This is a genomic window from Geoanaerobacter pelophilus, assembly GCF_018476885.1.
GTDB classification, from domain to species: domain Bacteria; phylum Desulfobacterota; class Desulfuromonadia; order Geobacterales; family DSM-12255; genus Geoanaerobacter; species Geoanaerobacter pelophilus.
Window position 1 is genome coordinate 403,329 of the sequence record NZ_JAHCVJ010000003.1, and the last position, 107,963, is coordinate 511,291.

General features: G+C 54.4%; 97 protein-coding genes and 1 tRNA gene (1 of these 98 only partly in view). 32 read left to right on the forward strand and 66 right to left on the reverse strand.

The genetic code is table 11. The features are described from left to right. The 5 genes from KI809_RS09975 to KI809_RS09995 all read left to right on the forward strand — a co-directional run. On the forward strand, nt 1-1,862 hold the 3' portion of the coding sequence (locus tag KI809_RS09975; protein WP_214171386.1) for a PAS domain S-box protein. The gene continues 1,282 nt to the left of window position 1, outside the view; only the last 1,862 of its 3,144 coding nucleotides appear in the window; its start codon lies off the left edge, out of view; its stop codon occupies nt 1,860-1,862. 874 nt (nt 1,863-2,736) lie between these two features. Beyond that, complete coding sequence (locus tag KI809_RS09980) at nt 2,737-3,492, forward strand: response regulator transcription factor (RefSeq protein WP_214171387.1); 756 nt, start codon at nt 2,737-2,739, stop codon at nt 3,490-3,492. 145 nt (nt 3,493-3,637) lie between these two features. Then, nucleotides 3,638-4,513: a PhnD/SsuA/transferrin family substrate-binding protein gene (locus tag KI809_RS09985; RefSeq protein WP_214171389.1), complete on the forward strand. Its 876-nt coding sequence runs from the start codon at nt 3,638-3,640 to the stop codon at nt 4,511-4,513. Then, the gene (locus KI809_RS09990; protein WP_214171390.1) at nt 4,500-6,791 is read left to right on the forward strand and encodes an ATP-binding protein; all 2,292 of its coding nucleotides are present in this window, start codon (nt 4,500-4,502) and stop codon (nt 6,789-6,791) included. The genes KI809_RS09985 and KI809_RS09990 overlap by 14 nt, the downstream gene beginning before the upstream one ends. Before the next feature lie 174 nt (nt 6,792-6,965). Continuing rightward, on the forward strand, nt 6,966-8,144 hold the full coding sequence (locus KI809_RS09995) for a methyl-accepting chemotaxis protein (RefSeq protein ID WP_214171391.1): 1,179 nt from the start codon (nt 6,966-6,968) through the stop codon (nt 8,142-8,144). Between the two features lie 51 nt (nt 8,145-8,195). Here the strand turns inward: KI809_RS09995 and KI809_RS10000 are convergent, their stop codons facing one another. The 22 genes from KI809_RS10000 to KI809_RS10105 form a co-directional block, all read right to left on the reverse strand. After that, the gene (locus tag KI809_RS10000) at nt 8,196-9,872 is read right to left on the reverse strand and encodes a response regulator (protein WP_214171392.1); all 1,677 of its coding nucleotides are present in this window, start codon (nt 9,870-9,872) and stop codon (nt 8,196-8,198) included. 14 nt (nt 9,873-9,886) lie between these two features. Then, nucleotides 9,887-10,264: a response regulator gene (locus KI809_RS10005; protein ID WP_214171393.1), complete on the reverse strand. Its 378-nt coding sequence runs from the start codon at nt 10,262-10,264 to the stop codon at nt 9,887-9,889. Next, nucleotides 10,261-12,036 (reverse strand): MASE1 domain-containing protein, encoded by a 1,776-nt coding sequence (locus KI809_RS10010; protein ID WP_214171394.1) that lies wholly within the window; start codon nt 12,034-12,036, stop codon nt 10,261-10,263. Before KI809_RS10010 ends, KI809_RS10005 begins: the two co-directional genes overlap by 4 nt. A 3-nt stretch (nt 12,037-12,039) precedes the next feature. Then, nucleotides 12,040-13,176 (reverse strand): response regulator, encoded by a 1,137-nt coding sequence (locus KI809_RS10015; RefSeq protein ID WP_214171395.1) that lies wholly within the window; start codon nt 13,174-13,176, stop codon nt 12,040-12,042. A 3-nt stretch (nt 13,177-13,179) separates the two neighbouring features. Then, complete coding sequence (locus KI809_RS10020) at nt 13,180-15,288, reverse strand: ATP-binding protein (protein ID WP_214171396.1); 2,109 nt, start codon at nt 15,286-15,288, stop codon at nt 13,180-13,182. An 83-nt stretch (nt 15,289-15,371) separates the two neighbouring features. Continuing rightward, on the reverse strand, nt 15,372-17,231 hold the full coding sequence (locus KI809_RS10025; protein ID WP_214171397.1) for a sensor histidine kinase, YfiR-like protein-associated: 1,860 nt from the start codon (nt 17,229-17,231) through the stop codon (nt 15,372-15,374). Next, the gene (locus tag KI809_RS10030; RefSeq protein ID WP_214171398.1) at nt 17,228-17,821 is read right to left on the reverse strand and encodes a TOL_0243 family YfiR-like periplasmic protein; all 594 of its coding nucleotides are present in this window, start codon (nt 17,819-17,821) and stop codon (nt 17,228-17,230) included. The genes KI809_RS10025 and KI809_RS10030 overlap by 4 nt, the downstream gene beginning before the upstream one ends. Continuing rightward, nucleotides 17,818-19,854 (reverse strand): TonB-dependent receptor plug domain-containing protein, encoded by a 2,037-nt coding sequence (locus KI809_RS10035; RefSeq protein WP_214171399.1) that lies wholly within the window; start codon nt 19,852-19,854, stop codon nt 17,818-17,820. The genes KI809_RS10030 and KI809_RS10035 overlap by 4 nt, the downstream gene beginning before the upstream one ends. Before the next feature lie 372 nt (nt 19,855-20,226). Then, complete coding sequence (locus tag KI809_RS10040) at nt 20,227-21,255, reverse strand: sulfate/molybdate ABC transporter ATP-binding protein (protein ID WP_214171400.1); 1,029 nt, start codon at nt 21,253-21,255, stop codon at nt 20,227-20,229. Then, nucleotides 21,252-22,109, reverse strand: a complete 858-nt coding sequence (gene cysW / locus KI809_RS10045) for a sulfate ABC transporter permease subunit CysW (RefSeq protein WP_214171401.1) — start codon at nt 22,107-22,109, stop codon at nt 21,252-21,254. Before cysW ends, KI809_RS10040 begins: the two co-directional genes overlap by 4 nt. Further along, entirely contained in the window at nt 22,099-22,926 is an 828-nt protein-coding gene (gene cysT / locus KI809_RS10050) for a sulfate ABC transporter permease subunit CysT (RefSeq protein ID WP_214171402.1), read from the reverse strand. The genes cysW and cysT overlap by 11 nt, the downstream gene beginning before the upstream one ends. Before the next feature lie 200 nt (nt 22,927-23,126). Then, nucleotides 23,127-24,125, reverse strand: coding sequence for a sulfate ABC transporter substrate-binding protein (locus KI809_RS10055; protein WP_214171403.1), 999 nt, complete (start codon nt 24,123-24,125; stop codon nt 23,127-23,129). 169 nt (nt 24,126-24,294) lie between these two features. After that, nucleotides 24,295-25,971, reverse strand: coding sequence for a sulfate adenylyltransferase subunit CysN (cysN, locus tag KI809_RS10060; protein WP_214171404.1), 1,677 nt, complete (start codon nt 25,969-25,971; stop codon nt 24,295-24,297). Nucleotides 25,972-26,108: 137 nt separating this feature from the next. Then, nucleotides 26,109-27,014, reverse strand: a complete 906-nt coding sequence (cysD, locus tag KI809_RS10065; RefSeq protein ID WP_214171510.1) for a sulfate adenylyltransferase subunit CysD — start codon at nt 27,012-27,014, stop codon at nt 26,109-26,111. A 157-nt stretch (nt 27,015-27,171) separates the two neighbouring features. Further along, nucleotides 27,172-28,242 carry a tRNA 2-thiouridine(34) synthase MnmA gene (mnmA, locus tag KI809_RS10070; protein ID WP_214171405.1) on the reverse strand — a complete coding sequence of 357 codons (1,071 nt, stop codon included), beginning with the start codon at nt 28,240-28,242 and terminating at the stop codon, nt 27,172-27,174. Nucleotides 28,243-28,257: 15 nt separating this feature from the next. Further along, nucleotides 28,258-28,959: a phosphoadenylyl-sulfate reductase gene (locus KI809_RS10075; protein WP_214171406.1), complete on the reverse strand. Its 702-nt coding sequence runs from the start codon at nt 28,957-28,959 to the stop codon at nt 28,258-28,260. Between the two features lie 129 nt (nt 28,960-29,088). Then, nucleotides 29,089-29,313, reverse strand: a complete 225-nt coding sequence (locus KI809_RS10080; RefSeq protein ID WP_214171407.1) for a sulfurtransferase TusA family protein — start codon at nt 29,311-29,313, stop codon at nt 29,089-29,091. Then, entirely contained in the window at nt 29,310-30,272 is a 963-nt protein-coding gene (locus KI809_RS10085) for a ferredoxin-like domain-containing protein (protein ID WP_214171408.1), read from the reverse strand. Before KI809_RS10085 ends, KI809_RS10080 begins: the two co-directional genes overlap by 4 nt. Nucleotides 30,273-30,282: 10 nt before the next feature. After that, nucleotides 30,283-30,681, reverse strand: coding sequence for a M67 family metallopeptidase (locus KI809_RS10090; protein WP_214171409.1), 399 nt, complete (start codon nt 30,679-30,681; stop codon nt 30,283-30,285). Then, complete coding sequence (locus KI809_RS10095; RefSeq protein ID WP_214171410.1) at nt 30,681-31,493, reverse strand: HesA/MoeB/ThiF family protein; 813 nt, start codon at nt 31,491-31,493, stop codon at nt 30,681-30,683. The genes KI809_RS10090 and KI809_RS10095 overlap by 1 nt, the downstream gene beginning before the upstream one ends. Continuing rightward, a complete protein-coding gene (thiS, locus tag KI809_RS10100) occupies nt 31,493-31,705 on the reverse strand; it encodes a sulfur carrier protein ThiS (RefSeq protein ID WP_214171411.1) in 213 nt (70 codons plus the stop codon). The genes KI809_RS10095 and thiS overlap by 1 nt, the downstream gene beginning before the upstream one ends. Before the next feature lie 20 nt (nt 31,706-31,725). Then, nucleotides 31,726-32,976, reverse strand: a complete 1,251-nt coding sequence (locus KI809_RS10105; RefSeq protein WP_214171412.1) for an O-acetylhomoserine aminocarboxypropyltransferase/cysteine synthase family protein — start codon at nt 32,974-32,976, stop codon at nt 31,726-31,728. A 358-nt stretch (nt 32,977-33,334) separates the two neighbouring features. Here KI809_RS10105 and KI809_RS10110 point away from each other — a divergent pair, with 358 nt between their 5' ends. Further along, nucleotides 33,335-33,946, forward strand: coding sequence for a GyrI-like domain-containing protein (locus tag KI809_RS10110; RefSeq protein WP_214171413.1), 612 nt, complete (start codon nt 33,335-33,337; stop codon nt 33,944-33,946). Between the two features lie 264 nt (nt 33,947-34,210). After that, nucleotides 34,211-34,912, forward strand: a complete 702-nt coding sequence (locus KI809_RS10115; protein WP_214171414.1) for a GEVED domain-containing protein — start codon at nt 34,211-34,213, stop codon at nt 34,910-34,912. Nucleotides 34,913-34,982: 70 nt separating this feature from the next. On the opposite strand, the gene KI809_RS10120 is transcribed toward KI809_RS10115, so the two are convergent. From KI809_RS10120 to KI809_RS10150, 7 genes are all read right to left on the reverse strand, one after another. Next, nucleotides 34,983-36,284, reverse strand: coding sequence for an NCS2 family permease (locus KI809_RS10120; RefSeq protein ID WP_214171415.1), 1,302 nt, complete (start codon nt 36,282-36,284; stop codon nt 34,983-34,985). A 113-nt stretch (nt 36,285-36,397) separates the two neighbouring features. Then, nucleotides 36,398-37,330: a 5'-methylthioadenosine/S-adenosylhomocysteine nucleosidase gene (locus KI809_RS10125; RefSeq protein WP_214171416.1), complete on the reverse strand. Its 933-nt coding sequence runs from the start codon at nt 37,328-37,330 to the stop codon at nt 36,398-36,400. A gap of 32 nt (nt 37,331-37,362) precedes the next feature. After that, the gene (locus tag KI809_RS10130; RefSeq protein ID WP_214171417.1) at nt 37,363-37,527 is read right to left on the reverse strand and encodes a hypothetical protein; all 165 of its coding nucleotides are present in this window, start codon (nt 37,525-37,527) and stop codon (nt 37,363-37,365) included. Between the two features lie 336 nt (nt 37,528-37,863). Further along, entirely contained in the window at nt 37,864-38,817 is a 954-nt protein-coding gene (cysK, locus tag KI809_RS10135) for a cysteine synthase A (RefSeq protein WP_214171418.1), read from the reverse strand. A 72-nt stretch (nt 38,818-38,889) separates the two neighbouring features. Then, nucleotides 38,890-39,342, reverse strand: coding sequence for an RrF2 family transcriptional regulator (locus tag KI809_RS10140; RefSeq protein ID WP_337833302.1), 453 nt, complete (start codon nt 39,340-39,342; stop codon nt 38,890-38,892). Between the two features lie 40 nt (nt 39,343-39,382). Then, nucleotides 39,383-39,817: a DUF3795 domain-containing protein gene (locus KI809_RS10145; protein ID WP_214171420.1), complete on the reverse strand. Its 435-nt coding sequence runs from the start codon at nt 39,815-39,817 to the stop codon at nt 39,383-39,385. A gap of 88 nt (nt 39,818-39,905) precedes the next feature. Continuing rightward, nucleotides 39,906-40,373: a DUF695 domain-containing protein gene (locus tag KI809_RS10150; protein WP_214171421.1), complete on the reverse strand. Its 468-nt coding sequence runs from the start codon at nt 40,371-40,373 to the stop codon at nt 39,906-39,908. Nucleotides 40,374-40,768: 395 nt separating this feature from the next. Between KI809_RS10150 and KI809_RS10155 the strand changes: the two genes are divergently transcribed. Continuing rightward, nucleotides 40,769-42,385 (forward strand): NADP-dependent glyceraldehyde-3-phosphate dehydrogenase, encoded by a 1,617-nt coding sequence (locus KI809_RS10155; protein WP_337833303.1) that lies wholly within the window; start codon nt 40,769-40,771, stop codon nt 42,383-42,385. On the opposite strand, the gene KI809_RS10160 is transcribed toward KI809_RS10155, so the two are convergent. Continuing rightward, entirely contained in the window at nt 42,373-43,542 is a 1,170-nt protein-coding gene (locus KI809_RS10160) for a MalY/PatB family protein (RefSeq protein ID WP_214171422.1), read from the reverse strand. The two genes, KI809_RS10155 and KI809_RS10160, sit on opposite strands and share 13 nt — an antisense overlap. A gap of 14 nt (nt 43,543-43,556) precedes the next feature. After that, nucleotides 43,557-44,162: a chromate transporter gene (locus KI809_RS10165; RefSeq protein WP_214171423.1), complete on the reverse strand. Its 606-nt coding sequence runs from the start codon at nt 44,160-44,162 to the stop codon at nt 43,557-43,559. Nucleotides 44,163-44,384: 222 nt separating this feature from the next. On the opposite strand from KI809_RS10165, the gene KI809_RS10170 reads away from it, so the two are divergent. Together KI809_RS10170 and KI809_RS10175 are read left to right on the forward strand one after the other, a co-directional pair. Further along, entirely contained in the window at nt 44,385-44,888 is a 504-nt protein-coding gene (locus tag KI809_RS10170) for a PaaI family thioesterase (protein ID WP_214171424.1), read from the forward strand. A 142-nt stretch (nt 44,889-45,030) separates the two neighbouring features. Then, nucleotides 45,031-46,563, forward strand: a complete 1,533-nt coding sequence (locus tag KI809_RS10175) for an ArnT family glycosyltransferase (RefSeq protein ID WP_214171425.1) — start codon at nt 45,031-45,033, stop codon at nt 46,561-46,563. A 121-nt stretch (nt 46,564-46,684) separates the two neighbouring features. Here the strand turns inward: KI809_RS10175 and KI809_RS10180 are convergent. Then, nucleotides 46,685-46,759: transfer RNA gene (locus tag KI809_RS10180), tRNA-Cys, on the reverse strand. Between the two features lie 224 nt (nt 46,760-46,983). On the opposite strand from KI809_RS10180, the gene KI809_RS10185 reads away from it, so the two are divergent. The 4 genes from KI809_RS10185 (at nt 46,984) to KI809_RS10200 (ending at nt 52,862) form a co-directional block, all read left to right on the forward strand. Then, a complete protein-coding gene (locus KI809_RS10185) occupies nt 46,984-47,430 on the forward strand; it encodes an NADH-quinone oxidoreductase subunit A (protein ID WP_214171426.1) in 447 nt (148 codons plus the stop codon). Continuing rightward, nucleotides 47,427-49,802: an NADH-quinone oxidoreductase subunit B/C/D gene (locus tag KI809_RS10190; RefSeq protein WP_214171427.1), complete on the forward strand. Its 2,376-nt coding sequence runs from the start codon at nt 47,427-47,429 to the stop codon at nt 49,800-49,802. Before KI809_RS10185 ends, KI809_RS10190 begins: the two co-directional genes overlap by 4 nt. A 95-nt stretch (nt 49,803-49,897) precedes the next feature. After that, on the forward strand, nt 49,898-50,653 hold the full coding sequence (fdhD, locus tag KI809_RS10195) for a formate dehydrogenase accessory sulfurtransferase FdhD (protein ID WP_214171428.1): 756 nt from the start codon (nt 49,898-49,900) through the stop codon (nt 50,651-50,653). Nucleotides 50,654-50,684: 31 nt separating this feature from the next. Beyond that, on the forward strand, nt 50,685-52,862 hold the full coding sequence (locus KI809_RS10200; RefSeq protein WP_214171429.1) for an aldehyde ferredoxin oxidoreductase C-terminal domain-containing protein: 2,178 nt from the start codon (nt 50,685-50,687) through the stop codon (nt 52,860-52,862). 80 nt (nt 52,863-52,942) lie between these two features. Here KI809_RS10200 and KI809_RS10205 read toward each other — a convergent pair whose 3' ends face one another. From KI809_RS10205 to KI809_RS10220, 4 genes are all read right to left on the reverse strand, one after another. After that, nucleotides 52,943-53,272 (reverse strand): type II toxin-antitoxin system PemK/MazF family toxin, encoded by a 330-nt coding sequence (locus KI809_RS10205; protein WP_337833304.1) that lies wholly within the window; start codon nt 53,270-53,272, stop codon nt 52,943-52,945. Beyond that, on the reverse strand, nt 53,260-53,514 hold the full coding sequence (locus tag KI809_RS10210; protein WP_214171431.1) for an AbrB/MazE/SpoVT family DNA-binding domain-containing protein: 255 nt from the start codon (nt 53,512-53,514) through the stop codon (nt 53,260-53,262). The genes KI809_RS10205 and KI809_RS10210 overlap by 13 nt, the downstream gene beginning before the upstream one ends. A 159-nt stretch (nt 53,515-53,673) precedes the next feature. Further along, on the reverse strand, nt 53,674-54,192 hold the full coding sequence (locus KI809_RS10215; protein WP_214171432.1) for a hypothetical protein: 519 nt from the start codon (nt 54,190-54,192) through the stop codon (nt 53,674-53,676). Between the two features lie 56 nt (nt 54,193-54,248). After that, nucleotides 54,249-55,172, reverse strand: a complete 924-nt coding sequence (locus KI809_RS10220; RefSeq protein ID WP_214171433.1) for a DUF4145 domain-containing protein — start codon at nt 55,170-55,172, stop codon at nt 54,249-54,251. A 243-nt stretch (nt 55,173-55,415) separates the two neighbouring features. Between KI809_RS10220 and nuoE the strand changes: the two genes are divergently transcribed. The 9 genes from nuoE (at nt 55,416) to KI809_RS10265 (ending at nt 63,122) form a co-directional block, all read left to right on the forward strand. Further along, a complete protein-coding gene (gene nuoE, locus KI809_RS10225; protein ID WP_214171434.1) occupies nt 55,416-55,883 on the forward strand; it encodes an NADH-quinone oxidoreductase subunit NuoE in 468 nt (155 codons plus the stop codon). Next, the gene (locus KI809_RS10230; protein ID WP_214171435.1) at nt 55,880-56,188 is read left to right on the forward strand and encodes a c-type cytochrome; all 309 of its coding nucleotides are present in this window, start codon (nt 55,880-55,882) and stop codon (nt 56,186-56,188) included. The genes nuoE and KI809_RS10230 overlap by 4 nt, the downstream gene beginning before the upstream one ends. 30 nt (nt 56,189-56,218) lie before the next feature. Beyond that, on the forward strand, nt 56,219-56,557 hold the full coding sequence (locus KI809_RS10235; RefSeq protein WP_214171436.1) for a DUF488 domain-containing protein: 339 nt from the start codon (nt 56,219-56,221) through the stop codon (nt 56,555-56,557). Further along, the gene (gene nuoF / locus KI809_RS10240; protein WP_214171437.1) at nt 56,557-57,846 is read left to right on the forward strand and encodes an NADH-quinone oxidoreductase subunit NuoF; all 1,290 of its coding nucleotides are present in this window, start codon (nt 56,557-56,559) and stop codon (nt 57,844-57,846) included. The genes KI809_RS10235 and nuoF overlap by 1 nt, the downstream gene beginning before the upstream one ends. After that, the gene (locus KI809_RS10245) at nt 57,836-58,378 is read left to right on the forward strand and encodes a V4R domain-containing protein (RefSeq protein WP_214171438.1); all 543 of its coding nucleotides are present in this window, start codon (nt 57,836-57,838) and stop codon (nt 58,376-58,378) included. The genes nuoF and KI809_RS10245 overlap by 11 nt, the downstream gene beginning before the upstream one ends. After that, the gene (locus tag KI809_RS10250; protein ID WP_214171439.1) at nt 58,368-59,279 is read left to right on the forward strand and encodes a GGDEF domain-containing protein; all 912 of its coding nucleotides are present in this window, start codon (nt 58,368-58,370) and stop codon (nt 59,277-59,279) included. The genes KI809_RS10245 and KI809_RS10250 overlap by 11 nt, the downstream gene beginning before the upstream one ends. Then, a complete protein-coding gene (locus KI809_RS10255; protein WP_214171440.1) occupies nt 59,267-61,150 on the forward strand; it encodes a molybdopterin-dependent oxidoreductase in 1,884 nt (627 codons plus the stop codon). The genes KI809_RS10250 and KI809_RS10255 overlap by 13 nt, the downstream gene beginning before the upstream one ends. Then, nucleotides 61,147-62,139: an NADH-quinone oxidoreductase subunit NuoH gene (nuoH, locus tag KI809_RS10260; protein ID WP_214171441.1), complete on the forward strand. Its 993-nt coding sequence runs from the start codon at nt 61,147-61,149 to the stop codon at nt 62,137-62,139. The genes KI809_RS10255 and nuoH overlap by 4 nt, the downstream gene beginning before the upstream one ends. A gap of 80 nt (nt 62,140-62,219) precedes the next feature. Continuing rightward, nucleotides 62,220-63,122 (forward strand): sensor domain-containing diguanylate cyclase, encoded by a 903-nt coding sequence (locus KI809_RS10265; RefSeq protein WP_214171442.1) that lies wholly within the window; start codon nt 62,220-62,222, stop codon nt 63,120-63,122. An 85-nt stretch (nt 63,123-63,207) separates the two neighbouring features. Here the strand turns inward: KI809_RS10265 and lepB are convergent, their stop codons facing one another. From lepB to KI809_RS10290, 5 genes are all read right to left on the reverse strand, one after another. After that, entirely contained in the window at nt 63,208-64,170 is a 963-nt protein-coding gene (gene lepB / locus KI809_RS10270; RefSeq protein WP_214171443.1) for a signal peptidase I, read from the reverse strand. 66 nt (nt 64,171-64,236) lie between these two features. Then, a complete protein-coding gene (locus KI809_RS10275; RefSeq protein ID WP_214171444.1) occupies nt 64,237-64,794 on the reverse strand; it encodes a DUF6624 domain-containing protein in 558 nt (185 codons plus the stop codon). 68 nt (nt 64,795-64,862) lie between these two features. Continuing rightward, a complete protein-coding gene (locus KI809_RS10280; RefSeq protein WP_214171445.1) occupies nt 64,863-65,468 on the reverse strand; it encodes a T3SS effector IpaJ family cysteine protease in 606 nt (201 codons plus the stop codon). A 119-nt stretch (nt 65,469-65,587) separates the two neighbouring features. After that, entirely contained in the window at nt 65,588-65,998 is a 411-nt protein-coding gene (locus tag KI809_RS10285; RefSeq protein ID WP_214171446.1) for a hypothetical protein, read from the reverse strand. Between the two features lie 99 nt (nt 65,999-66,097). Next, nucleotides 66,098-66,835, reverse strand: a complete 738-nt coding sequence (locus KI809_RS10290) for a demethylmenaquinone methyltransferase (protein WP_214171447.1) — start codon at nt 66,833-66,835, stop codon at nt 66,098-66,100. Nucleotides 66,836-67,301: 466 nt separating this feature from the next. On the opposite strand from KI809_RS10290, the gene nuoI reads away from it, so the two are divergent. The 6 genes from nuoI (at nt 67,302) to KI809_RS10320 (ending at nt 73,640) form a co-directional block, all read left to right on the forward strand. Continuing rightward, nucleotides 67,302-67,832: an NADH-quinone oxidoreductase subunit NuoI gene (gene nuoI, locus KI809_RS10295; protein ID WP_214171512.1), complete on the forward strand. Its 531-nt coding sequence runs from the start codon at nt 67,302-67,304 to the stop codon at nt 67,830-67,832. A gap of 140 nt (nt 67,833-67,972) precedes the next feature. After that, on the forward strand, nt 67,973-68,455 hold the full coding sequence (locus tag KI809_RS10300; RefSeq protein ID WP_214171448.1) for an NADH-quinone oxidoreductase subunit J family protein: 483 nt from the start codon (nt 67,973-67,975) through the stop codon (nt 68,453-68,455). Nucleotides 68,456-68,588: 133 nt separating this feature from the next. Continuing rightward, nucleotides 68,589-68,900, forward strand: coding sequence for an NADH-quinone oxidoreductase subunit NuoK (gene nuoK / locus KI809_RS10305; RefSeq protein WP_214171449.1), 312 nt, complete (start codon nt 68,589-68,591; stop codon nt 68,898-68,900). Continuing rightward, nucleotides 68,897-70,771, forward strand: coding sequence for an NADH-quinone oxidoreductase subunit L (nuoL, locus tag KI809_RS10310; protein WP_214171450.1), 1,875 nt, complete (start codon nt 68,897-68,899; stop codon nt 70,769-70,771). The genes nuoK and nuoL overlap by 4 nt, the downstream gene beginning before the upstream one ends. After that, on the forward strand, nt 70,768-72,252 hold the full coding sequence (locus tag KI809_RS10315) for a complex I subunit 4 family protein (RefSeq protein ID WP_214171451.1): 1,485 nt from the start codon (nt 70,768-70,770) through the stop codon (nt 72,250-72,252). The genes nuoL and KI809_RS10315 overlap by 4 nt, the downstream gene beginning before the upstream one ends. After that, nucleotides 72,249-73,640, forward strand: a complete 1,392-nt coding sequence (locus tag KI809_RS10320) for an NADH-quinone oxidoreductase subunit N (RefSeq protein WP_214171452.1) — start codon at nt 72,249-72,251, stop codon at nt 73,638-73,640. Before KI809_RS10315 ends, KI809_RS10320 begins: the two co-directional genes overlap by 4 nt. A gap of 19 nt (nt 73,641-73,659) precedes the next feature. Here the strand turns inward: KI809_RS10320 and KI809_RS10325 are convergent, their stop codons facing one another. From KI809_RS10325 to KI809_RS10340, 4 genes are all read right to left on the reverse strand, one after another. Then, complete coding sequence (locus KI809_RS10325; protein ID WP_214171453.1) at nt 73,660-74,811, reverse strand: pilus assembly protein TadG-related protein; 1,152 nt, start codon at nt 74,809-74,811, stop codon at nt 73,660-73,662. Nucleotides 74,812-75,044: 233 nt separating this feature from the next. Then, a complete protein-coding gene (locus KI809_RS10330) occupies nt 75,045-76,337 on the reverse strand; it encodes an L-lactate MFS transporter (protein WP_214171454.1) in 1,293 nt (430 codons plus the stop codon). Nucleotides 76,338-76,664: 327 nt separating this feature from the next. Beyond that, a complete protein-coding gene (locus KI809_RS10335) occupies nt 76,665-77,819 on the reverse strand; it encodes a L,D-transpeptidase family protein (protein WP_214171455.1) in 1,155 nt (384 codons plus the stop codon). A gap of 172 nt (nt 77,820-77,991) precedes the next feature. Continuing rightward, nucleotides 77,992-78,312: an HU family DNA-binding protein gene (locus tag KI809_RS10340; protein ID WP_214171456.1), complete on the reverse strand. Its 321-nt coding sequence runs from the start codon at nt 78,310-78,312 to the stop codon at nt 77,992-77,994. 318 nt (nt 78,313-78,630) lie between these two features. On the opposite strand from KI809_RS10340, the gene KI809_RS10345 reads away from it, so the two are divergent. Further along, nucleotides 78,631-78,903, forward strand: a complete 273-nt coding sequence (locus KI809_RS10345) for a hypothetical protein (protein WP_214171457.1) — start codon at nt 78,631-78,633, stop codon at nt 78,901-78,903. A gap of 117 nt (nt 78,904-79,020) precedes the next feature. Here KI809_RS10345 and KI809_RS10350 read toward each other — a convergent pair whose 3' ends face one another. Further along, the gene (locus KI809_RS10350) at nt 79,021-79,668 is read right to left on the reverse strand and encodes a peroxiredoxin (RefSeq protein WP_492207405.1); all 648 of its coding nucleotides are present in this window, start codon (nt 79,666-79,668) and stop codon (nt 79,021-79,023) included. Between the two features lie 168 nt (nt 79,669-79,836). Between KI809_RS10350 and KI809_RS10355 the strand changes: the two genes are divergently transcribed. Continuing rightward, complete coding sequence (locus KI809_RS10355) at nt 79,837-80,235, forward strand: glutaredoxin family protein (RefSeq protein WP_214171458.1); 399 nt, start codon at nt 79,837-79,839, stop codon at nt 80,233-80,235. 732 nt (nt 80,236-80,967) lie between these two features. Here the strand turns inward: KI809_RS10355 and KI809_RS10360 are convergent. Both KI809_RS10360 and KI809_RS10365 read right to left on the reverse strand, forming a co-directional pair. Then, nucleotides 80,968-81,663 (reverse strand): SOS response-associated peptidase, encoded by a 696-nt coding sequence (locus KI809_RS10360; RefSeq protein ID WP_214171459.1) that lies wholly within the window; start codon nt 81,661-81,663, stop codon nt 80,968-80,970. A gap of 47 nt (nt 81,664-81,710) precedes the next feature. Then, nucleotides 81,711-81,938, reverse strand: a complete 228-nt coding sequence (locus tag KI809_RS10365; protein WP_214171460.1) for a VF530 family protein — start codon at nt 81,936-81,938, stop codon at nt 81,711-81,713. Nucleotides 81,939-82,345: 407 nt separating this feature from the next. Between KI809_RS10365 and KI809_RS10370 the strand changes: the two genes are divergently transcribed. Further along, nucleotides 82,346-82,675, forward strand: coding sequence for a PLDc N-terminal domain-containing protein (locus KI809_RS10370; RefSeq protein ID WP_214171461.1), 330 nt, complete (start codon nt 82,346-82,348; stop codon nt 82,673-82,675). Between the two features lie 199 nt (nt 82,676-82,874). On the opposite strand, the gene KI809_RS10375 is transcribed toward KI809_RS10370, so the two are convergent. The 18 genes from KI809_RS10375 to KI809_RS10460 all read right to left on the reverse strand — a co-directional run bounded on the left by KI809_RS10375 (nt 82,875) and on the right by KI809_RS10460 (nt 107,842). Continuing rightward, nucleotides 82,875-83,114 carry a hypothetical protein gene (locus KI809_RS10375; protein ID WP_214171462.1) on the reverse strand — a complete coding sequence of 80 codons (240 nt, stop codon included), beginning with the start codon at nt 83,112-83,114 and terminating at the stop codon, nt 82,875-82,877. Nucleotides 83,115-83,125: 11 nt separating this feature from the next. After that, nucleotides 83,126-83,515 (reverse strand): response regulator, encoded by a 390-nt coding sequence (locus KI809_RS10380; protein WP_214171463.1) that lies wholly within the window; start codon nt 83,513-83,515, stop codon nt 83,126-83,128. 62 nt (nt 83,516-83,577) lie between these two features. Continuing rightward, entirely contained in the window at nt 83,578-83,805 is a 228-nt protein-coding gene (locus KI809_RS10385) for a hypothetical protein (protein ID WP_214171464.1), read from the reverse strand. Between the two features lie 380 nt (nt 83,806-84,185). Then, on the reverse strand, nt 84,186-85,493 hold the full coding sequence (locus KI809_RS10390; protein WP_214171465.1) for a sensor histidine kinase: 1,308 nt from the start codon (nt 85,491-85,493) through the stop codon (nt 84,186-84,188). Beyond that, a complete protein-coding gene (locus KI809_RS10395; protein WP_214171466.1) occupies nt 85,486-87,642 on the reverse strand; it encodes an ATP-binding protein in 2,157 nt (718 codons plus the stop codon). Before KI809_RS10395 ends, KI809_RS10390 begins: the two co-directional genes overlap by 8 nt. 40 nt (nt 87,643-87,682) lie before the next feature. Further along, nucleotides 87,683-88,477 (reverse strand): substrate-binding periplasmic protein, encoded by a 795-nt coding sequence (locus tag KI809_RS10400; protein ID WP_214171467.1) that lies wholly within the window; start codon nt 88,475-88,477, stop codon nt 87,683-87,685. Between the two features lie 21 nt (nt 88,478-88,498). Next, complete coding sequence (locus KI809_RS10405; RefSeq protein WP_214171468.1) at nt 88,499-89,335, reverse strand: substrate-binding periplasmic protein; 837 nt, start codon at nt 89,333-89,335, stop codon at nt 88,499-88,501. A 14-nt stretch (nt 89,336-89,349) separates the two neighbouring features. Continuing rightward, nucleotides 89,350-92,109, reverse strand: coding sequence for a PAS domain-containing sensor histidine kinase (locus tag KI809_RS10410; RefSeq protein ID WP_214171469.1), 2,760 nt, complete (start codon nt 92,107-92,109; stop codon nt 89,350-89,352). Next, nucleotides 92,093-93,253 (reverse strand): alcohol dehydrogenase-like regulatory protein ErcA, encoded by a 1,161-nt coding sequence (ercA, locus tag KI809_RS10415; protein WP_214171470.1) that lies wholly within the window; start codon nt 93,251-93,253, stop codon nt 92,093-92,095. Before ercA ends, KI809_RS10410 begins: the two co-directional genes overlap by 17 nt. Nucleotides 93,254-93,340: 87 nt before the next feature. Further along, nucleotides 93,341-95,827: a hybrid sensor histidine kinase/response regulator gene (locus KI809_RS10420; protein ID WP_214171471.1), complete on the reverse strand. Its 2,487-nt coding sequence runs from the start codon at nt 95,825-95,827 to the stop codon at nt 93,341-93,343. After that, entirely contained in the window at nt 95,824-99,033 is a 3,210-nt protein-coding gene (locus tag KI809_RS10425; RefSeq protein ID WP_214171472.1) for a Cache 3/Cache 2 fusion domain-containing protein, read from the reverse strand. The genes KI809_RS10420 and KI809_RS10425 overlap by 4 nt, the downstream gene beginning before the upstream one ends. Nucleotides 99,034-99,049: 16 nt before the next feature. Continuing rightward, nucleotides 99,050-101,776, reverse strand: coding sequence for a transporter substrate-binding domain-containing protein (locus KI809_RS10430; protein ID WP_214171473.1), 2,727 nt, complete (start codon nt 101,774-101,776; stop codon nt 99,050-99,052). A 96-nt stretch (nt 101,777-101,872) separates the two neighbouring features. Beyond that, nucleotides 101,873-102,271 (reverse strand): response regulator, encoded by a 399-nt coding sequence (locus tag KI809_RS10435; protein ID WP_214171474.1) that lies wholly within the window; start codon nt 102,269-102,271, stop codon nt 101,873-101,875. A 40-nt stretch (nt 102,272-102,311) separates the two neighbouring features. After that, entirely contained in the window at nt 102,312-103,514 is a 1,203-nt protein-coding gene (locus tag KI809_RS10440) for a hybrid sensor histidine kinase/response regulator (protein ID WP_214171475.1), read from the reverse strand. Nucleotides 103,515-103,532: 18 nt separating this feature from the next. Continuing rightward, nucleotides 103,533-104,588 (reverse strand): protein-glutamate methylesterase/protein-glutamine glutaminase, encoded by a 1,056-nt coding sequence (locus KI809_RS10445; RefSeq protein ID WP_435052252.1) that lies wholly within the window; start codon nt 104,586-104,588, stop codon nt 103,533-103,535. Between the two features lie 12 nt (nt 104,589-104,600). Then, nucleotides 104,601-105,182, reverse strand: coding sequence for a chemotaxis protein CheD (locus tag KI809_RS10450; RefSeq protein ID WP_214171477.1), 582 nt, complete (start codon nt 105,180-105,182; stop codon nt 104,601-104,603). 1 nt (nt 105,183) lies between these two features. Continuing rightward, nucleotides 105,184-106,056 (reverse strand): CheR family methyltransferase, encoded by an 873-nt coding sequence (locus tag KI809_RS10455; protein WP_214171478.1) that lies wholly within the window; start codon nt 106,054-106,056, stop codon nt 105,184-105,186. Nucleotides 106,057-106,123: 67 nt separating this feature from the next. After that, nucleotides 106,124-107,842, reverse strand: coding sequence for a methyl-accepting chemotaxis protein (locus KI809_RS10460; protein ID WP_214171479.1), 1,719 nt, complete (start codon nt 107,840-107,842; stop codon nt 106,124-106,126). Nucleotides 107,843-107,963 lie beyond the last annotated feature (121 nt).

Below are 107,963 nucleotides of genomic sequence, written 5' to 3' on the forward strand. Positions count from 1 at the left end.
CCATCGGCGACCTGGCAGAATGGCAGCTGATTCTGGAACAGCCGGTGGCCCCCTTCCAGAAAGCGCTTTACGAGCATTACACCGATAAACTGACCCTGCTGTTCCTGATTTTGCTTGCAGCGCTCGGCATTGCCGAACTGGTGAGCCGCAGATCGATTGCCACCCTGGAAAAGCTGCGCACTATCACCAATGATCTCCCCGCGAGACTTGAGCATGAAAGAAACGGCATAGTCTGGCCGGATAGCAGCGTTAAAGAAACCAATCACTTGATAAATAACTTCAAAGAGATGGCAAGCTCTCTAACTGAGCGGTTCAGTGAAATCCGCCAGCTCAACGAGTCTTTGGAGCGCCGGATAAAAAGTCGCACCCAGGAATTGCTGGAAAGCGAGAGCAAATACCGGGTTATTTTCAATAATGAGATCTATGCGATCTGCATTTTTGATATTGATTCCGGGAAAATACTAGATGCAAATGATGCTCATGTTGCCATGTATGGTTATAAAAAGGGAGAGCTGCTTTCAGGGATAACAGCCTATATGCTGTGGGCCGAACCAGATCATGCTGCGACCTCAGCCCTTAATGACGCCCAACAAGGGACGGTTTTCATCCCGTTGCAGTATCACCGGAAAAAAGACGGCACGATCTTCCCAGTAGAAATCGTTGGTGGACAGTCGTTATGGAAAGGGAGCAAGGTGCTTTTTACCCTGGTCCACGACATCACCGAGCGAATAAAGACAGATCAACAACTGAATGATGCCAATAGAATTTTTTCCACATTTATTGAGCATTCGCCGATCTATGCCTTTATCAAAGAAGTGACGGCCACCTCAAGCCGGGTGCTGTACGCAAGCAATAATTACATGCAGATGATCGGAATTGCCGGCCCGGACATGGTCGGCAAGACCATGGAAGAACTATTCCCGCCTGAATTTGCAGCAAAGATAAGCAACGACGACTGGACCTGCGCCTCCGGGGGTCAGTTGCTGGCTCTTGAGGAAGAGTTAAACGGTCGTCACTACACCACCATCAAGTTCCCAATTGAGCAGGGAGAGCGCTATATCCTGGCAGGCTACACCATCGATGTCACGGAACAGGTGCATGCGGAGTCAGAAATCAGAACTCTTAACCTGGAGCTTGAGCAGCGGGTGAGCGAACGAACGGCGGATCTTGAACGGATGAACAAGGAACTGGAAGGGTTCTGTTATGCCATTTCTCACGAAATGAGGGCGCCAATAGCCCGCCTGGAAGGGTTCAGCAGGATGATGAGCGAAATCGCCGGTGATTCCGATACAGAAGCAGTCGTTCATTGCGCTGACCGGATAGATGCCGCAAGCCGCCGTCTGCGGACTGTCATTGACAGCCTGCTGACCATGAACCGGCTATCGCGAGCCAATGTCTCATTGTTACCGGTCAATTTGTCGGAAATGGCCAAATCGATCGCCGATGAATTATTGCAGCAATGCGGAGACCGAAAAGTACAAATAACCATCGCCCCGGATATGATCGTGCTGGGGGATCGCTACATGCTGGACATCGGCCTGCGTAGCCTTCTGGGAAATGCCTTCAAATACACGGTCAAAACCGAAAACGCGGTTATTGATTTCGGCAGGCTGGAGATGAACCGTGAAACCGTCTATTACCTAAGGGATAACGGGGTCGGCTTTGACTTGGAGTATGCAACAAACCTCTTCGTACCCTTTTGCCGACTTCATAGCGAGGCAGAGTTTGAAGGTTCAGGGATCGGTCTGGCAACAGTGCAGCGGATTGTCGAAAAGCACAAAGGCCGCATCTGGGCTGAAGCGGAAAAGGGAAAAGGGGCGACGTTCTACTTCACCTTGGCAGCGACAGGAGAAAACACGTAGACCATCCTGCACGAATATTGATCGTATCGTCTTGTTCAATTCAACTAAGATATTGAAATAAAGAGTTTGTTGGATAGCGACGTATAAGTGCCATGTTCGGTATTAGAGAAACCGTCTCAAGATCACTACGCTAAATCACAGGTTGATTTCTGCCAGTAGCAGTTCACCCTTTGTATCTTTTTGACCAGGTTGCGTCCCATGTCTCTCCTCACAAGTTCCCCGGATGCAGATGCATAAAGGATAAATTACGTGTTTTCACCAACAGACAGACATATACATCTTTAAGGCCATAAATATACATACAACCATAAGCTTACAATACAAAAATAGTCAGTCCTGACATAAAGTTGTGCCGCTATTTTATTGAACGTTGTCAATAAACCCAAGCCCGCAAACAAACAACGCGCATTGCATCCCGGATGCTTTACGAGCAATGTGAGGCCGCCGGAAAGTGCTACCATCCCTCTAAAATTATCGAGGTCGGAACTATTCTTGCATTTTCGTAATAAGAAAATTCATTCACTTAAGCTGAAAATACTTTCGCTAAACCGTCACAACTCCAGAAAGTATGACACCGCCCGGATCAAAGAAATTCTGTTTCATCAGGGCACATTACCTTCCCACCTGCTGAAACAGCCTTGAATAGATACCCTCCATCCAGGTTATAGCGTGCATAGCAAGGCGCTACGCATATAGCATCTACTGTCGACATCGACGCACCAGGAAAAAGTTTTATTACGCATTTGTAATTGTTTTATGGAAAATTGTGGAGAAGTGCGATTTAATCCGCAAAATTATCAAAAAAAAATTAACGTTTCTTATATGGGAAATGAAGTATAGTCGGCCAACCAGTTACCTATAACAGGAGTAAGTAATGAAGAAGTTACTTGTGATCGACGACGACAGAAAGCTTTGCACGATGCTCTCGCAATACCTTGGACCTGAGGGGTTTGCGGTCGAAGCCGTCCACGACGGTCGGGAAGGGGTTACGAAAGCCAGCGACGGCAATTTCGATCTGATCGTACTCGATGTCATGCTTCCAACCGTGAACGGTTTTGAGGTACTGCGCCATATCCGTACCCAGATGGACACGCCGGTTGTCATGTTGACGGCCCGCGGAGACTATGTTGACAGAATTATCGGGCTGGAGATGGGGGCTGACGACTATCTGCCCAAGCCCTTCAACACAAGAGAACTGGTTGCACGAATCAGAACTGTTCTACGCAGGGCTAATCAGGAGAAAGAAGAACACGCCGTTGCCCCTTCATCTAAAAAGCTGGTGGTAGGCGATGTGGAAATTGATCTGGGAACCCGCAACGTGACCTGCTCCGGGAGACCTGTCGAATTAACATCAGTTGAATTCAACCTGCTTGAACATCTGCTCAGGAATGCGGGGGAGCTGGTATCACGTGAAGACCTTTGTAAAAAGGTGCTTGGTCGCCGGTTGACCTCCTATGATCGCAGCATCGACGGTTATATCAGCAAGCTAAGGAAGAAACTTGGGCATGAAGTATCAGGAATCGAGCGTATCAGGTCTATTCGCTGCGTAGGTTACCTTTACGCCTTGACCAACAGTAGTGAAGTTCATGTACTTGAAGGGATTTCCTGCTCAAATACGGTATCTATCTAAAATCAGGTCACTATTTACTTGAATACTGACTTAATTATATTGTCTTGCAACACACCGGAACAAGTTCCCTTATAAATCTCAATTCCCCTCATTGATTGTGTAAAATCTCCTGTTATTATTACTAATATCGTGGAGGTCTTACACCATGAAGAGGTTTATTCTCTTTCTTGCCATAATAATATCTTTTGGCTTGTTCCCCTTGGTTACTGATGCAGCTGCTTTGCCTGAGGCAGACAGCAAGCACTATACCTTTGCCGTCATCCCGTACTACACCCCGGAAAAGATCTGGAAGCTGTTTACCCCTTTTGTCGATTATCTCAATAAGACAACTGGCCAGTCGTGGAAACTCCAGCTATATAACAACCATGAAGAGTTTGTTGAAGACATGTGCAATGGCAAGATATCGATTGCCCTGGCCGGTCCGGTGCCGCTTGGCAGGGCTTACAACAAGTGTGGCGTAAAACCGATGCTGGTCGCCCTCGGAAAGAGCGGCAAGCCATCTTATCACTCGGTTTTAATCACCAACGATCCGGAGGTCAGGAGTATTTCAGACCTGAAAGGTCGTAAGATCGGTTTGTTTAAAGGATCTACTGCGGCCCACATTCTACCGGTAAAAATGCTCAAGAGTTCCGGGGTAAGGCTTTCGGAGACCAAGCCGGTCTTCCTCGAAAGCCAGGATCGGATTGTGTCGGCGCTCATGGCAGGAGAGCTATCTGCCGGGGGAATGAAAGAGGCCCTGTACCAGCGACTCGGCAAAGCGAACCTCAGAGTGCTGGCAACCTCTGAGGAGGTCCCCAACTTCGCCTTGGCCGCCCTCCCCTCTTTACCAGCAAAGGTGCGAGAAAAAGTGGTTGCTGAATTACGGATGATCAAGCCGCTTGCAAACGCCAACCATGCAGAGCTTGTCAAAAACTGGGATGACGAGGTCAAAAACGGCTTTACCGAACCGGGCAAAGATTTTCTTCCGTCCATACTCAATCTCTACTCAGTTTTCTGGGAAGTAACCAATGAGCTTCGATAGACAAAGCCTGGGGTATCGGTTAACCGTCCCCAGCTTCATTATCATAGCTGTTGTCTTTACGGCGCTCACATTTATTATCTACAAGATTTCCCACACCATCCAGGAAGACTACTCACGCTTTTCCTTGTCTGCAGTGAACAGCGAGGTCCGCAAGACCCTGTCAGCGACTGCTTCAGAGCTAACTGCCGCTAATATTTCCGGAAACCCGGTGGTTACCGAGGCGATGCAAAAGAGCGTAAAAGAGGCGCTCTCCTTAATATGGAGCAGGCTGGGCCATGACGGGGTTATCGCCACCGCCGATGGTTCCCTCTTTTTTAGCACTCTCCCCAAAGACCGAGCTCAGGCAATAATTGCGACCGGCAAAACCGGTTATTACATAGCCAACGGAAGTGCCAACAGTTACCAATGTTATGCCGAACGGTTTCCTCTCTGGGGGTGGCGGGTGGTTTCCGTCGGTCGTGATACAAAATCTCTCATGGATCGCAGCAGCGCAGCGCTATTGCTTCCGCTGGTATCGCTCGGCATCCTGTTGATGATCAGCGGCATCTTCCTGGTGTTGAGAAAAACCCTCAGGCGACCGGTTGAAATAATGGTCTCCACGGTAAAGAGCGGCGAAAAAGTTGCTGTAACCGGACTGACCGAATTCGACATTATCGGCTCTGCAGTGAATGACGCCCTGGAAAGGCTTCATGAAAGGGAGGCCGCGCTGGAAAACGAATTGCGGGAACGCGTCCGGGCAGAGAAAGAGCTGCGGGAGCGGGATGCCCATATCCAGCGGTTGCTGAGCTGCACCGAAGAGGGGATTTACGGTATTGATCCGGATGGCAACTGCACCTTCTGCAACCTTTCCTGCCTCAAGCTGCTTGGGTACGAACACGAGTCACAACTGCTCGGCGTAAATATGCACAACCTGATCCATCACTCCTATCCTGACGGGACAGCTTATTCCAACCATGAATGCAGGGTCTACCTGGCCTTTCGCGGTGAGACCAATGTCCATGTGGACAGTGAGGTCTTCTGGCGGGCCGACGGCAGCAGCTTCCCGGTTGAATACTGGTCGCACACCGTATATGAAGATAATCGGGTTTCCGGTGCAGTGGTCACCTTTATCGATATCAGCCAGCGCAAACTGCTGGAAGACCAGCTGATCCAGGCGCAGAAGATGGAATCGATCGGGCGCCTTGCCGGTGGCATTGCCCATGACTTCAACAACCTGCTGACACCGATCAAGGGATATGCGGAGTTCCTGCTTCAGGATCTGGCTGAAGACAATGCTGCGGCCACCAAGGTAGAACGGGTACTGAAAGCGGCAAACCGGGCGCAGACCTTGGTACAGCAGCTCCTGAGCTTCAGCCGCAAGCAGATTCTGGAAATGAAGGTCATCGACCTCAACCAGACCATTAAAAGCTTTCATGACATAATGCGACGGACCATCAGGGAAAACATCACGATCCGTCTCTTTCTGTCGGATCAGGGGTATGGCATCCGCGCAGACAAAAACCAGATCGAACAGGTTCTCATGAACCTAGTGGTCAATGCCCAGGATGCCATTGGCGAACGTGGCGAGATTACCATTGAAACCGCGTATGTGCTGCTTGATGACGAATATGCAAGTAATCATACGGAGGTTACGCCGGGACGGTTCCTGATGCTTGCGGTTTCGGACAATGGCTGTGGCATGGACAAAGAGACCCGACAGCGGATTTTCGAGCCGTTTTTCACAACCAAAGGGATCGGCAAAGGCACCGGCCTGGGACTGGCAACAGTTTATGGAATCGTCCGCCAGCACGGCGGCAATATCTGGGTCTACAGCGAACCGGGTAAAGGGACAACCTTCAAGGTCTACTTCCCGATAGTTGACGACCAGCTGGCTTATGAGCAGCCGGCACTGCCCGAAGAAGTGCCGTTGCCGGTAGACAGGTTGAACATCCTGGTGGTGGAAGACAACGAGATGGTGCGGACCATGGTGGATGAACTGCTCACCAGGCGCGGTTATGAGGTGCTGTCAACCGAGTTTCCGCAGGAAGCGCTGCAGATGGTCAATGGCAAGCCTCTGGATCTTTTGATTGCCGATGTTGTCATGCCGGTCATGACCGGACCGGAACTGCACGCGAAACTACTCAACAACTACCCTGGCCTGAAGGTGTTGTACATGTCCGGCTATACCAGCAACGTGATCGTGCACCAGGGCGTGCTGGACGAAGGGATTCACTACATCCAGAAACCGTTTGCCGTTACCGAGTTTGCCAAAAAAGTTGAGGCATTACTGAAAACATAGCTCCGCCTCCGCTTGTCCCCTCTCCCTCTACTATCCTCAAAACCACGTTAACAATTCTCCATTACCCTTGTAACACAAAGCAATTCATTATATTTTTCTACTAAATTAGTCGACATATCTGACGATAAAACACGAAAGAACTCCTGCCCGGAGTTATAACACCAGGAGGTAACGATGAAATCCCTGCTAGACCTTTACCTGTGCCTGAAAATCCGTACCCGTATCTTCATGCTCTGCATCTGTTACAGCTTCTGTATAATCATAGCGGTCGTGGCGGGACGCTCCTTACCCCTGTCCCAGGCCGTTGCATCCACAGCAGTTTTCGTGGTGCTTGGCATGTTGTTCAGCTGGCTGCTATTCTGGACAGTCAATGATGCTATGCAGCGCATCCTGGGTTATCTGGCCAGGATGACCAAAGGGGACCTGACAGAAACCATTGCCCCGAAACGGAACAACGAGATCAGTACCATTATCCGCTCCATCGGCTCCCTGCAAGCAACCATGCGCGACATTATTTCCCAGCTGTCGCAGACTGCGGAAAAGGTCTCCACGGCTTCGGGCCAGCTTCAGTCCAACGCCGACCAGATAGCCGCAGGGACCGAGAGCGTCGCCTCCCAGACGAACACGGTTGCGGTTGCCAGCGAAGAGATGGCCGCGACCTCCGGCGATATCGCCAACAACTGCATGAGCGCGGCAGACAACTCTTCCCGCGCCAGTGAAACAGCCCGGTCGGGAGCCGAAGTGGTTCGGCAGACCACAGTCTGCATGGAGCGTATTGCCAACCGGGTCAAAGGTGCAGCAAAAACAGTCGAAGGCTTGGGCCAGCGCTCCAACCAGATCGGGGAGATCATCGGCACTATCCAGGACATTGCCGACCAGACCAACCTTCTGGCCCTTAATGCCGCCATAGAAGCCGCCCGCGCCGGCGAGCAGGGACGAGGTTTTGCCGTGGTTGCCGACGAGGTGCGGGCACTGGCTGAGCGCACCACCCGCGCCACCCAGGAAATCAGCGGCATGATCAAGGCTATTCAACACGAAACAGGTGGAGCAGTTGCCGCAATTGAGGAAGGGGTTGCCGAGGTTGAGAAAGGGACGGAATACTCGGGCTTGTCCGGCCAATCACTGGAACAGATATTACAGCAGATAAATGACGTTACCATGCAGATCAACCAGATTGCTACTGCAGCCAATCAACAGACCTCCACCACCGGTGAGATCTCCAACAACATCCAGCAGATTACGGCGGTAATCCAGCAGACCGCCCATGGGGCCACGGATACGGCTTCTGCGGCAGCCACGCTTGCCATGCAGTCCAGGGAACTGCAGCGACTGGTTGGTCAGTTCAGTCTATGATCTGCCAAAGCCAAGATATAATGTCCCAACCGACAGCTGAAAAAACTGCGTTCAGCCATCAAAAACAGCTCTCAGTTTCCGGGCAAGATCAGTCGGTGTCAGCGGTTTAACGAGGAGTTGGGCATCATCATCCAACAGCTTACGCTCATTAATCAGGTCGTAAGGATAGCCACTGGTAAAGACAATCGGTATCCCCTGTTTGATCCTCTTGAGTTCACCTGCGGCCTCATAGCCATTCTGGTTCGGCATGATGATATCCATCAATACCAGGTCTACCTCAGCGCCCTTTTCACGAAAAGTCTGCACAGCATCACGACCGTCTTTCGCCAACAGCACCCGGTACCCCAAGGTCGTCAAAAATGACTCCAGGTATTGCCTGATCGGCTCTTCATCATCAACCACCAATATGGTCTCGGAGCCGCCCGACATTTGACACTGACCGTCGCACGCCCGACTTGACACAACGTCGGCAGTCATGAGCGGCAACAGGATTTTGATATTGGTCCCCTGGCCAGGTTCGCTGTAGACGCTGATATGGCCGTGGTGCTGCTCAATTATGCCATAGATGATCGAGAGCCCCAGACCGGTTCCCTTGCTGGTTTCCTTGGTGGTAAAGAACGGCTCGAAGATCCGCTGTCGGGTCGCTTCATCCATGCCGATACCGTTGTCGGCAAATGAGAGCAGCGCATGGCGGCCCAATGTGCCGTAACCATGCATCCGGATGAATTCATGGTCAATATCAACGATGTCCGTTCCGATCGAGAGAATGCCGCCACAGGGCATGGCATCGCGCGCATTTGTCGCCAGGTTCATCAACACCTGCTCGATGTGTCCGCCATCGGCATAAACCAGGATATCCTCAACCCGTTGCGACACGATCAGTTTGATGTCCTCGCCGATAATCCGCCGCAGGAACGATTCGACGTTCCGGATGCTGCTGTTGAGATTCAACGGCTGCATTTTCATTTCATGTTTCCGGCTGAAGGTCAGCAGACTGCGGGTCAGATTGGCAGCCCGATCGGCCGCAGCAAGGATATGATCGATGTTATCGTGCAGAGGATCGCCGACGCTCATCTTCAACTTCATGATGGAACCAAAGCCGAAGATGGCGGTCAGGATATTATTGAAATCATGGGCTATTCCGGCGGAAAACCTGCCAATCGCCTCCATCTTCTGCACCTGGCGCAGCTGCTCTTCCAGGAGTTTCTGCTCGCTGATTTTCTGCTCCAGCTCCCGGTTGGCCTGCTCAAGGTCAGCCATCTTCTTTTCCAGTTTGCGGAACAGGGCCTCGTTGTATTCCCGGAGCAGTACCCCCTCATCGGCAGGCATATCAGCAGGAGAGGCAACTGATTTATCACTGGAACCGGCCAACACTTTCCTGATGATTTCCATCAGAGCGTCCGGTTCCTGGGGCTTTATTGCAAAACAGTCGGCCCCCAGGCTGAGCGCCAGCTCCTCGTCCTTCTTTTCGGTAAAGGTGGCCGTGTAAAAGATGAAAGGTATTCCCTTAAGCCGCTCATCCGACCGCCACTCACGGCACAAGGCATAGCCATCCATCACCGGCATGAGAATATCGGAGATAATCAAAGCCGGCTGCTCGCTCCGAGCCGATTCCAGGGCTTCCAGACCATTAGCTGCAGTGCGAACCTCAAAACCGTTCCCCTTCAGCAGCACCTCCAGGAAATAGAGATTCTCTGCAATGTCATCGACAACAAGAATGCTTTGCATGACGCGATTTCTCCTTACAATGCCGGCACCGGCAAATGCGATTCTACCTGCTGCATGAAAGTATCCGGGTTTATCGGTTTTTCGATATAGCCGTTGCATCCGGCGGCAAGCGCCTTGTCACGGTCGCCGGCCATGGCATAGGAAGTGACGGCAACAATGGGAATGCCGGCAAGATCAGGATTGGCCCGAAGTTGCCGAGCCACGGCATACCCATCCATGAGCGGCAACTGGATGTCGAGCAGGATCAGATCCGGCTTCACAGCCGCGGCAAGGTCGATACCCTCCTGACCATCCATGGCAGAAAGCACTTCATAGCCATGCTTTTCCAGGATAAACCTCACCAAATACAAGTTTTGTTCGTTATCCTCGATATAAAGAATCTTCCTTTTCATGCCGATCCCCTTTCCAGCGGAAGTACGAAACTAAAGGTGCTCCCTGTTTCCAGGCTGCTCTCAACCTGGATGCAGCCGCCCATCAACTCAGCCATTTTCTTGCAGATGGAGAGACCCAGCCCGGTCCCCTCGTATTTGCGACTTAAGCCGGTGTCAATCTGTTGAAACGGTTGAAACAGGCGTTCCAGGTCATCAGCCCTGATACCGATACCGGTGTCGGTTACACTGATCACATAGTTACCTGCCTCGGCCCCACAGCGAACGGCAATAAATCCCTTTTCGGTGAACTTGACCGCATTGCTCAGGAGATTGAGCAAGATCTGCTCCACCCGTCGCTCGTCGGCGTTGACTCTTATCACGTCTTCTGCCATGTCCAGCGTGAGCTCAAGCCCCTTCTTCTCCGCCAGCGGACGCACACTCAGCACCGTCTTGACAATAATGGTTTTCAGATCCACCGGCACACAGGTAACGGTCGCCTGTCCAGCCTCGATCTTGGAAATGTCCAGAACATCGCTGATCAGAGACAGAAGGTGATTGGCACTGTTTTTAACCATATTGAGCTGCTTGGCCTGCTCCTCGTTGACCGGCCCCCCCAGTTCCTGCAACAAGATGCCGGTGAAACCGATGATGGAATTGAGCGGCGTACGCAGTTCATGAGACATGGTGGCAAGAAAGGCCGACTTCAGATTATCGGCAGCCTCAGCTCGCTCTTTGGCAACGGCAAGCTCCTGCTCGGTCCTGACCCGCTCTTCGATCTCTCCAGTCAAGCGCTCGTTGGCGCCCTGCAGCTCGGCGGTCCGCAGGGTGACCAGTTTTTCCAGGTTGTCCTGGTATTCCCGCAAACTGGCCTCGGCGCGGTTACGAGTGCTGATAAGCGTAGAGAGGATCAGGGTGGATGCCGAGGCCACCCCGAGATAGGACTGCAGAAAAAGAAGCGCATTATTCAGCGGCTTGCCGGCAAACGGACCTAAGCCGGAGACGGTCCAGAGCAGAAACGTCACCATGACCAGCATCACCATGACGGCCGCCTCGAATTGACCGAAGCGAAAGGCCGTCCAGAAAAGGAGAGGAAATACCAGATATTCCAAGGGTGCATTGAGGGGGAAAATAGTCAGTTCCGCGAGCAGCAGCATTGCCAGCAAAGCGGCAGCTTCTGCTGTCTGCCAGCGGTACCGGCGAAATACGCCGCGCTTTTCCCAGGTAAGGAGCAGTGGAGCAATAATCAGGGCACCCACTGCGTCGCCCAGCCACCAGGTCAGCCACATCTGGCCAAAGCGAGACCAGTCGCTGCTGTAGCTGCAGAAACTCGCGGTCCCTACCGTGGCGCTGATAAAGGGACTGACAAGCGCGCCGAACAGCATGAAATAGACGGTATCCAGGGTGCGGTCGAAAGGAAGCCGGCCGGAACTAAAGCGGTTGACAAGATAGGCGCCAACCAGCGCCTCCAGGGTGTTCCCGGCTGCCGTGCTCAACGCCAGCATCAGTACGGGCAACGACGCAATGGTGCTGCCGGCCACCACCAGGATATTTGCCAGAAAAGCCCCGAGAAAGATTCCGGGCCAGAGCCGCAGCCCGAAAACAAGACAGGCTGCCAGGGCAACCCCGGTTGGCGGCCATACTGCCGTGGCATTGGTCTGATCAAGGGCAAGGAGAAATCCGAGCTTTGCTGTCACGACATAGGTGACAGCAACCGCAATATTCTGAGCCAACCCCGGCAGAAAATGGCCGGGTTGCCAGGTGATCGATGGTATTTTTTCGGCAGCAGAAGACATAAGTTATCTGACCCTGTCATGCACTAGCTGGCTTGATCCACAAAAAACGGCATAATCCAGTGATATCTGTCGGAACTGATCCTGAAGTTCGATGAAAGCTTCGATAACATCAGGGTCAAAATGAGTGCCCCTGCCTTCAGTCAACATCTGCACTACTCTTTCATGCGGCATCCCGTCCCGGTATACCCGGCTGCTGCTGAGCGCGTCATAGACATCGGCAACAGCCATCAGCCGCGCGGCAATCGGGATCTCCTCTCCGCACAGCTCTCGCGGATAGCCGGTCCCATCCCACTTTTCGTGATGGCAGAGAGCAATTTCCTTGGCAATCTGCAGGAACTCCACATTGGCACCAAGAGCCCGCTCGGCATGCTCGATGGCATCCCAGCCAATCCTTGTGTGGGTTTTCATGATTTCCCCCTCTTCCGGTTCCAGGGGACCCGGTTTGAGCAGGATGCGGTCGGGAATGCCCACCTTGCCGATGTCATGCAGCGGCGCCGACTTGAACAGCATGGTGATGTTGCTGTCCGAAAGGTAATCCTTGAAGCGCGGATGAATTTTCAGTTTCAGTGCCAGCGATTTGACATACCGTTGCGTTCTCTGCAGGTGGTAGCCGGTATCCGCATCTCGGGTTTCGGCGAGAGATGCCAGGGCCAGGATGGTGACCTCCTGAATAGCCCTTACCTCGCAGGTGCGTCGTTCCACTTCTTGTTCCAGAAACTGGTTCTTGTCGCGAAGAAAATCCGCTGCCGCTTTCAGTTTAAGATGGGTCTTGACCCGTGCCATGAAGATCGGGGGGCTGATCGGTTTGGTAATGTAGTCTTCAGCGCCAAGTTCCAGGCCGAGTTTTTCATCCTCCATCTCTGCTCGCGCGGTAAGGAAAATTATTGGAATATCCCTGGTTGCCGTATCCGCCTTAAGCCGCCGACAGACCTCGTAGCCATCCATACCGGGCATCATGATGTCGAGCAGAATCAGGTCCGGAGCAGCCTCAGACCTAGTGATCCTGAGCGCCTTTTCGCCACTGTTGGCCACCTTGACCTTGTACTCGTCTTTGAGCAAAGCACTGATGAGCGACAGGTTTTCCGGAATGTCGTCGACCACCAGCACCGTAGGTCTTTTTACCGCGGCGTCATTATTCATCCGTCAACTCTCATGCGCTTGGCTCTCTTTACCCCGCACATCAACCTTCATCACTTTACCCAGTGCAGCAAGTGCCCCCTCGAAGTCGAAGCGCCTGATTAAACCTTCGATAACAGAGAATTCATCGGGGAATGAACCCTTGAGCAGCGCACGGTTCGCGTTTAGCAGATCACCCGCTGAGGCGTCATCGTCACCAAGCAGCTCAGCAAGCTTGCGACATAACGCTTCAACCCTTTCCCGGTCAACAGAGGCCGGCATCAACGCTGGTTTCGCCTCCGGTTGTTCAACAGATCCGGCACTCGCAGGCACTTTGTCCTCTCCGCCACCGAAATCAGCAGCGGATATAGCGTCAGCCTGCTTGCTGCCGGGATTTACCGGCACGGTGAAGCCGAAGGTGCTGCCCTTACCCAGGCAGCTTTGCCCCCGGATTGAGCCACCCATAAGTTCGACCAGTTTTTTACAGATGGAAAGCCCCAGGCCGGTCCCCTCGTATTTGCGGCTCAACCCCGAGTCAATCTGGTGAAACGGTTCGAACAGCCGTTCCAGATCGCCATCCACGATGCCGATACCGGTGTCGGTTACGCTGATCGCGTAATACCCGCCTTCACGGCCACAACGAACCGAAATACCTCCTTTTTCCGTAAACTTGACCGCATTGGAGAGCAGGTTGAGCAGGACCTGCTCCACCCGGCGCACGTCATTGGTAATCGTCCCCACCTCCGGGGCCACCTCGACCGACAACTCCAGCCCCTTTTTCTCAACCAGCGGGCGAATGCTCTGCGTCATCTGGTAAACAGATTCCTGAAGATTGAACGGTTCCTTCACCACTTTCAGCTGTCCGGCCTCAATTTTGGAAATGTCCAGGACATCGCTGATCAGGGACAGCAGGTGACTGGCGCTGTTTTTGACCATATTTAGCTGCTTGGTCTGCTCTTCATTGACCGGTCCGCCCAGCCCCTGTAACAGGATGCCGGTAAAGCCGATAATGGAGTTGAGCGGGGTGCGCAATTCATGAGACATGGTGGCCAGAAAGGCGGACTTCAGCCGATCAGCTGCCTCGGCCCGCTCCTTGGCATGAGCTAAATCCTCCAAGGCTACCCGTAATCTTATGTTGGTTTCCTGCAACGAGAGCGTCCGCTCATCAATCCGTTGCTCCATTTCCTGATTGACCAGTTTCAGCTCCCTGGTACGGGCATTGACTTGATGCTTTAGAACGAAACTTCCGACAAGGCTCATGAGCAAAACAACCCCCAGCACAAGCCCCGAAAGCTGCAACCATTTCGGCAATGAGAATTGCACCTCTTCAGATGTCCAGCGTTTCATCGCCGCATAATATGCTGATTGAGGGTCTTTTTTCATTTGTGATAGATGGCGGTCGATGATTTCCGATAATTCTCCGGAAGCATTTTTGGGAGCAGCGAAGAAAAAAGGGGCAGGGTCAAACATGATCGGGGTATCTTCAAGCCCCGCCTTTCTTGCATGCATCAACCCATAGAACCGGTTGGTCAGACCGGCATCGGCCTTGCCCGCAGCAATCATCTCGAATTCGGTTTTGTAATCCGGCACAGGAATAAAGGAAATTTTCAGACCAAAGTTATTCGCCATCCGGGTAAAAGTTTCGAGCTGGAGCGAGTTTTCCAGGGCGGCAATCCGCTTGCCATTCAAATCCAGAATCGACTGGATTCCGCTACCTTTGCGAGCATAGACCTGGGACCAGCCGGTCAGAACCGGAACCTTGTGGAATAAATAAATCTTTTCGCGACCCGCCATATAAGCGACATCAGGCATCAGGTCGATTTCTCCTTTTGCCAGGCGCTCCAACCCCTCAGCCCAGCTGCCGGAGACATAGCGCAGATTCCAACCTTCGTTTTTCGCTATCTGTTCAATAATCTCGATGAAAATTCCGGAGGGTTTTCCGGTTGCGGAGGTAAATACCTTGGGCGGATTTTCATAGACACCGACCGTAACGGTGCGGACAGCGGCAGATGCGGGATCGACTTGCAAAAAAACCGCGACCAGCAAGACAAGCGCCAGGCAATAACGGACAAAAGAGCCGATAACGGCCGATATCCAGGAAGCACGCCCTCTTGTTGCCTGCTTAAAAGTTACCATGCACAGTCCCCGCAACCGGTGTGTAATGGTTCGACACCCGGCAATCGTCTTCAAAGCCTTGATCCACTGGGCATCGGTATTCTTCACCCATGGTTGGGCGCCCCCCCCTTCCCACTCGTAGCCATCTGCGGCAGTACTTTTTGCAATACGGCAAGCGCGGCCTCGAAATCGAAACGCCTGATTGCCCCTTCGATCAGGGCAAAGTCATGGGGGAAAGCCCCTTTGAGCAGCTCGATATTCGCGGTGAGCAGATCGCTGGCCGCGGCATCATCGGTCCTGAGGAGTTCGGCAAGCGTGAGACAAACGGCTGCAACCCGCTCCGGGTCATTGCAGACCTGGACGCCGGGAATCGGTGGTTGTGCCGCTACCGGTCCGCTCGCTACTGATCCCGTCTCTCCGCCACCGGAATCAGCAGCGGATATAGCGTCAGCCTGCTCGCGGCAAGGATTTACCGGCAAGGTGAAGCCAAAGGTGCTGCCCTTGCCCTGGCAGCTTTCGACCCTAATTGAGCCTCCCATAAGTTCAACCAGTTTTTTACAGATGGAAAGCCCCAGGCCGGTCCCCTCGTATTTGCGGCTCAACCCCGAGTCAATCTGGTGAAACGGCTTGAACAAACGTTCCAGATCGTCATCTTCGATGCCGATACCGGTGTCGGTTACGCTGGTCACGTAATACCCGCCTTCACGCACACAACGAACCGAAATGCTCCCCTCTTCCGTGAACTTGACCGCATTGGAGAGCAGGTTAAGCAGAACCTGCTCCACCCGGCGCACATCATTGGTAATCGTCCCCACCTCCGGGGCCATCTCTACCGACAACTCCAGCCCCTTTTTCTCAGCCAGCGGGCGTATGCTCTGCGCCATCTTGCCAACAGATTCCTGAAGGTTGAACGGTTCCATCGTCACTTTCAGCTGTCCGGCCTCGATCTTGGAAATGTCAAGAATGTCGCTGATCAGCGACAACAGATGATTGGCGCTGTTCTTGACCATGTTGAGCTGCTTGGCCTGTTCATCGTTGATCGGTCCGCCCAGCCCCTGCAGCAAAATGCCGGTAAAACCGATGATGGAGTTGAGCGGCGTGCGCAATTCATGAGACATGGTTGCCAGAAAGGCAGATTTCAACTGGTCGGCAGCTTCGGCTCGCTCTTTGGCCTCCTGCAGCTGAACTGTCCGTTCCGCCACCCGCTGTTCAAGGCTCCGGTTGCTGTCAACAAGTTCCCGGTTCTGGACTTCTATGGTCTCCAGCATGCCGTTAAACGCCTGAACCAGAACACCGATTTCGTCGTCGTTGTCCTGGGATGCCCTTACAGAATAGTCTTTCTCCTGCGAAATCAGCTGGGCCGTGCGGGTAAGCTTGGAAAGCGGCTCCGACACAATCTGTTGTAGCCGGGAAGACAGGAAGTAGGCCGCCAGTCCGGCAACCAGCATAATCAGGACCGTGAAGACAAGATAATTACGCCAGAGAAGATCGAGTTCCCTCAGGTTGGCGCGCACACAGACCGATCCGATCTGCTTCCCGTCTGATTCTATCGGTTCGAATACCAGCAGTTGCCCGGACGCAAAACGCTGTTGGCGGATGCGTTCATACGGCGGAAACGGCTCAGTCTCGCTCCTTGGTGCAGCATACGAAGCGAATACCGTCCCGTTTTCCAGGTAGATACAGGCTCCGGTGACTGACGGCTTGACCCTGAGTGAGGCCAGGTTTTCCCGGGCAAGATAGGGATCATCAAAAAGGATTGCGGCATTGCTGCGGTCGGCGATCAGCATCGCCAGGGCGGAGAGGTCTTGTACCATATTCTGTTTGACATGATACCGGTTGTAAACAGTGAAGGCCGTGCCGGCAACCAACAGCCCGATAATAGTGGTGGTCATGGCGATCAGCAGCAGCTTCTTCCTGATCGGCATCCCTCGGATCAGGGAAATGAGAGTCTTGAGGCCGGTCATTCCACTACCCTCGCAACTTCAAGTAGCTTGGCGCTTACTTTCAAACCAGTCTGACGGATCGCCCGAAGATTGATTTCAAGCTTCACCCGCCCCCCCTCGGTGACAAAACCGATCATCCCACCTTTTTGGGCAAACTGCGGAATATCGCTGACCGTCAAGGTCCGCACCCCATTCAAGCGCTGCAAAATGGAAGGCAGCTGCTGTTCCTCGGACCGGCTTATGAACGCCACACTGCATGTGCCAACGGTTTTCAGGTCTTTAATCCGCTGAACCAACAGTGGCCGGCCATTTGCTTCACGGTTTGAAAGCTCCCCCAACACGGTGCGGATCGGATCGTTGCCAACGATACAGATCCTGAGCGGCTCACGGCCAGTGCCACCTTCGCCCTCAGGCCAGTCGACGAATTTGGTAAAATTATAGATATACGCCGACTTGACTTTATTCTCCAAATCGCTGGCCCATACTGGCCGTAGCGGTATGCCGGCAACCGCGCAGCAAACGACCACCAGCGTCATTGCCCCGGCAGACGCCGCTCTTCGGCAAGCCCTTTTCAACCACGGTAACAGCATGTGCAGACCACGTTTATTCAAAATGTCAGCTCCAGGCTGCCGAAGGCATTGAATCCGGGGTCCCGAAACTGCCACGGCATCTCGTAACGCTTGTCGAACAGGTTGTTAAGATCGAGAGCGGCATTCAACGCATAATCAGCATTTTTGAAGATCATCTTCTGGGCCCGGATGTTCAGCAGCTGATACGGGCCGAACTTCCGGCGGGTGCTTTTCGCGGTGCTGTCGTAATAACTGCCAACACAGTGCAAATAGGGGGACAAGGATATCCCCCAGGGGAGCCGGCCGGTAAGACCGACATTTGCAACATAATCAGGGACAAAGGAGATGTCTGCGCCGTCCTGGTCAGAATCCAGCGGGTTCTCTACCCTGGTTGCCGTATAGGTGAAATTAGCAAATGAGCGCAGGTAATCGGCAAACCGGTGATCGACATTCAACTCGAATCCGTATGAGTGGGCATTGCCGGTATTGATAGAGCGGCTCTGCGACGGCGTGGCACTGACGGCGTTTTCCACGATGGCATCGTCAACCTGGTTGTAAAAGCCGCGGATACCGATAATCAAGGTATCGAGCGGTCGCAGATCAAGTCCCAGATCAGAGCCGATCCCTTTTTCCGGTTTCAGATCGAGGCTGGGAAGCTGGCCGTTTCTTCCTGCAACCCCGGCATCAGAGGCATTCAGCGTCCCCCCTAGCTGCTTGGCCGATGGCGCCACAAAGCTCGATCCGGCATTGCCGTAAAACGCAACCCGCGGAGTCATGTTAAAGCGGGCGCCAACGCTCCAGAGAAATGTGTCCCAGGAGTTGTCGCGCTTGGATGGCGCTGCCCCGTTAAAGAGATCATACGAGTGGTTCGTATAGTTGAACCGCCCCCCGCCCCTCAATACCCATCTGCCAAAGACCAGTTTTTCTTGAACAAAGAGCCCTGCCGAATAGGCGTTCACATCGGTGCCGATATTGCGCACGCCATTAACCTCGGCAAACGACCGGTACGTAGCCACTTGCGAATCCACCCCCACAGTGAGCAGACTGTTGCCGTTATGAGTCACATTGATGGTCAGATCAGAAGGAAAGATCTGCTGTTCCACCCCGTCACGTTCGCGCAGTCCGAGATTGGCCGGGGAGTTGTCTTCTGCCCAGCGGCGATCATAGTTACGGTAGCCGGTTTTAACCTGGAGATTAACCATATCTGTCATCTGGTTGGTGTATGCCGCGTTGATGGTGTCGTACTTATGGTTAAAATCGCGGTTGGGACGACCGGCATCGCCGGTATGCTGGGTATGGTGGGCAAAAACAGACAGCTTGTGATCGTCGCGATCGAACAGATAGGTCAATTTGGCGTATAGTCTGGTTTTCTGGTATTCCGGGTCCTTGATGATGTTCAGCCACGAATCTGCCGTGCCGTAGTTGGTGTAGTCGGACTGCTCATAACCGGCGCCGATGAAGTAATTCAGGTTCTCTTTCCGGTCCTGATGATAGAGACGGCTGGCAAAGGTGTTGTAACTCCCGCCACCGACCATGAAGCGGGTTGCCGGGGCGTCGATGCGATCCTTGAGAATGAAATTGGTGATGCCGGTCAGCGGGGTTTCATTACCGGCGAAATCCATGGTCAGATAGTTGGAATACATGACCGAGGCCGGACCCTTGTGAATCTCCACCTGACCGAAGGCCCACGGATCAAGGCTCATGGAGTCCACAAAAGAATCTATCGGCAGTCCGTCTAGCAGATAGCCGTTGTACTTCGGCCCAAGCCCGCCGAACGAACCCCAGTTGGCATCGTTACGCGACAGCACATTGACAAACTGGCCGGAGGTGTATTTTAGCAGTTCAGCAATATTCCGGTTGTAGGTGGTCTGCTGCTCGAACTCTTCGGGGTAAAACAGCTCGACCTTCTGGGTCACGGTTTCCTGCGATTGGGCTATCTTGGTGTCGGTGACCACCAGGTCAGAGAGCTTTTCAAGGCTCAGGTCGTAGATATTACGTTCCATCCCCCAGGCTGGGCCGGCGGCAAAAACCGACATGCACAGACACAGGGCCATTCCGGAAGGTCTCGATACCATATCAACCTCTTTTCTCAAAAAGCTTACCAGTGGAATGTCCAGTGTTGAAAGATTCTTGATTTACTTTAATCGAAAATTTGACGTTATCAACCGTCATTTCAATAAAAATATCGGGACCTTGCCGTTATTAAATAGCCTTGTTCAGATGGGTGGTGGAAATCGCAAGATTGTATTGAGGAGAGAGGGTCTAGAGGGTGCAATGGGCCAGAGACACAACAGACAGTTAACACTTTGAAAACAAAGCCTTTTGCATCTTATGCTTTACAAATAACCTGCTTGTAGATTGATAAATTCGCCCTTCAAGCAGGTTGTTAAACCTTTCGGAAATGGTATCACTCAGGCAGGTTAATCCTGCCAGAACACCAAATAATATTAGATCTGGTAATCCTCGACAAACACCACCAGGTTTTTCGGTGACACGTAAACCTGCTCACCGGTGGTGAACCATAACGCCTCGTGCTTCTCCCGCGGGATCTCCGCCTCCATCGAACCGTTATTGTCAACGCGGACCAGCTCAAGCCGCACAATCGCCCCAAGAGGGAGCACCCGCGCTACGGTAACCGCAATGGCCCCGTTGCCGGGGTCCTGGCGGCTGACATCGATCTCATGGGGGCGGGCATAGCCGACCGAATGACTCTCAGCAGAAACAGCCTGACCTGCCTGGGGCCGGGCATGGAACATGTTGACCGTGCCCAGGAACGAGTAGACAAAGGGTGACGCAGGACGGCTATAGACCTCGTCCGGCGTCCCCTGTTGCTCGATCTTCCCCTTGTTCATCACCACGATCCGGTCGGCCACCTCCAGCGCCTCTTCCTGGTCATGGGTCACGAAGACGCTGGTGACGTGGATCTCGTCATGCAGCCGCCGCAGCCAGCGGCGCAGCTCGATCCGCACTTTGGCGTCCAGAGCGCCGAACGGTTCATCCAGAAGCAGCACCTTCGGCTCCACTGCCAGGGCCCGGGCCAGGGCCACCCGCTGGCGCTGGCCACCGGAAAGCTGGGCCGGGTAACGATCGGCAATCCCTTCCAGTTGAATCAGCTTGAGCAGTTCATGCACCCGCTCACGGATTGCCGCCTTGGACGGCCGTTCCTTGCGAGGCCGCACCGTCAGGCCGAAGGCGACATTATCAAAGACCGTCATGTGCCGAAACAGGGCATAATGCTGGAACACGAAGCCGACCTGCCGTTCCCGGACATCGTCATGGGCATTTTCGCCGTTGAACAGGATCTCACCGCGGTCCGGCGATTCCAGTCCGGCAATGATCCGGAGCAGCGTGGTCTTGCCGCAGCCGGACGGGCCGAGCAGCGCCACCAGCTCGCCCGACGGCACGGTGAGGGAGATATCCTGCAGGGCGGTGAACGCCCCGAACTGTTTGGCTACGCCGCTGACTTCGATGCTCATGACTGAATCTCCTGTCTCTTCATCCTGAATTCCACCCAGCTTTTTACCACCAGGGTCACCAGCGCCAGCAGGGCCAGCAGCGAGGCAACAGCAAAGGCGGCGGCGTAGTTGTATTCGTTATAGAGGATCTCCACCTGGAGCGGCACGGTATTGGTCATCCCCCGGATATGGCCGGACACCACGGAAACCGCGCCGAACTCCCCCATGGCCCTGGCGTTGCAAAGGATCACCCCGTAGAGCACCCCCCACTTGACATTGGGCAGGGTGACCAGGAAAAAGGTCTGCAGGCCGCTGGCGCCCAGGGTCAGGGCCGCCTCTTCCTCTTCCCGCCCCTGCGCTTCCATCAGCGGGATCAGTTCCCTGGCCACAAACGGGAAGGTGACGAAGATGGTGGCTAGAATGATCCCGGGAGCGGCAAAGATGATCTTCAGGTCATGGTCCTGCAACCAGGGCCCCAGCCACCCTTGGAGTCCGAAGAGCAGCACATAGATCAGACCCGATATTACCGGCGATACCGAAAACGGTAGGTCGATCAGGGTGAGCAACAGGCTCTTGCCCGGAAAGGCAAACTTGGCAATGGCCCATGAGGCTATCAGGCCGAAGACCAGGTTGAGCGGCACGCTGATCCCAGCCACCAGCAGAGTAAGCTTGATGGCCGACCAGGTATCCGGCTCCTTGAGTGCGGCCAGGTAGGACTCCCACCCTTTGGAAAACGCTTCGCTGAAGACCGCGGCCAGCGGCACGAACAGGAACAGGGTAAGGAACAGCAGGGCAATGGCAACCAGCAGCCAGCGCACCTGCGCCGGTTCGGTGTTAGTGCGGTTCCCGTGTCGTGCCGATAAATTATGCTGCATAGCGCCGACTCCATTTCTGCAGGATATTAATCACCAGCAGCATGACAAAGGAGATGACCAGCATCACCGAGGCAATGGCTGTGGCGCCGGCATAGTCGTATTGCTCCAGCTTGGTGATGATCAAGAGCGGCGTGATCTCCGACTTCATCGGCATGTTGCCGGCAATGAAGATGATCGAGCCATATTCCCCTACCCCGCGGGCGAAGGCCAGGGCAAAGCCGGTAATGACTGCCGGGGTGATCGACGGCAGCAGCACCCGCCGGATGGTCTGCCAGCGGTTGGCTCCCAGGCAGGCCGCCGCCTCTTCAAGCTCAGGCTCCAGCTCTTCCAGCACCGGCTGGACCGTGCGCACCACAAACGGCAGGCCGATAAAAACCATGGCCACCGTGATGCCGAGCGGGGTAAAGGCCACCTTGATCCCGGCCGCTTCCAGATATCTGCCGAGCCAGCCGTTGGCTGAATAGACCGTAGCCAGGGTGATGCCGGCCACAGCCGTAGGCAGGGCAAAAGGGAGATCCACCAGGGCATCGGCCAGCCGTTTTCCGGGAAAGCGGTAGCGAACCAGCACCCAGGCAACCAGGGTGCCGAACAGCGCATTAACCAAGGCTGCGGCAATGGCGGCGCCAAAGGTCAGGCGAAACGAGGCAATGACTCGCTCTGCCGTGACCGTTGCCCAAAAATCGCCCCAGCTCAGGGTTGCGCTCTTGAAGAACAGCGCCGACAAGGGGATCAGGACGACGATGCTCAGGTAGAAGATGGTGTAGCCAAGGGTCAGACCGAAGCCGGGGAGAACTCTGTTATGCGGAGATTTGTTCATGCGCTTCCTCTCGCTCGGGATCATGCAGAACCGAATTGTCAGTAGGTGGGGCGGCCACAAGGCCGCCCCTCAAAACAAAATTTAGAAATGAGAATTTTTTCGCAAGATCAAGGCTGTCGAAGGATTGCGCGGAGCATAGCAGCGCTACGCCGCACAAGGAATCCTGCAGACTTACGCAGATATTGCGGAAAAAGATCATTTCATCGGGCGTAGATCTGATCAAAGACTCCGCCGTCAGCAAAATGGGTCTTCTGGGCCTTCTGCCAGCCGCCGAACAGCTCGTCGATGGTGAACAGCTTTACTTTGGCCAGATTGGTCGGCACCTTCTTGTCGATGGGACGGTAGTAATGCTTGGCAGCGATTTTCTGGCCTTCCGTGGTGTAGAGATACTTCAGATACTCCTCAGCCACTTTGCGGGTGCCGTGCCGGTCAGCAACCTTATCGATCACAGTTACCGGCGGTTCGGCAAGGATGGACAGTGACGGGGTCACGATCTCGAACTTGTCCGGGCCGAGCTCGTTGATCGCCAGATATGCCTCGTTCTCCCAGGCCAGCAGTACATCGCCCAGGCCGCGCTGGACAAAGGTGTTGGTGGAACCGCGCGCTCCTGAGTCAAGCACTGGAACATTCTTCAGGATCTTGGCGACAAACTCCTTGGCCTTGGCCTCGTTGCCCCTCTTCTGCTTCAGGGCATAGCCCCAGGCAGCCAGGTAGTTCCAGCGGGCGCCGCCAGAGGTCTTGGGGTTGGGGGTGATAACCGATATGCCAGGTTTTGCCAAGTCGTTCCAGTCCTTGATCTTCTTGGGATTCCCCTTGCGCACCAGGAAGACGATGGTGGAGGTGTAGGGCGAGCTGTTGTGCGGCAGCTCCTTTTGCCACCCCTGCTTGATCAGCCCCTTTTCGGCAATGGCGTCAATGTCGTAGGCCAGAGCCAGGGTGACGACATCAGCCTCAAGGCCGTCGATCACCGACCGAGCCTGCTTGCCGGAACCACCGTGGGACTGCTTGATGGTGACGGTCTCGCCACTCTTTCCTTTCCAGTACTTGGCAAAGGCGCCATTGAAATCCTGATACAGCTCGCGGGTCGGGTCGTACGAGACATTGAGCAACGTAGTTTCGGCAGCGGCCACAGTTGCAATCGAGAGAGACAACGCCAGTGCGACAACCGCAGTAACCTTTTTCAACAATCCTGTTTTCATTGGATACTCCTTTTGTAGTCTGTAGATTTAGTAGATTTTTACCTGGAAATAAATCCCCTCTTTACAAGGGGCACAATTAAATATAAACTCTATGGACTTTATGATTACAGTAGCCGACCAATAATGTCAAGAAAAAGTTTTCGGGCTGTGCTGTCTTTTTCTCAGCCGTTCATATCCCGGTCCCGTCGTTATCCGACAAACCATTTTTCAGCCTGGTGCTCCGTCTGAAGAGCAGCGCGCTCATGCCGTCGGCAGTACGGTCAAATTCGAATGACAGGCTCTGGTCGAAGGCTAGTTGCGCCACTGCAGTCACCTGCCCCACATCCCGCAGCCGGAACAGGACCCGGTTCCCCTTGCCGAGATAGTCGAGGAAGCTATCCGACACCTCGAATGCCAGCACCCCACCTTCCCCGGCCAGGTCTACGACACTCACTCCGTGCCCGGCAATGGCCCCTTCGTTCAAGGGGATGCGCCTGGGGAGAGAGCTTTCTGCCTCAGTACCATCCGTGGCAATTGCCGTCTCCCGCCCAGTGAGGTTTTCCGGAGCAGTCGCGTTCACCATGCCGGCCGCCACAGTGGCGTTGCTGAAACGGTCGATCAGGATGAAACTGCCGGTATTCCGATTGTGCTGATAACTGTCGAAAGAGATCGGGCGGTCGAGTTCCAGGCGCGCAACGCCGATTTCATTCAGCCCAAGGGTCGGCACCTGCTTCTGCTCCAGGGTATTGACATCCACGCCATACTGAATGCTGGTGACCCGGCCGGGGGTCACGGCCGTAGCGGTCCGCACCAGGTAGACCTGGCCGATTTGCAACGGCTGGTCGTGCATCCATACCAGGTACGCCTCGGGATGGCGGGCATGGAGCGGCGGAGCTTCCGGCGAGGTCAGCATCTCCCCGCGGCTGACGTCGATCTCGTCCGTAAGTGTCAGGGTCACGGCCTGGCCGGAAACCGCCTCATCCAGATCGCCATTCATGGTAACAATCCTGGCCACCCGGCTGGTGCGGCCCGACGAGGCGACCCGCAGCTCATCCCCCGGACGGATGGTACCGGCAGCGATGACGCCGCAGAAACCGCGGAAATCGAGGTGAGGACGGTTTACCCACTGCACCGGCATCCGGAACGGCTGTTCCCGGTTATCCCCTGCCACCGGAAATTCCTCCAGAAAGCTCATCAGGGTCGGCCCGGCGTACCAGGGGGTGTTGGGACTGGGCTCGATCATGTTGTCGCCGTTCAGCGCCGAGAGGGGGATGGCGGTAATAGAGGCAAAACCGAGCGGGCTGGCGAACTGCCGATAGTCGCTGACAATGGCCTCGAACTGTTGCTGGTTGAAGTCAATCAGGTCCATCTTGTTGATCGCCAGCACCACATGCTTGATGCCGACCAGCGAGACCAGGAAGCTGTGACGCCGGGTCTGGGTCAGCAAGCCCTTGCGGCTGTCCACCAGGATTACCGCTACCTGGGCGGTGGAAGCGCCGGTAACCATGTTACGGGTATACTGCTCATGACCGGGGGTGTCGGCGACGATGAACTTGCGCTTGTCAGTGGAGAAGAATCGGTAGGCGACATCAATGGTGATCCCCTGTTCCCGCTCCGCCTGCAGTCCGTCCAGCAACAAGGCATAGTCGATGGCGCCCCCCTGGGTGCCGACCTTCTTGCTGTCAGACTCCAAAGCTGCCAACTGGTCCTCGAAGACCATCTTGGAATCCCACAACAACCGGCCGATCAGGGTGCTCTTGCCATCATCGACGCTGCCGCAGGTGATGAACCTGAGCAGCGACTTCTCTTCCTGGCTCTTGAGATACGCCAATATATCTTTTTCGATCAATTCAGACTGATGGGCCATCGTTGTTTTCCTTTATCCGGGCCGAGGATTTTTCGTTCTGGCAAGGCTGTCGAGGCGGCAGGCGGAGGCGTAGCAGCGCTACGCCGCACAACTGCCGGTGATGACTTACGCCGCCAGAGCGGAAAAGCGTCGGCACGTTAAAAATATCCCTCTTGCTTCTTCTTCTCCATAGACCCGGCCTGGTCGTGATCAATTAATCTACCCTGGCGCTCCGAGGTACGGGTGAGCAGCATCTCCTGGATGATCTGCGGCAGGGTGTCGGCCTCGGATTCCACTGCGCCGGTGAGCGGGTAGCACCCCAGGGTACGGAAGCGGACCGATTTGTACTGGATGGTTTCCCCAGGCTTGAGATCCAGGCGGTCGTCATCCACCATGATCAACATGCCGTCCCGCTCCACCACCGGCCGCACCGCGGCATAGTAAAGCGGCACGATCGGGATCTGCTCCAGGTGGATGTACTGCCAGACATCGAGCTCGGTCCAGTTGGAGAGCGGGAACACCCGGATGCTCTCTCCCGGCTTGACCCGGGTGTTGTACAGGTTCCAGAGTTCAGGACGCTGGTCCTTGGGGTCCCAGCGGTGACTGGCGCTGCGAAAGGAGAAGATCCGTTCCTTGGCCCGCGATTTTTCCTCATCCCGCCGAGCGCCGCCAAAGGCGGCATCGAACTTGTACTTGTCCAGCGCCTGCCTGAGACCTTCGGTTTTCATGATATCGGTATAGAGCGCCGATCCGTGGGTAAAGGGTGAAATCCCCTGCTGAACCCCCTCCTCGTTCACATGCACGATCAGGTCGAGTCCGCATTCGGCAGCCATCCGATCCCGGAACTGGATCATCTCGCGGAACTTCCAGGTGGTGTCCACATGCAACAGCGGAAACGGCGGCACCGCCGGAAAAAAGGCCTTGCGGGCCAGGTGCAGCATGACCGCCGAGTCCTTGCCGATGGAGTAGAGCATCACCGGATTGCTGAATTCGGCCACCACTTCGCGGAGGATGTGGATGCTTTCGGCTTCCAACTGCTGCAAGTGGGTCAGGTTTTTACTCATCATCTTTCCTCATTACGAATGTGGCTTTTGCGCCAGAGCTGCGTAAGTCTTCGGGATTCCTTGTGCGGCGTAGCGCTGCTACGCCTCCGCGCAATCCCTCGACAGCCTTGCTCTGACACAAAATCCGCATCCGGCAGGTCATAAATCAATATTTCTGTCATTCGATCCAGCCGCCGCCCAGTACTCGCGCTCCGTCGTACAGTACTGCGGCCTGGCCCGGAGTTACGGATGTCTGTGGCTCGTCAAATTCCACTTTAAAGCGGTTATCCGAAAGCATGACCACTGTGCAGGGCGCTGGTTTATGCCGGTAGCGGATGCGGCAGCTGGCCCGGAACTCTGCTGTCTGGGGCGGCACGCTCCAGGTTGCCTGGCTGGCGGTCAGCGAGGTTGTTGCCAGTTCAGCGTGCGAACCTACGATGATCCGGTTATTGCCGGTATCGATGGCAGATACATGCAGTGGATGCGGCCAGGCAATGCCGAGCCCCTTGCGCTGACCGATCGTATAACGGTGCACACCGGCGTGACGGCCGACCACGGTGCCGTCTTTGGTCACGATCTCGCCCGGCAGTTGGCCGACGCCATGGGTTTCCAGGAACTGCACGTAATCATTGTCCGGGATGAAGCAAATCTCCTGGCTCTCATGCTTTTGCGCCACCGGCAGCTCGAATTTGGCGGCAAGCTTTCGCACCTCAGTTTTTTCGAGCAGGCCGACCGGAAACACAACCTGCTGTAACTGCTCCTGGGTCAGAGTGAAGAGAAAATAGGACTGGTCCTTGGCCGGATCGAGCCCCTGCAAAAGCCATCGCCGCCCGGAGTCATCCGTTTCGATACGAGCATAATGGCCTGTTGCCAGCAGCTCTGCACCCATCGCCTTTGCCTTCTGCAGCAGCAGATCGAACTTGATCAGTTCATTGCAGCGGATACAGGGGTTGGGGGTGCGCCCGGCAGCGTACTCGGCGATGAAGTAGTCGATCACCAACTGCCTGAACTCGGCCCGCATATCCAGAACCTCGAAAGGGATCCCCAGCTTCCTGGCCACCCGACCGGCGTCCATGACGTCATCGAGCGAGCAACAGGTCTTGACCCGGCAACCCGGTTCCTTGGGCAGCGGATCATAGAGCTGCAAAGAGACCCCGGTCACCTCGTACCCCTGCTTCTGCAGCAGGGCCGCGCTGACCGAGGAATCAACCCCGCCGCTCATGGCTATGAGAACACGCTTGTTAGTCATTTTCAGTGCTTTCCATCATCGCCTGTGCAGGCCGCATTCCTTATTATTTGGATCTTCCCACCACCACCGTCCGGCCCGGGAATTCTCCCCCGGTTGCACCGCCCTGGTGCAGGGGGCACAGCCGATGGAGGGGTATCCCTGGCGGTGCAGCCGATTGACCGGCAGACGCTGCGCCTCCGCATATTCCCAGAGCTGGCCACTGCTCCAGTTGAGCAGCGGATTGATCTTCACAATGCCGTTGTTGGCCTGGTCAAGCTCAATAGCAGCAACAGCGGCGCGGGTGACGCTCTGTTCCCGGCGCATGCCGGTAACCCAGCCGGACAGCCCGGCAAGCGCCCGCGACAGCGGCTCCACCTTGCGCACCCGGCAGCATTCCAGCCGATTTTCCAGGGATTCGCGGAACGAAAACGGCCCCTTGGCCTGTAGCAGGCATTCCATCGCACCGTTCCGGGGGAAATACCAGTCAATGCTGAGCCGGTAACGCTCGATCAGGGCGTCGGCCACCTCGTAGGTCTCCTCGTTGAGCCGGCCGGTATCAATGGCAAAGATGCCGACCGGCAGTTGCAGAGCTTGGATCAGGTCGATGATGACCACGTCCTCCACCGAGAACGAGCAAGCCAGCTTCACCGGGCCAGCGGCCGCGGTGACGCCGCTGGTCAGGATCTCCTGTGGGGAGGCATCTGGGGATAAAATAATGTGTTGATCGTTAATAGACATATGAACTTCACAACTTTCTAAAAAGCTCCAGATGCAAGGCGCCTGAGGAGCGGAGCGCGAGGCGTACTCAAAGTACGTTGAGCGTTTCGCGACAAAGGCAACACCGCAGATGGACTTTTGGGGAAGTTGCTACTCTTCTCCTTTTTCCAGGGTCAGGACGTAGTGTCCTTCGCTTTCGACTAAACCGAGCAGCTTGTGCCCTTCGGCCTTGAGGCTGCGTGGCACGTTCTTCACCGGCTCGCCGTCATCAAGCAGCAGTTCAACCTTTTCACCGGTTTCGACCAGCTCCAGTGCCAGCTTGGCCTTGACAAAATTGGTGGGACAACTGACCCCCCTGAGATCGATCACGCTCATTGCGGTATCCTCCTTGTCCCCACCTGGGTGTTGATGATCTGCGGCGCAATGGTCGCGGCAACCACCGATTCCGGGAATTTGTTCCGCAACCGCTCCAGCAGCGATTCCGGCCCCTCCTGAATAATGATGTCCCCCAGCCTGACCCGGCCCCTGCCGGTACCCTTTTCTACATACCAGGCAAGCACCTCGGCAATGAACTCCACCACCTGGCTCTCCGGGAGGAAGGTGGCGAACAGGGTGCCGACCAGCGGATAACGCCCCCATTTACCGCCGATCCGGACGGTGTACCCCCGCTTGGCGGCCTGCCAGGCCTCGGTCGGGCAGACCTTGAGACAGTCGCCGCACCAGGTGCATTTTTCCGGGGTAAAATGCGGCAGCTGGTCGTCACCCATGACCAGGGCGCCGTCACTGCAGCTCTTGGCGCAGAGGCCGCAGCCGATGCAGTCGCCTGCATGCAGTTCCGGCAGCACCGCGCCCTGAAAGCCGACATCGTTGATGGCCGACTTGGGACAGTCAAACGGGCAGCCGGCAAAGCCGACCTTGAACTTGTGATGGCCGGTCGGCGTGCCAAACAGGGTCCGGTCGACCTCCAGGGCCGAAGCCTGGGTGTCCACCAGGCCGTTGGGGTTGTATTCGCAGCCACCGCAGGCAGTCGGCACCCTGATCCGGGCGCCGCAGGAAGCGACCCGCTGGTCACCTTCGCCAAGCTCGGCCACCACGGCATCGAAATCCTTGAAATTGATATTGATCAGCTCCACCGACTGCCGCACCGACAGGTGCACTGCCCCCTGGCCGTATTTCTCAGCCACCTCGGCAATCTTCTTCAGCCGCTCCACCGACAACCGTCCGCCTGGCACCCGCAACCGGACGGTGAACAGGTCCTTGCCCCGCTCCTTGATGAAGCCGCCGGCCTTGAGATTATTAAGATCAATCGAGCTCTTCTGCTTCTGTTCCGACATGGTGTCTCCTTTAGCCACTTATTGAAATCGGTTCCGGGGTCACTATCCCCCCTTCGATCCGGTATGCCTTGATTTCCGGCGTCTCCCCTGCCAGGGAGATGATGACATGCGAGACATCCGGGGTCAGCGCCAGGCGGATGTCCTCTTCGGACGGCCGGGCCGGCGTCTCCGGGTGGGAATGGTAGATGGCCAGCATCACCTTGCCCTTGGCCCGCAGCTCCTTGACCACGCTGAACTGCTCCTTCGGCTCCATCATGAAATGCTCATTGCTCCGGTCGCTGTTGGCCATCGGGTAATGGTCGCTCACCAGGCCGTTGAGCCCCCCCAGAATGCCGCACGCCTCCAGGGGAAAATCCCTTTGGGCGTGGACGATCAGCGCGTCGTGAATATTTTTCGGGATGATCAACATTACTTGTTCTCCAGGTCGCAAACGGTCAGGGTATCCAGTTCGTCGTGCAGCTCGGTGATGGTCGGATTGTTACCGCAGACCGGACAGTTGCTGTTGCGCTTGATCGCTACCTCGCGGAACCGCATCCTCAGGGCATTGTAGGTCAGAAGCCGGTTGGTCAGCAGTTCCCCTTTGCCAAGGATGAATTTGATCGCCTCGGTGGCCTGGATGGTGCCGAGCACCCCTGGTAACACGCCGATCACCCCGGCCTGGGAGCAGGTCGGAATCGCATCCTTTGGCGGCGGCTCCGGAAAGATACAGCGGTAGCAGGCCGATTCCCGCGGTTGTATGGTTATAGTCTGGCCATCGAACTGGAGGATACCGCCGTGAGAGTATGGCTTGCCCCCGAGAATGCAGGCGTCGTTGATCAGGAACTTGGCGGCAAAGTTGTCGGTGCCGTCGACAATAAAATCGTAATCCGCAATAATTCCAGTAATATTCTCGGCCGCCACCCACTCCTGGTAGGTCCTGACCGTAACGTCCGGATTGATGGCGGCTATCTTTTCCGCAGCAGAGACCACCTTCGGTTTCCCCACATCTGGAGTGAAATGGATCACCTGGCGCTGCAGGTTGCTGATATCGACCTCGTCGGCATCGGCAATGCCGATGGTACCGACTCCGGCTGCGGCCAGGTAGAGCGCAATCGGTGCGCCGAGGCCACCGGCGCCGATAATGAGCACCCTAGCGTCCAGCAGCTTCTGCTGCCCCTTGCCGCCCACCTCTTTGAGGATGATGTGGCGGGAGTAGCGCTGGATCTGTTCTTCGGTCAGCATCAGCGACCTCCTCCCATGAAGTATAAAAACTCCAAGGCATCGCCGTCCTTCACCTCTGTGCTGTCAAAGGTCGGCCGATCAATGATCTCGCCGTTCAGCTCCACAGTGACGTAGAGCGCATCCTTGACCTTCAGTTCATCAAGCAGCGCGGTGACGCTGAGACTATCTTTGCCTTCTATCCCTGCGGAGCGGCCATTTACGGTCAATTGCATGAGTAGTTATCCTTTCGTGTTTAAAGTGAGGCCAGGGCCTGGTTAAAGTCCCTGATGATGTCTTGATGATGTTCAAGCCCTACTGAGACCCGGACCATTTCATCGGAAACACCCAGCAGCGCCCGCTGCTCCGGTGAGTAATCGACGCAGATGGTGCTAGCCGGGTGGATGACCAGGGTCTTGGCGTCGCCGATGTTGGCCAGGTTTCGGGCCAGCTTGAGAGCGTTGATCAAGCGAAAGGCCTCTGCCTGATTAGCCAGGCCGAAGGTAAGGGCACCGCCGAACCTGTGGCTGAACTGCCTTGCCGCAATGTCGTGAAACGGCGAAGTCTCCAGACCCGGATAATTGACCCAGCTGACCTTGGGATGCCCGTTCAGAAAACAGGCCAGCTCCAGGGCATTGCTGCAGTGCCGTTCCATCCGCAGCCCCAGGGTCTCGATTCCTTCGGTTAGCAGGAACGAGTTCATCGGCGCGGGGCAGGCCCCGAAATCCTTGTGCATCAGCTTTCGCAACCGGGCGGAAAAGGCGAACTGCCGGTATTTCTTGGCGTAACCCTCAAAGTGGGGGAACCGGGGACTGCTCCAGTCAAAGGTGCCATTATCTATAATCGCGCCGCCGATGACGCTGCCAGTGCCGTTGATGAATTTGCTGGTGGAATGGATGACGATGTCGGCACCGAGATCGCGTCCCTTGGCCAGATAGGGGGACGTCACCGTGGCGTCCACCATGAGCGGAATACCGGCTTTTCCGGCGATGGCGCTCAAGGCGGCGATATCCGGCACATCCATCTTCGGATTGCCGATGGTCTCGACAAAGATCAGGCAGGTGGTGTCAGTGATGGCCTGTTCAAAGGCTGCAAGATCAATAGGGTCGACAAAACGGCTGGTGATACCGTAATTGGTCAGGGTATCCCGGAACAGCGAATAGGTGCCGCCGAACAGGGAAGAGGAAGAAAGGATCTCGTCGCCGCTACGCAGGATGGTGAGCACCGCCGTGCTGATGGCAGCCATGCCCGAGGCAGTGGCGATTGCCGCCACGCCCCCTTCCAGCAGGGCGAGGCGCCGCTCCAGGCTCTCGGTGGTCGGGTTGTTGAGCCGAGTGTAGATCTGGCCTGCCTTGCGGCCGCGGAAGATATCTTCCAGGTCTTCGGCGGTTTCGTGGGCAAAGGATGATGACTGGACGATCGGCACCGTGGTGGCGCCGCTGGGGCCTGGTTCCAGGCCGCCATGAATGAGGAGGGTTTCAAAATGCAGGGTTTGTTGTTGTGCCATGCCGAGTCTCCAGTCTCTCTGGTCAGCCCGTAAAATTTTTTATGCCCGAACCGGGCTGACTATGTACCGATCATAAAAACACCAACCGAAATAGTCAAGATAAATTTTACATATTATCTATAAGCTTAATAGTCTATATCAGCAGTGGTTTAATGAGACAAGGAGCTCCCCCCCATCTGTCACTGCTTTCTGGTCAGGCGATTAGCAGCAGAAGCACTCTTTGTTGTAGCAGTTGACATCACATTACTTGCTCTGGTAGTGAATTACATGTGCTCTTCACTATGACAACGAGGCGAGCAAAGGCAATTATCGGTCTGTCGCTTAGCGCCAGGCCGGCAGCCAACAAAGGGACCCACCAATGGAAAAGATCGACTACAAAAAGCAACTGAAGCACCTCTATGCCCCATCCGCCAAGAAGGTTGAAATTGTCGAGGTGCCGCCAATGAACTACCTCATGGTCGATGGCAATGGCGATCCGAATACCGCCAAAGCGTTCAGCGATGCCATCGAAGCGCTCTATCCGGTTGCCTTCACGATGAAGTTCATGGTCAAAAAAGGTGCGAGGGGAATCGATTACGGGGTAATGCCGCTCGAAGCGCTCTGGTGGGCCGATGACATGTCGGCATTCACTACAGGCAACAAGGATGCCTGGCAATGGACCGTGATGATCATGCAACCGGAGTTCGTTACGGCTGGAATGGTCGAAGCGGCAATTACAGAAGTGGCTCGGAAGAAGAAACCGGTCTCCCTGCCTCTGGTGCGGTTTGCATCGTTCTCTGAGGGAAAGGCTGCGCAGATCCTGCATATCGGGCCGTTCTCTGAAGAAGGGCCGAATATCGAGAAGGTGCATGCGTTCATCGAAGCCAACGGAAGCATTCGGGCCGGCAAACACCACGAAATATACCTGAGCGACCTGCGCCGCACTGCACCGGAAAAGTGGAAAACCATTATCAGACAACCAATGGAATGATTGTGGTGCCTTTCGGCGCTTCCGCAGGTTTTTGACTGTAAATCGACCCGACATTATCGTCGGAATTCTTTACAGTTGGCACCACACCCCACCCCAAGAATAGATAAAGTCAGACGCTACCATTGAAATACCACCATCACCCACAAACAAAATACTACTTTAGTATCAACATATTACAAATCTCAACAATTTCAACAACTCTGACCTGGGCTAAATGGAACATATTTTGCTGATTATAAAGAATCATCAAAACGGGAGGATGAAATGTTAAAGAGATTATCGATTTCGGTGTTGGCCTGTCTGCTGTTCGCTGGTCTTTCCGGTACTGCTTTGGCGACAAGTTACTATGATTATAGCGATGCAACCGGTTACACCCAGGCAAAGCACAGCACTGCAGACTGGCAACGACTGGGAAGAAACTGGGATGCGGAATCAAGCCAGAAAGCTATTGACACCTCCGATGACGGTGTCTCTTGGTCTATAGACAACGGCCTGACCTGGGGGCATAAAGATCTTACGGCAGGGCAGACTGTCAAATTCAAGTTTGATATGTATAAGAAGGAATGGGGAAGACATCTTGAGGACCACCTGAAAGTGTGGATCGACTGGAATCAGGACAAGGACTTTACCGACGCCGGCGAGACCGTTTATCAAGCAGCTTGGGATTTCAAGAAAGAGAACGGTTATCAGTATGGTGATGGCTTCGCAGGAATCAGCAAATCATTTTTTACGAGCATAACCATACCCGACTATGCCAAGCTGGGTGACACCTGGCTGCGCGCTCGCGTTGTCTGCAGCGCCGACAACCCTGACCTTAACAAAATGACCTCAACCGATTACTACTGGCAGGGAGAGGTTGAAGATTGGAAGCTTACCGTCAATCCTGTTCCCGAGCCATCCACCATGCTGCTCGTAGGCCTGGGGCTTGGTGGTCTTGCGGTTTTCAGACGGAAATTCCAGAAATAGATCCGGGTTCACATACAAAGTATAGTAAAAAGCCTGTCGGTCCTTACCGGCAGGCTTTTTCTGTAACAGGCTATTTGTATGGATAGACCAGATAAAAGACCAGCGACATTGCGGCCAGGAGCCATAACGGTCGCGGGACTTCGCTGACCCTACCGGTAATCAGCTTGAGCAGGGGATACACCAGCAAACCGGCGGTCATGCCGACCCCGATGTTGTAGGTGAAACTGATCAGGACAATGGTGAGAAATGCCGGAATGAGTTCGGTATAGTCGCTGAAGTCGAGCCTGGTGACCGGGGAGATCATCAGGATGCCGATGGCGATCAGGGCCGTGCCGTAGGCGTGCGGCGGCACTATGGTGAAAACCGGGGCAAAGAACAGGGAGAGCAGAAACAGGGCCGCTACTACCACGGCAGTGAAACCGGTGCGGCCACCCTCCTCGATGCCGGCTGCGGATTCGATGTAGGCGCCGGTGGTGGTGGTGCCGACCAGCGGGGCCACCAGGTTGGCCAAGGCATCGGCCAGCATCGGCTTCTCGATTTCGGGCAGGTTGCCGTCGTCATCCAGCAGCCCGGCCCTGGCTGAAAGGCCAATCAGGGTGCCGACAGTATCGACAAAGGCCATGACAAAGACAATCAGCACCACCGGCAGCGCCTTGGGAGAGAGGGCCGCGGCGATGTCCAGCTGGCCAAAGATTGGCGACGGGTCCGGCGGCAGGCTGATCAGCTCTTTGGGGAGCGGGGTGATTCCGAAAACGATGGAGAGCAGCGTCGTGACCAGGATACCGGCAATCAGGGCGCCATGGATCCGCTTCACCAGCAACCAGGCAATGGTCAGGAAACCAACCACAGCTAGGAGCGTGGCCGGGCTGGTCACCTTGCCCAGGCAGACCGGTGCCCCTGGCACGCCCAGGGTGACGAGGCCGGTTTCGTTCAGCCCGATGAAGGTGAGGAACAGGCCGATCCCCACGGCAAAGCTGTATTTGAGCGACTTGGGAATGGCGTTGGCCAGCCAGCTCCGCACCTTGAACACGGTCAGCACGGTGAACAGCACCCCGGCGAGAAAGATCGCTCCCAGGGCGGTCTGCCACGGGTAGCCCATCCCCTTGACCACGGTAAAGGCGATGAAAGCGTTTTCCCCCATGTACGGGGCAATGGCAAAGGGGCGCTTGGCATAGAGACCCATGACAAGGGTGCCGAAGGCGGCAGAAATGATGGTCGCGGTAATGGACGGCCCCTTGGGGATGCCGGCCGCCTCCAGGATCGCCGGGTTGACGATGATGATGTAGGCCATAGTCAGGAAGGTGGCGATTCCGGCAACAGTCTCCTGGCGGTAGCTGGTGTTGTTAGCGCTGAAGTCGAAATATCGGTGCATATGTGTCCTCGCTCCTTATGCTTTTTAACTCCCCCTGCCCCCCTCTTAACTAAGAGGGGGAACACTCTCTCCTCCCCTTAGTTTAAGGGGAGGCCGGGAGGGGTTATGCGCCCCTACCTGACCGGCAGCGCCTTCAGGTATTCGATGACCACGGTCGCGGAGTTGTCCGCAGCGAGCCTGCCGAAGATCTTCTCTTCGTTCTTCCCCGGCCCGCCACCGGCAAGGTCGGACAGAGAGCGGAAGGCAATGTACGGCACCTTGTTGACGTATGCCACCATTGCCACGGCAGCGGTCTCCATGTCAAGGGCATCCGCTTTGAAGGTGTCCCAGACCCAACTCCGGTAGGCGCTATTATCGACAAAGGTCGGGCCGCTCACACCGTTGCCGCCGACCACCACCCGCGGCTCGTGCTCCAGGCACTCCCCCTGAGCAATGCAGCGGTTGAGCCGGACCTTTCCTGCCACCTGTTGTGCCGTAACCAGTGCCTTTGTGTCAACCGCAAACCAGAAGCGTCGCTCAAGTTTGTCCGGTGCTGCGTCTGGGACAATTACCGAGCTGGCGCGGGGGAACATCATACCGTAATTCGGAAAATCGCCGCTGAAATGCCCTGGATCCCACCCACTCGGCGTTTCCCTGGCAAAGGTCTGCTCATGGTAGTTGCCCCATTGGGCCGGCACCGTCACATCCCCTACCCTCAGCCCCGGATTGACCCCGCCGGCAATACCGGAAAAGACAATACCGCGCACCGGGAACCGGTCAAGAAGGGCCTGGGTGGTCATGGTAGCATTGACCATGCTGAAGCCGCTCAGGAGCAGCACCACGTCATGACCGGCAAGTTTTCCCAGGTAGTGGCTGCGGCCGTTGATCACCCTGGTTTCCGAGATCTCGGTCGCAGCCCGGAGTTTGTCCAGTTCGGCGTCAAAGGCGGAGATGATCGCCAGGCGCGGGGTAGCGGCAGGCACAACAGCTTGCTGCACCGTGCTGCACCCTGTGATCCAGGCAATACAGACTAATGCAACAACGACTCGGTAAATGGTCTGCAACATCGTACACTCTCCTGATTGTAATGGTTGTTTCTTCATGCCGAAGCCGCAGGCTCTGCGGTCATTACTGACCGTTCGCGCTGCTGGGTGCAGATATAGAGCAGTGCCAGAGCCGACACCGGCACAAAGCCGAGAAATGCGGCCCGGATGCAGCGCAAACTGTAGCAGGTTAGCAGCCGGCCGCCAAGCAGCATTATCACAACAAAAGCCGCACCCCGGGCCGCTACCAGTTGCGAGGCAAAACCTGACGTTCCTCCCAGCTTAACCCGTGTTGGGATAAAAAAAGAGGCCAGGGATTATTCCTCGGCCTCCAATGTTTCTGGTCAGTCTGAATATTTGGGTGAAACTTGTGGCAAAGCAATGCCCCTGGATAAGAGTTATACTTCAGACAGGGACTCCCCAACTTCGACACAGGCAATGCCTCGATATCAGGGAATGACCAGATCCAGCAACTTCAGTGTCCCGCCCGATCCGAAGCGCCTCCCGAACCTGGCGCTCCAGCTCCCCGTTCCACAGCTCACCTGACGGGCCGGCCATTAGATCCCCTCGAACAGCGCTGTCGAGAGATACCGCTCAGCACCGTCAGGAAGGATGACTACAATGGTCTTGCCTGCGAATTCGGGGTCATAGGCAAGTCGGGTCGCCACTGCTACTGCGGCGCCGCAGGAAATGCCGACCAGCAGCCCCTCTTCCTTGGCCAGACGCTTGGCAAACTCAATGGCATCATCGCTGGCAATCTGCTCGACGCGATCAACAACGCTCAGGTCAAGGGTATCCGGGATGAATCCGGCGCCGATCCCCTGGATCTTGTGCGGACCCGGCTTCAGCTCCTGGCCGGCCAGCTTCTGCGAGATGACCGGGCTTTCCTTTGGCTCGACCGCGACCGAGATGATCTTCTTTCCCTTGGTGTTCTTGATGTATCGCGATATGCCGGTGATGGTGCCGCCGGTGCCAACCCCGGCAACGATGACATCAACCTTGCCGTCGGTATCGTTCCAGATCTCCGGGCCGGTGGTTTTTTCGTGGATGGCCGGGTTTGCCGGATTCTTGAACTGCTGCGGAATGAACCAGCGCGCCGGATCGGACGCCGCAATCTCTTCGGCCTTGGCTATCGCCCCTTTCATCCCTTCTGCCCCTGGGGTCAGGATTAGGTTGGCGCCCAGGGCGGCCAGCACACGGCGCCGCTCGATGCTCATGGTCTCAGGCATGGTCAGGGTCAGCTTGTAGCCACGGGCTGCGGCCACATAAGCCAGAGCAATACCGGTGTTGCCGCTGGTCGGTTCGATGATCTCCACCCCCGGCTTCAGGATGCCACGCTCCTCGGCGTCCCAGATCATGTTGGCGCCGATGCGGCACTTGACCGAGTAAGCCGGGTTGCGCCCTTCCACCTTGGCGAGCACGGTTGCCCCTGCCCCCTTGGTAATATGGTTGAGCTTGACCAGTGGCGTGTTACCGATGGACTGCGAGTTGTCTTCATAGATGCGTGACATGAGCGGTTCTCCTTTCTTGGTGAAAATAGTTTATTTGCCTATAGGACTACTAGTTTTTATCGGCAAAAAAAATCAGATCGAGAAATCAAGCTGCTTGGAAAGCCTCTGACGCTCGAACTCACTTCTTTCAATCATATCGGCCAGCGTTACCTTGTCAACCACCGCAGAAACAGCCTTCTGGACATCGGCCATCACCAGTCTGGTGGCGCAAGTTGCCAGGTCATGGCATTCGGGACAGGCGCCTGAGGCGTTTTCAGCAAGGCACTGCACCGGCGCCAGGTCACCCTCAAAAGAGCGAATGATGCTGCCGAGTGTTATGGCGGCAGGCGCCTTGGCCAGCCAGTATCCGCCGCCCGGCCCTTTCCTGCTGGCCAGGATCCCCTGGCTCTTGAGGGTCAGCAGGATCGCCTCAAGAAACTTCTTGGGGATACTCTCAGCCTGGGCCAGTTCGGCAATAAGGAAGCAGTCCTTATCTTTGGAACGGGCCATGAAACTGAGCGCCTTGATGGCGTATTTACTGCGCATTGAAATCATATTTCCTACCATGACTATAGTTATTATTGTTTTATCTTGTTTCTCCAGAGATGTCAACCGGTTTTTTTATATCAAAATGAACCCGATCCAAGTTCTGTCGTTTACAGCAGAAAGCTTTATGTAAGGCATCCATCTCTTCAGGTGTGCAGAAACGAACGGCATGAGAGCGTAGTTCTTCAGATTTCTCAAAAACCGCATTTAGCAGTTCGCATGGATACTCTTGGCACAGACCGCAGTTATCTATCCCTTTGCCATTTGCACATGCACGGACTTCCGGATAAGCACAATTGTTTTCCGGTCTACACCCATAACAGGCCATGTCTTGAGGTGATACAGCCGAAGCACGTAAGCCAAGACGAACCCACAATTCTTTTACTTCCTCCAATTCCTTGATACCACCATTTTGGGAAGCCAGATACCGAGGACAGAACATACAATTATCGCCGCAAATCCCTATCTTATTCATGTACTGACCCTATCTGCCAACGGGGCCGGCCATGACCCGACCGCCCAGATTTCCCGGCGGTCGGCGTCTATGGGCGTGGTTATGTGTTCTATTTTACACCATTCTTGAACTTCAAATAGGCAGACCAACCTGGGTCTTCATCTAGTGAAATCTCTATAGGAAATTGAGCTTGTCCAGACAAAGCAGAGTTCAGTAAGTTTATGGTTTCATCAGTGTCTCTGGAATACCACTGCCACTCCTTTAATCCATTGCATGTAACCGCGACTGTCATAAACGCTGTACGTTTGTCCTCAAGTGAGTCCAGCAATTCTTCAAGTAATACCATCCGTTTATTTTCAGCTTCTGATGGCATGCCTCCTTCGTTTTCAGGTTTATACTTCCATGAGATAGTCAATAGATGCGGATACTTCTTTATGTCAACACCTGTAGGAGTATCTGCCCGAAAACGAACAATCATAGGCTTGCCGTTATCATCACCAGTGGCAACCGTCCATGTATCTTCTGCATTGGCTTTGCTGCAACCAAACAAGCCGAGAATTGAAGCCAAGATTGACATTATGAATATCCTTTTCATTTTTCTCCACATAACTCATTGTTGACCGGTTCACGCGCACGCGCGTGAACCGGCGATCATCCCAAATGGGACATTTAAGCGGTGAACATGATTGATGACTAATAATCTTTTTGGAATGATTTTGCCAGCATGATTTTGAGTTGCACAACTGAAGTAATCAGCACCGCATCATCCGTAAAAAGGCTCATGCCCAAATGGCCCAGGGACGCAAACTGCGTAAATAAAACATCTTCATGCTAATTCTGCAGCCACCGCCTAGACCTGAAAGAATGACCGTTTAACGCCGAACTTGTTGACTGATGGCGGCGAACCGGATTTAATGAGGCGAAGTGTCACTGGGCACGGAAGCTACATCATTACAATGCGGAGAGGGTCATTTGAAAAAATCGATCGAACTGCTGTTCCCTGCGGATAACGAAATCCCGGAAAATTTCCGGATGCAGCCAATCAGGCAACGTGACTACCTGGTCGCCGGTCAGATCAGAAAATGGAAAGGGCCATTGCAGGAGGTGCCTTCTCCGCTGTGGCTCAACCGGGGCGGCACCGTTACCCCCCAGCTGCTCGGCACGGCCCCGGCCTTGTCACCGGAAGCCGCCCTGGAGGCGCTGGCCGCGGCCAAGGAGGCCTATGCCAACGGTCGGGGCGCCTGGCCAACCATGGCCGTCAGCGAGCGGATTCGCTCCATTGAACGTTTTATTCAAGCAATAGTCCGGAAACGCCAGGAGATCGTTGCACTGCTGATCTGGGAAATCGGCAAATCGGCGGTGGAAGCGGAAAAAGAGTTTGCGCGGGCCATCGCTTATGCCAACGAAACCATCAGCGCCCTGAAAGAACTGGACCGGGCATCGTCCCGTTTTGTCATCCAACAAAATATCATCGGCCAGATCCGCCGCGCCCCGTTGGGGGTAACCCTCTGCATGGGGCCGTACAACTTCCCGCTTTACGAGACCTTTTCCACCCTGATCCCGGCGCTGGTCATGGGGAATACCATCCTGCTGAAACCGCCCCGGTTCGGCATTCTCCTGTTCCACCCGCTGCTGAAGGCGTTCCGCGATTGCTTCCCGCCCGGCGTGATCAACACGGTTTACGGCGACGGTGATGTGGTGATCCCGCCGCTTATGGCTTCCGGCGATATCGATGTGCTGGCGTTCATCGGCACCAGCCGGGTTGCCGATCGACTCCGGGCGCTGCATCCCCGGCCCCACCGCCTCCGTTGCGTGCTCGGCCTGGATGCGAAAAACCCGGCAGTAATCCTTCCGGACGCCGATCTCGACCTCAGCGCCGCCGAATGCCTGAGCGGCAGCCTGACCTTCAACGGCCAGCGCTGCACCGCCCTGAAGATCATCTTTGTCCACCGATCCGTTGCCGAACCGTTCCTGCTCAAGCTGTCAAAAGGGGTCACCAGCCTCTGCTGCGGCATGCCGTGGGAAAACAGGGTCACTATCACCCCGCTGCCGGAGCCGGAAAAGCCTGCCTATCTGTCCGGCCTGGTAAACGATGCGCTGGCCAAAGGGGCAAAGGTGATTAACAAGGGGGGAGCTACGGTCTTCGGGCCGTTTTTCTATCCGGCCCTGCTCTATCCGGTGAGCCCCGCTATGCGGGTTTACAGCGAAGAGCAGTTCGGGCCGGTGGTGCCGGTAGTCCCGTATGACGATATCCAGGAGGTCATCGACTATGTGGTTGCCTCCGACTACGGCCAGCAGGCCAGCATCTTCGGCCGATCGCCGGACAAGGTCGCCCAGCTGATGGACGCGCTGGTGAACCAGGTCTGCAGGATCAACATCAACAGCCAGTGCCAGCGCAGCCCGGACTCTTTTCCATTCAACGGGCGCAAGAACTCAGCCGAAGGGACACAGTCGGTTGCCGACGCGTTGCGGGTCTTCTCAATCCGAACCGTGGTGGCTGCCCGCGAGACCGACGACAACCGGGACATTGTCAACGAGATCGTCAAGGGACGGAAATCGCACTTCCTGTCCACCGATTATCTGCTCTGACCACTATGGAGCGCAGCTACGCCGCTCCTGATCCGCTGCAACGCCTCGACCAGCAATGACCTGCTGCAGCCGAAATTGAGCCGAACAAACCCGGGAGCGCCAAAATCGGCGCCATCAGACAGCCCTACCCCGGCCTGTTCAAAGAAGTGGCCGGGATTGTCGATGCCTGCCGGGCGAGTATCGATCCAGGCGAGGTAGGTAGCCTCCACATGGGTCATGGATAGCCCCGGAATGGCATTGATTTCGGCAGTTACCAGGTCGCGGTTGCCGCGCAGGTAGGAAATGAGCCGGCAGCGCCACTCTTCGCCGTGGCGATAAGCAGCCTCGGCCGCGGTGTAGCCCAGGGCGTTGACATGGGGCACGATCCGGCCGGCGGCCTTGACAAAGCGCTTGCGCAGGGCAGGATCGCTGATCACGGCAAAGGAGCAGCCAAGCCCGGGAATGTTGTAGGTCTTGCTCGGAGCCAGCAGGGTGATGGTGCGGCGGTCGGTTTCCGGGGACAGGGTGGCAATCGGGATATGCCTGGTCCCTTGGTCCAGGATCAGACCGGCATGGATGTCATCGGAACCGATGACCAGATTGTGACGTTCGGCAAAGTCTGCAAACTGTTGGAGTTCAGCACGGGTCCAGGCCCTCCCCACCGGATTATGGGGGGAACAGAGCAACAGCAGCCTGGTACGCGGAGTAACGGCCTGCTCCAGGGCCTCCAGGTCCGCCACCCAACGGCCATTGACGAGTTGCAGCGGCACCTTGACCGTGGTGCGGCCGGTCAGGGTCGGCGCCGACATGAACGGCGGATAGATCGGGGTGAACGTGATGACCTCGTCCCCTTCATCGCCAACAGCCTTGGTAAGGACATTGAGCCCGCACACCAGACCGGGCAGCCAGACCAGGAACTCCGGCTGCACCTGCCAGGCAAAGTCGCGCTTAAGATGCTCCAGCACAGCCTCTACCAGGCCTGCCGGAGAATGGGTGTAGCCAAAGACGCCGTGTTCGATCCGCCGCTGCAGCGCCTCGCTTATTGCCGGCGGCGAACGGAAATCCATGTCCGCCACCCAGAGCGGGATAATGTCCTGGCCGGCGTACCTGTCCCATTTCTCGCTGGCAGTATTGCTGCGGTCAACTACCGTATCAAAATCAAAATCGTACCCAGGCATCAAGGTTTCTCCGGTCATCGATATATCACCCCGCCGCACACGGCCGCCACCAGCACCACCAGGGCCGGATTAATCTCGGTAAGAGTCAGCACGCTGAAAGTAACGGCCACAATGAGCAGCTTGTCCCAGCCAAGAGACAGCGATGCCGCAACACCGTATCTTTTCACGCCAAAGACCGTGACCGCCATATCGTAGGCGGTCCAGAGCAGCAGCCCGACCACCACCGGCCGGACCGCGCGCAGCATGGACTGCACCAGCAAGCTGTCCTTGATCCGGAAGAAATAAGCCACCATTAACAGCATCAGCAGCGTCGTCGGCAGAACCGTGCCGGCGGCAGCGGCAATGGCGCCCGGGAGCCCGGCCATCTTGTAGCCGATATAGGCGGAAACCTGGGGCGCAATAGGGCCAGGCAGGGCATTCCCCACTGCCACCGCATCGGAAAAATCAAGCGGAGTTACCCAGGGGACCAACTCGGTGGTCCCCGGCGGCACCCAGAGGGCCTTGGTGGTCTCGCGCTGCATCAAAGCCAGAGAGGCCGGTCCGCCGCCCCAGGAAAAGAGCGATACGCGGGTAAAGAGCAGAAAAATATCCCACAACAACATATATGTACCTCCAGCCATGGCCCTGCGGCTCCTGGACCCGAGAAATTTCTCACAGCATAAACCGACGCCGGTTTCCTGGCAAGCTTCCGGTTCAATCATTTCACTTCAGCCCCGAAGAAGTTCAATATTGCGGTTCTTTGAGTTTTTTTGCTAAGGTTACCGCGGTGAAATATAATTGCGACTAACGAGACCAGGAAAATTCAACTGCGGACTGGGTAACCGGCCTGAAAAGGATTGCCGATGGCTGATGAGGAGAATGTTAATCGAGAGATTGCCGGGCGCTGGCCCGGGTCATGCTTTGCCTGCTCGAACCCGAGCGGGCTGAAGCTCAAATTCTGGCGCACCAAAGAGGGAGTCGAGGCACGCTGTACGGTTCCCGGCACCTATTGCGGCTTTGATGGACTGGTGCATGGCGGAATCATCGCCACCATCCTCGACGAGGCTTCCTGCTGGGTGCTCTTTGCCCATCTCGGCAAACTGGGGGTTACCCAGAAAATGACCACCAGTTTCCACAAACCGGTACGGATCAACAGTGAGTTGATCGTTACCGCGCAGATTGCCTCTCACGACAGCAGAACTTCCCTGGTACGGGCCGCGGTCAGCGACAGCGAAGGACAGCTGCTGGCCGAGGGAGAGAGTTCCTGGGTATTCCCGCGGCTCTCCAGGATTGCCGCCCTTGCCGAAGTTGACGAAAAGGTCCTCCAGGGCTTCCTTGACGACTGTTGCCCGGCAAAATTGAGCTGATATCACTACAACCAGGCACCCCGCCAGGATTTGAAGCTGGCTTCTTTCCGTTTTTTGGATCTTGCCATTGATTCGTAGTTGAAGTCTCTCCGGGACTCTTTGGCGACAGACATTACGCCTAATTAGACTGAAAGGATCGGTTTTGAAAAAATTCTTTTATATAGTTCCTATTGTTGTCGCTTTCGGTATTTATTCCGTAGCATTCAATAATTTCTTCGTTTTTGATGACTTCATATGGATTCATAGAGCTAGAACTCTGACGCAAAACTGGAGTCAGATGTTCTATTCCGAGGGAATCTATTTTGACCCTTTAGTTTACCTCATGTTCCTGGCCGATTCCCTTATCGCCGGCCCTGATTCAAGGTGGTACCACGCAATGGACCTACTGATTCACGCCGTCAACTCACTTCTTGTCTACCGCTTTGTCAATCTGTTAAGTGGCGATGAGAAAGCCGGACTCTACGGAAGCGTTCTGTTTGCATCATCTTTCGCAATTGCCGATGCCGTACTCTGGCCGTCATCACGAGTCGACCTTGTTTCGGTGATGTTCTCTCTGGGGACACTGACCCTGTTCTTAAAGTATTTACGCGGCGAAAACAGCCGTTTTCTCTGGCTGGCATGCCTGCTGTTCGTACTTGCCTTGGGAGCAAAAGGTACGCCGGTTGTTGTTCCTTTTATTTTGCTCTGGTTTGTCTACGCCGAACAAAAACCGGGCGATAAATACTTATCGGTAGCTCCGTTCGGCTTATTGGTGCTCCTGTACTTTACCTTGTTGAAGATCGCCCCGAATCAGGGGGTTACAAGTTTCACCCCAGGGCTGCACCTTAACCTGCGTAATTTCTCTCTCTCTTTAGATGCGCTCTTTATCCCGGAACGATACCTGGAAGTCCTGAATCCGGCAATAACCGCTATTGTGCTGGCCGTTCCGGTTATAGCGCTCGGGCTTATGAATTTTACTTCAGAGTCGTCAACTCGTTTGCGCAGGACCGGAGTCGTCATTCTTGCAGTGTCACTGTTGCCAGTGCTAGTGCTCAAAGACTTTAAACTGGCTACCGTCGAGAACCCGATCAATCTGCTTTCTAGTCCAAGCCACAGGGTTTACTTGGCGTCCATTGGAGTTGCTCTAATAGGAGGAGGGGTTCTACGATCTCTTGAAATTCTAATAAAGCGGTACTCTCTTAAAGGAGGGGCATTAGCAACAACTATTATCCTTTTCGGGGTCATTTGCTTCAACGCAATTGAAGTAAGAGAACGAGACCTTTTGTGGGAGGGTGAAGGGGATGGGATACGTTTGAGACTTCTTGAACTTCTCAACTACCGGAACAGGATCGTGGAAGATGGCTATGTTGGATTGTCTAATTTCCCGGGGTCACGAGGCTTTTTGAATCCTATGATCAAAGCCTACTTTAATCTCAATAAGATTACCACTGAGCAGGTTCAGCATGTGGGAATGACTTTTGACCCGGAGAAGTTAAAACGAGCAGAGAGAAGCTCATTTTTTGTGATGGGCAACGACCTCAAGTTGTATGATTTAAGCGACCAAGTCAAAAACCTGCTGTTACTGTGCAGGCAGGCAAGCCTCAATCAAGCGCGGCCGGAATACATTAATGAAATCAATAAGCTTACGGCACAGATAAATAACAATATTGACGAAATTCTTCAAAACAACCCATAGAACCTTAGTTTAATGGTACCTCTGCACCCGAAAAGCCCGGAAGGACAGTTTTGTAGCAAACCGCTTGCTTGTTGCAAAAGGCACAAAAAAAAGCCCGATAAAATCGGGCTTTACAGAATTTTGGAGGCGACGATCGGATTTGAACCGATGAATGAAGCTTTTGCAGAGCTTTGCCTTACCACTTGGCCACGTCGCCTTGCTATGAACTCGTTACCGAGCGACGTACTTTTTAGCCTTTTTTCATCCCAATGTCAACCAATAATCCGCTCACTTTTCTGCGAACAGCTTCCTGACCGCAACCTCAATTGACATGGCGACCGCTAGCGGTAATCTTGAATCAGGAGACAGCGCTCCACAGCGGATAGATACCGGCCGAGGGCTGTTTACTTTCCCAATTGCGGCTGATGTTCTGAGGGTGTCATGACCGGCAACAATGAAATATTCGCGCTCACTGCCTATGGGTTGATAACGGTCGTCATTGTCGGAGTACTGCTGGCAGCGGCATGGTGGCTCGGCGCCAAGACCGGCAACAAAAACAAGGATCTCCCCTACGAATCAGGGATCATCCCCAGCGGCTCGGCCCGCATTGCCCAATATATCCCGTTTTACCTGGTGGCCATCTTTTTCATCGTCTTTGATGTGGAGACCGCCTTTATCCTTAGCTGGGCGACGGTCTGGGACCTGCTCGGCCTGAGTGGGATGATCCATATCTCGTTCTTCATCGTTGCCCTGCTGCTGGGGCTGGTGTGGGTGTGGTTGAAGGGGGGCTTGGATTGGGGACCAAGCAAGAATTATCAGTTCAAGGTTCAAAGTTCAAAGCTTCCGGATGCCCAACCTCGAACCACAAACCTCGAACCTCGAACATGACAAAAAATACGATCCCCGACAATATCCTGCTCACCTCCCTTGACGACCTGATCAACTGGGGGCGGGCCAACTCGCTCTGGCCGATGTTTTTCGGGCTGTCGTGCTGCTTCGTCGAGATGATGACCTCGTTCACCTCGCGCCACGACATCTCACGCTTCGGGGCCGAGGTGCTGCGGGGCACGCCGCGCGAGGCCGACCTGATGGTGATCGCCGGCACGGTGTTCCGGAAGATGGCGCCTTCGATCCTCCGGCTATACGAGCAAATGGCCGAACCGCGCTGGGTGATCTCCATGGGGAGCTGCGCCAATTCAGGCGGTATGTACGATGTCTACAGCGTGGTGCAGGGGGTGAACCAGATCATCCCGGTGGATGTCTATGTGCCGGGGTGTCCGCCCCGTCCCGAGGCGTTCATGCAGGGGCTGATGCTGCTCCAGGAAAAGATTCGCGCTGACGAGCGGCCGGCGCGGCCGGTGCTGCATATGCAGGGTGGCACGCAGGGGACAGTGACGCCGGTGCTGGTCGATGGCGCTACCAAGAGCTGCGATACCCGCGGTCCCGGCATGGCCGGAACCGCCATCCGCGGTGTCTCGGTCGGCCATCCCAAGCCGTGGCTCCCCCGCTCCGATGAGATGTGGCGGCCTCCGGCAGCCAGGCACGACTACCCGGATTTCGGCATGGCGAGCGAACTGGAACTGGCGTTCAACCACCGGGTGGCCAGGGACAACAACGCCACCGACATGCTCACCTACCGCATCCCGGCGGAGCTGCTCCCGGAAGTGGTCCGGCACCTGAAGGACCGCAGCAGCGCGCCGTTCAAGCGTCTCGAAGATATCGCCGCAGTTGACGACTCCTGCCGCCAGGATCGGGGGCGCTTCAAGGATTACACGGTCAACTACCACCTGCTCAACTTCGACATTCCGGGTCATATCCGGCTCAAGGTGGAACTGGCCGGCGACTCCCCGGAACTGCCGAGCGTGACCGAGGTCTTCCCAGCAGCCTCCTGGTATGAGCGGGAGGTGTTCGACATGTACGGCATCGGCTTCAGCGGCCACCAGAACCTCAAGCGGATTCTGATGCCGGATGACTGGCAGGGACACCCGCTGCGCAAGGGGCACCCGTTCCGGGCCACCGAGATGGCACCCTACACCACCGCCGATGCCCGGCGCCACCAGGCACTGCCGGCCAGCGATTACTTCGACCGTATCGACGACGAGACCCTGATCCTCAATCTCGGTCCGCAGCACCCAGGCACCCACGGCATCATCCGGTTCATGCTCAAGCTGAGCGGCGAAGAAATCGTTGATATGGATACGGACATCGGCTACCACCACCGCGGCGCGGAAAAGATCGCCGAGCGACAGCACTGGAACCAGTTCATCCCCTACACCGACCGGATCGATTACCTGGCCGGGGGACAGAACAACCTGGCCTACGTCACCAGCGTGGAGAGGCTGTGCAACATCACGGTGCCGGACCGGGCCATCACCATCCGGGTGATGCTGGCCGAGCTGTTTAGAATCGCCAACCACCTGGTCTGGCTCGGCACCTTTGCCGCCGATGTCGGCGCCATGACCCCGGTCTTCTATACCTTTACCGACCGGGAAAAGATCTTCGACATCGTGGAGCTGATCACCGGCGGCCGGATGCACCCGGCCTGGTTCCGCATCGGCGGCGTGGCCGAAGACCTGCCCGACGGCTGGGAACGGCTGGTGGCCGATTTCCTGGCCTGGATGCCGCCCCGGCTCAAGGAGTACGACGACCTGCTGCTGGGCAACCCGATCTTCAAACAGCGCTTACAGGGTGTAGGGGTAATCTCCAAGGAGGACGCCATCGAATGGGGCTTGTCCGGCCCTAACCTGCGCGCCTGCGGCGTGGAGTGGGATCTGCGCAAGAAGCTCCCCTACAACGGCTACCAGCATTTCCATTTTGAGGTGCCGACCTTTGATAGCGGCGACTGCTGGGCCCGCTACCTGGTGCGCCGGGCCGAGATGCGGGAATCGTTGCACATCGTCCGCCAGTGCTGGAAGGAGATGCCCCCTGGTCGCTGGATCACCGACGATTACCGGTTTGTCCTGCCGCAGAAACGGGACACCCTGCACGACATCGAGTCCTTGATCCACCATTTCGTCAACTCCACGCGGGGGATGGCACCGCCCAAGGGGGAGCACTACGCGGCTATAGAGGCGCCCAAGGGGGAGAACGGCTATTTCGTGGTCTCGGACGGGCTCAATATCCCGTACCGGGTGCGGATCAAGACCCCCAGCTTCCCGCACATCCAGGCGCTGCCGCAGATGAGCAAGGGGTGGCTGGTGGCGGATTTCCTGGCGATTATCGGATCGATCGACTTCGTGCTGGCAGACCTGGACCGATGAACATGCCGACCCTTGTCCGGCAATAAGCACCCTCCTGTTTTCCCGCACTTTTTTTGCTTTACCTCACACAGGCCCTTTAGTATTCTCTTTTCGTCATGCTCAAATACAGCGGCGGAACCCTGTCCGATACCCATAATCACTTTCCCAAGGAATACCCTCTCAAGTTGACGGTCAACGGCCGTGAGCTGGCAACCCTGATCGCATCACCGCATGATCTGCGGTTTCTCGTGGCAGGGTTCCTGCGCACCCAGGGGTTTGTCCGGGAAGTGGGCGATTTCCAGACGTTTAGTGTCTGCGACCAGTTTGGCGAGGCCAGGGTGCATATCCGCGGTGAAATCCCCGACCAGCTGACGCCGGTCCTGACCTCAGGCTGTGGAACCGGCATCAGCTTCTCGCTCAATGCCGGCCCGGCTCGGGAGGTTCCGAAGGACGTCCGTTTTGCCCCAGCCGCGATCTTTGCCATGATGCACGATATGGGGCACCGTGCCGAACACTACTGTCGCCATGGCGGCATCCACTCCGCCGCGGTCAGTGACGGCGACCGGATTATCTTCCATGCTGAAGATCTCGGGCGCCACAACACCATCGACCGGCTCGCCGGGCAGGCGCTCTTTGCCGGTATCGACCTCACCGGCAGCATGCTCCTCACCTCCGGCCGGGTCTCCGCTGAGATGGCATCCAAGGCGGCATCTCTCGGCGTTGCCCTGATCGCCTCCCGCACCTCCCCGACCGATATGGCCGTCGAGATCTGCACCCGGCACAATATCGGCCTGGCAGGCTATGTTCGCGGCAATAGCTTTCGCATCGCCGCCTGTCCGGAACGTTTCGAGCTTGACGCAGCAGCTGACTGATCATCACTACCCGAATCAAAGGAACGCACTTATGGAATACACACAAGGAACCATAACCCGGGGCTATACCAACAGAATCCTGGAGATCGACCTCAACGACAGCGCTATCGCCATCACCCCGCTCGACCCTCAGGTGCGCGATTACTTTATCGGCGGCCGCAGTCTCGGCCTCTACCTGCTGCACCGCTCCATAACGCTGGAGACCAAGGCAACCGACCCCGCGAACCCGCTTATCCTTGCCAACGGCCCGCTGGGAGGGATTCCGCAATTCCCCGGCACTGCCAAGGCCATGGCCGTTGCCCTGTCGCCGTTGACCGGAGTCCCCGGGGTCTCCAATTTCGGCGGCTACTTTGGCGCGTTCCTGAAATACGCCGGTTTCGACGCCATCAAGGTTACCGGCACAGCCGGTCGCGACAGCGTGATCGTTATCAACGGGTTCACTCACGAAGTAACGGTCGAGGACGCTCCGGCCGACGACGAATCCTTTGATCTGGAAAAGCATATTGCCGAGCGGTTTACCGCTGCCGGCTACGACAAGCGTAACATCGCCTTCATGTCCACCGGCACCGGTGCTGCCCACACCAGCTACGGCTGCATCAACAGCCACTATTACGATGTCACCAAGCCGACCCCGACCGGTCGGGGGGTGTTCCGCACCAAGCAGGCCGGCAGGACCGGCATCGGCTCGGTGATGGCCGCCAAGCGGGTCAGCGCCATCATTGTGCTGGCCGAATACCCGCACGGCGAAAACCCGTACGGCGCGGCAGACTGGGACAAAGTGAAACAGGCCGGGGCGCGGTTGCACAAGATTGTCAAGGAAGTCGATCCCCAGCAGTTGAAGATGCACCGCAAGGGTAGCGTCGGGCTGATCACCTTCATGAGCAAACATGAATACCAGTCGCTGCCGGTAAGGAATTTCCAGGGGGGCTCAGACCCGCGGGCAGTCCAGATCTGCGGCAAGCATTACGCGGAACACCTGTTCGAACACCGCGGCATGGATGGCTGCTTCCCCGGCTGCAACCTGCAGTGCAACAAGGGCGGCTGGGTGACGCTGGTCTCGGGAACCCACCAGGGACAAAGAGTCTGGGTCGATGGCCCGGAATACGAGACTGCCGCCGGCTTCGGCTCCAACCTCGATGTCTGGAGCGCCGAGTTCATCATGGAGGCCAACTGGCACTGCGACAACTACGGTATCGACACTATCACCACCGCCACCATCATGGCGTTTCTCATGGAGTGTTTCCAGCGAGGCTACCTGACCTCGGCGGAAACCGAAGGACTGGAACTGACCTGGGGCAACGAAGCGGCATCCTTCGAGTTCATCCACCAGCTCGCCCGCGGCAAGACCGAGCTTACCCGGATCGCCGGCAAGGGGATGCTCGAACTGGAAGAGTGGGTTGCCCGAAAATACCAGGAACGCACCGGCACGGATCCCAGGGCTGATCTCGCCCTGTTCGCCATGCAGACCAAGGGACTTCCCTTCTCGTTCTACCGCACCCACCGGTCACTCTCCATGCAGGGCTCCTATGCCGCGGCAAGCGACATCGGCGCCCACCATGCCGCCGCCTGGCTCATAAAAGCCGACCTCCTCGGCGCATTCCCGTCATTCCAGGACAAGGCCAAGGCTTTGATGGCCTACCCGAGGGTGCGGCTGGGGAACGACAACCTGGGCGTCTGCAAACTGCCGTGGGTCGATGTCTTCAACCCCGCATCCGCCGAACGGGTCGGTACGGACATCTACATCAACCCGGCATCCCAGGAGATCTACGCCGATTTCTACAACGGCGTCCTCGGCACTGACCTCGACTGGGAGGAGATCTTCGAGCAGACCGACCGCGACATCAACCTGCAGCGGGTCATGAACGTCATGACATACGGGGCCGCAACCGGGGATTACGACTGGATACCCGACCGGGCGATCGGTCCGACGGAAGACGCGCTCTACGAGACCGAAGCCGACTATAACGACGGGGAAGTGGCGTCGATCCTGGTCAAAGGGATCGAAGAGGTACAAAAGATGCCCACGCCAGAGAAGCGCACCATCCTGATGGAGCATCGCAAAAACGAACTGCGCCGCCTGGTAGATGTCTACTACGACGCTCGCGGCTGGAGCGAGAACGGCATCCCGGCCGTGGAAACTCTGCAGTATCTGGGCTTGTGGGACTATCTCGGCAGTGAGACCAAAGAGCGGCTGCAACAGTTGCTCTGATTAGTTGTTGGTAAGTTGATAAAAAAAAGGCCTTGCAAGGATGACACTTGCAGGGCCTTTTTTGTCAAGGAAGGCAAGACCTATGGAGCAAACATTTCAGCAAGAATAGATAAAACCTCTTCCTGCGTGTTTTTGCCAGCTTTCCCGAGTTTCTGAACGAGTCGTGCCTTGTCAACGGTTCTTATCTGGTCAAGGACCACTTGTCCATTTTTTCCTTGGAGAGAACAAGACACTCGGGTGGGATAATCCCTGCCCTTGGTTGTCATTGGGGCAACTATTACGGTCGCAACATACCGGTTCATTTCATCTGGAGAGATAATAAGACAAGGTCTGGCTTTGCGAATTTCATGGCCGACGGTTGGATCCAGATTGACAAGATAGACATCGAAGCGTTTGACTACCATTGCCATTCTTCCTTTTCCCACTCTGTTTGTACGCTCAAATCGTCGTCGATGATCTTATCGTCGCTGCTTTCAGCCATGAGTTTGAATTTTTCTCCCCATCCTTGACGGGGATGTGAAGCTGAGCGGATGATGATCTTTTCATCCTCTACATCAAGCTCAACTTCAGTTCCAAGGTGGCTCTGCTGAAGGAGAACCTTGGGGATTCTTATACCTTGCGAATTGCCTATGCGAATAATGCTTGTCCTCATATATGATTTCCTCCGTTAAATAATGGAGTTATTTGTAGCCACATTGTAATTACTAAAATGGAGATCGTCAAGATATTCTTCGAGGATTATAAATATTGAGCGAACGGCTTCGCCGCTGAGCCGTGAGCATCAGCGAATCGCCTCAAGTGTCATGTTATGTCATTTTGCTAAAGCATTAAGTTGACGTTCAATCCCTGCTTTTATTTTATTAGTGCCCTGCCCAAGGACAGTAAGATAGCCTTCCCATTCACGATAGAGTCCGGGTATTTCGCCTTCTGTTATTCCGTGTCCAGAGAGGACTTTCTTCTCTAATTCAATAAAGTTATTTTTAAGCGGAGTGTGCCCACCATCCAATGTCTCCAGGTGTGGAACTAGGTCTGGTGCATAGCTTCGTATGAGCATTTTTAGCCGGCTTACATCGGACCCGGGATGGTTGCGGTTATTAAGAAAAGTGTCCTTGTCGGCCGGTAGGTTCTGTCTTGCATTTATCATCTCTCGCCTATGTCCGTCATATATTGCTTGGCAGAGGCCATACGCCGTCTCTAGTTTTTCAGCTAGAAGTTTCTTTTTCGTATTCTTTTCGTTTAGTCGACTTTGAAGGAATGCACCACCATAGCCACATAAAGCTCCCAACACTACATTTAGTGATCCTACGAATACGTTTGCAGCATCTCCCATTGCACTTAGCCTCTTTAGAATTTGGTTAACGACATAAGTGTTAAAACACTACCGGATCATAAAAATGAGAATTCATCCTCTTCATTTACTTGCGGCTTACTAACCTCTCCAATTGTGTAAAGCTGAATGTCACGACCGTCAATTTTCTCGATTTTTTCAAGCTTTAAGTACGCAATATTACCAGCTGAAATATCATCGATAAGTTTTGCCTCAAATGATGTAAGTGATTGCGTTACTAAACGTCTTTTTCTGCCTAATATATTCGCAACACTCATAGTTTCGCCCAACTTAAGTTGTTTTACACTTGAGGAAAGGGCTTTGAGAAACTCATCATAGGTCTCAATGACTGTTTCAAGCCTTTTTGCTTTTTTTTCTAAAATAAAGACCGAATTCAGAAGATGCTCTACAATTTCTAAAGCAACTCTAAGCTCTGACTCATTCGGTTCGAGAATTTCATGTGCAGCATCATTACCAAGAAATCTAATTGCATGCAGGCGACGCTTATCACCATTAGATACGTGGCCAGCTTTAAATAATTGATCAATTCTTTTCTCTAGAGAATTACCAGATATTTTTAGATGATTACATGTGGCCTCAATAGTTGCTCTTAAACCAACACTGGCTAAAATATAAGCTTCTTCACCGTATGCTGATAACGTCTGCTGGTATACGTTTCTTATGACATCAGGAATATAGTAACTACAATCTAGCCTCTTATGATTTCTTATCGTTTTTGGAAACAATGATACTGTTGTTGTATGTTCATAATTTCCGTCATCTGTCTCATGAACGTCGCAATAATCGTCATATTGATATCTAAAAGCTATGTTCAGGCACCCACGGCATCTTATTACCTGCCAAGTTTCAGCATCTGGATACTCATCTGGATCAGCGCTAATGTGATGAATGTACATTTCTTCATGCTGAGTCTTTCTTGCACACCTTTTACAGTCCGCCCAAATTATCTTTTCCTCTGACATAGTTGCCTCTTATTTCGAATTATTTGCCTAACGGGGGCCGCGGCGCGTTAACGCCCACAGGGGGCAGACAGACAGATTAACCGCCCATAATCCTGACATATCCGCCTTTTACACCACCCTTTCCCCTATTACAACCGGAAAATACTATTTTAAAAAACCGCTAGTTAGCAAACTGAGTGCTTTAGGAAGAACATTTGCGGCTTAAGCGGTTGCTCATCTGCCAATTGATGATAGTTTTTAGATATGATTCCTGACACCCTGAAATCCAAACTGCAGCAACGTATATCCCACGCTGTCACCCCGCGGGAGGCGGCGGTGGATGTGCTGAAGATGCTGCAGGCGCATTACGGCTGGCTTACCGACGAGGCGGTCGCTGAGGCGGCGGAACTGCTCGGGCTCTCCACCCTGCAGGTGGATGAACTGGCCACCTTTTACGAGATGCTCTACCGCCGACCGGTGGGCAGAAGAGTGATCCATGTCTGCGACTCCATCTCCTGCTGGTCCATGGGTGGAGAGGCGCTCATAGCCCACTTTTCGAAGTACCTGGGGATAAAACCGGGCGAGACCACCGAAGATGGCGCTTTCACCCTCCTCCCCTGCTGCTGCCTCGGCAACTGCAGGGAGGCGCCGACCGTTATGATCGGCGACACCATCTACGATCGGGTGACACCGGAGTTGGCAGAGCAGATCGTGGCAAAGGAGAGAACATGAAGCCATCGGGAGCCGTTCTAATGGCATCAGGAGGCTTATTGTGGGCAACCGCTGCAGCTGCAGCGGACGGCAAAGCGCTGTTCGAGCAGCACTGTTCCGGCTGCCATTACCAGGGGACAAACGCGGTATATCCGAGCAGGCCGTTGTTTCGCCTGTACCGCGAAGCCAACGGGCTAAAGACCCCCAAGGACCTGGTGGCCAAGATGCGCCGCGGCGGTCAGGGGATGCCGAGCTTTACGGCAAAACAGCTTTCCGACGCGGATGCGAGGGCCATTGCCGAATACATCATCAGGACCTTTGATTGAGCCGGATGTCGCGGCAACGAGGGAATAACCATGATCAGGATCAAGCGGGTCTATGAGCAGCCGGAAGCGGCAGACGGCGTCCGTATCCTGGTGGACCGGCTCTGGCCGCGGGGAGTGGCCAAGGAAAGCGCGCGATTTGACGAGTGGTGCAAGGAGATCGCACCGAGCAATGAGCTGCGGCAGTGGTTCGGCCATGACCCGGCCCGGTGGGAAGAATTCCGGATTCGCTACCTCCAGGAGCTGACTGGGCACAAAGAGATACTGACGCGGCTGCAAAATCTTGCGCAAAAAGAGACCGTGACCCTGCTCTACGCTGCCAGGGACGAGGCACACAATAATGCCGTGGTGTTGAAAGAGCTGATCGAATAATGGAACAGGTGCTTTTTCGTCATAACCGGCCCGGCCGCTGCATCACTTTCGACGAATACCGGGACGAAGGGGGATTCGAGGCACTCAAGAAGGCGCTGACCGGGATGTCGCCCGCTGAAGTGCAGCAGACGGTGATCGACTCCGGTCTACGCGGTCGCGGCGGCGCCGGCTTCCCCACCGGCAAGAAATGGTCGTTCGTGCCGCGCGACCTGCCGGGGCGTTTTCTCATCTGCAACTGCGACGAGATGGAGCCCGGCACCTACAAGGACCGACTGCTGCTGGAGGCCAACCCCTATTCGCTGGTGGAGGGGATGATCCTGACCGCCTATAGCCTCGGCGTTAACCATGCCTTTGTCTTCATCCGCCGCGGTTACGAACAGGGAGCAGACAATGTCAGGCGGGCCATTGGCGAGGTGACTGCTGCCGGCCTGCTCGGCGAAAACATCTGCGGATCCGGCTTCTCGCTGAAACTGGAGGTTCACCAGTCGGCCGGGCGCTATATCTGCGGCGAAGAGACCGCGCTGATGAACGCCCTGGAAGGGAAACGGGCCAATCCGCGGGCTAAGCCCCCCTTCCCCGCGATCAAAGGTTTGTGGGGCCGGCCGACTGTGGTCAACAACGTGGAGACCCTGGCCAACATCCCGTACATCATCGCCCATGGGCCCGACTGGTTCAAAGGTCTGGCCAAGATTCCCGAGGCTGCCGGCATGAAACTGTTCTGCGTCAGCGGCCATGTAAAGGACCCGGCCTGCCTGGAGCTGCCGCTCGGCACCACGCTCGGGGAGATAATCGACAGCCACTGCGGCGGCATGCGCGACGGCAGCAGCTTCAAGGCCTGCCTCCCGGGCGGGGCATCGACACCGTTTCTCACCCCTGACCACTGGAACCTGCCGCTCGATTTCGACAGCGTGGCTCGGGCCGGGTCGCGGCTCGGCACCGGCGGCATCGTGGTCTTCGACCAATCGACCTGCATGGTGGCGGCAACACTCAACCTGGTCCGGTTCTATGCCCGCGAGTCGTGCGGCTGGTGCACCCCCTGCCGCGAAGGGCTGCCATACGTGGTCCACTTGCTGGAGACGATCGAGAGCGGCAACGGGAGCGAGGAGCATATCGAGATATTGACTGAGCATCTGAAGTATCTCAACTACGCCTTCTGTCCCCTTGCCCCTGGAGCCATGGGGCCGGTGGAGGGGCTGTTGCGGCATTTCGAGGAAGAGGTCAGGGAGCACATTATCAAAAAACGGTGCCCAATCCAGCAACACAGACCGGGAGGAGTTTATGGGAACTGACAGCTGCTGCCGTTTCAACTGGAAACAGGTCGGCGACATTGCCTTGGGGAGGCCGCATCTCGGCCCGATGATGCACCTTGCCGTGTACCGGCTGATGCAGTACACCCTCAGGGAGGCGATCTGCGCCAGATACGGTCATGACGAGGCATCAGACCTGCTGCGCAGCGCCGGATTGCGTGCCGGAGAAGAGTTTTGCGCGAACGTGCTGAACAGTGACCAGGATTTCAACGGGTTTGTTGCCGAACTGCAGGAAAAGCTGCGGGAAATGGGGGTCGGCATTCTGCGCATTGAAAAAGCCGACATGGAAAAGCTGAATTTCACCCTTACGGTAGGTGAGGACCTGGACTGCTCCGGTCTGCCGGTAGTCGGACACACGGTCTGCGAATATGACGAAGGATTTATTGCCGGCGTGCTCGGCAGATATACTGGAAAGGCCTTTGAGGCCAAAGAGGTTGACTGCTGGGCAACCGGCGAGCGGACCTGCCGCTTTAGCGTAACTCTTGCCACTGCGGATGGTGCTGATGGCAAATAACGCCGACATCATCAAATGTTGCCGGGAGAAGATCGAAGCGCTGCTCTGCGGAGAAACCCCGGCGTCGGTCGAGATCCCGGACAAGGTATCGCCTGAAGCAATGGAGCTTTGTCACGCCTGCAACCGGTTAATTAGCGCACAGCAGGAGGCTGCCACCTTTCTCGCCGCCCTGGCCAACGGCAACCTGGAGATCGACCCGCCCCCGCGAAATCAGCTCATTTCCCCGTTCAAACAGTTGCATGCCAGCTTGCGCCACCTGGTCTGGCAAACCAGCCAGATAGCAGCCGGCAATCTCGAACAGCAAGTCGATTTCCTGGGTGAGCTTTCCACTTCGTTCAATAAAATGATCGAAGCGCTGCGGCAGAAACAGTCCATTGAGGATATGCTCCGTTACCTGAGCAATCACGACCCGATGACCGGCCTTTACAACCGGCTCTACTTCAACGAAGAGCTGGCCCGGCTGGACCGCAGCCGCCAGATCCCGTCAAGCATCATCGTCGCCGACCTGAACGGTTTGAAGCAGGTGAACGATTCCCTGGGCCACGAGTCCGGCGACCTCCTGATTCTTGCCGCTGCTGAGATCATCCGTTCCGGAATCAGGGCTGACGATGTCGCCGCCCGAATCGGTGGCGACGAGTTTGCCGTTATCCTGCCGTTTACCAGAAACGACGAGGCAGAGCTGGTGTTGAGCAGGATCAGGAAAAAGGAAGCGCTCCATCGCGAGACCAGCGACCTGCAGGTATTCATATCCTATGGACTGGCCACTGCAGAACAGCAGGGAGGCATGAACGAAGCGCTGAAACTCGCCGACAAACGGATGTACGAAGAAAAAACCAACAACAAGAGCGGCATGAGCCACTCCCTGACAAGCAAAAAACAGAAGAGAAAATGGCGAAACTGACCATCGATCATATTCCGGTCACGGTAACGGACGGCACCAGCATTCTGGAGGCGGCCAAGAGCGTCGGCATCTGGATTCCCCACTTCTGCTACCATCCGGCGCTGGGCAAGGCGGGCGCCTGCCGAGTCTGCGCCGTGAAGCTGCTGGACGGGCCGGTCAAGGGGATCCAGATGTCGTGCATGCTCCCGGCCGCAGACGGCATGGTGGTTTCCACGACCGATGAGGAAGCGGTTGCCATGCGGCGCCAGGTCATCGAGTGGCTGATGATCAACCACCCCCATGACTGCCCGGTATGCGACGAAGGAGGGGAATGCCTGCTTCAGGACTACACCATCGCCGGCGGCCACTCCATTAGGCGCTACACCGGTAGTAAACGGACCCACCGGAACCAGGAGCTCGGGCCGCATATCGAGCACGAGATGAACCGTTGCATCCAGTGCTACCGCTGCGCCCGTTTTTACCAGGAATTTGCCGGAGGGGACGACTTCGGGGTCATGGGGAGCGCAGCCAGGGTCTATTTCGGCAGGTTCAGCGATGGTCCGCTGGCATCTCCATTTTCCGGCAACCTGGTGGATATCTGCCCGACCGGGGTTTTTACCGACAAGACCGCCCGCTTTCGCGCCCGCTACTGGGATTACGACATGGCACCGTCGATCTGCCCCCACTGCTCGCTCGGGTGCAACACCATGCCGGTGGCCCGCTACCGGGAGCTATTGAAGATCGTTTCCAGGAGAAACGACCAGGTCAACGGCTGGTTCATCTGCGACCGGGGCCGGTTCGGCGCTGACGGCGTCAATGCCCCGAACCGGCCCCGCACCCCGCTGGTGGATGGGCGGCAGGCGTCCTGGGACGAGGCGATCGACGACCTGCTGCTGCGGATCAATGAGGTTCAGGAACTGCACGGCCCCGACAGTATCGCCCTGCTCGGCTCTCCCCGAATGACCCTGGAGGGAAACCTGCTGCTGGCACAGCTGGCCAGCCTGCTCGGGGCAACGCTCTGCTATCACATCGGGTCAACGGAGCAGACACAGGCTGTTGCCGCGACGCAACTGGTATCCGGTGAGCGTGCCGCCTCCATGAACGATGTAGGCCAGGCCGACTGCATCGTCATTGCCGGCTGCGACCTGCTCGACGCCGGGCCGATGATGGCGCTGGCCGTCCGCCAGGCGTGGCGGCGCGGGGCAAAGGTCTTCCTAGTCAATGCGCCGACCAGCCGGTTGCCGTTCGAGTACGCCTGTGCCGGGTTGTTTGACGAAATTCCATTCGCTACGGCAAAACAGCCGGTGGTTATCGGCACTGCCAGCGATTCAGACCGGCTGCAGCCGCTGCTTGAGTCAGCCCAAGGGATCAAGGTTGCCATGCTACTCCCCGGACCAAACAGTTTTGCCACGGCGTTGCTGGCGCAAGAGCACGGCACGCTGCCGCTGGAAGAGGCTATCGCGGGAGGTAGCATCAAGGGGATCATCAGCTTTGAACCAGAAACCCCTGATCGGCTGCCAACCGATATCCAACTGCTGGCAGTAGCTGACTGGCGCCCGTCTCCTGCTGTTTCCCGTGCCGGGATCTTCCTCCCCATCACCCCCTGGGTGGAGATGGACGGCACCTTCATCAACAACGAGGGTCGAGCGCAGCGGTTCCGGCAGGTGATGCGCCCCGGCCTGCCGATCAAGGGACTTGACCCTGCCGGGCATCCGCCCCGGCTCCATGGCAATGAAGCACCCGGCAGCCTCCCCCGCCCGACTGCGGAGATCATCGCCGGGATATTTGCACAAATTGCCGGAGAGCCGGCAATCCAGCCGCTTTCCGGGCGCTGGCAGTTTGCCGCTGATCTCGATCCGGAGGGTGATGGGGTACGGGTGGTGCAGCCATGACCATGCTTACCATCGACATGGCGATTATCCTGGCCAAGATCGGCCTGGTGCTGTTCGTGATCCTGACGCTGGCCGCCTACCTGGTCTTTGCCGAGCGCAAGCTGCTGGCCTGGATCCAGGACCGGAAGGGACCGAACCGGGTCGGGCCGTTCGGCCTGCTGCAACCGCTGGCCGACCTGATCAAGCTGCTCACCAAGGAGGATTTCCGACCGGTCGGGGCCGACAAATGGATCTTCTACCTGGCGCCTGCCATGGCCGCCATCCCGGCGATCATGACCCTGGCAATAGTCCCGTTCGGCGCGCCGCTGATTATCCTGGGGCATGAGGTGAACCTGCAGATCGTTGACCTGAACATCGGCCTCCTGGTCTTCATGGCGTTGTCCTCGATAGCGGTCTATGGCGTGGCCCTCGGCGGCTGGGCCTCCAACTCCAAATATGCCCTGCTCGGGAGCATTCGCGGACTGGCCCAGTTGATCTCCTATGAACTCTCCATGGGACTGTCCCTGGTGCCGGTGGTGATGCTGACCCGTTCCTTCACCCTGTCGGAGATCGTCAATGCCCAGGCCGGCTGCTGGTTCATCGTCTACCAGCCGCTGGCATTCATCATCTTCCTGGTGAGCATCCTGGCCGAGTGCAAGCGGATTCCCTTTGATATCCCGGAGGCCGAGGGGGAGCTGGTGGCCGGATTCCATACCGAATACTCGGGGATGCGCTTCGGACTGTTCTTTGTTGGCGAGTACATCAACATCGTCGTACTGGGTGGCCTGGCGGCAACCTTCTTCCTCGGCGGCTGGCACGGTCCGCTCCTGCCGCCGCTGGTCTGGTTCTGGGGCAAGGTATTTGCCTTCGCTTTTCTCTTCATCTGGATTCGTGGCACCATGCCCCGGCTCCGCTACGACCAGCTGATGCATTTCGGCTGGAAGGTCCTGACCCCGCTGGCGCTGCTCAACATTCTGGTCACCGGCTGGTGGCTGGTCTTGAGAATGTGACAGAGGGAAAACATGGGAGAAACAAATAGTCGAGCAAATGGTCAATAATCTACCCTCTTTTGCGAAGGGAACACCCACCCATGAATGAAACCGAACTATACAAGAGTATTGTTGAAGGCATGTACGAGGGGGTTTATTTCGTTGACCAGAGGCGGAAGATTACCTTCTGGAACAAGGGGGCGGAGCGGATCACCGGTTACAGCGCCCAAGAGGTCATGGGCAGCTCATGTTCCGACAATATCCTGGTGCATATTGATGAGTGCGGCAAAGAACTCTGTATAAACAGCTGCCCTCTGGTGGCCACCATGCGTGAGAACTGCGGCCACAAGAATGACCAGGTGTTTCTGCATCACAAGAACGGGCAACGGATTCCGGTGAGTGTAAGCGTCTCGACTATCAGCGACGCTTTCGGTCAACCAGCAGGCGCGGTAGAGGTCTTCTGGGAAAACCCCCGGCGCGATGTGGATGAGCAGTTGCTGGCAGAGCTCAAGAAAGCGGCTCTCATTGACCAGTTGACCGGCCTCCCCAACCGCCGCTATCTCGAGATGGTCCTGAAATCTAGCCTGGGTGAGTTTCACGAGCATCAGATGCATTTCGGCCTGTTGTTTGCCGATGTGGACCATTTCAAGCAATTCAACGACACCTACGGTCATGACCTGGGAGACAAGGTACTGCAGCTTGTCTCAAGAACACTCGAAGGAAACATGCGCCCCTATGATATGGCCGGCCGCTGGGGTGGGGAGGAGTTTCTGATTTTGATCCGTTATGTGGACGAAGAGCAGTTCCGGATGGTGGGAGAAAAGTTGCGGGTATTGGTGGAAAGTTCCTACTTGCAGCACAACGGCGAGCAGTTGAAGGTGACTATGACCATGGGGGGGAGCAGAATTAGGCCGGACGACACTATAGAGGCTCTTCTGAAGCGCGTTGACAAGCTGCTTTATTCAGGGAAGCAGACAGGCCGCAACCGGGTGGTTTTTGACTGAGCTCTGAGAGTGGCTGGCGATGATGGTACCCATCCGAAACAGATTCCGTTGACAATCCAGCATTGATGCATAATTTTGCCAGCCACTACTTTTTCCCTTTAATCCTGACGACTTTTCCCACAATCTCATATTTTTTTACTGCGCCTTCACCCCAGAATCTACAATCATAGCTTCGGTCTCTGTTGTCTCCTAAAATATAATATTCATCATCTGCTAAGATAAATGGTCCATTGTTATCTCTTGGGTTCAATGCATCTGATATAATGTCTTTTTCTTTATGTGCTGCGTATTCGAGTTCTTCATATTTTACATTATTAATATAAACTATCTTGTTAACCATCTTTACAGTGGAGCCAGGCAATCCAATTATTCTGCCAATAAATGTTTTACTAGGATCATCTCTAAATTTATATGCAACAATGTCTTTTTGTTTTGAATCAATCACGTTTCTGTTGATAGTAAGTTTATCATTAATTTTAATACTATCTTCCATGTTTGCTGAAGTTAGCAAGAATTCAAATTCAGACTTAACACCATCTTGCTTTTTTGTATTATTTTTATGTTTTATCTGTTTTATATTTTTAACTTTTGATAAATTATTTGGTACTTTGGAAGGATCGTCTGTGAACACGACAGCACCATTATCGTCTATTCCAGAATATGTGTCATTGTAAGGTGTAGCTGTGTTGTTATTTGATGGAGAATCGGAATTAGAATCTGAAGCCAAGTAGCCAGCACGAGTAATGCCGGGGATAAATGAAATCCGTGAAAAGGTACGCCCCATCGATTTTGAAATAAAATTAACCATAGGAGGGGTATCAGGGAATGATATCTGCTCACCATTTTGAACGTTAGTCTGCGGTGTGCCTAACCAAATTTGACTTGACCCTTCTTGACACCCTATGTAGGTGTATCCTCCAGCATTTGTTGCTTCATTAACGACGCAAGTTCGAGTGTTTGATTGTGTTTGAGCAACGGATATTCCAGTGATTCCAAACAATATACCAAAGGTCATGAGACAAAACTTTATGACGTCACTAGATTGCATTCATCCTCCAGGTATTAATGTATTGCTCCATGCACTCCCATCCAACGGCATTGCCGCTGAGCGGGTTCACCGCTCCACGGCCTGGTTAGCCTTGCGATTTCGGCGGATAGCATTCTCCCTTTCCTGTATGCGCGCCGTCGCTTCGTCTAAAGTGCCCAATCCAATTTCTCTTCGCAAGTTGTCAACTTCTACAGGATTCTCTATCGGCAATGGAAAGGCAGTACCGTTTTCATCGATATGATGCTGCGTTCCATAAATTTGAGGTCTGCCAGACATAGTGAGAACTCTGTCTTGTAGGTAGGCAAAGTGGCTACCTTCTGCTTCGCCCCTTTTAACAGCCTCTGTGAGTAGTGCCAAGCATGACTCCATAAACACAGTGTCAAGTACCGCATGCTGGACGACGAGCCAAGCAGCCTCGGCAGCTTCCTTGCCTACCAGACTAATCCCTGGCCATCCGTGTTGCCCGATGATTTCCTTTATGCGCTTATTATTTCGCTCGTGGACTTCCTTAATTTTTGGATGGTATTCGACCGTACCCAATTCGCCAATATTGATCAACTCCTGCAGTGTTTTCTGATCTTCTTTTTGCATTGAGAGCAGCACATCACGAAGCTTTTTGTCCAAAGGGGGCTTCCTTTCTTTCAGGCTAGCTCAAGGATTACGGGAAGTTTTTTCACTGTAAATCCATCTAGTTATGCATTTTCTTGCGTTAGCGAAAATGACAGCCAGACAGATAATCGTTCATAGGTGGCAGTTAGTTCAGCCCAGTTACAGTGAGCTTTTCCTGTTGCAGGATCGTAAATGACACCATTACTACCCACAGCTAGCCAATGATAGCTATTGTCAAAAGTCGCAACCACCACTAATTGGCACTCATCAGGGGATGGGAGGTCATACACATCATTATTTATAAACATTTGGTTTGCCACTTCAGCACAATACATAAGCTCACCCGGAAATACCTTTTCAAGATCAATTATGATTTTCTCTGAGGCATTAAGGGTAACTCGTAACCCCAACTGCTTCGCAACGTAGGATATCGCAGAAGCAGAGTTTAAATATTCACCTTCCTGTGAATATCCACCTGTAGGCATGAGATCGCCAGTAACTCTATATATTTCTTCCGCGACCTCGGTTAACGTTAAACTTGGGGCTAAGACCGCGATTCTGTCGCAATGGCGAAGCTCGACGATGTTTTTGGTGGGTAGTAAGCCAAATGCGTTACATATAGCGGTCAAGCCAAATGCACCACAATTGAGGTCTTTCGTTTGTTTTTCCGAGAATGAAAGATTCGGCACAAGTCATTCCTTTTTCCGCATAACGGTTGTGAGGCGTAGCGGGTTCACCGCTGCCGCCGATGGTTGGCAATATCGCCTTCTCGAATGAGTTGAAAGGCAAGTTGCTACCCCTCAATTTTCTATAGAAAACGGCGCAATATCGGCAATGTATATGCCGACCACAAAAAAACAAAATATATAATCAAGAAATAGTGCAATGGCAATAACTTCTCAAACCCTTTGATTTGCGATGGTCTGAAATAAACTATCTGCCATAGTCCGCGAAGAAGCCAAAAAACAGAATAAAATGCAGTAACTGCAAAACCTAGTGGCGTAGCTCCTGTAAGTTCCTTTGTATGGAATAAAGACATATACGAAAAGAAGAAGAACATCGGGGTCAGGAATAAATGGATTGTGTATAGAACTTTTGCCGTAATCAGTCTGGTTTTTTCAAAATCTTCATACCAGCCAAAACCGCGATAAAAAAGACAATGGCCAATACCTAGGAGGGCAGAAAGGACTCCTCCGATTTTTATGGTGATTTCATCCATTTTTTAATTCATCCTTCTCATTTGCCAACGGTTGAGAGTTGACCGGCCTTGGCCGGTCTGACGCTTTGTTGAACGTTGGCTTTTCCGATATATTCCGCCTCATTTCCCCTGCGGTTTTTTCCCCTCAACAACAGCTACAACACCTCCTGCTAAATTGTGATAAGTGGTACTTGTAAGCCCATACTGGGTGAATATTCTTACCAATTCCTGCTGATGTGGAAAAACTCTGGCTGAATCATGGAGGTACGCGTAGGCTTTCTTGTTGTTGCACCAAAATCTTCCCATGAATGGGATCATCCTTTCGAACCAAAACCAGTACAATTGCCTGAATACTGGAACACTTGGATGCCCCATATCCAGGGAAACGACCTTACCGCCAGGTTTGACCACCCGCACCATTTCCCTGAGGGCTATTTCAATGTCAGGCACGTTTCGAAGTCCCCACGCCACGGTAACGCAATCGAAAGTGTCATCTTCAAAGGCAAGTTTCATTGCATTACCTTGGAAGAGCTGTATGGTGCTACTCAGTTTATTGTTTTGAACATTTTCCCGAGCCACGGCTAACATTTTCTCCGAGAAATCCATTCCCGTGACTTTTCCTGCTGGCCCGGTAGCCTTGGCTAGCTCAATGGTAAGCATCCCCGTACCACAACAGATATCGAGTCCATGGCCACCTGGCTTGAGGTCGGCACGCTGTGTCGTGAACCTTCTCCAAGCCCTGTCCAGACCGAAAGACATAACGATATTCATCAAGTCATAACGTCCTGCAATGGCATTGAACATATCCTGAACAAATGTTTCCTTCTGTTCCTTTAGTGGCAAACAATTACCCTGCATGTCTTTTCCTTTTCTTTTTTGTTCAACTCGTTGTTAGTAGGTTTCCCGATATAAGTAATCATGGTAGTTACTTATCGGTAATATTTGCAGTTTCAATGTTCTCTTCCAACGGGATGACACGTATCGGCAGTAAAGCTTTGCGCTCAATACCAAGCTGCCGATGCCGGCACCATGTCGTTACCCTTAACCCGCTCCCTCGATAATCTTCGTGGCCTTCCCCAGCGGATCTCCGCAAAAATATACATCACTTTGACAACCTGTAAATTAAAATCTTCAATAAAAGATCAGCGCTGTCTGGGTTTTGCGGCAGTTTGTCTCAACGCATCCTGCTGCGAGGAAAGAGCCAACCACCGCATGAAATTTGACCCCTCCCGCTCGTGCGGTACACTTTTACATGGGGCTAACGGTTATCGGCTACCGGATTCGCCCGTCACGCCAGCCAACACGAATAATAACCATAATAATTATGAGAGTTATCAACGACATAACCGCCATCCTCATCGGGATGTGGACCACCTGGAAGCATATCTTCCGGCGGCCGGTCACCATCCAGTACCCGGAGGAGAAGCGGACCCCCTCCCCTCGCTACCGGGCAAGGATCATCCTCACCCGCGACCCGGACGGCGGCGAGCGGTGCGTGGCCTGTTACCTCTGCTCCGCTGCCTGCCCGGTGGACTGCATCTCAATGCAGGCGGCGGAGGCAGAAAACGGGCGGCGTTATGCGGCCTGGTTCCGGATCAACTTCTCCCGCTGCATCTTCTGCGGCCTGTGCGCCGAAGCGTGCCCGACCATGGCGATCCAGATGACGCCTGACTTCGAGATCTGCAAGCGGGACATCATGGATCTGGTGTATGAGAAAGAGGATCTTTTGGTCGATCACGGCGGCAAGGAACCGGAGTACAATTTCTACCGCCATGCCGGCATCGGCGTGACCCAGCCGCGAGGAGACGGCGCGGAGGAGCATCCTCCGGTGGATGTGCGGGGGTTGATGCCTTAGAAATGCGCCTTTTCCGCAATCTCTGTGTTGCTCGCGGGATTCCTTGTGCGACGTACTTTCATGTACGTCTCCGCGTCATTCCTTGAGCGCCTTGACCTTGCGAAAAAATCGCATTCCTGAGGTTACCCAATAGGAACATAATGGAACAATTTCTTTTCTACATCCTGGCAGCAGCAACTGTTATTGCCACCATCTTCGCCATTACTGAGAAGCATCCGGTGCATGCCATCGTCTACCTGGTGACCTCGTTCTTCTCGCTGGCCGCGATCTTCTTCCTCCTGGCAGCGCCGATGATCGCGGCATTCGAGGTGATCATCTACGCCGGCGCCGTCATGGTGCTGTTCCTGTTCGTGATCATGATGCTCGACCTCGGCCACCCGGAGAAGGCGGCACGTCCGGGGCTCGGACACTGGCTCCCGGCCATGGTGCTTGGCGGCATTATTGCCGTTTCTGCAGTTACCTGCATTGCAAAGCTTATGATTGCCCCACCCGCTGGACCGACAATCGGCATCAAGGAGTTCTCCGTCGTACTGTTCCGCAAATACGGGATAGCGATCGAGATCATCTCCATGCAGTTGCTGTTTGCCGTGGTTGGCGCGCTGTACCTCGGCAGGAGAAGATGAGAAATGCGACTTTTCAGCAATCGCGGTGTTGCTCTGCGAAACGTCTTGTGCGGCGTACTATTGAGTACGCCTCCGCGCCGTTTCTTGAGCGCCTTGCGCTTATCGCAAAATCCGCATTTCAGGAGAATCTGATATGATCGTGCCCCTCGCCCATGCCCTGATCCTGGCAGCCATACTCTTCGCCCTGGGGCTTGGTTGCGTCCTGGTCTGGAAGAGCAACGTCATCATGCTGCTGATCGGCATCGAGATCATGCTGAACGCGGCGATGCTGGTCTTTGTCGCCGGTGCCAACCATTGGGGCGCTGCTGACGGTCAGGTATTCAGCCTGATTATCATGGCAATGACCTCGGCCGAAGTATCCATTGCCCTGGCAATGGTGGTCTATCTCCACCGGCGGAAAAAGACCGTGGATGTCGACGAATTCAGGGAGTTGCGCGACCGATGAGACTCTGCCTGGAACTGATAATCCTGCTGCCGCTGGCCGGCGCCGTTGTTAATGCGCTGTTCGGCAGGAATCTGCCGCGCCGGGTATCGGAAATCACTGCCTGCGGTGTGGTTTGGGGGAGTTTTTGCGCTGCGGTCGCCGCGCTGTTCTCCTACAGTAGCCCGGCAACCATCGAGATCGCCTCGTGGCTCTCGGATTTCGAGTTCAAGGCGCCGCTCACCCTGTACCTCGACCCGCTCGCCCTGTCGCTGGTTCTGATGATCACCTTTGTCTGTGGCCTGATCCATATCTATGCCGTTGCCTATATGACCGAAGACCCTTGCCATGTCAGGTTCTTCGCCCTGCTCAACCTGTTCGTCTCCTCGATGCTGCTGCTGGTGCTTGCCGGCAACCTGCCGCTGATGTATATGGGCTGGGAAGGGGTTGGGCTCTGCTCCTACGGGTTGATCGGCTTCTGGTACCGGGAGGAAAAGAACGCCACTGCCGGACGCAAGGCGTTTATTGTGACCCGGATCGGCGACACCGCCCTGCTGATCGCCCTGGTCTGGCTTTTTGAGCTGTGCGGCACAGAGTCGATCCCGGAACTGAACGCGCTGGCAGGGACACTGCCAAGTGGAGCAGTAACCGTCATCGGTTTCCTGATCCTGCTGGGCGCCATGGGCAAATCAGCGCAGCTGCCGCTGTCGGTGTGGCTGCCGGACGCCATGGCCGGGCCGACGCCGGTTTCGGCGCTGATCCATGCCGCAACCATGGTAACGGCCGGGGTATACCTGTTGATGCGGCTGTTTCCGTTCATCAGCGGCTCGCCGGAACTGTTGGCCGGCATTGCCATTACCGGCGGGGTCACCGCCTTTTACGGGGCGACGTGCGCTGTGGCGCAGCGCGACCTGAAGCGGGTACTCGCCTACTCCACCATCAGCCAGATCGGCTACATGTTCCTGGGGGTAGGTGCCGGCAGCGTTAGCGCAGCCACCTTCCACCTGATCGTCCATGCCTTTTTCAAGGCGCTGCTGTTCCTGGGGGCCGGGTGTGTGATCAATGCGCTGCACCATGAACAGGATATCTATCGGATGGGTGGCCTGCGGCGTGCCTTGCCGGCGACTTTCTGGCCGTTTCTTGCCGGCGCCGCCTGCCTGGCCGGGATTCCCCCCAGCGGCGGTTTCTTCAGCAAGGACGGCATCCTGGCAGCGGCCTGGGGCCAGGGAGGGCCGGTCTACAGCACCCTCTTCGGACTGGGGCTGGTGACCGCCCTGCTGACATCGTTCTACAGTTTCCGGATGCTCTACCTGGTGTTCGGTGGGGAGCAGCAGAGGACAACCCATGGCGTTTCCCGCATCATGGAATGGATACTGGTGCCACTGGCGCTGCTGGGTCTGCTCGGCGGATTCTTCAATCTCCCGGCCTATTTCGGTACCGGCATCCTCTCCGGCTTCCTGGAGCCGCTCACCGGCACTCTGCCCGCTCACCTCTCGCACGGTTCGGAACTGGCGCTGCAAGGGGTTGCCGCCATCGTCGCCGTCTGGGGGATCGCCCTCGCCCATTACCGTTACGGCGGCGAACGGCGAAACGCCAGGGTTGCCGACATGGACAACCGTGCGACCTGGCTTCGCTCGTTCTGTCTCAACGGCTGGTATCTGGACCGGCTCTACGGCTTGCTGCTGGTGCGTCCGTACCAGCGGTTGGCTGGAATCCTCTGGGAGCAGGTCGATGAAGGAGCCATTGACGGCTCGCTGGACCGCTTCGCAACCTTCCTCGGTCGTGCCGGCCGATTTCTGGGGAGCTGGGGGGGCGGCAGGGTCTCGGCCTACCTCTTCAGCATGGCGGCGGGCGCTGCGCTGGTGATCGCCTACCTGGCGTGGGTGATGGCATGAACGGCTACCCGCTCCTGACCATCCTGATCTTCCTACCGCTGGCAACAGGACTCTGCCTGCTGCCGGTCTGGCGCTGCAGCGACAAGTTGCGCCAGATCGCCATGGGAGGAGCCCTGCTGGAGCTACTGCTGGCCTGCCTTTGCTGGCCTGTAGCCCAATGGCCTCAAGCCGGCGCCCCAGCCGGCTTCTTCCTCTATCAGGATCTCCCCTGGATCGCCGAGTTCGGCATCCGCTACACCCTGGGAATGGATGGCATCTCGCTGCTGCTGGTCATGCTGACCGCCTTCATCACCATGGTTGCCATGCTGACCTCACGGCACTCGATCACCGACCGGCCGGGCCTCCATTACCTCCTGATCCTGGCCATGGAAAGCGGCATCATGGGAGTGTTCCTCTCCCTCGACCTGTTCCTGTTCTACCTCTTCTGGGAGCTGATGCTGATCCCGATGTTCTTCCTGATCGGTATCTGGGGCCATGGCCGACGGATCTATTCGGCTATCAAATTCTTCCTGTTTACCCTGGTCGGCTCGCTGCTGATGCTCCTGGCGATCATCGCTATCTACCTGATGCACGCCAGCCAGACCGGCGTCCATACCTTTAACCTGTTTAGCCTGGCCGGAACCGTTGTCCCGCACGCTGCCGGTCTCTGGCTGTACAGCGCCCTGCTCCTGGCCTTTGCCATCAAGTTCCCGATTTTCCCGCTCCATACCTGGCTTCCCGATGCCCATACCGACGCCCCGACTGCCGGGAGCGTGATCCTGGCCGGACTGCTCCTGAAAACCGGGGCCTACGGCTTGGTGCGCTTCGGCTACCCGCTGTTCCCGGATGCAGCCAAGACCCTTACCCCGCTGCTGCTGACCCTGGCCGTGACCGGGATCCTCTATGCCTCCTGGGTCGCCTTTGCCCAGCGCGACATGAAGCGGCTGGTCGCCTACTCCAGCGTCGGTCACATGGGGTTCGTGGCGCTCGGCATTGCGGCCTGGACTCCGGTGGCGTTGTCGGGCGCCATACTGCAGATGGTCAACCATGGTGTTACCACCAGCGCTCTGTTTGCAATGATCGGCATGCTGGACGAGCGCACCCATAGCCGTGAAATCAGCGATTACGGTGGAGTCTGGGGCAAGGCTCCGGTCCTGGCTTTTTTCTTCGTTCTTTTTGCCATGGCCTCTGCCGGGCTGCCCGGCCTGAACAATTTTGTCGGCGAATTCCTGATCCTGACCGGCTCGTTCAAGATATCGCACCTGGCGGTCATCCTCGGCTTCCTGGGGGTAATACTGCCGCTGGTGTACACGGTCAGACTGATTCAGGAGCTGCTGTTCCAGGAGGAGCGCAAGCCTCTGACTATCCCGGATCTGTCAGTCATGGAATGCAGCATGCTGGCAGTCATGGCCGCCATTGACATCTACCTCGGCCTGCACCCGGCGCCGCTGCTGGACATGCTGCACACGCCGGTATCGATACTTGCCGGAGGTGCCGGATGACCATTGCCGATCTCTGGATAGCGGTACCGCTCATGATCCTGGCCGGGAGCGCCCTGGCGATCCTGCTGCTCGGCGCCGTGATCCCCACAAACCTCTGGACCGGAGCCGGAATCATCGCCACAGTGATGACGGCAGCCTGGGTGGGACAAACCCCGCCGCTGACTGTGGCGCCGACACTGGCCCTTGCGTCAACACCTGCTGCAAGGCTGTTCATAGCCATCTTCTCCCTTACTGCCGCTGCAGCGTTGTTGATATCGCATCGCGACAACAGCGATCACGGGATAAATGGCGAGGAGTACCCGGCCACAGTGCTGTTCGCCACCTTCGGCGCAACAGCGCTGAGCATGGCAACCAACCTGCTGATCATGTTCCTCGGACTGGAGGCGATGACCTTCGGTTTTTACATCCTGGTGGCTATGGATCTGAAACGGGAGGTTTCGGCTGAGGCAGGGCTCAAATACCTGCTGATGGGGGCTGTTGCGGCGGCGTTTCTGGCCTTCGGGATCGGGCTCCATTATGCCGGGACCGGTTCCCTGTCGTTGACCAACGCTTTGCAGTTGGCGGCAGGCAACAAGGTTGCCCATGTCGGGTGGGGGTTCATCTTGGTCGGGATCGCCTTCAAGCTCTCCCTGGTACCGGCACACCTCTGGACGCCCGACATTTACCAGGGGGCACCGGCCCCGGTAACGGCCTTTCTGTCGGCACTCTCCAAAGGGGCAACCGTGGCACTGCTGCTGTTGATCCTCCCGACCGGGGACCTCGGCGCCATACGGCCGATCCTCTGGTGGCTGGCTTTGCTGTCGATGGTTGTCGGGAATCTGGCGGCGCTGCTACAGACAAAGGTGCGGCGGATGCTGGGGTACTCATCCGTCGCCCAGATGGGGTATGTTGCTCTGGCCTTGCTTTCAGGCACGGCCGGTGGCTATCGGGCTGCCGTCTACTATGCCGTGGCCTACAGCGTTATGAGCCTGGCGGCGTTCGGCGCCATTGCCGTCATAGAACGCAACGGCTCGGGAGAAGATACCGAAGGATGGCGCGGCCTGGGCCGGCGCAGCCCGTTTGCTGCCGGCACCCTCAGCCTCGCCCTGTTCGCCCTGGCAGGAGTCCCGCCAACAGCAGGCTTTACCGGCAAATTCCTGATCTTCACCGCCGCCATCAAAGCCGGCGAGGTCCCGCTGGCCATTATCGGCATCCTCACCGCCGCGGTCTCGGCCTATTACTATCTCGCGGTCGTGGTCAGCCTCTACATGCATGATCCCGGAGACAGTGCTGCGCAATCTCCGTCTCCGGCCGAATCAGTGGCATTAATCGCGACTGGTGCCGCCATTTTGATCATCGGCACCTTTCCGTCTCCTCTGCTCCGGCTGCTTGCTGCAGCGTTCCCGTAAATTGCGAGATGGAATCTGACTATTGCACGATAACCGGGAACAGACCCGGCATCTGCAGCATCTCCTTGGTGCCGCAACCGACGCAGGAAATACGGTCGATGTAAAGCCCACTCTCCTGGCCGCACAACGCTACCGGAGCGTCGAAGGCAACCCCTTTCTGCGCACAGCCGGCAGGGCCGGTTGCACAGATCTTGCTGATCCGCACCAGGGCATAGCGACTGACCGGCAGTTCAACAATGCCGGTCGCTTTGTCTGACGGCAGGGCATCTACCACCGGCGCAATAACCCACCAGCCGAGCAGTTTCCCGGTCTTTTTGTCGTATTCCTTATTCGAGCTGTCCACCTTCGGATTGTACATCATCGATTCGATATCACGCAGCGGCTCTTCTCCTGCAGCGGCAGCGACGAAAATCTTCTTGCCACACAGGTCCTGCGGCGGCATCTCACCGCAGATCATATCAGACAGCGAAGAACCACCGGAAAGCGGGTATGCCATTGAGGTAATGGCATATCTGCCTGATGCCGATGTTTTTTTGTTTGGGTCTGCTTCGTTGCGACTCAGTTTTTTTTCGGGGATCTGGCAGATGTTTGGATAGGCGCAACCGCCGGCACAAAGATCGGCGGAAATGGCGAAATTGGCGCGCACTTGTGCCGGAATGGCCGCAATGGCAACCGGGTTGAAATTCACTGTTTCCATGCCGGTTATCTTGGCAATGGTGCTCCCCATCTCTCCTAAGCCGACCGACTCGCTTTCAGCCGTCCTCTTTGTCCTGACCTGGATGGCATTAACCGGAGTTCCTCCAGCGGTGTATTTCTTGGCAGCGGCATCCCAGAAACCAACGGTAATGTTATTTTCCGTTGTCATGTTGTTGGTATTATTGTTGGGAACTTCGATCAGGGCAACAGCCTTATGGTCACCGATGGCGGTCTCGACCGCAGCAACTCTGGCAGGCGCCTGTACGGTATCCTCGGCCACCGGTTTAAGCTCTTTGGGATCGGCCTGTATCCTTGCGTGAAGCCCCTGCTTGATTGCCTGAGCGCCCGCCATAGCAGAAAGCCCGGCCGTATGCTGCAAATCCTCATCGCTGACATACATGTAACCGACATCGATTGCCAATGCGGCCATGACCAGAAAGACAACGAGCATGATGTTTACGTAAGTGGTATCCATGCAACCCCTCTTATGGCTTCACCCAAAATCCCTCCGCTGTGTTTCGCTCAATCTTCATCACTGCGACGTAGCGTACGGCTACTACTCGCTCCTCAGATTTCGCAAGCCTTGCAGCTGGAGCTTTTTGCTGTGCCATTTATTCCTGTGGCTAATTAGCCGTAATAATACCATCATAAAACAGAAGGGCCATGCATTTCTGCATGACCCTTTGTTTTTTCAAGCTGTGAGATTTATTAATCTTCCACAGCCACTGCGATCGGCTCGGCAACCATGACCGGAGCTTTGACCTCAACGGCTTTCTTCTCGCGGAGGAAGAAGGTGAGGATCGTACCGGTAGCGCAGAGGGTACCGGCAAGAATGAACGACTTGTTAAGGCCACCCGGCTGGGCATTGAGCATTTCGGAAACGCGACCCATCACGAGCCCGCCTACGCCCCAGGCAGTGAAGAGGGTGCCGTAGTTAAGACCGTAGTTCTTGAATCCCCAGTAATCTTTGGCGAATGAAGGGAACAGGCAGAGGTTTGAACCGTAGTTGAAACCGATGAAGGTAGCAGCAACCACCAGCAGAGCGGCGCTACCGGAACCGACGATCGGAATTGCAGCGAACATCAGGAGTGCCTGGAAACCGAGCATGATGGAGAGGGTAGCCTTACGGCCGATCTTGTCGGAAAGAACCCCGGCAACAACACGGCCACTGGCATTACCGATAGCCATTATTGCCACTGCCACGAACGCCATGGGGCCCATGCTCTTCTTGGCAAGCCCGGCAACACTGCCGATAACCATCAGGCCTGCGCCAGCGCCGATGAAAAAGTTAACCCACAAGAGGTAGAATTTTGGAGAGCGCATCATTTCAGCAACGGTTGCATTGTGAACTGCTTTGGCAGCAGGCTTGGAATCGTCTTTGGCAGGCTCAGCAGGGACATAACCCTGGGGAGGATTGACCAGCAGGAAAGAGAGTACGCAAACCAGGGCGGTAAAACCGATTCCGAGGAAGAGCATTGATTTCGGGATACCATAAGCGCCGATCAGCCAGCTGGAAAGTGGCGCAATGTAAACCGGGGCAAGACCAAAACCGGCAACAACGGTACCGGCAATAACACCGGTTTTCGTCGAAGAGAACCATTTAAGGGCTGGAGGGGTAGCAGCAGCGTAACCAAAACCAAAACCAGCTCCGGAAAGAACCCCAAATCCCATTACCCAGGCAGCATAGCTGTTAGAGAACGACATCAGGGTGAAACCGCTGCCGACCAAAAGGCCGCCAATGAGAGCAGTGCGGGCAGGACCGATCTTATCCTGGCACTTACCGGCAACGATCATGGCGAAAGCAAAGACGAGGCAACAAATGGCATATGGATCGTTTATCGAGGAGAGACTCCAGGTGAATGCCCCTTCACCACCCTTTTCAATGGAAGCCTTGATGGCGCCCTTGAAAATACTCCACGCATACAGAACTCCCAGAGCCAGGTTAATGCCAAGGCCGGCCATGGTCACCTGCCAACCTTTGTTAGTAGATTCTTGTGACATGTTGTCTCACCTCCGTGTGTAGTTTAGCAATTCGATATTTCTGAAAGAGCAACATACATACCAATGTTTTAAAATATTGCACAACACGATATTTTGTTATTTTACAACATGTTACACCAACACACATATCAACTACCCAACTGGGGGGGTCCAACTGTTTTGAATATTTGCAAAACTGTTTGCAGTTCCTACACCCTGCAAATATTGCTTTTTAATTTTAAATATCAGTGAGTTAAATCAGATTAGCAATGCGAGAGAGGGGGGTTTGCAGAAATGCGAAAATATATAATTTTGCGAAACTGAATATTTTTTACTTAGAGTAAATTTTTACTTGCCGGCTAAAGAGGTAATCTTTTCCGCTTGCGAATGTGTTCTTGGCCCCAGGGTAACATCTTCAGGCATACCGGATCTGGCATTAACCGCTTTCATCACCTTTGCCCAATCAACCCTGCCATTGGCATTATTGCCGGTTATGACTTTCCACGCCTCGACCTCAAGGTTTTTAACCTTATCATAGACGTCCGGGTGAACTTCCAAAAATATCCTGCCATCGTCATTCTGTGCCAGTTTTACCGGTTTATAGACAATTTCGCCGGAGGTCCTAAGCGTGACATCCCGGTACAGCTGTTCCATATGATCCGGGTAAACCCTGATACAGCCGTGGCTGCTGAATCCATAGATGGAAGCAGGTGTATTTGTCCCATGGATCAGGATGCCGGGGATTGAGGTTCGCAGCGCATACCTCCCCAAGGGATTGGCATCGCCCGGTGGCACCTCATCGAGCACCTCTCTACCCTGACTCTTCATTTCATCTTGTATGGATGACGGCACCCTCCAGACCGGGTTTCTCAGTTTTGCAACTATCCTAAAATTTCCCGTCGGCGTGTGCCATCCCTTTTTATCCTTGAAAGAAGGCTTGCCGACAGCGACCGGATACATGGATTCAAGCCTGCCATCCCTGAAGAGATACATAGTCCGGTCCGGGATATTAATGACAATCCCCTGCTCAACCTCTTTAGGGACTATTCTTCTGGTTACAATCCTCAGCTTCTGTCCAGCTCTGAGCTGTTCACCTTTTTTCAAGTTATTCAGCCGTAAAATATTCCTGCTGCTGACACCAAACTTTGCGGCGATCAGCCGTACGGTGTCCCGTTGGCGAACCGTATAGAAGAAATCATCGCCAACAATCCGGGAAAAATCATTGCTATCATCGGCTACAGGTTCGGCGAGGTTTGCCTCAAGCGCTTTTCTTTCAAGAATGGCCCCTTTCAGGATTGTCATGCGAAACAACCGCTCCGCCTCCTGAAACTCTTTTCGCGCCAGAGCTTCCCTGGCCTTTGCATAAGTGTCCTCTGCACTCTTGAATTCAGGATAAAGAAGATCACCCCAGACAATGCTGCGAAGCCGGGTAATGGTCTCCAACGCTTCCGCATTGCCTGATTCAGCAGCAGTTGCCCCCATTGCCATAAAACTGAAGGCCAATGCTACTGCTACGGCAACCAGACACCGGCAACATCGCTGTGACTGATGGCGTATTGAAATAAGTGGGGATGAGATTGTCAGCATAGGATAATGAGGCTAGACCAACATGAAAAAACAGGCCGCCACACCTTTGGATGACGGCCCATCTATTGTTGATGAATCAGTATGATTGCTATTTCTTTTTGGCTGGTGCCTTGGCTTTCGCAGGTGCCTTCGCAGGTTTTGCAGTAAGATCCTTCAGGGCTTTGCCGGGGGTGAACTTGCCGTTTGTCTTGGCAGCAATATTGATCGGCTTGCCGGTCTGCGGGTTTCTTCCAGTACGGGCAGCACGCGCCACACTACTGAATGTACCGAAACCAACCAGCGTAACCTTGTCCCCAGCCTTGAGAGCAGCTGTGGTCTCAGCAATGAAACTGTTGACTGCCTTCTCTGCCTGAACTTTCGTAAGCCCGGCTCCTGCTGCAATCTTGTCAATCAAGTCTGTTTTATTCATAAAGCCTCCACATAAGAATTTAAAATCTATTTAACACATTCCGCAAGGCTGTCAACAAGCTAAATTGGGGGTAATGTTTGTGTGATGACCTGCACAGCCTTAAATGGCATAGGATTAAATTAAACCACCGCCCCGCTTGCCAGGGTGCCAATAGAAACCAAAAGCATTAAACCTTCCGAAGTTATTAGCTATTAGCCAGTTGCGGCGTAAACACTCCTGTGATCCCACGTACAAAGTCAATGCTATTGACAGACTCTAAATATCTGCTCTACTTAATATTATTAAGGTGTATATTTTCCGAAAGAGGAGGAGAATCTGATGAAACGTGTTGCAATTTTAGTGATGGCAGCTTTCGTGATGTCAGCATCTGTACCTGTATTTGCGGCAGATATGACCAAAGAGCAGAAAGACCAATGCCTGCTTGCATCAAAGGGATGCAAGGATCAGGTTGATTCCATCCAGCAAAGGATCAAAAAACTCAATGCCGAAATCAAAAAAGGCAAAAAAGAATACTCTGCTGATGAAATCAAGAAACTTAACGACAAGTTGAAAGAAGCAAATGATCTACTTGATAACATGCTGAAGAACTAACTAAAAACTTCAAGACCGAGCAAACCCAGGTAAAAACCAGACAGTAAAAACGGGAGAAGCGCTAGTTTCTCCCGTTTTCTTTGCTGAACATTTTAAGCGACAGCCCGGCACCTGTTGTTATTTTGCCAGGGTCTTCTGTCCGGGCTTCCATCCCAAAGGACAAAGTCCACCGCTCTGGAGGGCTTCAAGAACTCGGAGGGTCTCTTCTATGCTCCGACCGACGTCCAGATTATGAATAACCTGGTACTGCAGCGTCCCTTGCGGATCAACGATGAAAAGCCCTCGCAGCGCAACCCCCTTCTCTTCATCCAGAACCCCATAAGCCCTTGACGTCACCTTGTTGAAGTCCGCCAGAAGAGGATACTTAAGGTTCCCCAGATCCCCCCTCTTTATCCAGGCAAGATGGGACCACTTACTGTCAGTAGACACAGCCACAATCTCTGCATTTAAGCGCCTGAAGGAGTCGATATTGTCGCTGAAACCTTTGATCTCTGTGGGACAGACAAATGTGAAGTCCGCGGGATAAAAGAAAAATACCAGCCATTTGTCTCTAAAATCCTTTAAAGACAGGGTTTTGAACTCTTTTCCCGATTCAGTACTGACAACCCCTTCCAAAAAAAAGTCGGGAGCAGGCTTCCCTACCATGATTAGAGACTTGCCCAAAGCATTGGGGTCTCCCCCACGAACCTCGGCGTGAGCAGCCTGATATCCCCATGATACCAACATTGTTATCAGGCAGACGGCAACAAATACTCTTTTTCCCATTTGCATTAACCTCCTAGAGAATCTCTGCCAGGCAAAAAACTGCCTGCTCCTTCATGTCATTTATTTAGTAACTCAACAATGGTTGATACCAATTGACGGAGTTACGAGGAATGTTATGGTTAACATAATGCTAGGTACAAAATCGCGGTACTCCGAAAGGAAAGTCACATGCCCCATTCCATTATTCTCACAGTCTGCTTGATATCGCTTGCCTTTACCACGACTGCTTTTGCCGGTAATGCCCCGGCAAGTAAACTGACCGTAATCTCACCAACCGCCCAAACTGAGCAAAACCCTCTGGTTGTCATCTACACACTTTCCACCTGCCCCCATTGCAAGGAAGCAAAAGAATTCCTAACCACCAACAAAATCCCGTTCATCAATCGGGAGATCGATACCGACGAAGAACACCTGTCAACCCTTATAAAAATTTACGATTCAATGGGTGTCCCTGAGCACAAACGCGGGGTACCGCTTCTTGTCATAGGCAACAAAATAAAACTACAAGGGTTCAACAAAGAAAAGCTATTGAATGCCTTAAAAGAAGTAACGCCGTCCCCCAAATGAGCTGATAGGAGACCATCCACAATACGGCTAAAGGGCAAAGTATCAGGCGCCGCTTGAGGAAACACAGCATTCAGCAGAAAGCATTGCTTATTTGTTAATACTATCAGAGAAAAATATTTCTTCTACAAACTGATCAAGTTCATGAGGTGTAGGACCAGCATAAGTTCAGGACACTATCCTAGCCGCCAAGCTGATAATTATTTGCCTTCAGGTGTTCTTGTTTTGACCAGTTATTCGGCTGATTATCGGTTAATTTGCGACCAGCATCATTGCAATTACACATACAATTATTTATTTTATCATTCTAAACAGCTAGTTATAATCTTAGTCCATCAATTGGTTCAGTTTATGCTTATATACAATCAAGCAGTCACTACTAACAAAGGAGGTCTGAAGGATAGTCAATTTACAACCAAATATAATATGTAGTGCAATGAAAGATAGGTTATCTTTCAATCAAGTCCTGAGATGCAGGACTGCTTAGAAGTGAGATTTTGACTGACTATCAGATTTTCTAATTGGAGTATGTAGTTTGTTAAAAGTTTATTTGACAATTAAATATGTGTGCTTAAATTAGTGAGACTAATACCCTCTCACAAGATTCTGTTATAAACAGAATTTATTTACACAAAAAGGCTGAACGGTAAGTTACGTTCAGCCTTTTTCTTTTCACTCTTACGCAAGCAATACCGTTGCAGGCGTGTTACATGTAGTATTCGGGTTACAGTTCAATCAGTTAAAAAGAAGACCCGTATCATCTTGAGAATCAACTTTTATTATGCATTCTTCTCCATCATTCCTTACAGAGTTCACAATGGTTGACACTTGAAAGGCCGTCATTACTTCAGCGGGATAAGGCTTGAAAAGCTGTTTAAGAGTAGCAGGATCTGAGACCTCTCTGTCCAGCCAGACTGAGTATTCCTGAGGGTGTAGTATTACCGGCATTCTATCGTGAATTGTTTCAATCAACCGGTTCGGAGTGGTTGTCAGAATGGCACAGGTCTCAATTATTGAGCCATCCGGGTTTTTCCACTGCTCCCAGATGCCGGCCAACGCGAAAGGTTTATTGTCTGCCATTGATATATAAAACGGGGTCTTTGCGCTCCCGGAGGACTGCCATTCATAGAAACCAGAAATAGGGACCAAACAGCGGCGCGTACGGATAGCTCTTTTGAAAGAGTTTTTTTCGAATACCGTCTCTGACCGGGCATTTATCAGTTTGTACCCAATAGCCATATCATCTGCCCAAGATGGAACCAACCCCCACTTCATAAAATCAAGATGGTTCTCTCCTCCAAGATTGCGAATAACAGCAACCTGCTGGGAAGGGGAAATGTTGTATCGGGGGACAACCTTCTCGGGAAGCTGTACGCTGAAAATATCAGCAAGTTGCTCTGCAGAGGCATAGAGGGCAAAACGTCCGGGCATAGTAGTTCCAAAATCCTTGAAATAATTGGGATCTATACGCTGAAAACTCAGCGATTGAATATTTTTAGATCGAGATAGAGAGCTTCAACCTTGTCTCTGGCCCACGGTGTCCTCCGCAAAAACTTCAAGCTGGACCCGATAGAGGGGTTGTTGCTGAAACACTTGATATCAATGCGTTTGCCGAGTTGTTCCCATCCATAGTGCTCTATCAATTCAGAGAGAAGTTTTTCCAGCGTTATCCCATGTAAAGGGTTGTAAGGTTGTTCTTGCGGCATATTTGGGCCTTATAGGTAATATGGGATAAACTATCACGGTTACCAAGGGGCAACAACGATTATTCCTCTCCCTTCAGAAGAGCAGTCAATGGAAGCCGTTTAAGCTGTTGATACTGAAGCGTGTTAGTTTTCAACAGTTAAAAATAAATAAGACTAAAAATATCCCTTTGCCCTTGACGATTGCCACCTTCTACATTAGATTTATAAACAAGAGTGTTGTTAACGCGGATTGAAAGGAGATTACGCTCATGTGGACTGAAAGATTTCGTATTCGTCCTGTATCCCGCTGCAAAGAAGGATGCAGTATTTAGCCCGTCAAGATAATTGGCGGGCGCACGTACAAAGAAAAGCCCCTGCAAAAATGCAGGGGCTTTTCTTTGTCTTATTGAATCTCAAGGACAAATCTGATGGCTAGCTTCATGTTTATTTCTTTCATAGTCTTTATAGCGCTGCCTTCAGTACTCTGGCTTTACGCGTTGGCTGATGTCATCATAAACGAGTTTCAATATTTCAGCACCAAAGCAGCATGGCTGGTGGTACTATGTTTTTTCCCTCCAATCGGCACTATTCTCTACTTTCTGGTTGGGCGTAGCCAGAGACTCACTATTAAACCAGTTGGCAAAGTTGTCGTTTTTATAATTATCATGCTTCCAGCATTGATGATCCTTGGTTACCTGCTATTCATACTCGGACAGTTCACTCTATTCCCTACCCCTCCTGAGACTATCAGGATTTAAGCACGAAGGGCACTCTCATTTGTCTTTCGAACAATGAATGTAACGGTAAAGTATTGGAAATCCGACAAAAAATGCCAAACAAATCAGATATTCCACTCCTTTGATATATTGATAGAAGTCAACCATAGTATAGACAGATTTCACTTCGCCGATTTGTTGAAATATCTCTAACATGGCCCCTACTCCTTTCAATTTGCGCCTACTTTTTTGCCGATACCTTTACCGCGTTTTTTGAGTTTTCAGCTGTCCCTTTTATCATCCCCCACAGCATCATGATGGCCGGAATCAACTGAACGACGACCACTAAAGCGCATAAGGCAATGAACCCCAAAACAAATATCCCGCTGCTGTAAACTCTGGTGGTTGATACCGCGAAGGCGTCACCAAACATTGCCAGCCACATCAGAACAGTAGTCAGTGCTAAACGTGTCGTTTTCATTTTATTCCTCCTTAGTGCAGAGATTGACTGCGGTGGGTTTCGAGAGCGCATTCTACCGCTTTCTTAAGCTCTTCCTGCTCAGATGGCTCGTCAGGAAGCAGCGCGTGGTAAAAAATTCCGTCGTTTCTTAGCTTGCGGACCAATGACAATGAAGCATCACTGGATACAAAAATAATACTCAACTCTCTGTTACACTTTTTCAGCAACGGAATGAGTTCAGTAGCAGCCACCTCATCGAAATCCTTACCTATCAGGACAACTTGGGCGGTCTTCTTGAGAACTTCGAGAAGAACGGTTGCGGCCGAATTCGTCACCGTGACGTCATACCCTGCTCCGGAAAATAAGTCTGCCATAATCTTGCACGTATCTTGGTTGTCATCTGCAATCAATACCCCTTGCATGGTCGGCCCCCTTTCTCTTGTCTTTCCAGACTCACATTCCCGCAACGCTAGTTACCGGGACTTCAGTTTTTCCTTGTTTCTGTTTCCCTGGCTGAACCGAAGAGACCTTTAGCCATGCCAAAGAACATCATAATCCCTGGAAGGAACTGAAAAACAATGATCATGGATGCGAACCCGATGAAGAGCCAGAAGAAAAGACCAGATCCTTCGTTTTCAGCACCGCTGGCGGCAAATGCCGAAGAGACGCTGCAAACAGAGAGTGCAATGGTTTTCTTGATAATGGGTTTCATGGTGGCCTCCCTTAAGATCATCATTATTATTTGCTTGCTGTAATACTGCATTGCACCGAGCATACCACTATTAACCACAACTCATTTATACTATCCAACATATTGAATTACCTATGGATTATTAAGCTGGCTTTATAATTTGAGGCAGGATAGAAGACTTAATGTATTGAAAATATATACGTAATTGTGAATGTCAGGAGTCCAACCCCCAAGAACATCCACAGCTAACCATACGATATAACTACAAAAATCATAAAAATAAACGCGGTGTATAAAAAAAGATTTATGTGAATAACATCACAGGCGGGTATTGTAACATCAAGGAAAGGCCTCTGCTAACCATGGAGACAGGCGAAAGACTGAATTAACTTCCATCGCCTTCATAGCGTAAAGAAAAACGTGGCGCCAGAGCCAGGTTCGGCCTCTGCCCACACCTTACCACCGTGACGGGTAATGATATTGTTTGCAAGGAACAGCCCTATCCCGGTACCGGGGAAATCCTCATTTTTATGGAGACGCTGAAAAGCCCCGAAAAGCCTGTCAGCATACTGCATTTCAAAACCAACACCATTGTCTTTAACAAAAAAAACGGTTTGCCCCTCCTGCTGCAGGGTGCCGATTTCGATACGTGGATGGTCAGCTTTCTCCGAAAACTTCAGGGCATTGCCGATGAGGTTCTGAAAGACCTGCTGCAGCAGTTGGCGGTCAGCCGTACATGGAGGGAGATCGTGAACTATCAGCTCAGCAGGCTTTTCTCTATGCTGCAAATCCAGTTCGTCAATAACCTGCTGCACCAATAAAGTGGTTTCAAGATTGCTTTTGCTGATAGGTTGGCGAGCAAAACGCGAGAACTGGAGCAGTTCACTGGTAAGGAGATCCATTCGGTCGCAGCCGGCGGCAATGCGGTCAAGCAGCTTTTTTGCTTCCTCCTGCAGCGACTGACCATAGTCTTCCAGAAGGATGCGGACGAAGCCGTTAATGTGTCGAAGCGGCGCCCGAAGGTCATGGGATACTGAGTAGGAAAACGATTCCAGGTGCCGGTTAGCCTCTGCAATCTCCTGATTTTTCTGCTCAAGTTCCTGGCTTCTACGGCAAAGATCCTCATTAAGCAAAGATATCTGCGAATATGCCGATTCAATTTGAGCGGTACGTTCCAGGACCCGCGCTTCCAACTCGACATTCAGATTACGTAACTCTTCCTGGGTATGGATAAGCCGGTCGTTTTTTTCCTGCAGCTCCTCTGCCAGCGTCTTGAGAGCTTCTTCAGCTCTCATTCTCTCTGCCACTTCCCGTTTGAGCTCTTCCGCACGAGCCAGCTGAATATGGGTCGTAACCCTCGCCACCACCTCTTCGGCCTGGAACGGCTTGGTAACATAATCCACCCCCCCCTCGCGAAACCCTTTAACTTTCTGTTCCGCCATCCCCAAAGCGCTGATGAAAATTACCGGTATGTGCTGCAGAGTAAGGTCAGTCTTCAACCGGCGACAAACCTCGTAACCATCCATCTCCGGCATCATGATATCCAGCAGGATGAGGTCAGGAGCAGGGACTGCCCCGGCTATTTCCAAGGCATCCTGGCCATTAGTGGCGACCTGCACCTCATACCCTTCATGTTCCAGCATATCTCCTAATACCCGCAGGTTTTCCGGGGTATCATCCACAACGAGGATCACATGTTTCTCAGTCATGACTGGCTCCTGTGGTATTCACGTTGCCCAATTTTTTCAATCCTTCAAGATCATACAACTCAACCCGTTCAAGCACCCAGGCTGAAAGGCACGGGTCGATTACGCTCGCCTCCTCCCCTAATCTGCGGATGCGAGTTATATTATTCCGGAACAACGCCTGGGAGAATTCCTCAAGCCAGTCTGCAGGCATCCTGTCCAAGGAAGGCAGTTCCTGGCTGCGCTGAACGTCCCGGCTATCTTTATTTCCTGCAATCTCAAACCTCACTCCAGCGCGGCAAGCAAACAAGTCGAACAGCTCCTGCTCCCGAAACGGCTTGGCGATAAACGCATTAATCCCTGAGTCGAGAAACTGCTGTTTCTGCGTATCGAAGGCGCTGGCACTGATGCCGATGATTACCGGATCGCCAGCCAGGCAGGTGGTACGGATGATTCGTGTTGCCTCATCACCATTCATGCCGGGCATTACCAGATCCATCAGGATGATGTGCGGTTTGGTGACCAGGGCCTTCTCAATAGCCTCTTCACCACTGGAAGCTTCATCCACGACAAACCCCAGCGGCTCCAGAATCACCCGCAGCAGTTCCCGGTTAGTCTCCAGATCGTCAACCACCAGAACACGCAACTCACCCTGACCAGGGGCAAGACCGGTCACGCTATGCAGCACCCCTGATGATACAGGTACCTCGGAAGTCGCCGGCGCCGGGAACTCGAACCGGAAACAGCTCCCCTCTCCGGCAGTACTGACAACGGTCAACTCGCCATCCATCAAGTGAGCGTATTCGCGGCTGATGGCCAACCCAAGACCAGTGCCGCCAGCAGCCTGCTCACCGCTCCGGGTGCGTTCAAAGGGGCGAAACAGCTTGTCCTGTTCCTCAGTTGTGATGCCGATGCCGGTGTCTTGCACTTCAATGGCTATCCGGTCGATACCGACAGCGAATGCCCGCAGTGACACTGACCCGGACTTGGTGAACTTGACTGCGTTCCCCAGCAGATTGATCAGTATCTGCCGCAGTTTCCCCAAGTCGGTGACAATGTAGCGCGGCAGATCAGTGATCGGTTCCAGGGTAAAGGCAAGCCCCTTCTCTTCTGCTCGTAGCCGGAACATGACTGTCAGGTCATTCAACAGCTCGGCCAGGTCAATCGGTTCGGTACGAAGCTCCACCCGGCCGGCCTCAATGCGCGACATCTCCAGAATGTCGTTGATGATGGAGAGCAGGTGTTCGCCGCTCTTCATGATGGTAGCAACCTTGTTGCGGGCCATCGGCGACAACGAGGGATCGCGCTCCAGCAGTTGGGCAAAGCCGAGGACACCGTTCATCGGTGTCCTGATCTCATGGCTCATGTTGGCCAGAAACATGCTCTTGGCCTGATTGGCTGCCTCGGCCGCATTACGGGCATGAAGCAGTTCGGCAGTCCGTTCTTCAACCAATGTTTCAAGGTGTTCACGATAACGCGCAAGCTCGGCATAGCGACTCTCAAGCTGCGACACCATTTTCGCCAAAGATGCACGGAGCACTTCCATCTCACCGCTGAAAGTGAAGGTAGCGAGGGAATCACCGCCTGCATCATCACTACTGACCGAAACTGCGTAGCTTTCCAGCTGCTTGAGCGGTTTCAGGACAATCCGATTAAGGATCCAGTAAACACTCACAACCAGCAGCGCATCCAGGAGCAAAATTGTAACAACAAAGTAACAGATGCCGGTCTTCAGTTCTTCGTCGAGAAATCGTGTTGTTGCGGCAATTGTAAGAGTTCCAAGATTCTGTCCCGAAAAAATAACCGGCTGCTCCCGGACAACGACATCTGTTTTGGCAATTGCCTTCTCCCCGGTAACAGGTTCCCACCGTTCATTTCGGCTGCGGGTGTATACCGAGTCGCCTGACAGGACCACAATCCTGGTCAGAATGGGGTCTTTCATGGCGCCATCCAAGACCTTGTTGAGCTGTGCCGTGTCAAAATTCCATAAAGCAGAGGCGATGGCGGGCTGGAGCTGCTCTGCATCAATAGCAAGCTGATTTCTCAGCTTTGCCGCCTCACGATCACGGAAAACCTGCATCGTAAGTACTGCATATATGGCAAGAATTACCGTTGCTACGGCAACAAGAGTGCATATAACCTGCAGCGACAGTGAGCGGTTCGTGAGCGACATTAATGTCCCCTGGAGAGAAATCCCATAATGGTCTCGGCCCTTACGGCTTTCGAACATTTTTCAGGTACTTTCTGAGCAACTTTTCACTTATCCCCTTCTTATCCAGCTCCTCAAGGCGCTTACTGACCGACTCGACAAGCGGCACGCAAGGAGATTTTTTGCTAAAGCCGAAGTATATGTCGTCGTTTGCCCCCTGAAGCTCCAGCGGGGTGATCTTATTGGTAGTTCGATTCTGAGAAATATAATAAGTGCCGGGATATTTCCCGGTAATGAAATAGTCAATTATCCCTTGGTCCAAAAGGCGAAAGTTTTCCACCATGGTCCCTGACTCTGTAATAGTGAGTTCCTTGCGCCAGTAGCTGTCAAAAGCAAGACCAAAGGTATCTCCTAGACTGATTGCCCCTTTCCTTTTTTTAAGGTCTCGCCACTCGTTGACCCTGATGCCGCTGTCTGCTCTTACAAATACGGCAGAGGGATTGGCAAAGGCGCGATGTTTAGTGAAGACAAGATACCTTTCGCGATCAGGAATGTCCCTCAGACTAACGACAAGATCGATTTCCCCCTGTTCCGCGAGTAGCAGGACCCTCTTCCAGGGGTAGACAACGGGTTTTAACCTGATCTGCTTCGGCATCACCATGGCAAGAAGCTCAATACTCGCCCCTTCGAATCCGTCTCGACCGACCGCCCAGTGGTAAGGAGGGTATTGAGGATTTGCCGAGAAAACAAGCTCCTCACAGCCAGATGGCAATGACGATGCGTGAGCGTGCTGCAGCGGAAGGCAGGTGAGAATGGTCATTATCAGGAACAGCTTTTGGATGATTGACGGCTGCTTCATTTCGAGCCTCCTTGGTCATGGCTACTCGATACGCATCTCCCGATAACGCTTCAGATGCTTTTTCAGGAGCTTTTCCGGGACACCTTTTTTGTCTTGCTCCATAAGTCGTTTGCTCACGTAATCCACCAGCGAAGCACAACCGGACCGCTTGCTGAAGCCGAAATATATGTCAAGTGTAGAGATCGCCGGGAAAAGAGGGATGATCTCGTGGGACAGCGGTTTTTTTGACAGATACGCCTCGCCGACATATTGACTGGTAACAAAATAATCAATGCGGCCGCTGTCCAGTTTTTGATAGTTTTCAAACATGGTCGGCGCTTCTTCAATAGAAAGCTCTTTGCGCCAGTACTCATCGAAACCGCCGCCAAAGGTATCGCCGGCGCTGATGCCCCCTTTACGGTTTTTCAGGTCTTTCCAGGATTTATAAGGAAATTTTCTGTCCTTGCGCACGAAAACAACAATCGGGTTCGGGAACGCCCGGTGCGAGGTAAAGGTGAGGTAAGCGGAACGCTCAGGAGTTATCCGCAGGCTTACCAGGAGATCGATCTCTCCCTGTTCCGCCAGAAACATGGAGCGCTTCCAGGGGTACACCGCCGCTTTCAAAGGGAGTCCCGGAGGCATGACCATCTTGAGCAGTTCAATACTCGCGCCGTCAAAAGATTTGCCGATGCTCCAATCATAGGGAGGGTACTGGGGGTTGGTTGAGTAAACAACCGTTTCGCAGCCATCAGGGATAATGCGGTTTTCAGCAGCGCCCAGCGGGGAAGGCACGATAGCGATAATTATCCAGACAGCAGTGACCATCACATAAATGCTTCGTACAGCCACGCGTCTCAGTATTCTTAAACCAACGAGCATGACTATTAACTCCTTTATGTCGCCTCACCATCGTCCAATTTTCTTAATCCCTCCAGATCATACAACCCGGCCCGCTCAAGCAACCAAGACGCTAAAGCCGGGTTAGTCTCTCTCGCTTCCTCTCCAAGCCTCCGGATGCGGGTGATATTATTCCGGGCCAGCGCTTCATGAAAAGCCTCGCGCCATCCATCAGGCATTTTATTGATGGATGGAAGCTCCTTCCGGGGAGGAATGATTTCATCACTATTAGTCTCAAACAGAATCCCGGCATGCTGGGCCAGCACCTCAAACAGTTCCTGCTCCCGAAAAGGCTTGGCAATAAAGGCATTTACCCCGGCGTCGAGAAACTGCTCTCTCTGCATATCCAAAGCGCTGGCACTGATGCCGATGATGGTCAAACACTCTTTCGGGTAGCAGGCGCGAATAATCCGGGTCGCCTCTTCCCCATTCATGCCGGGCATTACCAGGTCCATCAGGATAACACTGGGCTTAAAGGCATGGACCTTATCTACGGCCTCTTGACCGTCTGCCGCCTCATCAACGATAAACCCCAAAGGTTCAAGCATCTCCCGTAACAATCCCCGGTTGCTGCGCAGATCGTCAACCACCAGGACGTGCAGTTCTCCCTGGCCGGGAACTAGACCGGTCACGCGGCGCGGGACATCTGATGACACAGGTACCATGGCAGTTATCGGCGCATGGAACTCGAACCGAAAACTGCTCCCCACCCCAGCAGTACTGACAACGGTCAACTCGCCATCCATCAAGTGGGCGTATTCGCGGCTGATGGCCAACCCAAGACCGGTGCCGCCGGCAGCCTGCTCGCCGCTCCGGGTGCGCTCAAAGGGGCGAAACAGCTTCTCCTGCTCCTCAGCCGTAATGCCGATCCCGGTGTCTTGCACTTCGATGGCTATCCGGTCATTACCAACAGAGAATGCCCACAATGACACTGAACCGGCCTTGGTAAACTTGACTGCGTTCCCCAGCAGGTTGATCAGTATCTGGCGTAATTTGCCCAGGTCGGTGACGATATAGCGTGGGAGATCAGTGAGCGGTTCCAGAGTGAAGGCAAGCCCCTTCTCTTCGGCCCGCAGCCGGAACATGGCCGCCAGATCTTGCAACAACCCGACCAGGTCAACCGGTTCGCTGTGAACTTCGACCCGGCCGGCCTCAATACGCGACATCTCCAGAATGTCGTTGATTATAGAGAGCAGGTGTTCACCGCTCTTCATGATGGTGGCAACCTTGTTGCGGGCCATGGGCGACAGCGACGGGTCGTGATCCAGCAGTTGGGCAAAACCGAGCACCGCGTTCATCGGTGTCCTGATCTCGTGGCTCATGTTAGCCAGAAACATGCTCTTGGCCTGGTTGGCGGCATTGGCTGCGTCGCGGGCATGCAACAGTGCAATGGTGCGCTCGTTCACAACATATTCCAGGTGATCGCGATACTGCGCCAACTCCTGTTCCGTCTGCTTGCGAGCGGTGATGTCACGACCAATCCCCAAGACGCCTATCAGGTTACCCTCAACGTCGTACATTGGGGTTTTTGTCGAATCCAACAGTGCCCGGTGGCCATCGTCGGCAAAGGTGATCCATTCTTCGTTGCTACACGGCTTGCCGACTGCCATGGTTTTTCGGTCATTTTCACGAAAGAAATCAGCAATTCCCTTATCAACAAAGTCGTAGTCGGTCTTGCCAACAATATCCGCCTCCTTGGCGCCGAAAAACCGCTCAAACTGGGCGTTGCATGCTAAATAGACCCCAGTGGGGTCTTTCAGCCAGATCAGGTCGGGAATGGTCTGCAACAAGGTGTGCAGCCTGGCGCGTTCGTTACGGAGGGTCTGCTCGGCCTGCTTACTCTCGGTAATATCCCGAGCCATGAAATGAAGACACTGCTCCCCCATGACATTGATGGGGGCCATATACATCAAGGCAACCCGTTTTTCTCCGGATTTGGTGCCGAGCTTGAATTCATAGTTTTCCACCCGTCCTTTTGCTTTGACGGTTTCGACAACATGGGCCCTGACCTCTGGCTCCCATAAGCCTAGCTCCAGAGAGGTCCTGCCGACTATTTCGCTTCTCGACCATCCTGTCCATTTTTCAAAACCGGCATTGGCTTCAATAAAGGTACCGTCAGCTATTCGCGTAATGCCGACCATATCCGGCATCATCTGAAAACTACTGGCATATTTCTGCTCCGAAAGTCGCAGATGTTCTTCCGTTTTTTTCCGCTCAGAGATATCTTCGGCCATGCCAAGATAGCCGGTAATTGCCCCCTCTTCGCGAATGGCGGTAACCACCAGCTCTACCGGAACCCGCCGGCCATCCTTGCAGATATAGGTCCACTCCCGCTTATCCGACCCATTACGTGAGGCTTGCTCGATAAATGCCTGAAACCCGCTAACGGCAACGCCGTACATGGCACACAATTCTTCGGCATGATGGGCAACCTCAGTGTCCAGATGAAAAATAAGAGGAGTAACCCGGCCGATTACCTCTTCAGCTTGATATCCCAACAGTTTTTCGGCGCCCCGGTTAAAAAGGGTTATCACTCCCTCCGGGTTCGCAGCGATGATCGCGATCTCGGTGGCCGCATTCATAACCGCCTGGAGAAACAGATTCAGCTCGGCCAGAGACTTCTTGGTCTCTTCCAATTCATTCACCCGATCCCGCAACTCGGGGTAGTAGCTCTTGCGGGATGACTGTTCACCCAGACCAATGATCCGGGCACGCAGTTCATCCCAATTGTCCGTTTGGTCAGAGCGCCTGCGCATAGATTCCCTCAATATCCTGCTGGGTTGGTCGACGGGGATTGGTCACCATGCAGGCATCTTCCATGGCCTTGGCAGCAAGTAGCGGCAGATGATCTCGGGTGACCCCCTGGCCGGAAAGGGTCTCAGTAATTCCGATCTGTTCCCTTAACCGCGCGATTCCGGCTACCAAAAAGGCGCAGGCCGTGCCGTCATCAACGCCATCGAGTTCCATACCCATGGCTTGGGCGATCTCCCGATAGCGTTGCGGCGCAGCCGGAAAGTTGTAGGCAATAACAGAGTCAAGCAATTGGGCATTGCAGGCGCCATGGGGAGAATCCAGCATCCCACCAAGGCTGTGGGCCATGGCGTGAACCGCACCGAGGCTGGCATTGGAAAAGGCCATGCCTGCCTGGGTGCTGGCAAACATCATGGCATCTCTGGCAACAGCCGAAAGCGGGTCATTAATGGCATCAGACAGATTGCGGGCAATCAGGCGGACGGCATGAAGGGCATGAATGTCCGTAAATGGCGAACTGGCATTGGACACATAGGCTTCGATGGCATGCACCAGCGCGTCCATTCCGGTGCAAGCAGTAAGCTCGACCGGCATGGTCATGGTCAGAACCGGGTCAACGAGAGCAACGTCAGGCACCACGGACTTGCTGACAATGGCTGATTTTCTCTGGTCTGACGTATCAGTAATAATGGCAAACTGCGAAATGTCCGCCGCGGAACCGGCAGTAGTGGCAATGCAGATGAGAGGCGGCATCGGCAACGGCACCTGGTCCACCCCAGCATAATCAAGAATCTTGCCTTTGTTGGAGCAGACTATGCCGATCCCCTTGGCACAATCCATCGGACTGCCTCCCCCGACGGCAACAATGCCGTCACAACCGGCCTCCCGATACCTGGTTACGCCCGACATTACTTCATGATCCTTTGGGTTAGGCGTGACTGCAGTAAATGGTATGGGAGTAACACCGGCTCCGGCCAGAACCTCAACGACCCGCCCGGTCCACCCCACAGCAGCGACACCCGGGTCACTTACCACAAGAACGGAACGCAGGCCGAAGCGCTCGGCATAGTGCCCCACCAAGCGATGCGCATCATTGCCGTAAACAATTTCAGGTATCAGAAACTTACGCATCGCTCTCAATGTTTCCATTGATTACTCCTTTATAGTGCCGTTAAGTAAGCACCCAGTTCCTGTTCACCTTTCCCTAAACTTTACAGTAGCGAACTGCGATGTCTACTAGTTACGCGCACAATCGGCCGCTTCACCATCGGCGAGGGAGTTGCCGCACTTTTGCTGGTCAGCTCCGTTGCCAATCCCGCCACAAAGGTCTTTGCATGCCTTCAGGTCATACAGACCGGCCCGCTCCAAAAGCCAAGAAGAAAGCTCAGGGTCGTACTCCCTGGCATCTTCCGCCAGCCTGCGGATACGGGTGATATTATTCCGTGCCAACGCATGCCGGAACTCATTGCGCCACTCAGCAGACACCTTGTCAAGGGTTGGCCTCCAGCTCTCAAAGTGATTATCTGTAAGCGCTTCATCCTTACCCATGTCAAACAGCACCCCGGCATGATGGGCCAGCACCTCATACAGCTCCTGCTCCCGGAATGGCTTGGCAATGAAGGCATCAATCCCGGAATCAAGAAATTGCTGCTTCTGGGTATCGAAAGCGCTGGCACTGATGCCGATGATTACCGGCGGTTCTTTCTGGCAACTGCTGCGAATGGTCCGTGTTGCCTCTTCCCCATTCATGTCGGGCATCACCAGATCCATCAGGACGACCCTCGGCTTCAGCGCCAAGGTTTTGTCAACGGCTTCTTTGCCGTTTGCCGCCTCAGCGACGATAAACCCCAGAGGTTCCAGCATCTCCCGCAACAATGCCCGGTTGCTGGGGAGATCATCGACCACCAGAATGTGCAACTCTCCCTGACCAGAGACAAGACCGGTCACGCGACAAGGAGCATCTGCTGAAGCGGGTATAACTGCAGTCGCCGGCGCCGGGCACTCCAAATGAAAGATACTCCCATCTCCTGTTGTACTTTTTACGGTTATCTCGCCCCCCATCAAGCGAGCATACTCGCGGCTGATGGCCAGCCCGAGACCGGTGCCGCCAGCTGCCTGCTCGCCGCTCCGGGTCCGCTCGAAGGGGCGGAACAGCTTTTCCTGCTCCTCAGGTGTTATGCCGATGCCAGTGTCCTGGATCTCTATCGCGATTCGATCAATACCGGCCGGCATCGCCCGCATGGTGATCGCCCCCTTATGGGTGAACTTGACCGCATTGCCCAACAGGTTGATCAGTATCTGCCGCAGTTTCCCCAGGTCGATTACGATATAGCGCGGCAGGTCGGCAAGGTATTCCAGGGTGAAGGCAAGCCCTCTTTCCTCAGCCTGCAGCCGGAACATGATCGCCAGGTCTTTCAACAGGGCCACCAGATTAACCGGTTCGGTCCGCAGCTCGACCCGGCCGGCTTCGATGCGCGACATCTCCAGGATATCGTTGATGATGGAAAGCAAATGTTCGCCGCTCTTCATGATGGTGGTGACCTTGTTGCGGGCCATTGGCGACAGCGACGGGTCGCGTTCCAGCAGCTGGGCAAAGCCGAGCACCGCATTCATCGGCGTCCTGATCTCGTGGCTCATGTTGGCCAGGAACATACTCTTGGCCTTATTGGCAGCCTCAGCCGCGTTACGGGCCAGAAGCAGTTCGGCGGTCCGCTCGTCAACCAGCATTTCCAGGTGCTCGCGATGGAGCTTCAGCTCATCGAATGCCAACAACTCATTAGTTCTTTTTTTGGAAATTACCCAAGCAGAAACTACCGTCAGCAGAGTGAACAGGGAGAGCAGCGATAGCGACAAAGCCACTTCTTTCCGCCAGGAGGCAAGGTAGTCGCTGGTAGCCTGGCCGACAAAGACATACAACGGATACTTGGAAATCTTGCGATAGCTGATGGTCCGGACAATTCTATCAAAATTGACTTCACCGGTATATGTACCGGTCTCTGGTTGTTTTTTGATAAGTTCTATTATCTTGGGACTCAGATTCCTATTTCCCACGGCACTGCCGATCCCTTGCGGTTCCGGGATCCGCGCAATTATGGCGAGTTCATGGTCGCGAAAAGAAATTGCGCCATGCGCCCCGATATTAAAGGAAGAGAAGAGTTTGGCAAAAAATTCCAGCGGGATACCGCAATAGACCACACCGGCAAACGTACCATCCGGCAGATTAATGCGTCTGGCGATAAGAATCAGCCATTTCCCGGTAACCCGGCTCAATACCGGCTTTGAGACGACCAACCCCGCATCCGGGTTTTCCAAATGCCTGCGGAAATAGTCCCGATCAGCAATATTTATCCGTCTGCCTGACGGGACTTCCGGCCCCAACCAGACATATCCTTTTGCATCGGCTATCCGGATACCGCTAAGCTCGGAAAACTGCCGGTCCTGTTGAGCGATATAAGCCTCCAGCGCCTTTTCATTAATGCCACCACCGAGAAGCTGCCGTTCGGTCTCGTTCACCACGGCAAACAACGCTACATCTATTTTTTCCAGGACACTGAAGATACTGGTTTCCAGGGATTGGGCCAGATTATAGGTGGAGAAACCTGTCTGCCTCTCATACTGCTGCCGGATCTGGTACATTGACAGACCGACAAGCAGGTACACAAACAGGTTGATAACAATTACACCTGCTGCCAGGCGGAGCGTAAAAATGCGTGATGCTGTCATGGCATTTTCTCCAATCGCCTGTCATCAACCAACTGCTTTATTCCTTCCAGATCATACATCCCGGCCCGCTCAAGCAGCCAAGCCGATAAAGCCGGGTCAGACGCTCGCGCCTCTTCCCCCAGCTTGCGGATGCGCGTAATGTTCTTGCGGGCCAGCGCTTCGAGGAACGCTTCGTTCCATTCGGCCGACATCTTGTCGAGGGTTGGGAGGGGCTGCCGGGGAGGGATACCTGTAACTGCTTCATCCTCGCCGGTTTCAAACAGTACTCCGGCATGCCGGGCCAGCACTTCGAACAGCTCCTGTTCCCGGAATGGCTTGGCAATGAAGGCATTAATCCCGGAATCAAGAAATTGCTGCTTCTGGGTATCAAAGGCACTGGCACTGATACCGATGATTACCGGCGGGGCTTTCGTGCAACTGCTTCGGATGGTCCGTGTTGCCTCTTCCCCATCCATACCCGGCATCACCAGGTCCATCAGGATGATGCGCGGCAGCAGGGATTGGGCCTTGTCTACGGCTTCCTGACCGTTTGCCGCCTCATCAACGATAAACCCAAGCGGTTCCAGCATCACTCGCAGCAACTCACGGTTGGCATCCAGATCGTCAACCACCAGGACCCGAAGCTCCTCCTGACCTGAGGCAAGACCAATAACCCTTTGCGGAGGTACAACAAAGCTAGGCGTTTCTTTGCATATCTGCACCGGGCACTCAAAACGAAAGCAGCTCCCTTTGTCGACCGCGCTGGCAACGGTCAGCTCTCCGCCCATCAGGTTGGCGTATTCGCGGCTGATGGCCAGCCCGAGACCGGTGCCGCCAGCTGCCTGCTCGCCACTCCGGGTCCGTTCGAAGGGGCGGAACAGCATTTTCTGCTCCTCAGCCGGAATGCCGATGCCAGTATCCTGGATCTCTATCGCGATTCGATCGATACCGGCCGGCATCGCCCGCATGGTGATCGCCCCCTTATGGGTGAACTTGACCGCATTGCCCAACAGGTTGATCAGAATCTGCCGCAGTTTCCCCAGGTCGATTACGATATAGCGCGGCAGGTCGGCAAGGTATTCCAGGGTAAAGGCAAGCCCCTTTTCCTCGGCCCGCAGCCGGAACATCACCGCCAGATCGTTCAACAAAGCCGCCAGGTCGATCGGCTCGGTACGAATCTCGACCCGGCCGGCCTCGATGCGCGACATCTCCAGGATATCGTTAATGATCGAAAGCAGGTGTTCGCCGCTCTTCATGATGGTGGCAACCTTGTTGCGGGCCAGTGGCGACAGCGACGGGTCACGTTCCAGCAGCTGGGCAAAACCGAGCACCGCATTCATCGGCGTCCTGATCTCGTGGCTCATGTTGGCCAGGAACATGCTTTTGGCCTTATTGGCAGCCTCGGCTGCGTTTCGGGCCAGAGATAGGTTGGCAATAGCAACCTCCAGCTGCGCCGTACGCTCTTTCACCAAATCTTCAAGATGGTCTCGATAACGCGCCAGTTCCTGTTCGGCATGTTTCCGCTCGGTGATATCCAGGATTACCCCGACCAGCCCCCCCAGGCTGCCATCGGCATTGGTGTACGTCGCTTTATTGAAGATCACATCATGCAGGGTATCATCAGCAAACCGGACGGTAGAATCATAAACCTGCACTCCGCCTTTACGAATCAAAACCATGTCCTTTTCATGATATTGATCGGCCAACTCCTTCGGAGAGACATCATAGACCGATGTGCCGATGATCATGTCCTTCTCTTGCCCGAGATATGCAGTGAAGGCCACATTGCACCCCCGGTAGACGCCGTTGATATCCTTGAAAAATATCGGATTGGGTATGGCATCCATGAGGGTCTGGAGAAAATGGACATTCTCTTCAAGCTCTTTCATCGTCTTATTGAGCCGTTCAGTCATCAGGTTGAAGGCCTTGGAGAGAGCGCCTAGCTCATCATCGGAACTGACAGTCAGCGTATGGTCCAGGTTACCGTTGATAATGGTTTCCACGGCGCACTGCAACTGACGGACAGGGCGGATGATGGTCCAAGCAAAGAAAACACCGAGAAAACCCACCGATATGGTGATCAGCAATCCGGCAACAACCATGAAATTGGTCATCCTGGTCCGGCCGTCACTCAGGAATGACCGGTATGCCAGCAGTTCCTCTTCATAAACGCTGGCGCCAATGACCCAATCCCACGGCTCATAATAGGCAAGCCGGGCAATTTTCCAGCGGGGTGCCGATTCACCTGGGTTCTGCCAGAGATAGCGCTCGGTGGTCAGTTCACCGGCCTTGAGAGCAGTAACCTTAGCGATAATCGACTTGACGACATAATTGCCATTGCTGTCTTTAGTCTCCCAGATATCTTCGCCATCGCGCTGGCCTCTCTGGGAAATGATATAGCGTCCCCGACCTTCACCTTTGCCCCCCAGAACATAGACATAGCCGGTCTTGCCGACTTTGGTCTGCAAAATGGCCTGACGCACCCGCGACTCAACAGATTTCTGGTTAATGCCAACATAAAGCATTCCCACCAGGTTGCCAGCACGGTCCTTGAGCGGCTCGTAGGCGGTGAGCTGCCACTTGTTGACCACATAGGCGCGTCCGTGGTAGGCCTTCCCTGCCTTAACAGCTGCGATGACCGGATTGGGAGCGCCGTCAGGGTTGACTGCCGGGATGAAAGTGCCGATTGCGCGTTTGCCCGCTTCATTCTGCACAGTAGTGGCAACGCGAATCATGTCGCCGTTGTCGTTCATGCGCTGAAAGATGGTGGCGGTTTCGCCGACCAAATGCGTCACATTGTCAACCACAATGGTCTTGACTCCAGGCTCAATGTTTTGTCCCAGCCACCGGTTTCCCACAAGCATCCTGGGAAGCTGCACCTGCAATTCCTGTTTGGTGAATTGATTAATAGCAGCCCATTTAACGGTATCTTGCGACAGGGAGATGCCACCGGCACTGGCCAGCAAATGCCGTGCTACATTAAGGTTGTAATTGACCTGCTGCTGGACCGCCTCATTCTCCGTTCGGACGAGATTGTAGACTCCCTGGGTGATGTGGTCCAGATCGGCATTGATCAACAAGTCGACTTCGCTCTGGGCAAGCCGGTTGTACTGCCCGCTCTGCCACACCGCAAGCAACACCAGGGCGACCGCAGTAATCATTACACTGCCTGCTCCCAGCAGGGAAACCTTGACGCTCAGCCTGAGATTCCTGAACATGGTGAACATAGGCTTGATCTCGCTATCAGTTGGCGATGCCCAGCTTTTTCAAAGCTTCCAGATCGTACAATCCGGCCCGCTCCAGGATCCAGGCCGAGAGGACCGGATTTGCCTCTCTCGCCTGCTCACCCAGCCTGCGGATGCGAGTGATGTTTTTCCTGTTAAGTGCCTCGCTGAAAGATTGCAGCCATTCAGCAGACATGTTTTCCAGGGTCGGAGGCTTCGTAGCCGCCACTTCTGTTGCTTTGGACCCCTTCTCCTCGAACTCGAACTGTACCCCGGCATGGCGAGCCAGAACATTGTAAAGCTCCTGGGCCCGGAACGGTTTGGCAACGAAACCATTGATCCCTGCGTCGAAGAACTGCTGCTGAGACTCCTTGAAGGCGTTGGCAGTTATGCCGATGATGGCCAGCGACTCCCGACCAAAGTTGTTGCGCAGGATGCGGGTCGCCTCCATGCCATCCATATCTGGCATGACCTGGTCCATGAGAATAACCCGCGGCGGTCTAGCCTGCGCCTTTGCAATGGCTTCCAGACCGTTTGCCGCCTCATCGACAGTGAAGCCGATCAGTTCAAGCAGCTCCCGCAGGAGCTGGCGGTTGGTATCCAAATCGTCAACCACCAAGACCCGGACCTCTCCCTGGCCAGGAGCAAGTCGGGCCACACGATGCGAAATATCGTGAACTGTCGGAGCTTCAGCAGTCAGTGGCGCCGAAAAAACAAACCGGAAGCAATTACCCTGGCCAGCCGAGCTCTCCAGGGTTATGTCGCCCCCCATCAGCCTGGCATATTCCCGGCTGATGGCGAGCCCGAGCCCGGTGCCGCCTGCTGCCTGTTCGCCGCTCTTGACTCGCTCGAACGGACGGAACAGCTTAGCCTGCTCCTCAGAAGAAATGCTGGAGCCGGTATCGCACACCTCCAACAATATCCGGTCGGTGCCAGCCGGGGCAGCACGCAAGACTATAGAGCCGAATTCGGTAAACTTGACCGCGTTCCCCAGCAAATTGATCATAATCTGGCGCAGCTTGCCGGAATCGGCAACAACGTATCGAGGAAGATTATCGGCAAGATCAAGCCCGAAGGAGAGCCGCTTCTCTTCCGCCTTTAAGCGAAACATCCCGGCCAGATCCTCCAGCAGGCCGGCCAGATAAAGCGGCTGATTCCTGATCTCCACCCTTCCGGACTCAATACTGGACATCTCCAGGATGTCATTGATTATCGAGAGCAGATGTTCACCGCTCTTCATAATAGTGGCAACCTTGTTGTGACCTTCCGGAGAAAGAGAGGGATCAGTCTCCAGCAGTTGGGCGAACCCGAGCACCGCGTTCATCGGCGTTCTGATCTCGTGACTCATGTTGGCCAGGAACATGCTTTTGGCCTGACTGGCGGCATTGGCGGCATCACGGGCAAGAAGCAGCTCAGAGGTCCGCTCTTCCACCATGAATTCAAGATGTTCTCGATGGCGCCTTAGTTCTTCCTCCACCATTTTGCGCTCAGTAATGTCGCGGCCGACCCCAAGGACACCGACAAGTTTACCCTCGGCATCATACATCGGCGTTTTTATGGTCTCCAGCAACGCGTTATGGCCATCATCGGCGAACGTTATCCATTCCTCGTTGCTGCTGGGACCCTCCGTAAGCATGGCCTTGCGGTCATGTTCACGAAATGAGTCTGCCAGCTCCCGGTCCACGAAATCGTAGTCGGTTTTACCAACGATATCAGCAGCGCTCGCACCGAAGAACCGCTCAAACATCCTGTTACACGAAAGATAGATGCCATCTGCGTTTTTCAGCCAGACCAGGTCCGGCATGGTATTCATGAGGGTGTTTAAGAACGAGGCATTTGCCCGTTGGGTCTCCAGGCTTTTGTTCAACTCTGCCGTCTTCAAGCTTACCGTCTTACGCAAGGTGTAATTCCAGGCGCTCAGGATGATAAGCAGCAGAACGAGTCCCCCGGCGATCCCAAATAGCTGACGGAGTGAGTTGCTATCAAACGGCTTTGCACCATACCATCTGGTCTCTATCCGTTTCAGCTCATCAGGGGAAATACGGGCGAAACCGCTTTCAACAAGTGACAACAAATCACTGTTCCCCTTTTTGACCCCTCTATGGAAATAGCCGGTGTGCAGTGGGGCAGATTGCTTGAAGCGATCGACAATGCCGTGTTTGTTGAGAAAATAAAGGGCGGGAGGAGTACCCATCACGAACACGCTTACCTTACGCTCTTTTGCGGTCCGGATGATCTCCTCGAAACTGTCGAAGAGCAGCAGATTGTCAACGCCGCTCTGCTTAAGGATGCTGATCATGGCATCGCCACGCTTGTCTGCTACGGAAAAGCCTTTCAGTGAGGCGGCATCGGTGATGCCGGAGATATGCTTGTCAAAGAAGATCGAGACCTCGATCTTGGCATAGGGTTTGGTAAAATCAAGCCATTGGGAGCGCTCCTCGGTCTTGAAAATAGTGTCGATAACATCAAACTCTCCGGATTTCATGCCGCTGACAGCCTTGCCCCAGTCCATGGGGCATATTTTTACCGCAACCCCGGTCTTCTTCTCCCAAAGACGCCACTGGTCGATCAGTATGCCTTGAGGTTGAGCACTACTGTCTCTGAAACTGAAAGGAGGGTAGTTATCATCCATGACAACACTTATAGAGCGGGGAACAGTTTCGGCAAAAGCGTACCCAACAGGGCAGGCAACGATGAAGAGCAGCAGCCAGAATATGCCGAACAGGCATGGACTTTTATCTGTCATAGATGATGCCTCTTTAATCCACGATCCCCCCCGAAAGCCACTGCTCCTCCGGAGATAATTCAGACTGATTGCTCCGGCCCGCAAGCGGGGCATAACTTAAACGTTGAAGCCGAGCTGTCGGACCTGTTCCAGCAGCTGGCGCTGCTCTATCGGCTTCATTACGTAGGCGTCGCATAACGAGTGATATGACGACATGATCATCTTCATATCCTCAAGTGCAGTAACCATGATTATCATGCACCGGTTACGCCTTTTTATCCCCAGCTCCCCTTCTTCCATGTCGCGGATTTTCTTCAGAGCCTCCACCCCGTCAACTTCAGGCATCATGATGTCCAGACAGATCAGGTCATAAGGTTTTCCTTCCTTGTGCCCTGTAGCAAAGGCATCAAACGCCTCCTGACCGTTGGTGGCCGCATCGCATTCGCCGAGAGGGGCAAGACAGGCAAGCATCAGCTTGCGACAATAAAAATCATCTTCAGCAATAAGAATCCTCATGGTTGTTCTCCTTGTGCGGGATAAAAAATCGGATCGTTTTTCACTCACTCATGGGAAGCGCTATGTAAAAGACGCTCCCCGGTGTACCTTGGTCTGATTCCGCCCAGATTGCCCCCCCATGAAGGGCAACCAGTTTATGAGAAAGTGACAGACCCAGGCCGGTGCCTTCATACTTTCGGGTCGAAGAATTGTCAGCCTGCACGAACGGCTCGAAAATCCGCTGCATATCCTCCGGTCTGATGCCGATTCCGGTGTCGATAACTGTTATCAGTAAGGCTTCGCCGGCCACGATCTGCCGGCAAGCCGGACTGGCATGCAACTCCTCAGCAGTTACGGCGCGGGCTGCCAGAGTGACCGATCCGCCGTCCGGCGTGAATTTCACGGCATTGGAGAGGACGTTGATCAGCACCTGTTTCAGTTTACGTTCATCCGCGCGGATGCTCCGCGGCACAGCACTGTCGATAGCGTCGATGAGCCGAATGTCATGCCGGTCCGCACGCTCCTTCACGACATGCAGCGTACCGGCAAAAAGGTCCCGGAGATCGACCCTGGTAAGTTCCAGTTCGACCTTACCCGCTTCGATCTTCGAAATGTCGAGGATATCGTTGATCAGGGCCAGCAGGTGGCGACCGTTTTCCAGCACATAGCCTAAATATTCCTCCTGGAGCGGGCTAAGTTCGCCATAAACCTTGCTCAGAATCAGGTCGGTGAAGCCGTTGATCGAATTCAAGGGAGTCCTCAGCTCATGACTCATGGTCGCCAGAAAGGCGCTTTTGGCGCGATTGGCGGCCTCAGCCGCTTCCTTGGCACCTTTCAACTCTGCGGTACGCATATCAACCAGTTCTTCGAGATGGTCCCGATACCGCTTCAACTCCAACTGATTGCGCACCCTTGTTCTGACCAGGTGCGGCTTGAACGGTTTACGGATATAGTCTACAGCCCCGAGTTCCAGACCTTTCTGCTCGTTTTCCTCGCCGGTCATGGCGGTGATGAAGATGATCGGAATGTCCCAGGTCTTTTCTGAAGACTTGAGAACGTAGCAGAGTTCATAACCGTCCATTCCCGGCATCATGATATCCAGTAAGATCAGGTCCGGCGCCGGTGTTGCCCGGGCATTCTCCAGCGCTTCAGCACCGCTGGCTGCCACCAGCACCTCATAACCCTCCTGTTCCAGCATATCCCCCAGCACCCTCAGGTTTTCCGGGATATCATCCACAATGAGGATCACATTTCGTTCGACCATGTCAGACTCCGCAACCTGCTAAATGGCATCCATCAACGCACGAGCGATCTGCGGCAACGGCAGTACGCGTTCGGCAGCCCCCATCTCGATCGCTTTTTTCGGCATGCCGAAGACCACCGACGTTGCCTCGTCCTGGGCAAAGGTTACGGCACCGCGGTCCCGCATCTCTTTCAACCCACGGGCACCGTCTTCGCCCATGCCGGTCAGCACCGCACCAACCGCATTCCTGCCGGCATGCAGAGCAACCGACCTGAAAAGGATATCAACCGCCGGCTTCACATAATTCACCGGAGGCCCGTCAGACAGCTCGATGTAATACATGGCCCCATTGCGACGCACCGCCATATGCTTGCCTCCGGGGGCGATATAGGCGGTGCCGCGCAGTACCCTGTCACCATGTTCCGCCTCCTTAACCTGTACGCGAGCCATATCGTTCAGACGCACAGCAAAGGATTTCGTGAACAGCGGCGGCATATGCTGAACAATGACAATGCCAGCCACCGATTCCGGCATGCCCATGATCACCTCGGTGATCGCCTGAGTGCCACCGGTAGAAGCGCCAATGGCTATCAGCTTGTCCGTGGTGGCCATCTTGCTGGTATCGAGTGAGGAAACTGCCGGACGCGGCGCAGCTGGTTGAGCTATTGGCAACGTTGAGCGCCGGACTCGCGCCTTGGCAGCAATCTTCACCTTCCTGACGATCTCATTACCCAAATCGGCCAGACCTTCCGAGATGTCGATTGACGGTTTGGTAACATAGTCTATGGCCCCCAGCTCCAGGGCACGCAGGGTGGTGTTGCAGGCCTTCTGGGTCAGAGAGCTTACCATCACCACCGGCAACGGATTGGTACGCATCAGCTCTTCCAGAAAGGTCAGGCCATCCATCCTCGGCATCTCGACATCAAGCGTGATCACATCCGGCATCAGGCTGATGATCTTGTTCTTGGCAAAGATCGGATCAGGGGCCGAACCGACAACCTCGATGTCCGGGGCCTCGTTGAGGATTTCCGTGAGCAGCGCCCTGATAACAGCGGAATCGTCGATGATAAGTACCTTGATCTTGCCAGCCATGATGCCTCCAGTAATCTAACCCTTTTTCCCCCGCCGTCTTCGCTCCGTCAGCTCAGCACAGCTGCCGCACATGATACACGCCTTGCAGGGCGGCAGCTGCCTGCGAAAGGCATCGCTTTCGCTCCCGGAAACGTGATGTGCGCCCACCCGGCCCAACGGCTTCACCGTCACCTCGCCGGTCGCGGTCCTGAAAACCACTTTAATGCCATGCGTTGCCCTGACATGAGAACCCACTATAGGGATATCATACTCGTGCAGTTTTTCCTGCGCGATGCGCACATTATCAACGCCGATATTGAATATGTTGTCCAGATCGGTTATGACCGAGCCGCCGCCAAAGATCTGCGCCTGTAAATTGCGCACATCTGAGCCGGCCTCGATGATCCGCTTCACAAGCGTTTCGATGGAAGTTGCTCCATATACGGTCGATTTCGGAGTGTTCGGCTGTTCATAGGGCAACAGGTAATGATTGAGCCCGCCGATACGCAATTTTTCATCCCACAGGCAGACAGCGACACATGAGCCCAGGATGGTTTCCAGGATCGCGGCCTCCTTTGAAACGGCAAGCTCGCCGATATTGAGAATAATCCGTTTCATGTCAATGCCTGCGGTATACGGTTATACCCACCGGGCTGAACTGATTGCTGGCAAACATGGTCTCGGAGTGGCCGAGAAACAGATGCCCGTCATGAGCCAGGTAGTGATGAAATTTATTCAACAATTGGCTCTTCATTGCCTCGTCGAAATAGATCATTACATTGCGGCAAAAGATTATATCGAACTTTCCGGAAAACGGATAAGTAGCGTCCTTGAAGTTGAGGCGCCGGAAACGGATGATCCGCTTCAGCATTTCCTTGACCGTCACCATGCCGCTGAAATCCTTGCTACCTTTGAGGAAATAGCGCTGCAAAAGCTCTTTCGGCACTCCTGCAGGGATCTGATCAATGTTATATAACCCTCGCTGCGCCGCTGCCAGAACATCGGTCGAAATGTCAGTGGCCAGGATCCTGACATCCCAGCCGCAAAAAGGGTCATAGGGATCAGCGTCGGGAAAACACTCCAGAAATGACTCCCATACACTGATGGCGATGGAATAAGGCTCCTCTCCAGTGGAGCACCCCGCGCTCCAGATCCGGATCTTCCTGGTCGAACGCCTGCTCTCCAGAAGGGAGGGGATCAACTCATCACGTAGCAACTCGAAGTGGTGGTTCTCTCGAAAAAACTTGGTGGTATTGGTCGTGATGCAGTTGAGCATCATGACGCACTCGTCCTGGTCCAGCTTGACCCGTTTGTAATAGTCGTGGTAACTGGTCAATCCGAGCGCTCTTAACCGCTTCTGGAAACGGGAGGTCACCAGTGTCTTTTTCTGGTCGTTGAGCCGGATCCCGGCAAAGTCATAGATGAACTCGACAAAGAGCTGAAAGAGCTCGTCACTGATCTGCAGATTGTCCGGCACGTATGTTTCCGGCATCGTCCCTGTCCTGTTTCATCCGCTGATAATCAGCTCTCCGAGCAATGCACCGGAGGGCCATGGCCTGTCAGAACTCCGAGAAATCGTCTTCACTGCCGGACGCCTGGGACCGGTCAGGCAGTGCCGGTTGCCGGGCAGCTGCCTTTGTCCGGAATCCACCCTTGGCGGGCATGGCCAGGGAGACCTGGGGCGTTTTACGGCCTCGCGCACCCTTGGCGCTCCGACCACTGTCCTCTACCTTGAAAAACGAGACTACATCCAGCAGCCCCTTTGCCTGGGCTGCCAGCTCTTCGGCGGCGGCGGAGGTCTCTTCAACCAGGGAGGCGTTCTGCTGGGTGGTCTGATCTACCTGACCCATGGCGGTGTTGACCTGGTTGATCCCGGATGACTGCTCGGCGGCGGCAGCGGCAACCTCGTCCATCAGGTCGGTCACTTTCTTGATCCCGGAGACGATCTCGCCCAGCTTCTTGTCCAGTTCCTGCGCCAGTTGCACTCCACGGCCGGTCTTCTCACCGCTGTCTTCAATCAGGGTGGTGATCTCTTTGGCCGATTGCGTGGTCCGGCCGGCCAGGCTCCGGATCTCGGCAGCTACTACAGCAAACCCTTTGCCGTGCTCGCCGGCTCGGGCAGCCTCTACTGCGGCATTCAGCGCCAGCAGGTTGGTCTGGAAGGCGATCTCTTCGATAACGTTGGAGATGTTGGCTATCTTGGCCGATGACTTGTTAATCTCGCTCATAGCCATTATGGTATCGGCCATGACCACGGTGCCGTCTTCGGCAACGGTCTTGCTGCTACGCGCCAGGTTGTTGGCCTCACGGGCGTTCTCGGCAGTGCTCCGGGTGGAGGCCCCCATCTCTTCCATGGCGGCGGTGGTCTCTTCGACCGATGCGGCCTGCTCGGTGATCTTTTGCGAGAAGCTCTGGTTGGCTTCGGAGATCTGGTCGGCGGCGATGGAGACCTGGTTGGCCGCCTCTACCGTCTGACAGGCTATATCGCGCAGATTCGTCACCATATTAGCGACGGCATACAACATACTTGTAGTGTCGTTGTCCTTGATCTTCACCTCTTCAGTCAGATCTCCTGTGGCGATCTTGGCCATCAGCTCGGCCACATAGACCGGCTCGCCTCCAAGCTGGGCAGTGATAATGCGGGTTACCAGCAGCGCCAGCCCAATTCCTATAAGGAGCGCAACGGCAATCGAACCGAGCACAATACTGCGAGCATTGGAATATACAGCCTTGCCTTTCTTGAAGGCATCATCGCCCCCTTTTTCGTTCAGCACCATATCCTTCCCCAGCGCCTCCTGGGCAGCGAAAAACGTTTTCTGCGAATTACCGCGAAGAAAAGCCATCGCCTCAGCAGTCTTGTTCTGGCGCGACAGGTCCAGCAGCTTTTCATGTTCTATCAGGAAGGCGTCCCAATTTTTTTTGAATTCGCCATACAACTCTTTTTCCCCCGGATATGAAATAAGCGGTTCATACTCCTTGAACATCTTATTAAGATTGACAATCGTTTCCGTCATCCGCTTTTCATATTTATCCATATCCGCTTTTTCCGTAGAAAGGATGTGCTGAAACTCGGCGCGACGGAACGAGCCAACTGCTTCATTGATCTTGGCGAGCTGTTTTATGGAAGGGATGACATTGGCTCCAAGCTCCTCCATTGAGGCATTAACCTTGGAAAGCTGCTGCAGGGCCATCCCCCCCATAATTGCCATAAGAACCAGAACCACTGAAACCATCGTGATCAGTTTGGTGCTGACTTTTAAATTTCTGAACCAATCCATAAAGAGCTCCTATAATTTATTATGTAGCGTATTACCGCGATCATTCCTGAATGCCGTCACTGGCGGCCACCTGCTGCACAATGGTCGCCTCTTCCTCGGTCAGCACCCGGTCCACATCTAA

Bases quoted from the DNA above. Each gene is read 5' to 3' on its own strand.
- KI809_RS10460 (WP_214171479.1), bottom strand. From the start codon at position 107,842: ATGGATTGGTTCAGAAATTTAAAAGTCAGCACCAAACTGATCACGATG.
- KI809_RS10440 (WP_214171475.1), bottom strand. From the start codon at position 103,514: ATGGTCGAACGAAATGTGATCCTCATTGTGGATGATATCCCGGAAAAC.
- KI809_RS10370 (WP_214171461.1), top strand. From the start codon at position 82,346: ATGGCTAGCTTCATGTTTATTTCTTTCATAGTCTTTATAGCGCTGCCT.
- KI809_RS10385 (WP_214171464.1), bottom strand. From the start codon at position 83,805: ATGAAACCCATTATCAAGAAAACCATTGCACTCTCTGTTTGCAGCGTC.
- KI809_RS10340 (WP_214171456.1), bottom strand. From the start codon at position 78,312: ATGAATAAAACAGACTTGATTGACAAGATTGCAGCAGGAGCCGGGCTT.
- KI809_RS10230 (WP_214171435.1), top strand. From the start codon at position 55,880: ATGAAGCCATCGGGAGCCGTTCTAATGGCATCAGGAGGCTTATTGTGG.
- KI809_RS10395 (WP_214171466.1), bottom strand. From the start codon at position 87,642: ATGTCGCTCACGAACCGCTCACTGTCGCTGCAGGTTATATGCACTCTT.
- KI809_RS10120 (WP_214171415.1), bottom strand. From the start codon at position 36,284: ATGCACCGATATTTCGACTTCAGCGCTAACAACACCAGCTACCGCCAG.
- KI809_RS10455 (WP_214171478.1), bottom strand. From the start codon at position 106,056: ATGCCGGAAACATACGTGCCGGACAATCTGCAGATCAGTGACGAGCTC.
- KI809_RS10410 (WP_214171469.1), bottom strand. From the start codon at position 92,109: ATGCGCAGGCGCTCTGACCAAACGGACAATTGGGATGAACTGCGTGCC.
- nuoF (WP_214171437.1), top strand. From the start codon at position 56,557: ATGGAACAGGTGCTTTTTCGTCATAACCGGCCCGGCCGCTGCATCACT.
- cysT (WP_214171402.1), bottom strand. From the start codon at position 22,926: ATGAACAAATCTCCGCATAACAGAGTTCTCCCCGGCTTCGGTCTGACC.
- KI809_RS10055 (WP_214171403.1), bottom strand. From the start codon at position 24,125: ATGAAAACAGGATTGTTGAAAAAGGTTACTGCGGTTGTCGCACTGGCG.
- KI809_RS10010 (WP_214171394.1), bottom strand. From the start codon at position 12,036: ATGTCTTCTGCTGCCGAAAAAATACCATCGATCACCTGGCAACCCGGC.
- KI809_RS10215 (WP_214171432.1), bottom strand. From the start codon at position 54,192: ATGGGAGATGCTGCAAACGTATTCGTAGGATCACTAAATGTAGTGTTG.
- KI809_RS10110 (WP_214171413.1), top strand. From the start codon at position 33,335: ATGGAAAAGATCGACTACAAAAAGCAACTGAAGCACCTCTATGCCCCA.
- KI809_RS10265 (WP_214171442.1), top strand. From the start codon at position 62,220: ATGAATGAAACCGAACTATACAAGAGTATTGTTGAAGGCATGTACGAG.
- KI809_RS10170 (WP_214171424.1), top strand. From the start codon at position 44,385: ATGGCTGATGAGGAGAATGTTAATCGAGAGATTGCCGGGCGCTGGCCC.
- KI809_RS10090 (WP_214171409.1), bottom strand. From the start codon at position 30,681: ATGTTGATCATCCCGAAAAATATTCACGACGCGCTGATCGTCCACGCC.
- KI809_RS10210 (WP_214171431.1), bottom strand. From the start codon at position 53,514: ATGAGGACAAGCATTATTCGCATAGGCAATTCGCAAGGTATAAGAATC.
- KI809_RS10160 (WP_214171422.1), bottom strand. From the start codon at position 43,542: ATGCCTGGGTACGATTTTGATTTTGATACGGTAGTTGACCGCAGCAAT.
- KI809_RS10330 (WP_214171454.1), bottom strand. From the start codon at position 76,337: ATGTCACAAGAATCTACTAACAAAGGTTGGCAGGTGACCATGGCCGGC.
- KI809_RS10140 (WP_337833302.1), bottom strand. From the start codon at position 39,342: ATGCGCAGTAAATACGCCATCAAGGCGCTCAGTTTCATGGCCCGTTCC.
- KI809_RS09985 (WP_214171389.1), top strand. From the start codon at position 3,638: ATGAAGAGGTTTATTCTCTTTCTTGCCATAATAATATCTTTTGGCTTG.
- KI809_RS10300 (WP_214171448.1), top strand. From the start codon at position 67,973: ATGGAACAATTTCTTTTCTACATCCTGGCAGCAGCAACTGTTATTGCC.
- KI809_RS10145 (WP_214171420.1), bottom strand. From the start codon at position 39,817: ATGAATAAGATAGGGATTTGCGGCGATAATTGTATGTTCTGTCCTCGG.
- KI809_RS10325 (WP_214171453.1), bottom strand. From the start codon at position 74,811: ATGGATACCACTTACGTAAACATCATGCTCGTTGTCTTTCTGGTCATG.
- KI809_RS10000 (WP_214171392.1), bottom strand. From the start codon at position 9,872: ATGCAAAGCATTCTTGTTGTCGATGACATTGCAGAGAATCTCTATTTC.
- KI809_RS10035 (WP_214171399.1), bottom strand. From the start codon at position 19,854: ATGGTATCGAGACCTTCCGGAATGGCCCTGTGTCTGTGCATGTCGGTT.
- mnmA (WP_214171405.1), bottom strand. From the start codon at position 28,242: ATGACTAACAAGCGTGTTCTCATAGCCATGAGCGGCGGGGTTGATTCC.
- KI809_RS10125 (WP_214171416.1), bottom strand. From the start codon at position 37,330: ATGTTGCAGACCATTTACCGAGTCGTTGTTGCATTAGTCTGTATTGCC.
- cysD (WP_214171510.1), bottom strand. From the start codon at position 27,014: ATGAGTAAAAACCTGACCCACTTGCAGCAGTTGGAAGCCGAAAGCATC.
- KI809_RS10375 (WP_214171462.1), bottom strand. From the start codon at position 83,114: ATGAAAACGACACGTTTAGCACTGACTACTGTTCTGATGTGGCTGGCA.
- KI809_RS10320 (WP_214171452.1), top strand. From the start codon at position 72,249: ATGACCATTGCCGATCTCTGGATAGCGGTACCGCTCATGATCCTGGCC.
- KI809_RS10025 (WP_214171397.1), bottom strand. From the start codon at position 17,231: ATGACCGGCCTCAAGACTCTCATTTCCCTGATCCGAGGGATGCCGATC.
- KI809_RS10040 (WP_214171400.1), bottom strand. From the start codon at position 21,255: ATGAGCATCGAAGTCAGCGGCGTAGCCAAACAGTTCGGGGCGTTCACC.
- lepB (WP_214171443.1), bottom strand. From the start codon at position 64,170: ATGCAATCTAGTGACGTCATAAAGTTTTGTCTCATGACCTTTGGTATA.
- KI809_RS10150 (WP_214171421.1), bottom strand. From the start codon at position 40,373: ATGTCAATCTTGGCTTCAATTCTCGGCTTGTTTGGTTGCAGCAAAGCC.
- KI809_RS10235 (WP_214171436.1), top strand. From the start codon at position 56,219: ATGATCAGGATCAAGCGGGTCTATGAGCAGCCGGAAGCGGCAGACGGC.
- KI809_RS10245 (WP_214171438.1), top strand. From the start codon at position 57,836: ATGGGAACTGACAGCTGCTGCCGTTTCAACTGGAAACAGGTCGGCGAC.
- cysN (WP_214171404.1), bottom strand. From the start codon at position 25,971: ATGGCCCATCAGTCTGAATTGATCGAAAAAGATATATTGGCGTATCTC.
- KI809_RS10420 (WP_214171471.1), bottom strand. From the start codon at position 95,827: ATGACAGCATCACGCATTTTTACGCTCCGCCTGGCAGCAGGTGTAATT.
- KI809_RS10085 (WP_214171408.1), bottom strand. From the start codon at position 30,272: ATGTCGGAACAGAAGCAGAAGAGCTCGATTGATCTTAATAATCTCAAG.
- nuoL (WP_214171450.1), top strand. From the start codon at position 68,897: ATGAGACTCTGCCTGGAACTGATAATCCTGCTGCCGCTGGCCGGCGCC.
- KI809_RS10355 (WP_214171458.1), top strand. From the start codon at position 79,837: ATGCCCCATTCCATTATTCTCACAGTCTGCTTGATATCGCTTGCCTTT.
- KI809_RS10075 (WP_214171406.1), bottom strand. From the start codon at position 28,959: ATGTCTATTAACGATCAACACATTATTTTATCCCCAGATGCCTCCCCA.
- KI809_RS10255 (WP_214171440.1), top strand. From the start codon at position 59,267: ATGGCGAAACTGACCATCGATCATATTCCGGTCACGGTAACGGACGGC.
- KI809_RS09980 (WP_214171387.1), top strand. From the start codon at position 2,737: ATGAAGAAGTTACTTGTGATCGACGACGACAGAAAGCTTTGCACGATG.
- KI809_RS10250 (WP_214171439.1), top strand. From the start codon at position 58,368: ATGGCAAATAACGCCGACATCATCAAATGTTGCCGGGAGAAGATCGAA.
- KI809_RS10190 (WP_214171427.1), top strand. From the start codon at position 47,427: ATGACAAAAAATACGATCCCCGACAATATCCTGCTCACCTCCCTTGAC.
- KI809_RS10435 (WP_214171474.1), bottom strand. From the start codon at position 102,271: ATGAGGATTCTTATTGCTGAAGATGATTTTTATTGTCGCAAGCTGATG.
- KI809_RS10015 (WP_214171395.1), bottom strand. From the start codon at position 13,176: ATGAATAATGACGCCGCGGTAAAAAGACCTACGGTGCTGGTGGTCGAC.
- ercA (WP_214171470.1), bottom strand. From the start codon at position 93,253: ATGGAAACATTGAGAGCGATGCGTAAGTTTCTGATACCTGAAATTGTT.
- nuoE (WP_214171434.1), top strand. From the start codon at position 55,416: ATGATTCCTGACACCCTGAAATCCAAACTGCAGCAACGTATATCCCAC.
- KI809_RS10360 (WP_214171459.1), bottom strand. From the start codon at position 81,663: ATGCCCGGACGTTTTGCCCTCTATGCCTCTGCAGAGCAACTTGCTGAT.
- nuoH (WP_214171441.1), top strand. From the start codon at position 61,147: ATGACCATGCTTACCATCGACATGGCGATTATCCTGGCCAAGATCGGC.
- KI809_RS10345 (WP_214171457.1), top strand. From the start codon at position 78,631: ATGAAACGTGTTGCAATTTTAGTGATGGCAGCTTTCGTGATGTCAGCA.
- KI809_RS10350 (WP_492207405.1), bottom strand. From the start codon at position 79,668: ATGGGAAAAAGAGTATTTGTTGCCGTCTGCCTGATAACAATGTTGGTA.
- KI809_RS10105 (WP_214171412.1), bottom strand. From the start codon at position 32,976: ATGGCACAACAACAAACCCTGCATTTTGAAACCCTCCTCATTCATGGC.
- nuoI (WP_214171512.1), top strand. From the start codon at position 67,302: ATGAGAGTTATCAACGACATAACCGCCATCCTCATCGGGATGTGGACC.
- KI809_RS10365 (WP_214171460.1), bottom strand. From the start codon at position 81,938: ATGCCGCAAGAACAACCTTACAACCCTTTACATGGGATAACGCTGGAA.
- thiS (WP_214171411.1), bottom strand. From the start codon at position 31,705: ATGCAATTGACCGTAAATGGCCGCTCCGCAGGGATAGAAGGCAAAGAT.
- KI809_RS10205 (WP_337833304.1), bottom strand. From the start codon at position 53,272: ATGGCAATGGTAGTCAAACGCTTCGATGTCTATCTTGTCAATCTGGAT.
- KI809_RS10290 (WP_214171447.1), bottom strand. From the start codon at position 66,835: ATGCAGGGTAATTGTTTGCCACTAAAGGAACAGAAGGAAACATTTGTT.
- KI809_RS10425 (WP_214171472.1), bottom strand. From the start codon at position 99,033: ATGTTCACCATGTTCAGGAATCTCAGGCTGAGCGTCAAGGTTTCCCTG.
- fdhD (WP_214171428.1), top strand. From the start codon at position 49,898: ATGCTCAAATACAGCGGCGGAACCCTGTCCGATACCCATAATCACTTT.
- KI809_RS10315 (WP_214171451.1), top strand. From the start codon at position 70,768: ATGAACGGCTACCCGCTCCTGACCATCCTGATCTTCCTACCGCTGGCA.
- KI809_RS10080 (WP_214171407.1), bottom strand. From the start codon at position 29,313: ATGAGCGTGATCGATCTCAGGGGGGTCAGTTGTCCCACCAATTTTGTC.
- cysW (WP_214171401.1), bottom strand. From the start codon at position 22,109: ATGCAGCATAATTTATCGGCACGACACGGGAACCGCACTAACACCGAA.
- KI809_RS10430 (WP_214171473.1), bottom strand. From the start codon at position 101,776: ATGACAGATAAAAGTCCATGCCTGTTCGGCATATTCTGGCTGCTGCTC.
- KI809_RS10450 (WP_214171477.1), bottom strand. From the start codon at position 105,182: ATGAAACGGATTATTCTCAATATCGGCGAGCTTGCCGTTTCAAAGGAG.
- nuoK (WP_214171449.1), top strand. From the start codon at position 68,589: ATGATCGTGCCCCTCGCCCATGCCCTGATCCTGGCAGCCATACTCTTC.
- KI809_RS10115 (WP_214171414.1), top strand. From the start codon at position 34,211: ATGTTAAAGAGATTATCGATTTCGGTGTTGGCCTGTCTGCTGTTCGCT.
- KI809_RS10165 (WP_214171423.1), bottom strand. From the start codon at position 44,162: ATGGCTGGAGGTACATATATGTTGTTGTGGGATATTTTTCTGCTCTTT.
- KI809_RS10095 (WP_214171410.1), bottom strand. From the start codon at position 31,493: ATGCTGACCGAAGAACAGATCCAGCGCTACTCCCGCCACATCATCCTC.
- KI809_RS10020 (WP_214171396.1), bottom strand. From the start codon at position 15,288: ATGGTAACTTTTAAGCAGGCAACAAGAGGGCGTGCTTCCTGGATATCG.
- KI809_RS10400 (WP_214171467.1), bottom strand. From the start codon at position 88,477: ATGAAGCAGCCGTCAATCATCCAAAAGCTGTTCCTGATAATGACCATT.
- KI809_RS10405 (WP_214171468.1), bottom strand. From the start codon at position 89,335: ATGCTCGTTGGTTTAAGAATACTGAGACGCGTGGCTGTACGAAGCATT.
- KI809_RS10390 (WP_214171465.1), bottom strand. From the start codon at position 85,493: ATGACTGAGAAACATGTGATCCTCGTTGTGGATGATACCCCGGAAAAC.
- KI809_RS09990 (WP_214171390.1), top strand. From the start codon at position 4,500: ATGAGCTTCGATAGACAAAGCCTGGGGTATCGGTTAACCGTCCCCAGC.
- KI809_RS10285 (WP_214171446.1), bottom strand. From the start codon at position 65,998: ATGGATGAAATCACCATAAAAATCGGAGGAGTCCTTTCTGCCCTCCTA.
- KI809_RS10380 (WP_214171463.1), bottom strand. From the start codon at position 83,515: ATGCAAGGGGTATTGATTGCAGATGACAACCAAGATACGTGCAAGATT.
- KI809_RS09995 (WP_214171391.1), top strand. From the start codon at position 6,966: ATGAAATCCCTGCTAGACCTTTACCTGTGCCTGAAAATCCGTACCCGT.
- KI809_RS10220 (WP_214171433.1), bottom strand. From the start codon at position 55,172: ATGTCAGAGGAAAAGATAATTTGGGCGGACTGTAAAAGGTGTGCAAGA.
- KI809_RS10185 (WP_214171426.1), top strand. From the start codon at position 46,984: ATGACCGGCAACAATGAAATATTCGCGCTCACTGCCTATGGGTTGATA.
- KI809_RS10005 (WP_214171393.1), bottom strand. From the start codon at position 10,264: ATGAAAAGGAAGATTCTTTATATCGAGGATAACGAACAAAACTTGTAT.
- KI809_RS10200 (WP_214171429.1), top strand. From the start codon at position 50,685: ATGGAATACACACAAGGAACCATAACCCGGGGCTATACCAACAGAATC.
- cysK (WP_214171418.1), bottom strand. From the start codon at position 38,817: ATGTCACGCATCTATGAAGACAACTCGCAGTCCATCGGTAACACGCCA.